The sequence below is a fragment of the Antiquaquibacter oligotrophicus genome (assembly GCF_020535405.1).
Classification (GTDB): domain Bacteria; phylum Actinomycetota; class Actinomycetes; order Actinomycetales; family Microbacteriaceae; genus Rhodoglobus; species Rhodoglobus oligotrophicus.
On record NZ_CP085036.1, the window covers coordinates 743,674 to 858,520 of the forward strand.

General features: G+C 66.4%; 107 protein-coding genes and 2 tRNA genes (2 of these 109 running past the window's edge). 40 read left to right on the plus strand and 69 right to left on the minus strand.

What is annotated here, in order from left to right; genetic code table 11:
• Positions 1–200: the 5' portion of a low temperature requirement protein A gene (locus tag LH407_RS03675; RefSeq protein WP_322132647.1), read on the minus strand. 1,045 nt of this gene lie to the left of the window's left edge; the window shows 200 of its 1,245 coding nt (coding positions 1–200); its start codon is at positions 198–200; the stop codon falls past the left edge of the window.
• Positions 201–256: 56 nt separating this feature from the next.
• Here LH407_RS03675 and LH407_RS03680 point away from each other — a divergent pair, with 56 nt between their 5' ends.
• Positions 257–631, plus strand: a complete 375-nt coding sequence (locus tag LH407_RS03680; protein ID WP_322132646.1) for a hypothetical protein — start codon at positions 257–259, stop codon at positions 629–631.
• 4 nt (positions 632–635) lie between these two features.
• Here the strand turns inward: LH407_RS03680 and LH407_RS03685 are convergent, their stop codons facing one another.
• From LH407_RS03685 to LH407_RS03715, 7 genes are all read right to left on the minus strand, one after another.
• Positions 636–2,339 (minus strand): long-chain-fatty-acid--CoA ligase, encoded by a 1,704-nt coding sequence (locus tag LH407_RS03685; protein ID WP_322132645.1) that lies wholly within the window; start codon positions 2,337–2,339, stop codon positions 636–638.
• Positions 2,336–3,313, minus strand: coding sequence for a ribose-phosphate diphosphokinase (locus LH407_RS03690; protein ID WP_322132644.1), 978 nt, complete (start codon positions 3,311–3,313; stop codon positions 2,336–2,338). Before LH407_RS03690 ends, LH407_RS03685 begins: the two co-directional genes overlap by 4 nt.
• Positions 3,314–3,370: 57 nt before the next feature.
• On the minus strand, positions 3,371–3,766 hold the full coding sequence (locus tag LH407_RS03695) for a PIN domain-containing protein (RefSeq protein WP_322132643.1): 396 nt from the start codon (positions 3,764–3,766) through the stop codon (positions 3,371–3,373).
• On the minus strand, positions 3,748–4,017 hold the full coding sequence (locus LH407_RS03700; RefSeq protein ID WP_322132642.1) for a type II toxin-antitoxin system Phd/YefM family antitoxin: 270 nt from the start codon (positions 4,015–4,017) through the stop codon (positions 3,748–3,750). Before LH407_RS03700 ends, LH407_RS03695 begins: the two co-directional genes overlap by 19 nt.
• A gap of 40 nt (positions 4,018–4,057) precedes the next feature.
• The gene (glmU, locus tag LH407_RS03705) at positions 4,058–5,491 is read right to left on the minus strand and encodes a bifunctional UDP-N-acetylglucosamine diphosphorylase/glucosamine-1-phosphate N-acetyltransferase GlmU (protein ID WP_322132641.1); all 1,434 of its coding nucleotides are present in this window, start codon (positions 5,489–5,491) and stop codon (positions 4,058–4,060) included.
• 4 nt (positions 5,492–5,495) lie between these two features.
• Positions 5,496–5,918, minus strand: a complete 423-nt coding sequence (locus LH407_RS03710; protein WP_322132640.1) for a DUF1622 domain-containing protein — start codon at positions 5,916–5,918, stop codon at positions 5,496–5,498.
• Positions 5,919–5,945: 27 nt separating this feature from the next.
• Positions 5,946–6,017: transfer RNA gene (locus tag LH407_RS03715), tRNA-Gln, on the minus strand.
• 185 nt (positions 6,018–6,202) lie between these two features.
• Between LH407_RS03715 and LH407_RS03720 the strand changes: the two genes are divergently transcribed.
• Positions 6,203–6,709 (plus strand): MarR family winged helix-turn-helix transcriptional regulator, encoded by a 507-nt coding sequence (locus LH407_RS03720; RefSeq protein ID WP_322132639.1) that lies wholly within the window; start codon positions 6,203–6,205, stop codon positions 6,707–6,709.
• Here LH407_RS03720 and LH407_RS03725 read toward each other — a convergent pair.
• On the minus strand, positions 6,703–7,332 hold the full coding sequence (locus LH407_RS03725; RefSeq protein ID WP_322132638.1) for a TMEM175 family protein: 630 nt from the start codon (positions 7,330–7,332) through the stop codon (positions 6,703–6,705). The genes LH407_RS03720 and LH407_RS03725 overlap by 7 nt on opposite strands.
• 17 nt (positions 7,333–7,349) lie before the next feature.
• Between LH407_RS03725 and LH407_RS03730 the strand changes: the two genes are divergently transcribed.
• Positions 7,350–8,591, plus strand: a complete 1,242-nt coding sequence (locus LH407_RS03730) for a cytochrome P450 (RefSeq protein ID WP_322132637.1) — start codon at positions 7,350–7,352, stop codon at positions 8,589–8,591.
• Positions 8,592–8,601: 10 nt separating this feature from the next.
• On the opposite strand, the gene LH407_RS03735 is transcribed toward LH407_RS03730, so the two are convergent.
• From LH407_RS03735 to LH407_RS03770, 8 genes are all read right to left on the minus strand, one after another.
• Positions 8,602–9,516, minus strand: a complete 915-nt coding sequence (locus tag LH407_RS03735) for a cation diffusion facilitator family transporter (protein WP_322132636.1) — start codon at positions 9,514–9,516, stop codon at positions 8,602–8,604.
• Positions 9,516–9,848 carry a Cd(II)/Pb(II)-sensing metalloregulatory transcriptional regulator CmtR gene (gene cmtR, locus LH407_RS03740; protein WP_322132635.1) on the minus strand — a complete coding sequence of 111 codons (333 nt, stop codon included), beginning with the start codon at positions 9,846–9,848 and terminating at the stop codon, positions 9,516–9,518. Before cmtR ends, LH407_RS03735 begins: the two co-directional genes overlap by 1 nt.
• A 29-nt stretch (positions 9,849–9,877) precedes the next feature.
• A complete protein-coding gene (locus LH407_RS03745) occupies positions 9,878–10,771 on the minus strand; it encodes an NAD-dependent epimerase/dehydratase family protein (protein WP_322132634.1) in 894 nt (297 codons plus the stop codon).
• Complete coding sequence (locus LH407_RS03750; protein WP_322132633.1) at positions 10,768–12,252, minus strand: class I adenylate-forming enzyme family protein; 1,485 nt, start codon at positions 12,250–12,252, stop codon at positions 10,768–10,770. The genes LH407_RS03745 and LH407_RS03750 overlap by 4 nt, the downstream gene beginning before the upstream one ends.
• The gene (locus LH407_RS03755; RefSeq protein WP_322132632.1) at positions 12,249–13,382 is read right to left on the minus strand and encodes a cytochrome P450; all 1,134 of its coding nucleotides are present in this window, start codon (positions 13,380–13,382) and stop codon (positions 12,249–12,251) included. The genes LH407_RS03750 and LH407_RS03755 overlap by 4 nt, the downstream gene beginning before the upstream one ends.
• On the minus strand, positions 13,379–14,140 hold the full coding sequence (locus LH407_RS03760; protein ID WP_322132631.1) for a glycosyltransferase family 2 protein: 762 nt from the start codon (positions 14,138–14,140) through the stop codon (positions 13,379–13,381). The genes LH407_RS03755 and LH407_RS03760 overlap by 4 nt, the downstream gene beginning before the upstream one ends.
• A 65-nt stretch (positions 14,141–14,205) precedes the next feature.
• Positions 14,206–15,180 carry a hypothetical protein gene (locus tag LH407_RS03765; protein ID WP_322132630.1) on the minus strand — a complete coding sequence of 325 codons (975 nt, stop codon included), beginning with the start codon at positions 15,178–15,180 and terminating at the stop codon, positions 14,206–14,208.
• Between the two features lie 70 nt (positions 15,181–15,250).
• Complete coding sequence (locus LH407_RS03770) at positions 15,251–16,258, minus strand: 3-oxoacyl-ACP synthase III family protein (protein WP_322132629.1); 1,008 nt, start codon at positions 16,256–16,258, stop codon at positions 15,251–15,253.
• Positions 16,259–16,347: 89 nt separating this feature from the next.
• Between LH407_RS03770 and LH407_RS03775 the strand changes: the two genes are divergently transcribed.
• Complete coding sequence (locus LH407_RS03775) at positions 16,348–16,674, plus strand: hypothetical protein (protein WP_322132628.1); 327 nt, start codon at positions 16,348–16,350, stop codon at positions 16,672–16,674.
• 1 nt (position 16,675) lies between these two features.
• On the opposite strand, the gene LH407_RS03780 is transcribed toward LH407_RS03775, so the two are convergent.
• The gene (locus tag LH407_RS03780; RefSeq protein ID WP_322132627.1) at positions 16,676–18,457 is read right to left on the minus strand and encodes an ABC-F family ATP-binding cassette domain-containing protein; all 1,782 of its coding nucleotides are present in this window, start codon (positions 18,455–18,457) and stop codon (positions 16,676–16,678) included.
• A 32-nt stretch (positions 18,458–18,489) separates the two neighbouring features.
• On the opposite strand from LH407_RS03780, the gene LH407_RS03785 reads away from it, so the two are divergent.
• Positions 18,490–19,035: an MOSC domain-containing protein gene (locus tag LH407_RS03785; protein WP_322132626.1), complete on the plus strand. Its 546-nt coding sequence runs from the start codon at positions 18,490–18,492 to the stop codon at positions 19,033–19,035.
• Positions 19,036–19,097: 62 nt separating this feature from the next.
• On the opposite strand, the gene LH407_RS03790 is transcribed toward LH407_RS03785, so the two are convergent.
• A complete protein-coding gene (locus tag LH407_RS03790) occupies positions 19,098–19,940 on the minus strand; it encodes an alpha/beta fold hydrolase (RefSeq protein ID WP_322134897.1) in 843 nt (280 codons plus the stop codon).
• Between the two features lie 104 nt (positions 19,941–20,044).
• On the opposite strand from LH407_RS03790, the gene LH407_RS03795 reads away from it, so the two are divergent.
• Positions 20,045–20,629, plus strand: coding sequence for a TetR/AcrR family transcriptional regulator (locus LH407_RS03795; protein ID WP_322132625.1), 585 nt, complete (start codon positions 20,045–20,047; stop codon positions 20,627–20,629).
• A gap of 15 nt (positions 20,630–20,644) precedes the next feature.
• Here the strand turns inward: LH407_RS03795 and LH407_RS03800 are convergent, their stop codons facing one another.
• The 9 genes from LH407_RS03800 to rsmI all read right to left on the minus strand — a co-directional run bounded on the left by LH407_RS03800 (position 20,645) and on the right by rsmI (position 30,821).
• Positions 20,645–22,195, minus strand: a complete 1,551-nt coding sequence (locus tag LH407_RS03800; protein ID WP_322132624.1) for a molybdopterin-dependent oxidoreductase — start codon at positions 22,193–22,195, stop codon at positions 20,645–20,647.
• Between the two features lie 112 nt (positions 22,196–22,307).
• Complete coding sequence (locus LH407_RS03805; RefSeq protein ID WP_322132623.1) at positions 22,308–22,979, minus strand: sugar transferase; 672 nt, start codon at positions 22,977–22,979, stop codon at positions 22,308–22,310.
• Positions 22,980–22,981: 2 nt separating this feature from the next.
• Positions 22,982–24,196 (minus strand): polysaccharide biosynthesis protein, encoded by a 1,215-nt coding sequence (locus LH407_RS03810; protein WP_322132622.1) that lies wholly within the window; start codon positions 24,194–24,196, stop codon positions 22,982–22,984.
• Entirely contained in the window at positions 24,193–25,431 is a 1,239-nt protein-coding gene (locus LH407_RS03815) for a DegT/DnrJ/EryC1/StrS family aminotransferase (RefSeq protein WP_322132621.1), read from the minus strand. Before LH407_RS03815 ends, LH407_RS03810 begins: the two co-directional genes overlap by 4 nt.
• A gap of 103 nt (positions 25,432–25,534) precedes the next feature.
• The gene (locus tag LH407_RS03820; RefSeq protein WP_322132620.1) at positions 25,535–26,470 is read right to left on the minus strand and encodes a 4-(cytidine 5'-diphospho)-2-C-methyl-D-erythritol kinase; all 936 of its coding nucleotides are present in this window, start codon (positions 26,468–26,470) and stop codon (positions 25,535–25,537) included.
• Positions 26,471–26,511: 41 nt separating this feature from the next.
• Positions 26,512–27,342, minus strand: a complete 831-nt coding sequence (gene rsmA, locus LH407_RS03825; protein WP_322132619.1) for a 16S rRNA (adenine(1518)-N(6)/adenine(1519)-N(6))-dimethyltransferase RsmA — start codon at positions 27,340–27,342, stop codon at positions 26,512–26,514.
• A complete protein-coding gene (locus tag LH407_RS03830; protein ID WP_322132618.1) occupies positions 27,339–28,331 on the minus strand; it encodes a TatD family hydrolase in 993 nt (330 codons plus the stop codon). The genes rsmA and LH407_RS03830 overlap by 4 nt, the downstream gene beginning before the upstream one ends.
• Positions 28,332–29,882: a methionine--tRNA ligase gene (metG, locus tag LH407_RS03835; RefSeq protein ID WP_322132617.1), complete on the minus strand. Its 1,551-nt coding sequence runs from the start codon at positions 29,880–29,882 to the stop codon at positions 28,332–28,334.
• A gap of 129 nt (positions 29,883–30,011) precedes the next feature.
• Complete coding sequence (rsmI, locus tag LH407_RS03840) at positions 30,012–30,821, minus strand: 16S rRNA (cytidine(1402)-2'-O)-methyltransferase (protein ID WP_322132616.1); 810 nt, start codon at positions 30,819–30,821, stop codon at positions 30,012–30,014.
• Positions 30,822–30,874: 53 nt separating this feature from the next.
• Between rsmI and LH407_RS03845 the strand changes: the two genes are divergently transcribed.
• The 7 genes from LH407_RS03845 to LH407_RS03875 all read left to right on the plus strand — a co-directional run bounded on the left by LH407_RS03845 (position 30,875) and on the right by LH407_RS03875 (position 43,473).
• Positions 30,875–32,497 carry a dolichyl-phosphate-mannose--protein mannosyltransferase gene (locus LH407_RS03845; RefSeq protein WP_322132615.1) on the plus strand — a complete coding sequence of 541 codons (1,623 nt, stop codon included), beginning with the start codon at positions 30,875–30,877 and terminating at the stop codon, positions 32,495–32,497.
• Between the two features lie 84 nt (positions 32,498–32,581).
• Positions 32,582–36,685 (plus strand): Ig-like domain-containing protein, encoded by a 4,104-nt coding sequence (locus tag LH407_RS03850; RefSeq protein WP_322132614.1) that lies wholly within the window; start codon positions 32,582–32,584, stop codon positions 36,683–36,685.
• A 76-nt stretch (positions 36,686–36,761) separates the two neighbouring features.
• Complete coding sequence (locus LH407_RS03855; RefSeq protein WP_322132613.1) at positions 36,762–38,051, plus strand: O-acetylhomoserine aminocarboxypropyltransferase/cysteine synthase family protein; 1,290 nt, start codon at positions 36,762–36,764, stop codon at positions 38,049–38,051.
• 2 nt (positions 38,052–38,053) lie between these two features.
• The gene (locus LH407_RS03860) at positions 38,054–38,641 is read left to right on the plus strand and encodes a CoA-binding protein (protein ID WP_322132612.1); all 588 of its coding nucleotides are present in this window, start codon (positions 38,054–38,056) and stop codon (positions 38,639–38,641) included.
• Positions 38,642–38,712: 71 nt separating this feature from the next.
• On the plus strand, positions 38,713–39,531 hold the full coding sequence (locus LH407_RS03865; protein ID WP_322132611.1) for a sulfurtransferase: 819 nt from the start codon (positions 38,713–38,715) through the stop codon (positions 39,529–39,531).
• 127 nt (positions 39,532–39,658) lie between these two features.
• Positions 39,659–41,926, plus strand: coding sequence for a glycosyltransferase family 2 protein (locus tag LH407_RS03870; protein ID WP_322132610.1), 2,268 nt, complete (start codon positions 39,659–39,661; stop codon positions 41,924–41,926).
• Complete coding sequence (locus LH407_RS03875; RefSeq protein WP_322132609.1) at positions 41,923–43,473, plus strand: carbohydrate-binding protein; 1,551 nt, start codon at positions 41,923–41,925, stop codon at positions 43,471–43,473. Before LH407_RS03870 ends, LH407_RS03875 begins: the two co-directional genes overlap by 4 nt.
• Here the strand turns inward: LH407_RS03875 and LH407_RS03880 are convergent.
• Positions 43,470–45,242 carry a thioredoxin domain-containing protein gene (locus tag LH407_RS03880; protein ID WP_322132608.1) on the minus strand — a complete coding sequence of 591 codons (1,773 nt, stop codon included), beginning with the start codon at positions 45,240–45,242 and terminating at the stop codon, positions 43,470–43,472. The two genes, LH407_RS03875 and LH407_RS03880, sit on opposite strands and share 4 nt — an antisense overlap.
• Positions 45,243–45,253: 11 nt before the next feature.
• On the opposite strand from LH407_RS03880, the gene LH407_RS03885 reads away from it, so the two are divergent.
• Positions 45,254–46,003, plus strand: a complete 750-nt coding sequence (locus LH407_RS03885) for an MBL fold metallo-hydrolase (protein WP_322132607.1) — start codon at positions 45,254–45,256, stop codon at positions 46,001–46,003.
• Between the two features lie 3 nt (positions 46,004–46,006).
• Here LH407_RS03885 and LH407_RS03890 read toward each other — a convergent pair whose 3' ends face one another.
• The 5 genes from LH407_RS03890 to LH407_RS03910 all read right to left on the minus strand — a co-directional run bounded on the left by LH407_RS03890 (position 46,007) and on the right by LH407_RS03910 (position 51,079).
• Positions 46,007–46,828 carry an aldo/keto reductase gene (locus tag LH407_RS03890; protein ID WP_322132606.1) on the minus strand — a complete coding sequence of 274 codons (822 nt, stop codon included), beginning with the start codon at positions 46,826–46,828 and terminating at the stop codon, positions 46,007–46,009.
• Between the two features lie 23 nt (positions 46,829–46,851).
• Positions 46,852–47,970, minus strand: a complete 1,119-nt coding sequence (locus tag LH407_RS03895) for a bifunctional 2-methylcitrate synthase/citrate synthase (RefSeq protein ID WP_407650635.1) — start codon at positions 47,968–47,970, stop codon at positions 46,852–46,854.
• 2 nt (positions 47,971–47,972) lie between these two features.
• Positions 47,973–48,866, minus strand: a complete 894-nt coding sequence (gene prpB, locus LH407_RS03900; RefSeq protein ID WP_322132604.1) for a methylisocitrate lyase — start codon at positions 48,864–48,866, stop codon at positions 47,973–47,975.
• The gene (locus LH407_RS03905) at positions 48,866–50,371 is read right to left on the minus strand and encodes an MmgE/PrpD family protein (RefSeq protein WP_322132603.1); all 1,506 of its coding nucleotides are present in this window, start codon (positions 50,369–50,371) and stop codon (positions 48,866–48,868) included. Before LH407_RS03905 ends, prpB begins: the two co-directional genes overlap by 1 nt.
• Before the next feature lie 225 nt (positions 50,372–50,596).
• Positions 50,597–51,079, minus strand: a complete 483-nt coding sequence (locus LH407_RS03910) for a MarR family winged helix-turn-helix transcriptional regulator (RefSeq protein WP_322132602.1) — start codon at positions 51,077–51,079, stop codon at positions 50,597–50,599.
• Positions 51,080–51,118: 39 nt separating this feature from the next.
• Here LH407_RS03910 and LH407_RS03915 point away from each other — a divergent pair, with 39 nt between their 5' ends.
• On the plus strand, positions 51,119–52,012 hold the full coding sequence (locus LH407_RS03915) for a DMT family transporter (protein WP_322132601.1): 894 nt from the start codon (positions 51,119–51,121) through the stop codon (positions 52,010–52,012).
• Here the strand turns inward: LH407_RS03915 and LH407_RS03920 are convergent.
• Positions 51,966–52,739 carry an alpha/beta fold hydrolase gene (locus LH407_RS03920; RefSeq protein ID WP_322132600.1) on the minus strand — a complete coding sequence of 258 codons (774 nt, stop codon included), beginning with the start codon at positions 52,737–52,739 and terminating at the stop codon, positions 51,966–51,968. The two genes, LH407_RS03915 and LH407_RS03920, sit on opposite strands and share 47 nt — an antisense overlap.
• 37 nt (positions 52,740–52,776) lie before the next feature.
• Between LH407_RS03920 and hrpA the strand changes: the two genes are divergently transcribed.
• From hrpA to LH407_RS03940, 4 genes are all read left to right on the plus strand, one after another.
• Positions 52,777–56,574, plus strand: coding sequence for an ATP-dependent RNA helicase HrpA (gene hrpA / locus LH407_RS03925; RefSeq protein WP_322132599.1), 3,798 nt, complete (start codon positions 52,777–52,779; stop codon positions 56,572–56,574).
• A 67-nt stretch (positions 56,575–56,641) separates the two neighbouring features.
• On the plus strand, positions 56,642–57,766 hold the full coding sequence (locus LH407_RS03930) for a TolB family protein (protein ID WP_322132598.1): 1,125 nt from the start codon (positions 56,642–56,644) through the stop codon (positions 57,764–57,766).
• Positions 57,767–57,791: 25 nt separating this feature from the next.
• Positions 57,792–58,625, plus strand: a complete 834-nt coding sequence (locus tag LH407_RS03935) for an HpcH/HpaI aldolase/citrate lyase family protein (RefSeq protein ID WP_322132597.1) — start codon at positions 57,792–57,794, stop codon at positions 58,623–58,625.
• Between the two features lie 92 nt (positions 58,626–58,717).
• Positions 58,718–59,941 carry a carboxypeptidase regulatory-like domain-containing protein gene (locus LH407_RS03940; RefSeq protein ID WP_322132596.1) on the plus strand — a complete coding sequence of 408 codons (1,224 nt, stop codon included), beginning with the start codon at positions 58,718–58,720 and terminating at the stop codon, positions 59,939–59,941.
• Between the two features lie 28 nt (positions 59,942–59,969).
• On the opposite strand, the gene LH407_RS03945 is transcribed toward LH407_RS03940, so the two are convergent.
• From LH407_RS03945 to LH407_RS03960, 4 genes are all read right to left on the minus strand, one after another.
• Positions 59,970–60,926: a quinone oxidoreductase family protein gene (locus tag LH407_RS03945; protein ID WP_322132595.1), complete on the minus strand. Its 957-nt coding sequence runs from the start codon at positions 60,924–60,926 to the stop codon at positions 59,970–59,972.
• A 9-nt stretch (positions 60,927–60,935) separates the two neighbouring features.
• Complete coding sequence (locus LH407_RS03950) at positions 60,936–61,355, minus strand: GNAT family N-acetyltransferase (protein ID WP_322132594.1); 420 nt, start codon at positions 61,353–61,355, stop codon at positions 60,936–60,938.
• Between the two features lie 62 nt (positions 61,356–61,417).
• Positions 61,418–62,413: a ribonucleotide-diphosphate reductase subunit beta gene (locus LH407_RS03955; RefSeq protein ID WP_322132593.1), complete on the minus strand. Its 996-nt coding sequence runs from the start codon at positions 62,411–62,413 to the stop codon at positions 61,418–61,420.
• An 84-nt stretch (positions 62,414–62,497) separates the two neighbouring features.
• Positions 62,498–64,957 (minus strand): ribonucleoside-diphosphate reductase subunit alpha, encoded by a 2,460-nt coding sequence (locus tag LH407_RS03960; protein WP_322132592.1) that lies wholly within the window; start codon positions 64,955–64,957, stop codon positions 62,498–62,500.
• A gap of 216 nt (positions 64,958–65,173) precedes the next feature.
• Between LH407_RS03960 and LH407_RS03965 the strand changes: the two genes are divergently transcribed.
• Positions 65,174–66,382, plus strand: a complete 1,209-nt coding sequence (locus LH407_RS03965; RefSeq protein ID WP_322132591.1) for an MFS transporter — start codon at positions 65,174–65,176, stop codon at positions 66,380–66,382.
• A 133-nt stretch (positions 66,383–66,515) separates the two neighbouring features.
• On the opposite strand, the gene LH407_RS03970 is transcribed toward LH407_RS03965, so the two are convergent.
• The 8 genes from LH407_RS03970 to LH407_RS04005 all read right to left on the minus strand — a co-directional run bounded on the left by LH407_RS03970 (position 66,516) and on the right by LH407_RS04005 (position 75,110).
• Entirely contained in the window at positions 66,516–67,070 is a 555-nt protein-coding gene (locus LH407_RS03970; protein ID WP_322132590.1) for an NADPH-dependent FMN reductase, read from the minus strand.
• Between the two features lie 29 nt (positions 67,071–67,099).
• Positions 67,100–68,404 carry an oligosaccharide flippase family protein gene (locus LH407_RS03975; RefSeq protein WP_322132589.1) on the minus strand — a complete coding sequence of 435 codons (1,305 nt, stop codon included), beginning with the start codon at positions 68,402–68,404 and terminating at the stop codon, positions 67,100–67,102.
• Complete coding sequence (locus LH407_RS03980; protein ID WP_322132588.1) at positions 68,397–69,380, minus strand: glycosyltransferase family 2 protein; 984 nt, start codon at positions 69,378–69,380, stop codon at positions 68,397–68,399. Before LH407_RS03980 ends, LH407_RS03975 begins: the two co-directional genes overlap by 8 nt.
• Before the next feature lie 4 nt (positions 69,381–69,384).
• Complete coding sequence (locus tag LH407_RS03985) at positions 69,385–70,725, minus strand: hypothetical protein (RefSeq protein ID WP_322132587.1); 1,341 nt, start codon at positions 70,723–70,725, stop codon at positions 69,385–69,387.
• Entirely contained in the window at positions 70,722–71,645 is a 924-nt protein-coding gene (locus tag LH407_RS03990) for a glycosyltransferase family 2 protein (protein WP_322132586.1), read from the minus strand. Before LH407_RS03990 ends, LH407_RS03985 begins: the two co-directional genes overlap by 4 nt.
• Positions 71,638–72,684: a glycosyltransferase family 4 protein gene (locus LH407_RS03995; protein WP_322132585.1), complete on the minus strand. Its 1,047-nt coding sequence runs from the start codon at positions 72,682–72,684 to the stop codon at positions 71,638–71,640. Before LH407_RS03995 ends, LH407_RS03990 begins: the two co-directional genes overlap by 8 nt.
• Positions 72,681–73,634 (minus strand): hypothetical protein, encoded by a 954-nt coding sequence (locus LH407_RS04000; protein ID WP_322132584.1) that lies wholly within the window; start codon positions 73,632–73,634, stop codon positions 72,681–72,683. The genes LH407_RS03995 and LH407_RS04000 overlap by 4 nt, the downstream gene beginning before the upstream one ends.
• 84 nt (positions 73,635–73,718) lie before the next feature.
• A complete protein-coding gene (locus LH407_RS04005) occupies positions 73,719–75,110 on the minus strand; it encodes a polysaccharide biosynthesis tyrosine autokinase (protein ID WP_322132583.1) in 1,392 nt (463 codons plus the stop codon).
• A gap of 101 nt (positions 75,111–75,211) precedes the next feature.
• Between LH407_RS04005 and LH407_RS04010 the strand changes: the two genes are divergently transcribed.
• Positions 75,212–75,925 (plus strand): alpha/beta fold hydrolase, encoded by a 714-nt coding sequence (locus LH407_RS04010; protein WP_322132582.1) that lies wholly within the window; start codon positions 75,212–75,214, stop codon positions 75,923–75,925.
• A gap of 3 nt (positions 75,926–75,928) precedes the next feature.
• Here the strand turns inward: LH407_RS04010 and LH407_RS04015 are convergent, their stop codons facing one another.
• The 3 genes from LH407_RS04015 to LH407_RS04025 are packed head-to-tail and all read right to left on the minus strand — an operon-like array spanning position 75,929 to position 77,993.
• On the minus strand, positions 75,929–76,915 hold the full coding sequence (locus LH407_RS04015) for an aldo/keto reductase (protein ID WP_322132581.1): 987 nt from the start codon (positions 76,913–76,915) through the stop codon (positions 75,929–75,931).
• A gap of 23 nt (positions 76,916–76,938) precedes the next feature.
• A complete protein-coding gene (locus tag LH407_RS04020; protein WP_322132580.1) occupies positions 76,939–77,736 on the minus strand; it encodes an alpha/beta fold hydrolase in 798 nt (265 codons plus the stop codon).
• A 41-nt stretch (positions 77,737–77,777) separates the two neighbouring features.
• Entirely contained in the window at positions 77,778–77,993 is a 216-nt protein-coding gene (locus LH407_RS04025; RefSeq protein ID WP_322132579.1) for a hypothetical protein, read from the minus strand.
• Between the two features lie 188 nt (positions 77,994–78,181).
• Here LH407_RS04025 and LH407_RS04030 point away from each other — a divergent pair, with 188 nt between their 5' ends.
• On the plus strand, positions 78,182–79,075 hold the full coding sequence (locus LH407_RS04030; protein ID WP_322132578.1) for a DUF4349 domain-containing protein: 894 nt from the start codon (positions 78,182–78,184) through the stop codon (positions 79,073–79,075).
• Between the two features lie 71 nt (positions 79,076–79,146).
• On the opposite strand, the gene LH407_RS04035 is transcribed toward LH407_RS04030, so the two are convergent.
• From LH407_RS04035 to LH407_RS04045, 3 genes are all read right to left on the minus strand, one after another.
• On the minus strand, positions 79,147–79,383 hold the full coding sequence (locus LH407_RS04035) for a hypothetical protein (RefSeq protein WP_322132577.1): 237 nt from the start codon (positions 79,381–79,383) through the stop codon (positions 79,147–79,149).
• A gap of 73 nt (positions 79,384–79,456) precedes the next feature.
• Entirely contained in the window at positions 79,457–80,494 is a 1,038-nt protein-coding gene (locus LH407_RS04040; RefSeq protein ID WP_322132576.1) for an LLM class flavin-dependent oxidoreductase, read from the minus strand.
• A gap of 65 nt (positions 80,495–80,559) precedes the next feature.
• Complete coding sequence (locus LH407_RS04045) at positions 80,560–81,924, minus strand: amidohydrolase family protein (protein WP_322132575.1); 1,365 nt, start codon at positions 81,922–81,924, stop codon at positions 80,560–80,562.
• Between the two features lie 62 nt (positions 81,925–81,986).
• Between LH407_RS04045 and LH407_RS04050 the strand changes: the two genes are divergently transcribed.
• Positions 81,987–82,622 (plus strand): YoaK family protein, encoded by a 636-nt coding sequence (locus LH407_RS04050; RefSeq protein WP_322132574.1) that lies wholly within the window; start codon positions 81,987–81,989, stop codon positions 82,620–82,622.
• Here the strand turns inward: LH407_RS04050 and LH407_RS04055 are convergent.
• Positions 82,619–83,509, minus strand: coding sequence for a LysR family transcriptional regulator (locus LH407_RS04055; protein ID WP_322132573.1), 891 nt, complete (start codon positions 83,507–83,509; stop codon positions 82,619–82,621). The genes LH407_RS04050 and LH407_RS04055 overlap by 4 nt on opposite strands.
• 85 nt (positions 83,510–83,594) lie before the next feature.
• Here LH407_RS04055 and LH407_RS04060 point away from each other — a divergent pair, with 85 nt between their 5' ends.
• Both LH407_RS04060 and LH407_RS04065 read left to right on the plus strand, forming a co-directional pair.
• Positions 83,595–84,899 carry an aspartate aminotransferase family protein gene (locus LH407_RS04060; protein WP_322132572.1) on the plus strand — a complete coding sequence of 435 codons (1,305 nt, stop codon included), beginning with the start codon at positions 83,595–83,597 and terminating at the stop codon, positions 84,897–84,899.
• A gap of 9 nt (positions 84,900–84,908) precedes the next feature.
• On the plus strand, positions 84,909–85,595 hold the full coding sequence (locus tag LH407_RS04065) for a hypothetical protein (RefSeq protein WP_322132571.1): 687 nt from the start codon (positions 84,909–84,911) through the stop codon (positions 85,593–85,595).
• On the opposite strand, the gene LH407_RS04070 is transcribed toward LH407_RS04065, so the two are convergent.
• Positions 85,514–86,833, minus strand: a complete 1,320-nt coding sequence (locus LH407_RS04070; RefSeq protein WP_322132570.1) for a nucleotide disphospho-sugar-binding domain-containing protein — start codon at positions 86,831–86,833, stop codon at positions 85,514–85,516. The two genes, LH407_RS04065 and LH407_RS04070, sit on opposite strands and share 82 nt — an antisense overlap.
• Positions 86,830–88,992, minus strand: a complete 2,163-nt coding sequence (locus LH407_RS04075; protein WP_322132569.1) for a glycosyltransferase — start codon at positions 88,990–88,992, stop codon at positions 86,830–86,832. The genes LH407_RS04070 and LH407_RS04075 overlap by 4 nt, the downstream gene beginning before the upstream one ends.
• Before the next feature lie 68 nt (positions 88,993–89,060).
• Between LH407_RS04075 and LH407_RS04080 the strand changes: the two genes are divergently transcribed.
• The 3 genes from LH407_RS04080 (at position 89,061) to LH407_RS04090 (ending at position 92,700) form a co-directional block, all read left to right on the plus strand.
• Entirely contained in the window at positions 89,061–90,236 is a 1,176-nt protein-coding gene (locus LH407_RS04080) for a polysaccharide pyruvyl transferase family protein (RefSeq protein WP_322132568.1), read from the plus strand.
• Positions 90,237–90,297: 61 nt separating this feature from the next.
• Positions 90,298–90,720: a polymer-forming cytoskeletal protein gene (locus LH407_RS04085; protein WP_322132567.1), complete on the plus strand. Its 423-nt coding sequence runs from the start codon at positions 90,298–90,300 to the stop codon at positions 90,718–90,720.
• A gap of 60 nt (positions 90,721–90,780) precedes the next feature.
• Entirely contained in the window at positions 90,781–92,700 is a 1,920-nt protein-coding gene (locus tag LH407_RS04090) for a bifunctional diguanylate cyclase/phosphodiesterase (protein ID WP_322132566.1), read from the plus strand.
• Positions 92,701–92,710: 10 nt separating this feature from the next.
• Here the strand turns inward: LH407_RS04090 and LH407_RS04095 are convergent, their stop codons facing one another.
• Positions 92,711–93,001 carry a DUF7882 family protein gene (locus tag LH407_RS04095; RefSeq protein WP_322132565.1) on the minus strand — a complete coding sequence of 97 codons (291 nt, stop codon included), beginning with the start codon at positions 92,999–93,001 and terminating at the stop codon, positions 92,711–92,713.
• A 79-nt stretch (positions 93,002–93,080) separates the two neighbouring features.
• Between LH407_RS04095 and LH407_RS04100 the strand changes: the two genes are divergently transcribed.
• Complete coding sequence (locus LH407_RS04100) at positions 93,081–93,329, plus strand: hypothetical protein (RefSeq protein ID WP_322134896.1); 249 nt, start codon at positions 93,081–93,083, stop codon at positions 93,327–93,329.
• A gap of 24 nt (positions 93,330–93,353) precedes the next feature.
• On the opposite strand, the gene LH407_RS04105 is transcribed toward LH407_RS04100, so the two are convergent.
• Positions 93,354–94,112 (minus strand): EAL domain-containing protein, encoded by a 759-nt coding sequence (locus LH407_RS04105; RefSeq protein ID WP_322132564.1) that lies wholly within the window; start codon positions 94,110–94,112, stop codon positions 93,354–93,356.
• Positions 94,113–94,207: 95 nt separating this feature from the next.
• On the opposite strand from LH407_RS04105, the gene LH407_RS04110 reads away from it, so the two are divergent.
• Positions 94,208–94,516 (plus strand): DUF7882 family protein, encoded by a 309-nt coding sequence (locus LH407_RS04110; protein WP_322132563.1) that lies wholly within the window; start codon positions 94,208–94,210, stop codon positions 94,514–94,516.
• A gap of 277 nt (positions 94,517–94,793) precedes the next feature.
• The gene (locus LH407_RS04115) at positions 94,794–95,054 is read left to right on the plus strand and encodes a hypothetical protein (protein WP_322132562.1); all 261 of its coding nucleotides are present in this window, start codon (positions 94,794–94,796) and stop codon (positions 95,052–95,054) included.
• Between the two features lie 450 nt (positions 95,055–95,504).
• Here the strand turns inward: LH407_RS04115 and LH407_RS04120 are convergent.
• The 4 genes from LH407_RS04120 to galU all read right to left on the minus strand — a co-directional run bounded on the left by LH407_RS04120 (position 95,505) and on the right by galU (position 98,055).
• Positions 95,505–95,577: transfer RNA gene (locus LH407_RS04120), tRNA-Ala, on the minus strand.
• 46 nt (positions 95,578–95,623) lie between these two features.
• The gene (locus LH407_RS04125; RefSeq protein ID WP_322132561.1) at positions 95,624–96,451 is read right to left on the minus strand and encodes a hypothetical protein; all 828 of its coding nucleotides are present in this window, start codon (positions 96,449–96,451) and stop codon (positions 95,624–95,626) included.
• Between the two features lie 68 nt (positions 96,452–96,519).
• A complete protein-coding gene (locus LH407_RS04130) occupies positions 96,520–97,161 on the minus strand; it encodes a GNAT family N-acetyltransferase (RefSeq protein ID WP_322132560.1) in 642 nt (213 codons plus the stop codon).
• 3 nt (positions 97,162–97,164) lie between these two features.
• A complete protein-coding gene (galU, locus tag LH407_RS04135) occupies positions 97,165–98,055 on the minus strand; it encodes a UTP--glucose-1-phosphate uridylyltransferase GalU (protein WP_322132559.1) in 891 nt (296 codons plus the stop codon).
• 27 nt (positions 98,056–98,082) lie between these two features.
• Between galU and LH407_RS04140 the strand changes: the two genes are divergently transcribed.
• The 3 genes from LH407_RS04140 to mscL are packed head-to-tail and all read left to right on the plus strand — an operon-like array spanning position 98,083 to position 99,412.
• Positions 98,083–98,661, plus strand: coding sequence for a 5-formyltetrahydrofolate cyclo-ligase (locus LH407_RS04140; RefSeq protein ID WP_322132558.1), 579 nt, complete (start codon positions 98,083–98,085; stop codon positions 98,659–98,661).
• Positions 98,662–98,675: 14 nt separating this feature from the next.
• A complete protein-coding gene (locus LH407_RS04145) occupies positions 98,676–98,945 on the plus strand; it encodes an FmdB family zinc ribbon protein (RefSeq protein ID WP_322132557.1) in 270 nt (89 codons plus the stop codon).
• Positions 98,946–98,947: 2 nt separating this feature from the next.
• Positions 98,948–99,412: a large conductance mechanosensitive channel protein MscL gene (gene mscL, locus LH407_RS04150; protein WP_322132556.1), complete on the plus strand. Its 465-nt coding sequence runs from the start codon at positions 98,948–98,950 to the stop codon at positions 99,410–99,412.
• Between the two features lie 177 nt (positions 99,413–99,589).
• On the opposite strand, the gene LH407_RS04155 is transcribed toward mscL, so the two are convergent.
• Positions 99,590–103,342 carry an AAA family ATPase gene (locus LH407_RS04155; RefSeq protein WP_407650636.1) on the minus strand — a complete coding sequence of 1,251 codons (3,753 nt, stop codon included), beginning with the start codon at positions 103,340–103,342 and terminating at the stop codon, positions 99,590–99,592.
• Between the two features lie 85 nt (positions 103,343–103,427).
• On the opposite strand from LH407_RS04155, the gene LH407_RS04160 reads away from it, so the two are divergent.
• A complete protein-coding gene (locus LH407_RS04160; RefSeq protein ID WP_322132555.1) occupies positions 103,428–104,675 on the plus strand; it encodes a coiled-coil domain-containing protein in 1,248 nt (415 codons plus the stop codon).
• 1 nt (position 104,676) lies between these two features.
• Positions 104,677–105,315, plus strand: a complete 639-nt coding sequence (gene pdxH, locus LH407_RS04165; RefSeq protein WP_322132554.1) for a pyridoxamine 5'-phosphate oxidase — start codon at positions 104,677–104,679, stop codon at positions 105,313–105,315.
• Positions 105,316–105,384: 69 nt separating this feature from the next.
• Here the strand turns inward: pdxH and LH407_RS04170 are convergent, their stop codons facing one another.
• Positions 105,385–106,722, minus strand: a complete 1,338-nt coding sequence (locus LH407_RS04170) for an LssY C-terminal domain-containing protein (RefSeq protein ID WP_322132553.1) — start codon at positions 106,720–106,722, stop codon at positions 105,385–105,387.
• Entirely contained in the window at positions 106,719–107,378 is a 660-nt protein-coding gene (locus LH407_RS04175; protein ID WP_322132552.1) for a potassium channel family protein, read from the minus strand. Before LH407_RS04175 ends, LH407_RS04170 begins: the two co-directional genes overlap by 4 nt.
• 73 nt (positions 107,379–107,451) lie before the next feature.
• On the opposite strand from LH407_RS04175, the gene LH407_RS04180 reads away from it, so the two are divergent.
• Positions 107,452–108,192, plus strand: a complete 741-nt coding sequence (locus LH407_RS04180; RefSeq protein ID WP_322132551.1) for an SGNH/GDSL hydrolase family protein — start codon at positions 107,452–107,454, stop codon at positions 108,190–108,192.
• 53 nt (positions 108,193–108,245) lie between these two features.
• Here the strand turns inward: LH407_RS04180 and LH407_RS04185 are convergent, their stop codons facing one another.
• On the minus strand, positions 108,246–110,369 hold the full coding sequence (locus LH407_RS04185; protein ID WP_322132550.1) for an amidase family protein: 2,124 nt from the start codon (positions 110,367–110,369) through the stop codon (positions 108,246–108,248).
• A gap of 181 nt (positions 110,370–110,550) precedes the next feature.
• Positions 110,551–111,102 (minus strand): Lrp/AsnC family transcriptional regulator, encoded by a 552-nt coding sequence (locus LH407_RS04190; protein WP_322132549.1) that lies wholly within the window; start codon positions 111,100–111,102, stop codon positions 110,551–110,553.
• A 55-nt stretch (positions 111,103–111,157) separates the two neighbouring features.
• On the opposite strand from LH407_RS04190, the gene LH407_RS04195 reads away from it, so the two are divergent.
• Together LH407_RS04195 and LH407_RS04200 are read left to right on the plus strand one after the other, a co-directional pair.
• Positions 111,158–112,273, plus strand: a complete 1,116-nt coding sequence (locus LH407_RS04195; protein WP_322132548.1) for a carboxylate-amine ligase — start codon at positions 111,158–111,160, stop codon at positions 112,271–112,273.
• Between the two features lie 25 nt (positions 112,274–112,298).
• On the plus strand, positions 112,299–112,649 hold the full coding sequence (locus LH407_RS04200) for a UBP-type zinc finger domain-containing protein (protein ID WP_322132547.1): 351 nt from the start codon (positions 112,299–112,301) through the stop codon (positions 112,647–112,649).
• Here LH407_RS04200 and LH407_RS04205 read toward each other — a convergent pair.
• Both LH407_RS04205 and LH407_RS04210 read right to left on the minus strand, forming a co-directional pair.
• Positions 112,639–113,493, minus strand: coding sequence for an amidohydrolase family protein (locus tag LH407_RS04205; protein WP_322132546.1), 855 nt, complete (start codon positions 113,491–113,493; stop codon positions 112,639–112,641). The genes LH407_RS04200 and LH407_RS04205 overlap by 11 nt on opposite strands.
• Positions 113,490–114,464: an aldo/keto reductase gene (locus tag LH407_RS04210; RefSeq protein WP_322135041.1), complete on the minus strand. Its 975-nt coding sequence runs from the start codon at positions 114,462–114,464 to the stop codon at positions 113,490–113,492. Before LH407_RS04210 ends, LH407_RS04205 begins: the two co-directional genes overlap by 4 nt.
• A 59-nt stretch (positions 114,465–114,523) precedes the next feature.
• Between LH407_RS04210 and LH407_RS04215 the strand changes: the two genes are divergently transcribed.
• Positions 114,524–114,847, plus strand: the 5' end (the start) of a protein-coding gene (locus tag LH407_RS04215; RefSeq protein WP_322132545.1) for a zinc-dependent alcohol dehydrogenase. Its footprint extends 699 nt past the window's final position; only the first 324 of its 1,023 coding nucleotides appear in the window; it begins with the start codon at positions 114,524–114,526; the stop codon falls past the right edge of the window.

Consider the following 114,847-nt stretch of genomic DNA (forward strand, 5'->3'; position numbering starts at 1 on the left):
GCGAACCCCGCAATACCCGTACCGACGTGATCGGCTGCGATCGCGTGCGCCAACTGGTCGCCCGCCTGACCGAAAGCCACAACAAAGGCAAGGTCGAAGAGCAGTTCGAGCGGCGTCGCCGCGCGGTGACGCTCCCCGGGGTCGCGGCCGGCCATACGGGCCAGTCGGTGACGCGTCGGCTTCGGCTCGCTCACGCTCATCGCATCATGATGCCACCGCTCGGGGTGTGCCGTGATGACGGTGCGAGAATGAGCGGATGGACGACCGCCGCGACGATGACGAACCGGAACTCGCGGGCTACGAGCCGCACGAACGCCCCCTCCGCGGCAATCGCCAACGGGCGATCCTGCGTGTTGTTGTGCTGGTGGGACTGGTCGCGCTCATCCTGCCCGGCATCATCGTGACACTCGGCACCGCATCGCGCACCGCGGCCTCGGCGTGCAACGTCTACACGGCGCTCTACGCTCCGAGCTCGGTATCGAACTCTGCACGGTTCGAATTCGCGAGTGCCGCGGGGATGGGTTGGAACTGCTACGTCACGGCGTTCGACGGCACCGAAACACTGCTGGCACCACTCGGCATCATTCCCGGCGGGGTTAGCTTTCCTTCGAGCCCAGTCGACAACACGTAACGCGCTAGTCGGCGAGGAGCGAGTCGCGCACCTTCTTGCGGAGCACCTTGCCGATGAGTGACTTCGGCAGTTCATCCACCACCACCACGCGGCGCGGCACCTTGTAGGGCGTCAGATTCTCGCGCGCGAGGGACCGGATGCCCTCCTCATCGAGTTCGGCGCCCGGCACGAGCACCACGGCCGCCACAACGTCCTCACCGGAATGCTCACTCGGCAGACCAACAACGGCGACATCCGCGACCGATCGATGCCGGCGCACGACCTCCTCGACTTCGCTCGGGGCGACGTTGAAACCGCCCGTGATGATGAGCTCCTTGATGCGGTCCACGATCGAGACAAACCCGTCGGCATCGATGGTGACGATGTCGCCCGTGCGGAACCAGGGCGCACCACCGGCAGGATCGTCGGCGAACACGGCAGCCGTCTCCTCCGGCTTCTTCCAGTACCCGCTGAAGACCTGCGGACCCCGGACGAGCAGCTCGCCCTCCTCCCCGGGAGCGCGATCGACGGCGGGGTTCTCGGGGTCAACGACTCGCAATTCGGTGTCTGGGAGGGGCAGTCCAACGGTGCCCGCCCGCCTCGTGGGCCCGACCGGGTTGGCCATCAGCACGGGGCTCGTCTCGGAGAGGCCGTAGCCCTCGACGAGGTAACCGCCCGTGCGCGCCTCCCACGGTTCCACAACCGCGGCAGAAAGCGGCATGGCTCCCGAGATGGCAATCTGGATTCCCTTCAGCGAGACGCCCTTGGCGTCGGCCGCCGCAGTAAGTCGCTCGTAGATGGGAGGCACCGCCGGAAGGAACGTCGGCGGATGCTTCTTGATGACAGGCAGCACGAGGTCCGGGTCGAATCGCGGGAACAGCACCAAACGCGAACCCATACTCATCGCGAAGGTGAGGCACAGCGTCAGCCCGTACGCGTGGAACATGGGCAGTACGGCGTAGACCACCGAGGTTCCGCGCGCGACCGTCGGCACCCAGGCTCGAGCTTGCGCGGCGTTCACGAGGAGATTCGCGTGCGTCAGGGTGGCACCCTTGGGGTGACCGGTTGTGCCCGAGGTGTACTGGATGAGCGCGACATCCGTCGACACGGGGCGGATGATGCGGCTCGCGATCGGGTCGGAGCGCAGCAGCTCCTCCCACGGGATCGTGCCGCTCACGGTGGTCGTGAGAGCCGCGCGGGACTCGCGGGCCTTCGCGATCGGCAGCCTCAGCAGTGCGCGAGTCCGCCACGGCATGGCACGTGTGAGGTCAACGGAGATGATGGTCTCGACCGAGACATCCGTCGGGAAGTCCTGGATGGTCGCGACCACCTTGTCCCACGCGATGACGACGCGCGCACCGTGATCTTCGAACTGGTGGCGGAGCTCACGCGGAGTGTAGAGCGGGTTGTGCTCGACAACGATCGCACCGAGACGCAGGATCGCGTAGAAGGCGACGATGTGCTGCGGGCAGTTGGGCAGCACGAGGCCGACGGGATCGCCCTTCTGCACCCCGAGCAGCCGAAGCCCCTCCGCGGCGCGATCAATCTGCTCCAGCAACTCCGCGTAGGTGGTGGTGCGACCGAAGAACTCGAGGGCGACGTTCGGTGCGAACTCGACGCCGGATGCCGCGACAAGGTCGTACAGCGACCCCTCGGGCACCTCGACCTCAGCGGGAACACCCTCCGCGTAGGAGGAGATCCACGGACGAGGCGGCGTGTACTGGCTCACGCAGCACCGTCGAACATCGACGTCACCGATCCATCGTCGAAGACCTCGTGGATAGCACGCGCGATGAGGGGCGCGATGGGCAGCACCTCGAGGCGATCCCAGCGCTTCTCCTCCGGGATCGGCAGCGTATCGGTGACCACAACAGAGTCGATGGCCTCGCTCTGCAGGAGGTCGACGGCCGGCGGCGAGAACACAGCGTGGGTTGCGGCCACAACAACGTTGGTCGCTCCGTTTGCCTTGAGAGCTTCGGCGGCCTTCACGATGGTACGGCCCGTGTCGATGAGGTCGTCGACGAGAAGGCACACACGCCCCTCAACCTCGCCGACGATCTCGTGAACTGTGACCTGGTTGGGAACGAGCGGATCGCGACGTTTGTGGATGATCGCGAGCGGCGCGCCCAACTTGTCGCTCCAGATGTCGGCGACACGCACCCGCCCCATGTCGGGGCTGACCACGGTGAGAGTGGCGGGGTCGAGCTTGCGCTGGAAGTGCTCGAGCAGCACGGGCATCGCGAACAGGTGGTCGACTGGACCGTCGAAGAACCCCTGAATCTGGGCGGCGTGCAGGTCGACGCTCATGATGCGGTCGGCGCCGGCAGCTTTGTAGAGGTCGGCGACAAGCCTCGCGCTGATCGGCTCACGCCCGCGACCCTTCTTGTCCTGACGCGCGTACGGGTAGAACGGGCTGACCACGGTGATGCGCTTCGCGGATGCGCGCTTGAGGGCATCAACCATGATGAGCTGCTCCATGAGCCACTCGTTGATGGGGCTCGTGTGCGACTGGATGACAAACGCGTCACAGCCGCGCACGCTCTCGTCGTAGCGAGCGTAGATCTCGCCGTTGGCGAAGGTACGGGCATCCGTGTGCACGAGGTCCGAGCCGAGTTCTGCGGCGATGTCCTTCGCCAACTGGGGGTGGGCTCGACCGGTGACGATCACCAGTCGCTTCTCACCGGAGATCTTGATCTCGGACACTATGCCTGCTTCCTGCCCACGACGGCGTCTACCGGGGGTAATTCTATGGTGCTGGCGCTAGACGTTCCCGTCGAGAATCTCGACGAGGTCCGCGACGAGGGCGAAGTCCTTCACGTTACGCGTGAGGAGTGGCACGCCGAGTGTGAGAGCCTGGGCGGCGAGCAGGATGTCCGTGCTCCTGGCGTGACCGGGTCGAGTGCGGGCCGCACGCTCGGCCACGATTCCGAAGCTCGCGGCATCCGAACGCTCGAAGGGAATCCATTCGAAGCGGTCCCGGTACACCGCCAGCCGCCGGACTCGTTGCGAACGTTCCGCGGCGGTACGCGCCATGTGGATGCCGAACTCGAGTTCTGCCAGACAGAGGGAGCTGGAACCGAGAACGGGTGCCGGCCAGCGGGTCGGGGGCTCGATGAGCACACTCGTGTCGAGAAGTATCACGAGGAGCGTTGCCACGGGTCAACGAGCGGGTCGCCATCGCGGATGGCATACGCTTCCTCGGCCCAGCCGGTTGCATCAGCGGGAACTTCGGCGAGTGCGGCTGCGAGTTCGTCCGCCGGGACCCAACGCCGCCGCGTTACCTCGATGGGCACGAGGCGCGCGGCGGGCCGACCCTGGACGGTAATGGTGATGGTCTCGCCGCGCTCGGCGCGCGCCACCACTGCGCTCGGATTCTGCTTGAGCTCACGAAGTCCGACGGTGTCCACACCCACAGCCTACGCGCGATGCAGCACATGTGCTACATCGTCACTCGCCCGCGCGCTCAGCCTCCTCAGCGGCCTTCGCGGCCGCCGTGCCTGGGCGGTTCGCCGCGACCCAGCCGGGCATGTTGCGCTGGGAGGCTGCCGTGATCGCCAGAGCGCCCGGCGGCACATCCTTGCGGACGACGGTGCCCGCTCCCGTATAGGCGCCGTCACCGATCGTCACGGGAGCGACAAAGACGTTGTGCGATCCGGTCCGCACGTGCGAGCCCACGGTGGTTGCCGATTTGTTGACGCCGTCGTAGTTCGCCGTGATCGTGCCGGCGCCGACGTTCGACTGCTCGCCGACGGTCGTGTCTCCGATATAGCTCAGGTGCGGCACCTTACTGCCCTCGCCGATCGTCGAATTCTTCGTCTCGACGAAGGTGCCGATCTTGCCGTCCGCGCCGAGATAGGTACCCGGGCGCAGGTAGGCGAAGGGGCCGACCGTTGCACGCGGCCCGATCACGGCGAGCGTCGCATCCGTGCGCCGCACGACCGCATCCTCGCCGACCTCCGTGTCGACGAGCGTCGTGTCGGGGCCGATGGTCGCACCAGCCTGCACGAGAGTCGCGCCCTTCAATTGGGTACCGGGTAGCAGTTCGACATCCGGAGCGAGGGTCACGTCGGCATCGATCCACGTGGTCGCCGGATCCTGCACTGTCACCCCGTCGCGCTGCCAGCGCTGCACGATGAGCTGATTCATGCGCCTGGCCGCCTCCGCGAGTTGCACGCGGTCGTTCACACCAGCGACCCGCCAACCCTCGTCAACGGGAACCGCAGACACGATGGCACCGGATGCCCGCAGCAACCCGACGACATCGGTGAGGTACTTCTCCCCCTGGGCGTTCGCCGACGTCACCGCGGCCAACTGCTCGCGCAAAGGGGCGACGCGGAACACGTAGGTACCGGAGTTCACCTCGCGGATCGCGAGTTCCTCGTCGGCGGCGTCGGCCTGCTCGACGATGCGGTCGACAGCCCCGTCGGCGGAGCGGACGAGACGTCCGTAGCCCGTGGCATCCTCCATCACGGCACTCAGAAGCGTGGCCGCGGCTGCGGCGGAGCGGTGCTCCCCGACGAGCCCGAGAAGGGTTGCCGAGTCCAACAGCGGGACGTCGCCGGAGACGACAACGACGTCACCATCGAAGTCCGACGGGAGTGCTCTCAATGCCACCTCTACCGCTCGACCGGTGCCCGGAACCTCGTCCTGGTCAACGATGATCGCAGCGGGCATGATGTCGGAGATCGTCGCCACCACTGAATCACGCTCGTGGCGGACGACCGCAACAACGTGACGGGGTGAGAGCTCGCCAGCCGTGGCAAGCACGTGACCGATGAGGCTGCGGCCGGCGAGGGAGTGCAACACCTTCGGTCGACGGGACTTCATGCGAGTGCCCTGCCCTGCGGCGAGCACAACGACGGCGAGATTGAGATCGGTCATGCGGCTATTCTTCCTTCTCGCGTTCGGCGTCGGCACGCTCGCGCGCCGATCGGGATGCCGCGCGCGCGACGATCTGCTGCGGGGCTGTCATGAGCGCGCGCTTCCACGGGGCAACACCCTCGATCTCCACCTGGAGCGAAAAACTCAGCACGGTGCGGATGAGCACGATGATCGCGAGGATGACGGCATCCGTGAGGCTCGGCGTCGATGTCACGGTGCGCACGAGGTCGGCGGCCACGAGGATCTCGAGACCGAGAAGTATCGAGAGGCCGATCGAATCTCGCAGAGTCGTGAAGGCACGATGTCCGTCGCGAGACCGACGCCAGGTGCGGATGCCGAGAACCACCGACACCACGAAGCCCACCACCATCGCCGCGACTCCCGCGACCTCGAACGATCGCGTCACCGTCTCGAAGAAGACCTCCATCGCGCTCCCCCGGTTGCTCCTGTGTTGCTCCGTCTCCAGGACTCGAACCTAGACCTAACAGCTCCAAAGGCTGTCGTGCTGCCATTACACCAAGACGGATTGCGCTCGCGGGCGCTCAACAAGTGTGCCAGACGCAGTGCGGAGGATGGCGCGCAGGCCCGGGCCCGCGGCCGCGTGCCGCGGCGGCGTGTCATCCTCCGCAACGTAAGTGGTGACTCGCCCGCACGTCAGAGTTTCACCACCTCCGGCTCCCGCGAATAGCTCGATGTCGAGATAATTGACCCATGACCAGCAATGACGAAGTGGATCGCATCGTCGACGCTTGGTCGCGCGAGCGCAGCGACCTCGACTTCTCGCCGCTCCAGGTACTCAGCCGCGTCGACCGGCTCGCGCGACACCTCGAGCGTGCCCGTCGGGCCTCATTCGCGGCGTCCGACCTGGAGCCGTGGGAGTTCGATGTGCTCTCGGCGCTGAGGCGAGCGGGAACCCCGTATCAGCTGAGCCCCAAGGCACTCCTGCAGCAGACGCTCGTGTCCAGCGGCACCATGACCAACCGCATAGATCGGCTCGTGGGGAGAGGCCTCGTCGAGCGGCGCACCGACCCCAACGACGGCCGCGGCATCCTCGTGCAGATGACCGACAGTGGGCGCACACGGGTGGATGCCGCGATCAGCACCCTTCTCGACGCGGAAGCCGAACTTCTCGTGCACGTGACCAGCGCGGAGCAGGAGCGGTTGAGTGGTCTCCTGCGAAAGCTGAGCCTCGACTTCGACGTCGCCGACGATCAGTAACGCCGCGACAAGCTGCCGACGATGATGTTGAGCGGGAACAGCGCGAACCACGACCACATCGCGATCCCGCCGTCCCAGAAGATCGCGATCGGGATCGACGTCCAGAACACGACCGGCACCACAAGCTGATTCAGGCGCACCCAGCGGAAGAGTCCGTCGTCCACGGAAGGGTCGACGAATCCCTTGCGGTACGAGTACTCCCACATCGCCCACTGGAGGGCACTCAGCAGCCCCACAACAAACGCGTACAGCACAACGGCGGGCGCCTCACCGCTGTACGAACTGAGCAAGCTCGTCGGGAAGGGCAGGAGCGCGACAAAAAACAAGAGCGTGAGATTGAGGAGCATGAGCCGGGAGTCGTGAGTCTTGATGACACGGAACCGTCGGTAGTGCCCGAGCCAGTTGATCGCGATGATCGTGAAGGAGAGCACATAGGCGAGGAAGTTCGGCCACAGGTTGAGCAGCACCTCCCCCGCGGTGCCGTGGCGATCCTCTGGGACCGCGAGATCGATCACGAGGAGGGTCATAGCGATGGCGAAGACGGCATCGCTGAAGAAGACCATGCGGTCGGTATCGCTGCCGTTGTCGAAGATGCGCTTATAGCGCGAGCGGACGTCCTCCATCCGGTTAGATTAGCGGGGTGCCCGTAGCCGAGGATCTTGTCGCACCGGAACGCGGCCGTGTGCTGAACCCCGTGCTCGATGGCTTCGGACGCAGCGCACGCGCTCACGAACATCGCCTCCTGAGCGCAGCACGCCCGGCACTGCCGTATCTGAACTGGCTCGGGATGCTCGCCCGTCCGCTCCTGAAGGTTCCGAGTCTCGGCTGGATCACCGCCGACCCGCTCACCGCGCGCGCGGTGCTCAATGACCCAGAACACTTCACTCTGCTCAGCGAGGGTGGTGTCGGCCACCTGTGGGCTCAGATCCTCGGCGATTGGGTCTACGACCTCTTCGACGGTCCAGGACACTACGATCTCCGCACGCGCAGTCGCGAACTCTTCACCGAGCGCACGAGCACCGACTTCGTGAGGCACGCCTGGGGCACGCGGCTCGACGAGGCCCGCGCGGCTTTCGAGTCCGGCGAAGAACTGGATCTCGCCGACCTCAGCCGTGTGCTCGTCGGCATGATGGTTGTCACCCTGCTCGGCCTCCCCGTTGATGCCAGTCGGGGGGATGCCGCGTACCGGGAGATCTTCGAGACCGGCGAGGAGCTCGCATCCATCGCGCTCGGCACCACCGCGGATACCGTGCTCCCGCCCGACAAGATCGCGACCGCGCGAACGATCGTGGAACGACTCACGGGACACATCGGTGATGCCTTCGCCACGGCATCCAGCGACACCATCATCGGTCGGTGTCGTGACATCGGATTGAGCCTTACGGAAACGAAGGGTCTCTCGACGCTGCTCATGGTCGCCGGCACCGAGACCGCCGCGTCGGCAATGGCGCGCACCGCCGCGCTGCTCTACGACACGGGTGAGCAGCACCGGCTCATCGAGAATCCCGCGTGGCGCGAGAACGCGGTGCGCGAGGCCCTGCGAGTGACGTCCCCCGCACCGCTCATCGGACGGTCGGTAATGGCCGACCTCGAACTCGGCGGGCGCACCCTCAAAGCCGGCGAGCGCATCATGGTGTTGACGTGGACCGCCAACAATCTCGCCGGTGACTATCGTGTCGACCGCCCCTACATTCCGCAGAATCGCCAGCTCTGGTTCGGGGCCGGCCGCCACCTCTGCCTCGGCGGACCGCTCGCGCGTGCCGAACTGAACGCGATCGTCGACCTGTTGGTGGGTGACGGCCGGCCGTTCAGGGTTGTCTCACGTCGCTACGGGCGCAAGGTTCTCATTCCCGCGTACGAGAGCCTCGTCATCGCGAAGTAGCGCCCCGGCCTCAATCGTGGGTCGGATGCTCGCGCTCACCGTGCGCGGCAAGCTCAAGCTGAAACGTCGAGTGCTCGATCTGCACGGGGAAGTGTTCGGCGACACAGCGTTGCAACTGGTCGAGCATGATCGGCGCGTGACCGTCGTGGAAGCACGAATCGTCGACCACGACGTGAGCGGTGAGCACGGGTAGCCCCGTCGCGATCTGGCTGACGTGGAGATCGTGAACGGAGATGACGTGGGGAACACCGAGGAGATGCTCCCGCACCGACTCCAGATCGAGTCCCTTCGGTGTCGTTTCGAGCAACACGTTGGTCGCGTCACGCAGAAGGATGATCGCTCGCGGCACGATGAGGGCCCCGATGAGGATCGCCGCGATCGCGTCCGCGAGCTGGAACCCCGTGACAAGGATGACAACGGCCGCCACGATCACGGCGACGGAGCCGAGCGCATCGTTCAACACCTCGAGGAACGCCGCGCGCATATTGAGGTTTTTGGTCCGACCCGACGCGAGCACAATGATCGCGGCGATGTTGCCGAGCAGACCGATCACACCGAACACCACCAACTCGCTGCCCACGATCTCGGGGGGTTCGAAGAAGCGGCGAACCGCCTCGATGACGACGAACACCCCTACGGCGAGCAGGAGCGCCGCCTGCGCGGTCGCACCGAGCACCTCGGCGCGGTCCCACCCCCACGTGCGGCGAGCGGTCGGCGGGCGGGAGGCGAGGGATGCTGCCACGAGCGCGATCGCGAGCCCCCCGGCATCCGTGAGCATGTGTGCCGCATCGACGAGAAGCGCGAGGCTGCCGGTGAGCGCGGCACCGATGAGCTCGGCGACGAGCACCGTCACGGTGATCGCGAGCGCGATCGCGAGGCGCCCGCGACCGGATGCCGCCGCCCCGTGATCGTGGTCGTGACTCATCAGCAACACTCCGCATTTGGCTCGTGCGATGGGGCGTTCTCGTCGACCTGCAGGATCACCTGGACGAGATCGCTGAGGGCGTGGGCAATGAGCGGATCCGAGATCTCGTAGCGCGACTGGCGACCCTCCGGTTCGACGACAACGATGCCGCAGTCCCGAAGGCACGCGAGGTGATTGGACACGTTCTGCCTCGTGAGTCCCAGTTCTTCGGCGAGCGCCGCGGGGTAGGCGGGGGCATCCAGCAGCCGGAGGAGAATCCGCGACCGCGTTGGATCGGCCATCGCTCGACCGAGCCGGTGCATGGCGTCCAGACGCGTCGCGACGGTGATCATGCTTTAACGGTACAGCCGCGACTGTACTATTACCAGTCCTCCGCTCCGGCAAGCGAGGTGGGGCCGGGGCGGTAGCCGAGCAGGTCACGGGCGCGACTCAGGTCGAAGGTGCGCTCGAGACCGACCTGGCTGATTGCGTAGCGGGTGATGGGCGGCCTCGTGCGCTTCAGACGCGCGGCTCGCTCCAGGGCTCCCGCCGCCGCGAAAGCAGCGCGGTACGGGACGCTCGTGATCGTGACATCCGGTCGTCCGCGTCGGGAGAGAAACTCGCCGAGCACCGCGGAGAGCAGTACCTCGGTGTCGTCGCCCACGTTGTAGACACCGGCGGGCCCGCGCAGAGCGAGCTCGACGGCGTGGATGAGGTTGTCGATGTGGGTGAGCGTGTGCCGCACCCGGGCGCCCTCCGGCAGGACCAGCCGACGACCGCGAATCCCCTCGAGGATGCGCGGGAGGAGGGTTGTGTCGCCAGGTCCGTACACGGCGTGAGGTCGGAGGATGACGGCATCGGTCGGCAACTCGCGCTCGGCAGCGACCTTCGACTCGGAGTATGAACTGAGGAAGCGTGTCGGAATCGGTTCATCCTCGGTTGATCGCACGTTCGGCCCGAAGGCGTCGTACACGCTCGATGTCGAGATATGCACGAGCCTGGCTCCGGGAAAACTTGTCACGACGTTGCGGGTGCCTAAGCGATTGGCGAGCATGGCATCGCCGAGGGGCGCCCAGTCGTCGGCGAGGGCAGCGCTGTGGACCACCGCGTCGAACGATCCGCGGTGCGGACCGTGCGCGAGATCCCACTGTTCGTAGGTGCCGCGCCAACCGTGAGGCCTCCGGCCGAAACCCGTGACGTCGTGTCCGCGTGCGACAAGGGCGGTCGCGACGGCACCGCCGACGAAGCCGCTCGCCCCCGTAACCGCGATCCTCATCGCAGCGCCTCTGCGAGCGCGTCGCGATCGAGCTTGGCGCTGCGCCCGGCCGTAGGCAGCTCATCGAGTTCGACGATCCGATCCGGAAGTACCGCGGCATCGATGAGCCCCGGCAGCGCGGTCCTCACCGCGTCGACCGTCGCGCCGTCGAGCACTACCGCCAACACAAGCTCGTCGTCGCCTATCTGGTTCGGGATGCCCACAAGGGCGGCAGCACGGACACCGGGGAGCCCCGCGATCACTGGCTCATACAGCCCCGGGTAGACGTTGGTCGTGCCGCGGATGAACATCTCCTTGCTCCGCCCGGCGAGCACAAGACGCTCTCCCTCGAGGCGAGCAAGGTCTCCCGTGGCGAGCTCGTCGAGAGGCTCATCGAGGTAGTCGGCGAGCCCAGGGCCGGAGACGACGAGTTCCCCGTCGCGGATGCTCGCGCTCACCGAGCTCGCGAGTGTTCCAACGAAGTCACCCGCCCCCGTGTACTCGAGCTTCTCGTCACCGTCGGCGATCGCGACGGGCAGGATCTCCGTCATGCCGTAAATACAGCGGATTGCCGTGCCAGGGAGCTGCTTTCGCCCGCGCTCCAGGAGAGGCCGGAGGACGGGCGCGCCGCCGATCACGAGGGCACGCAGGTGCGGCGTGAGCTCGGGCCGAGACTCGAGCAGATGAAGCAGCGCGTCGAGTGCCGCCGGCACGGCGAACAGAACGTCCGCGCGCGGGAGCAGCCCGAGGTAACGCTCGGGACGGGCTCCGGGATCCAGGCCCGGCGGAGGCAGTTCCCAGTGCGCGCCCGCGATGAGAGCGGGAATGCCCACCATGAGTTGGTCAGTGAGAACTCGCTCGCCAGCGACGAAGCCCACGGCCTGAGCGAAGTCGTCGAGGCCGGTGCCGAGTGACGTGCGCGAATGGACTACGGCCTTGGGGGCATCGGTCGTTCCCGACGTGAAGATCACCAACGCCTCGGCGTGGGGGTCGGCGACGACAACGCCGGGCGACCCGCGGAACAGCCGCCGCAGCGCCACCGCTGACTTCGGCACCCCGGGCAGCCACGGTCCGCTGTAGAGGTGCCGAGCATCCGGGACGATGGCCGCGTAGTCGGGCAGGTCGATGCCGCGACGCCGAGCGATCCCACGCAGCGGCCCCGACGATACGGCGTACAGGAGGGATTCCGCTGCGATCCATCGCGGGGCGGCGAGTTGCGCACGAGCACGGAACAGTGTGTCGCCCGCCCCGGGGTCGGCAAAAACGACGGTGCCGCCGGCGGCGATGATGCCGAGCGCGAGGACAATGCCATCGAGTCCCGGCCGCACGGAGAATAGGACCCGATCGCCCGGAACGAGCCCGCGCTCGCTGAGGGAGGATGCCACGCCGAGAACGCGGTCACGCAGGTCCGCGTAGCGGAGTGTCGTCCTCCGCAACGTCAGGGCGGGGGCCGTCGGGGTGCGCTCGCACGAGTCGAGGAGCGCGCGCAGGATGTCGGTCATGCCGCCGTCACCGAAAGGCTCGCGTACGACGGGATGAGCACACCACGGGCGGCACGCCGCTCCACGATTCGGACGGGTCCCGCATCGAGCAGGGCCCCCAGAGTCGCGCGCGTCTGAGCCATGGCGAGCGGCGCACCGAGGCAGAAGTGCGAACCGGCACCGAACCACAATTGTTTGAGACTCGCGGCCGGATTGCCGATCGGATCAAATGCGCCCGCCGCGGCGTTGGCGAGGAAGGTCGCGAGGATGACGCGGTCACCGACCCGGACGGAAACCCCCTCGATACTCGTCTCCGCGACAACACTCCGGAGCATCACGGGCGAGGGTGTCGTCACTCGCAGTCCCTCGGCGATGGCGGGTTCCACGAGCGCGGCGTCGTTCGCGAGCCGCGGCATCCATCCCGTGTCGACGAGCAACGCGATGAGGCGCGGGATGTACGACACGAGCGTCTCGGTACCGGTGAGCACAAACGCCCCGACGGCGCCCATCGCTTCCTCTTCGCCGAGGCCGAGACCTCGCATGCGCCCCGGAACGGTCGACTCGTCGCCTTCGCGCCACGCGGCACGCGCATGGGTCGTGAGGTCGGCGAGGATCTGTCGCGCGGCTGCCGCCTGAGTCTCGGTGAGGCGAGGGCGGGACAGTCTCACAAATCGTGTGATCGAGGACACACGCTCGAACAAGGCGTCATCGACCTCATCGACAGGCAACCCGACGAGCTGACTGATCATGATGCTCGCGTTGCGTTTCGCTTCGGCGACGAGGTCAACTGTCTCTCCGCGTCTGAGACGCTCGGTAAGAGCCGCGCTCGGCAGGGATCGAGCGACGAGCGGATCGACGTAGGAGGGGGAGAACAACGGCCCGAGCTTGCGGCGCAGGGCGAGGTGGTCTGCACCCTCCATGTTCAGGAGGACTGCCGGGCCAAGAACGGGTGTCCACAGATCGCTCGGTGCGCCAGGACCCGACTTGGAGAAGTGATCGGAGTCCATGAGCACCGAGCGCAACACCGCGGCATCGCGCACGAGCACTCCGAGCCTCGGGATGCGTTGCACCGGCCGACGAGAGGCTCGCAGGGCGGGAACGGCGACGGGATGCGCGGCGCGAAGCACACGCTCCTCCCACGTCGTGCTCACCGAATATCCACGACGTCGGGGCGGTACTGGTGGTCCTTGTACCAGAGCAGCGTGTTCTTGAGCCCCCAGGCCCGCACACGACGCGATGAGCCGTAGACGACGACATCCGATCGGCGAGCGTACTTCTTCGTGAGTCGGCGCACGGCGTTCACGAGCGCACGATCCTCGTGGAGATCCTCGATCGCCGTACGGGGGAAGCCGCCGGCGGCCACGTAGAGCTCGGCCCTGATGCCCACGTTGCACCCCGCAGCCATCATGTACGGACCAAGGTAGGCGGCGTCACGGTTTCCGGAGCGGATGCGCCCGAAGGCTTCGGCGAGATGGACCGCTCCCCGTAGCAGCACCCGAGTTGTCCAGGCGAGCCCCTCGTCGTGACGCGGAACGAGTTCTCCGCCGACGAGCTGGAGGCCGCCCGTCGTGAGGGATCTGCGTACAGCTGCCGTCCAGTCCTCCCGCGGCAGGCAGTCGGCGTCGGTGCGGGCGAGCATGGTTGCTCCGCGGGCGATCGCCTCGCGCATGCCGGTGTCGGCTGCGGCACCCGTACCCTTCTGCGACTCTTGTATGACGTGCCACGGGAGGTCGCGCTCACTCGCGAATCGCGCGATGATCTCGGCCGAATCATCCGTGGAACCGTTGTCGACGAAGACGACGAAGAAGTCCTGGTCCTTCTGGCTGGCGAGCGCCTCGAGTGTCGGTCGGATGCCCGTCGCCTCGTTGAACACGGGGACGACGACTGCGAGCTGCTCGGACCCGTTCATGACTCCCCGAAAATAGCAGAAGCGGCACCCGCCCCGAGAGGTGGGTGCCGCTTCGACTAAGCGTTTTAGACGGTGGCCCGTCGACGCAGAACGATCATTCCGAGTCCGGCGGCGAGGAGCACTGCGGCTCCGCCGACGACCGGGGCAACCGGGAAGCCGGTCGCGGCCAGCTGCGGCTCGGGCGCGGGGGCCGGAGCGACAACCGTCTGGCCGATCGTGATGGCTTTGCTGACGATGTCGGGGTCACCGAGCTCAACCGCGTCCACACCGACCTCGGCGGGGCCGTCGGTGCGCGCGACGCCCACGTCGCCACTGTAGGTGAACCAGAGCGTTCCGGTTGCGTCGAAGTCACCCTCCGAGAACCAGCCCGAACCCAGCGTCTCCGCGAACTGCGGGAAGAAGACCGACTCGCCGAAGCCGCCGGTCGCGATGTCGATCGAAGAGTAGGCGGGGATTCCATCGTCGTAGTCGGCGAGGAGGTAGGTCACACCCGTGACCGGGTTCGTCGCGATGCCCTCGAAGATGCGGCCGTCGGGCGCGGTGTCGAGGTCGACGAGCGGGGTGACAACGCCAGTGGCGGGGTCGATGGAGGCGAGCCACTCGATGTCACCGGACTGCAGGTAGGTCAGCAGCACACCGGCGTTGGTGGTGTCGAGCGCCTCCAGCGAGAATTCGCCGTCGATCGGCGCGGTGGCCACGACGGCCGTGAGAACCGCGCCGGACGTGATGTCCCACGTGAAGACCTGGAAGGGGGCATCCTCCGCGTCGGCTTCGTAGCCGATCGCGTAACCCAGACCGTTCACGACCTCGACGGAGAGGAAGAAGTAGGTGTCGCTGACGGGGCCGACGGGTGTGGCGGTCGCATCCGTCTTATCGAGCTGAACAAATCCGTTGGCCGCCCCTTCGCCGGGGGACGACGTGGAGTAGAGGCCATCGGGCTCACCGGCAGCGGAAGCGGACGCCGCGGCCCCGCCGACGGCGAAGGAGGCGACAAGTGCGAGAGCGAGAGAGAAACGTGCAGTGGTTCGGCGTGCGGACATCGCGTCGGACCCTTTCGGTACGTGAAATTCACATCAGGTGCGTGAGATTCACACCAAACTAGCAGGTGACCTATACGCGGACGAGCATGAGGCCGAGACTGATGCCGCCCGCAAGCCCTATGAGCAGGGCAAGACCCCCGTCGGGCAGAAGTCCGTCACGTCGTGCTCGTTGTACCTGGAGGGGCAACGTCACCGAAGCGAGATTGCCGTGATCGGCCACGGTCTCGACGATCTTGCTCGCCTCGACGCCCAGCCTGTCAAGGATCGGAGGGAGGTAGGGGGCGGCCACCTGGTGGATCGCGACGAGATCGATATCGTCCCAACCGAGGCCATTGCGTTCGAGTATTTCCAGAACGGGCTCGGGGCCGAGCTCGAGAAAAGCACGTTGGAGCCCCGCGCCGTCCATGTCGAAATATGACCCGTCGGGGTCGCGAGGGTTCATCGAACCGCCCGTTGGCAGAGTTCCGATATCCCAGTGACGCGAGACGGCATGGAAGCTCGAGTCGAGGATGCCCCGCCCCGGGTCATCCGTTTTCTCGATAATGACCGCCGCTCCCCCGTCGCTCATCGTGTAACCGGGGAACGAACGGATGAACTGCTCGTGGTCTCGCAGCTGCCACCGAACCGCGTGCGATGGCTGTTCGCCGCTCGCGATGAGGACCCGCCGGTACTGGCCGGTGGCGATGAGCGCTTCGGCGACCTGCATGGCGTTGATGACCGAATTGCACGCATTCTTGATGTCCATGACCGGGCACGTCAGCCCGAGCTTTGCGGCAACGATATGACTGGTGGCGGGCTCAATGAGATCTTGGCTGGCGCTCGCGAACAGGAGCAGATCGATCTCCCCGGGCGACTCCTCGAGGGCGACGGTGGATGCCGCGGCGGCGAGGTCCGAGGTCTGCCAGTCGTCAGGCCGCACGTGGACCGACGTCACACCCGTCATCCGGTCGATCAGCCCCGTCGCAAGCCGAAGTCGGGGGTTGGACTCTCGGAGTCGCGCTTCGGTCTCACGCGTAGGCCGCGTCTTCTCGGGCAGGTACACCCCGATCCCGGAGATTCGGGCAGACGCAGCACGCACGCAGTGAGCCTACGCGCTCACGTGGCAGGGTAGTGCCCTGGCACGCTTCGCCCGGAGACAAGGTGGCAGTGCGCCGCTACAACGGAATCATGACTGAAGATTCACGCACGCCGATTCGCGCCATCGGTGGCGCGCCCGGGGGCGCGGGAACCGCCGCTGGCTGGTTCGTTGTCGCCCAGTTCTCCGACGGGGTCCTGGACGTGTTCACACAATCCAGCAGCCACCGCTTCCACGCGGCGTTCATCTCGCGCGTGGAGGTGGCCGAGCACCCGAGCCCCTGCGGTCAGCAACTTCTCGTGCAGGCCGAAGCACAGGGATGCATGATCCCTACGCGCTTCAGCGAAGACCAGCGCGCCGAGGTCGATGCCATCGCCGACGCGGTCCGCCAGTATCGCGCGACCCTCGGGCTGAGTTAGCTCAGCCGAGCAGCTCCTCGAGCTCGAGCCACCGGGTCTCCGCAGCTTCGAGCTGCGCCTGGAGTGCGGACAGCTCTTCGGCGAGCGCGCCGACACCGACGTAGTCCGACTGATCGTGCGCGGCCATCCGCTCGTGCAGTTCGGCGATCTGCCCGTTGACCTTATCGATCTTGCGGGATGCCGCGGCCCGCTCTTTCTCGGCGGCGCGAAGTTCTGCTCCTGCGAGGCGTGTGGCCGCTGGCGGCGCGGTCGACGTCGCCTTCGCGGTTGGTGGTGCCGTGGCGGCTGCGCGTAGTTCGAGGTACTGGTCGACGCCCCGGGGTAGGTGTCGGAACGTACCATCCATCACCGCGTATTGCTGATCGGTGACGCGCTCGATGAGGTAGCGGTCGTGGCTGACGACGAGGAGAGTTCCGGGGAAGCTGTCGAGGAGGTCCTCGATGGCGGCGAGCATGTCGGTGTCGAGGTCGTTGGTCGGCTCGTCGAGGATGAGCACGTTGGGCTCCTCGAGGAGGATGAGGAGCAACTGCAGCCTGCGCTTCTGCCCACCGGAGAGGTCTTTGACGGGGGTGGCGAGCTGCGCACTCGAGAAACCGACACGTTCGAGCAGCTGCCCGGGGGTGAGCTCTTTGCCTCCCGCGATGTAGCTGCGCCGTTGGCGACCGATGACGTCGCTCACCCGGTCATCCCACACGTCCTTGAGCTCCGCGAGTTGCTGGGTGAGGACGGCGACTTTGATGGTTTTGCCGCGTTTGACGCGGCCCGAGGTCGGCTGGAGGGTACCCGCGACGAGGCTCAGGAGTGTGCTCTTGCCCGCTCCGTTCACCCCCAGGATGCCCGTGCGCTCGCCGGGCGCGATGCGCCAGGTCACGCCGTCGAGCACCGTGCGATCTCCGAAGGTGACGGTCACGTCTTCGAGATCGACGACGTCTTTTCCGAGACGCTGCATCGCCATGCTCGCGAGCGACACCGTGTCGCGCACGGGAGGCTCGTTCTCGATGAGCTCGTTGGCGGCGTCAATGCGGAACTTCGGTTTGCTGGTGCGCGCGGGCGCACCGCGGCGCAGCCAGGCGAGCTCCTTGCGCATGAGATTCTGGCGTTTGGCTTCGGATGCCGCGGCCATCCGGTCGCGCTCGACCCGCTGCAGGATGTACGCCGCGTACCCACCCTCGAAGGGTTCGACGATGCGGTCGTGCACCTCCCACGTGGCCGTGCACACCTCGTCGAGGAACCACCGGTCGTGCGTGACGACCACAAGCCCACCGGCGTTCGCGGGCCACCGGCGCTTGACGTGTTGGGCGAGCCACGCGATGCCCTCGACATCGAGGTGGTTGGTCGGCTCGTCGAGAAAAATGACGTCCCACTCACCAACGAGTACCGCGGCGAGCGCGACACGACGACGCTGTCCGCCGGACAGGTCGTCGACGATGGCGTCGAAGTCGAGGTCGCCGAGGAGCCCGGCGATGACGTCGCGGACCTTGGGGTCACCCGCCCACTCGTGCTCGGGGCGTTCTCCGACGACGGTCTCGCGGATTGTGAGCCCCGTGTCGAGTTCGTCGGCCTGGTCGAGCATGCCGACGCGGATTCCACCCCGGCGCGTGACGCGGCCAGCGTCCGGATCGAGTTTGCCGGCGAGCATCCTCAGCAGCGTGGTCTTGCCGTCACCGTTGCGGCCGACGATACCGACGCGGTCGCCCTCGTCGAGTCCGATGGTGACGCTGTCGAAAATGATGCGTGTCGGGTACTCGAGGTGTAGCGCCTCGGCGCCGAGCAGGTGTGCCATATGTCTTCGAGCTTACGGGTTACCGTTGGCGGGTGCCCGAGCTGCCTTACGCCATCGATGTGGTGATCGAGCTGCTGCTCGCTTCGCCCGTGCATCGATACGAGGGGCGCCCGGCTGACGGTCCGCGGGATGCGACGTCCCGCGAGGTCCACGATTCGATCCAGGTGCGCGCGGGGCTCGGCATCGTCGGCGACCGTTACTTCGGACATGCCGCACACCGAACCGCGTCGGTGACCCTCATCGCCGCAGAGTCCCTCGACCACGTGACGCACGTGTTGGGTGTGCCACCCGTGGACGCCGCTGCCGCGCGTCGCAACATCGTGCTGCGGGGTGCGCCCGTCGACGAGTTGCGCGGCGAGGTCTTCTCCCTCGACACGGGGTCGGGGCCCGTGCTGTTCCGCGCGCACCGTCCGGCGAACCCGTGCGCGTGGATGGATGTGGCGCTCGCCCCCGGCGCGCACAAGGCGCTACTGAAGCGCGGCGGCATCCGGTGCGAACCGCTCACGAGCGGCACGCTCTCAGTGGGACCCGCGGTGCTCCGGACCGAGCGGGTGCTCGCGCAACCGACTCTGCTCTAGGCCCGAGAACACGACGAAGGCCCCACTCGACGAGCAGGGCCTTCGTATCGGGTGCGTCGCGTCTACTTCGCGACGAAGGAGAGCAGTGCCGCGGTGACCTCAGCGTGGTGGGTCTCGAGGAGACCGTGGGGTGCACCGTCGATCTCGACGTACTCGGCGTCGGGCACGAGTGTCGAGAAGACGCGAGCGGTCGAATCGATCGGCAGGATTCGGTCGGCCGTTCCGTGCAGGATCAACGTCGGCAGGCCAGCCTCGCGAACCTTGTCGACGTCGGCGCGGAAGTCCTCGATCCACGTGGGTACGACAGCGTAGGCGGCGACCGGTGCGCTCGCCGCGGCCACGTTCCAGCTGTTGGTGACGGCCTCCTGGCTGATGCGCTTCCCGAGGTTCTCGTCGAGGTTGTAGAAGTTCTCGTAGAAGCTCGTGAACCACGCGTAGCGATCGGCACGTGCCGCCTGGTCGATCCCGTCGAAGACCTCCTTGTCGACACCGGTCGGGTTGTCGTCCGTCTTGACGAGGAACGGTTCGAGAGAGGCAAGGAACGCGAGCTTGGCCACACGCTCGGAGCCGTAGCGGGAGACATAACGCGCAAGCTCGCCCGTACCCATGGAGAATCCCACGAGGATGACATCGGTGAGGTCGAGGGTGGTGAGCACCGCATTGAGGTCAGCGGCGAAGGTGTCGTAGTCGTATCCCGTGGTGACCTTGCTCGAGCCGCCGAAACCACGACGGTCGTAGGTGATGACGCGGTATCCGGCGTCGAGAAGTGCGGCGGTCTGACGCTCCCAGGATGCCCCGCTCAGCGGGTAGCCATGAATGAGCACAACGGGCTGTCCCGTGCCGTGGTCCTCGTAGTACAGCTCGATATCGGTGGAGTTCTCCTGACCGGCGGTGATGAACGACATGATCTTCCTTTCGAAACCACGGCGGAGAACGGTCGTTCTCCGCGCCATGCGACTACACTAGAGAACGCGCGTTCTCAGCGCAAGTCCACGAAGGTGAAAAAGTCATGAACGACGAGCAGGCCCGAGCTCAGATACTCGACGTCGCGGACCGCCTCTACTACTCGCGGGGCATCCAGGCCGTCGGAATGGACGAGCTGCGCACGGGCGCAGGAGTCTCCCTCAAAAAGCTTTACCAACTGTTCCCGTCCAAGGCGGAGATCGTCGAAGAAGTATTGAGGCGGCGAAACCGGGAATGGAGCGCCGGAGTGCGCGCGGAGGCCGAGAAACACTCCACCCCGCGCGGCAAGCTGCTCGCTATCTACGACTTCCTCGCTGGCTGGTTCGTGCAGGACGACTTCCGCGGATGCGCGTTCATCAACTCGTTCGGAGAACTCGGTTCAACGGCACCAGGTGTCGCTGAAGCAGCACGCTCACACAAAGCGTCCTTCGAGTCCTACGTCGTCAGCCTCGCCGAAGAGGCGGGCGCTGGGCCAGATCTCGCACCGCAGCTCGTGCTGCTTGCCGAGGGCGCCCAGACCACGGCATCCATCCTCCGACGCCCCGACGTCGCCTCTCACGCGCGTGCCGCGGCCGAAGTGCTCATCGATGCGGCGCTCGCGACCCGAGCGACCGCCGCCGTCGCGGGCTGACAAAGCTCGGGTGGGTCAGGCGACACTCACACGAACCGTGTGCCAGCCCTCCGCCCCGTCGGGCACCGGCGCCACGCGCTCCGGAGACTGGGTGCCGCCGAACGCGTCCGTCGCTCGGACCTGCAGCTCGTGATCTCCGGGCTCGGCATCCCACTCCCACACCCACTGCACCCAGGTGTCGACGTTGATCTCCTCAGCCAGGCGAGCATCGTGCCACTCCCCGCGGTCAACGCTCACCTGCACTCCATGGATGCCCTTGTGCTGAGCCCACGCGACCCCGGCCACCACCACTCGACCGGCGTCGACGACGACTCCAGCACGCGGAACATCGATGCGTGACGACATCTTGATCGGCCCAAGCTCCGCCCAGCCGCGATCCGTCCAGTAGGCGGTCTCGCGGTCGAACCGCGTCACCGTCAACTCGGTGACCCACTTCGTCGCCGACACGTAGCCGTAAAGCCCCGCGACCACCATCCGCACGGGGAATCCGTGCTCGAGCGGGAGCGGCTCGCCATTCATCCCCACGGCGAGCATCGCGACCCGGGCATCATCGGTGAGCGACTCGAGCGGTGTACTCGCCGTCCAACCGTCGATGCTTCGCGACAGAACCATGTCGGCATCGACCGTCGGCCGTGCCCGCTCCAAGAGGTGGCGGATCGGATAACCGAGCCAGACAGCGTTACCGATGAGGTCTCCGCCCACCGGGTTCGAGACACACGTGAGCGTGACCGCAGCTTCTTCCAAGGGCAAGGCCAGCAGCTCATCCCACCCGATCTCGATCTCGTTCTCGACCATGCCGGTGATGCGCAACCGCCACTCCGACGGATCGATCTTCGGCACTCCGAGCGCGGTGTCGATGCGATAGAACGAGGCGTTGGGAGTCACCACGGTTGCGAGGCCTTCGATGTCCAACTCCGCTTCCGCGGGGATCGGAGGCGCAGCGACCGCGGGTTTCGGCAGCCTTATCGCTTCGCGCACGGTGTTCGCCGCCTCCGTCACGCGAGACATAACTCCGGATGCGACGCCGGCGAGCGCGGCGACACCCGCAGACACGGCGACCGCGGTGAGGAACCCGCGACGACTCACTCCCGCTGAGGAGAACTCGGCGGGAACTGACGTGGATGGTGCCCGCGACCACCGGCGGAGGCGGTCCGCGGTGATCCGCAGGACCCCCGCCCCGACGGCGACGCCGACCGCCGTGGGGATAGCCCAGTTGATGGTCGAACCGGCGCGCGACAGCGCCGCAGCCGTCGCGATGGCACCCACGATCACGAGGATGACGACACCCCACGGGGAGCGCCGAAGTTCCACGACACCCGCGAGCACCGCGAGAACGGCGACGAGGAGCCCCAACGACACGAGCAGCGCTACCTTGTCGCCCGTGCCGAACAGGGCGATCGCGGCATCCTTCACCCACGGAGGCACGATGTCGATGACCCACGCGCCCACCGCGAGCAGCGGGCTCGCCGCGGGCGCGACAAACAGCGCAACGAGATGACCCACGGACACGGATGCCGCGGCGGAGAGAACTCCGACCCCTGCGGCCCACCACGTCTCGCGCTTCACGGGGGAATGCTACCCCCGCCCCCTGCGCGCGTCCCCCTCCGTGAGGTGCCCAGTTCGGTGGGTGTGCGGTGCTTCAGACCCACCGAAGTGGGCACCTCAGGAGCAGATCGAGTTACTCGAGCCAGTCGGGACGGGGCGGGAGGTCCGGGAAGGCTCGGAAGATCGCGCCGGACTGTGGCGCCACAACGGCCCAAGCCGTGTGGAAGACGAGACGGATGTCCGTCACAAGCGATTTGCGTCGCAAGTACCACATCTCGAGCTCGCCCTTGTATGGCGCGATGTAGTCCGCGTAGAACGCACGCGGGTCGCGACCCGGAACGGAAAGCAAACGTTCCTCGTCCCGGAACACAATCGAGCCGATGCCCGTGATGCCCGGTCGAACACTGTAGATCGTCTCGCGGACGTGCTGCGGGTAGACGTCGAAGTCGATCTGCATTTGCGGTCGCGGGCCGACGAAGCTCATCTCCCCCGTCACCACGTTGAGGAGTTGTGGAAGCTCGTTGACCTTCGTGGCGCGCAAATACTTGCCGACCGGTGTCACCCGCGGGTCGCCACGCACCGTCAGCGAACCCGTGCCCATGTTGGGGCTGTTCTTGAGCATCGTCGCGAACTTCCAGATACCGAAGTCCTCGTTGCGGTAACCGACACGCTTCTGCTTGTAGAAGACCTCACCCTCACCCGTCAGCCGGAGCGCAAGCATGATCGGCAGCAGAATCGGCGTGAGCACCACGAGGATGAGCACGGAGGCGGCGAAGTCGAGGCCTCGCTTGACGGCGGAGTACACGGTCACATCTTCTGGTCGAGACCGGTCCCGGTCTCGACGTGCTGGAAGGTGGGAACGAGAGTCGTGAGCTCTTCGACGATCGCGTCCTTGGAGACATCCGTTCGAGCGAAGAGTGCGCGCAGGTTGTCCCGGACGGCGCGGATGCCCGCGACGTCGTAGCGCGGAACACCACGCACAACACCCAAGGCACCGAAGCGCTCGAGGTCCACGTCCTCATCGCTTGTGTAGAACTCCTCGAACGGCTTCTCGCCGGAGGTGTCGGAGGCGAAGTAGTACACGGGCCATTCCGTGTCACCGGGGGCGCGGGCGGCTGCGCGCTCGCGGGCCTCCTGCTCGGTGGAGCACCGCACGGGTGTGTATCCGAGTTCGGTGAGGAGGGCATCCGCGATCGTCGAAAAGGTGAGCATGGTCGGCGACTCGAGCTGCGGAAAGACGATGTCCCCCGACTCGCCCAGCACACACGCGATGAGGCACAGTTGCCCGGACTCGGCGGGCGAGACAAAGTAGCGCCGCACGTCGGACGGCGCCGAGAGCGGCTGCCCCTTGGCGATGCGCTCGAGGAACCCTGCGGGCAGGCTGCCGTTAGAGAAGGCGACATTCGCGAATCGCGCCGTCGTCGCGGGAAGCTCGGTGGAGTAGGCGAGAACCGCCTCCTCCATGAGCTTCTTCGAGGCGCCCATGACGTTGGCGGGGTTGGCCGCTTTGTCCGTCGAGACGCAGAAGAAGTGCTTCGGGGGATGGGGCAGCAGCAGGTCGAGCAGTCGCGCGGTGGAGAGCACGTTGTTCTCGACCATCGCCTCGATCGAGAAGCGGTCCTTTTCGCTGCGCACATGCTTGTGGGCGGCGAAGTGGGCGACGATGTCGAAGGGGCCGGATGCCTGCAGCATCCTCTCGAACACGGCGTCACCGAAGTCGATCGGGTAGGTGAGGTACTCGGCGGGCACGTACTGGCCGTCGGTCGAGCGCAGGTCTCGCGTCAGCTCGGTTAGGCCGTTTTCGCTCAGGTCAACGACCACAAGTTTCGCGGGCTCATACGGCAAGAGCGCGCGAATGAACGAGGAGCCGATGGTGCCAGCCCCACCGATGACGAGCACGGATGCCCCGGCCACTGCCGCGCGCAGCTCGGCGTCGTGGGCCGCGAGGTCGGAGGCAAACATGCTCTCCGTGCGCCCGGTGACGTGTTTCGCGATAAACGCGTCGAGGTCGAAGTCGATCATGCCGTCCCCGCCGCACCCTCTGTGCCGTCGCCCGCGGTCGCCGCCACGGCCGCGCGCACACCGGCGACAACCTCCGCGATCTGCTCCTCCGTGAGCGTGTTGTACAGCGGGAGCGTGATCTCGTTGGCGTAAAGCTCGTACGTCTTCGGGTAGTCGGCGATGTCGTAGCCGCGCTCCCGGAACAGGGTGAGCATCGCCATGGGGATGTAGTGCACGTTGACACCGATGCCCGCGGCCGACAGGTGCGCGATGATTCGGTCGCGGCGTTCCTCGTCGGCTCCCGCGATACGCAGAAGGTAGAGGTGACAGCTCGAGTTGTGGTTCTCGTCGCGCACGGGGGGCAAGATCGCCCAGTCATCCTGCGCGAAGGCTTGCTGATAGAGGTCGAATTTGGCCCGCCGATCGGGCAGCAGCTGACTCTCGTACTTGCGGATCTGGGCGAGACCGACAGCAGCGTTGAGGTCTGGCAGGTTCACCTTGAGGCCCTGGTCGACGATGTCGTATCGCCAGGCGCCCGTCTGGTTTTTCTCGAATGCCGACTTGTTCTGGCCGTTCAGGGAGAAGGCACGCAGGAAGCCGAGTTCCGACTCGTTGTCGAACGGCGCCGGGAGGTTCAGGGCGATGGCGCCACCCTCCCCCGTTGTGACGTTTTTGACCGAGTGCAGCGAGAAGACCGTGGCATCCGCCCACTGGCCGTTCGGGCGACCCTTGTAGGTCGCGCCGATCGAGTGGGCAGCGTCCGAGACGATGAGCGGGCGGGCGAGTTGCTCTTGGCGTGGCGTGGACGGCGTGAAGTCAGCCGCGGATGCCTCGACCATCGACCTGATCGTGTCGTAGTCGGCCGGCCACCCCCCGATGTCGACGGGGATGACGGCCTTCGTGCGCGGCGTGATCGCGGCGCGCAGCTTCTCGGGGTCCATCGTGAAGTCGTCCAGCACGTCGACCATGACCACGGTCGCGCCGATGTTCATGGCGCACAGGGCTGTCGCGCTGTAGGTGTACGCGGGGATGACGACCTCATCGCCAGGGCCGATTCCGAACCAGCGCAGCATGAGCATCGCGCCGGAAGTCCAGGAGTTGACACACAGCACGGGTGTGCCGGTGATGGCGCCGATCTCGGTTTCGAGCTGCCGCACCTTGGGGCCGGTGGTGAGCCAGCCGGTGTTGGTCAGCGCATCGTTGACCTCCGCGATGACGTCGTCATCGATGAGTGGGAGGGAGAACGGAATCGGCACGGGAGACCAATCTACCGCTACGACCCCAAGCCCTCCCCTCGCGAGGTGCCCGCTTCGGTGGGTGTTTCGCGGGCAAGACCCACCGAAGTGGGCACCTCACGAGTTACTCGGTGATGATGCGGGCGCCGTGGACGGGGCCTGTCGCGCGCACGACCGTCAGACGCGCGGCGCTCAGCGCCACCTGCAGCTCGAGCGCGGAGTCCGAATCCGCGGCGAGGAACGCGACCGTGGGGCCCGAGCCGGAGACAATACCCGCGAGCGCTCCGTTGCGCTCCCCGAGTTCGAGCACACCTGCGAGGGACTCCTCGAGGTGGATGGCTGGCGCCTGAAGATCGTTGTGCAGGCACTCGGCGAGCATGTGCGGGTCACCCGCACGAAGCGCTTGCAACACATTGGTGTCGACGGATGGCGCGATCTGGGCCGGGAAGATGTCCTGCGCGTGACGCTCCCGATGCAGGTCGAGCTCTCGATACACCGCCGGAGTGGACAACCCGAAGTCGGCGAGCGCGAGAACCCAGTGGAACTGGCCCTGAGCCAGCGCCGGGCTCAACTGATCGCCGCGGCCGGTGCCGATCGCCGTCCCGCCGGTGAAGGCGAAGGGAACGTCCGCTCCGAGCTCGGCAGCGAGCGTGAGCATCTCCTCGCGCGGCATAGCCGTGCCCCACAGGGCATCGCACGCGAGGAGGGTTGCGGCGGCATCCGCCGATCCCCCACCCATACCTCCCGTGACGGGAACGTGTTTGTCGATCTCGAGACGCACCCCGTCGCGGAAACCTGTGCGCGCCGCGAGAAGGCGTGCAGCCTTGATGGCAATGTTCGAGCCGTCGGTCGGTACCCGGGAGAGTTCGACACTCCCCGTCACGGTCACCGAAAAGTCCGTTGCGGGGTACGCTCGCACATCCTCGTAAAGCGACACGGCCTGGTAGGCGATGGCGACGTCGTGGTACCCGTCGTCGAGGAGAGCCCCGACCTTCAGAAACACGTTGATCTTGCCCGGCGCCCTGGTGTGGATCATCGGATGGGCGGCATGGCCGTTCATGAAACCCAACCTAGCCGAGTCGACGCCGCGCGCGCTGCGCGTCAGCTCCGCGCGATCGCGAGGAAGTCAGCGACCGTGAGTTCCTCACCGCGTGCGGTCGGCGCCAGGCCCGCCGCCTCGAGTCGCGCGGATGCCGCTGCCGAGTCGCCGAGCACGGGGGCCAGCGACTGGCGCAGCATCTTGCGGCGCTGCTGGAAGGCCGCATCGACGAGGGCGAAGGTCATCCGTCGCTCGTCCTCAGTGCCGGGCGGGTCGTGGCGATCGAAGCGCACGAGGATGGAATCGACATTGGGAACGGGCCAGAACACCTGCCGACTAACTTTTCCGGCCGTCGAGAAGTCGCCGTACCACGCGGCCTTGACCGACGGTGCGCCGTAGACCTTGCTTCCGGGACCCGCCGCCACCCGCTCGCCAACCTCCGCTTGCACCATCACGAGACCGCGATCGAGACCGGGGAAGTGCTCGAGGAAGTGCAGGAGAACGGGCACAGAGACGTTGTACGGGAGGTTTGCCACGAGCACGGCAGGGTCGCCGGGAAGCTCGGTGACGGTGAGGGCGTCCTGGCCGATGACGGTGAGTTCGACCTCTCCCAGCCGCTCACGCAACGTGACCGGGAGCTGCCGGGCGAGACGATCGTCGATCTCCACCGCGACGACGGATGCTCCGGCCTCCAGTAACGCGATGGTGAGCGACCCGAGTCCCGGACCGATCTCCACCACCGTCTCACCGGGGGCGACCCCGGCCGCGGTGACGATGCGCCGCACCGTGTTGGGGTCGATGACGAAGTTCTGCCCGAGCTTTTTTGTCGGCTGGAGGTCGAGTAGCCCAGCGAGGTCCCGAATCTCCGCGGGACCGAGCGCGCGGGAACTCACGGGCGGTCGTACGATTCCGGTCGACCGGGCAACTCGTGACGGTCCGTGTGTGTCGGGGGCTCGTAGACTTCCGGCCGGTCGTACGACTCGACGATGTCGGGCAGGTCCTCGTCCCACAGGCCGTAGACCTCTTCGGTGCTGGATGCGATCTGCGCGGCGAGCATGGGTACGTCCGTCTCGAGCACCGCGGCCATGGCGCGCAGCGTGAGCGGGAGCAGGTACGGCGAGTTCGGGCGTCCCCGGTACGGGTGCGGCGTGAGGAACGGCGCATCCGTCTCCACGAGGATGCGATCACGAGGGATCACCTCGAGCGCCTCGCGAAGGTTCGCCGCGTTCTTGAAGGTGACCGTTCCGGCGAACGACAGGTACCAGCCCTGGTCGGCGCACAGGCGCGCCATTTCGGCGTCACCGGAGAAACAGTGGAAGACGGTGCGCTCGGGTGCCCCCACACGAAGCAGAGTGTTGATGACCTCGGTGTGGGCATCCCGATCATGGATCTGCAGGGCGATGCCCTGGCGCTTGGCGATCTCGATGTGGGCTTCGAACGACGCGAGCTGGGCATCCCGCCCGTCCTCGCCGGTGCGGTAGAAGTCGAGCCCGGTTTCACCGATGGCGCGAACACGGGGTTGGGTGGCGAGCGACTCGATCTCTGCGAGGGCGTCGTCGAGGGTGCCGGATGCCGCGAACTCCGGCACCTCGTTCGGGTGCAGGGCCACGGCGGCGAGCACACGGGGCTCTCGTTCGGCGACCTCGGCGGACCACCTCGATGTCTCCAGGTCGCCACCGACCTGCACGACACCTTTGACGCCGACACTGGATGCCCTGTCGAGGTGCTCGCGGTAGTCGAGCTGATTGTCTGGCCCGCCGTCGGCGATCTCGAGGTGAGTGTGGTTGTCGTAGACACCCACGGTTAAGGCCTCGGGCAGCGGCGGGTACTCGAGCTCCTTACGTCCCTCGGTGTCTCGCTGCCGCACGAATGCCTCGACCACTCAGTCCTCCTCGATCCTCGGGAAGAGCGATGTCTCCAAGGGTGTCACGTGTGTACCGCCTGACCAATCGAACGCATGATCGATGGGGCGGGCATCCACGGGCCCTTCGCCGCCGATGGCGTGCCACAGCCGCTCGGACGCGCGCGGAAGGATGGGCGCGAGAAGGATGGCGAGTGTGCCGAGACCGTGCACGGCGGTCGCGAGCACCTGCTGGAGGCGTTCGCGCTGCGCGGGATCTTTGGCCAGAGCCCACGGCTCCTGCTCGGTGATGTAGAGGTTGAGGGCGTCGACGAGGGTCCATGTGTGCGCGATCGCCTCGTTAATGGCGAACGCGTCAATGGCGGCGTTCGCGGAGGCGGTCACCTCGCGTACGAGAACGGCGATGGCTTCGTCGACCGGCGCCTGCGGAATCTCGCCGTCGAAGTACTTCGTCACCATGGCGATGACGCGGGATGCGAGGTTTCCGAAACCGTTCGCGAGTTCCGCGTGGTAGCGCGCGCTCAGGTCTTCCCAGCTGAAGGAGCCGTCCTGACCGAAGGTGATCGCAGAGAGGAAGTAGAAGCGGAACGCGTCGGACCCGAAGGTGTCCGTGATCTGCGCCGGCGCGATACCTGTGAGCTTCGACTTGGACATCTTCTCGCCGCCGACGAGCAACCAGCCGTGCCCGAAGACGGCACGCGGCACCTCGAGGCCAGCAGCCATGAGCATGGCGGGCCAGATGACCGCGTGGAAGCGTGCGATGTCCTTGCCGACGAGGTGGACGGCCGGCCAGCGACGCTCGAGTTCCGCGTCGTCGACTCCGTACCCGATGGCGGAGATGTAGTTCAGGAGCGCGTCGAACCACACGTAGACAACGTGGGTGTCGTCCCAGGGCACCTTGACGCCCCAGTCGAAGCTCGAGCGGGAGATCGAGAGGTCGTCGAGTCCCTGCTTGACGAACTGCACGATCTCGTTGCGCACACTCGCCGGTTGCACGAACGACGGGTTCGACTCGTAGAGGTCGAGGAGTGGCTTCTCGAATGCGCTCATGCGGAAGAAGTAGTTCTTCTCCTTGAGGATCTCGACCGGTCGACCGTGAATCTTGCAGACCAGCTGACCGGCGTAGTCACCGTCGGGCGTCTCCATGAGGTCGTCGATCTGCTTGTACTCCTCGCAGCCGACGCAGTAGTAACCCTCGTACTCACCCGAGTAGATGTGACCGTCGTCGTAGAGCTTCTGCAGGAAGAGCGCGACGGCTTTCTCGTGCCGCTCCTCGGTGGTGCGGATGAAGTCGTCGTTGCGGATATCGATGGTCTCCAGCAGCGGCTTCCACGCCTTCTCGACCAGCGAGTCGGCCCACGCCTGCGGGGTCGTGTCGTTGGCGACTGCGGTGCGGAGGATCTTCTGACCGTGCTCGTCGGTGCCGGTGAGAAGCCAGGTGTCGTCGCCGCGCTGGCGGTGCCAGCGGGCGAGCACGTCCGCCGCCACCTCCGTGTAGGCATGGCCGATGTGAGGCACGTCGTTGACGTAGAAGATGGGCGTCGTGATGTAGAAGGACTCGCCGGAGGGCATGGAGTCCAGTCTACGGATGCCCGCGCCACTGTTACTTCGTGCGCACCTCGTTGACTAGACCTGTGTTGACTAGACCTGACGATCCGCGCCTATCCGACTACGACATCGCCGTCACGAACTGAGGGCGGGTCAGCGCTCCCGGAGCGCCGCCTCGTAGAGGTCGCGCCGCGGGATGCCCGTCGCCGCGGCGACCTCGGCCGTGGCATCCTTCAGGCGCATTCCCGACTCGACGAGAGAACGCACCTCGGCGAGCGCCGTCGGCAGGTCGGATGCCTGGGCAGCAGCGCCCTCGACCACGAGACAGATTTCACCGCGCGCACCTTCGGAGAATCGGTCGGCGAGCTCGGCCGCCGTGCCGCGCGCGACCTCTTCGTGCAACTTCGTGAGTTCACGACAGACGACGACACGGCGCTCCGGGCCGAACGCCTCGGCGATGTCGGCGAGGGCACCTCCGACCCGGTGCGGCGACTCGAAGAAGACGAGCGTGCGCGGCTCCCTCGCGAGCGCGGCGAGATGGGCGAGCCTGCCCTTGCGCGGAAGGAACCCCTCGAAGACAAAACGGTCGGTGGGCAGGCCACTCACAGCGAGCGCGGCGAGCACGGCACTCGGGCCGGGAAGTACGGTCACACGCACATCGGCGGCCGCGGCAGCGGCCACGAGCGGGAAGCCGGGGTCGCTGATGGCGGGCATCCCGGCGTCACTCAGAACGAGGACGTCCCGTTCACGGGCGAGTTCCACGATCTCGGCAGCCTTGTCCGTCTCGTTGTGCTCGTGAATGGCGATGAGGCGCGGCCTGTTCTCGACACCGAGGGCACTCAGCAGGTGGATGGTCGTGCGAGTGTCTTCACTCGCGATGATCTCCACCGTGGACAGCGCGTCGATGAGGCGTCGGGACGCATCGCCGAGATTGCCGATCGGGGTTGCGCCGAGGATGATCACGCCCCATTCTCTCCCGCACGCCGCGGGGTCCGCCGGAAAGTAGCATTGGGCGGGTGACCGAGCGTGCCGCCTTCGATGAGATCGTCGATGCTCCGCCACCGGCCGAAAGCCCACTGCGTCGCGTCGGCTCGCGACTGGACGATTGGTGGCTGCGCAGGTCTCCCGCGGCTCAGCGCGCGGTGCGGTGGGCCGCGCCCACGCTGGCTCTGCTCATCGCCGCGGTCGCGCGCCTGTGGAACCTCGGGCATCCGTCGGAGCTCGTCTTCGACGAGACCTTCTATGTGAAGGATGCCTGGACCCTCGCCAACCTCGGTTACGAAGCCCAGTGGCCGGCCGATGCCGACACCGCCTTCAACTCGGGAGACGCCGACGGGTTCCTTCGCGACCCGGCATTTATCGTGCATCCGCCGCTCGGCAAATGGATCATCAGCCTCGGGATGCTCGTGCTCGGGCCGGAGAACCCGATCGCGTGGCGGTTGTCGACCGCGCTCGTCGGGATAGCCGCCGTGGTGTTGCTCATGGTTGTGGCTCACGTGCTGTTCCGCTCGATTGCGCTCACGTCGATCGCGGGCTTCCTGATGGCCATCGAAGGCAATGCGATCGTGATGAGTCGCGTAGCACTGCTCGACAACTCGGTGATGTTTCTTGCCTTCCTGGGTGTGCTCTTCGTGCTACTCGATCGACGATGGAGTCGAGTCCGCCTGAGTGCGTGGATTGCCGCCAGGGAAAAGCGAGACAAGAGCACCGACTGGGGTCCGGCACTGTGGTGGCGCCCCTGGCTCATCGCCGCCGGTGCCGCGTTCGGCGCTGCGGCCGCTGTCAAGTGGAGTGGGCTCTACTTTTTGGCAGGCTTCGCCATCTACACACTCGTGGTCGATGCCATCGCGAGGCGCAACGCCGGCATCCAGTTGTGGGGTTCCGGAACCGCGTTCAAGCAGGCACCGGTCACGTTCGTGCTCATGGTCCCGATTGCAGTCGCGGTCTACCTCGCGAGCTGGATCGGATGGTTCACGAGCGACGGTGGTTACGACCGGCACTGGGCGGAGAGTGACGGCAACGCCTGGACGGGAGGCCTCTCGTGGGTTCCCCTGAGTCTGCAAAGTCTCTGGCACTTCGAGGTGTCGGTGTACAACTATCACGTCGGTGAGAACCGGGGGCACGGGTACGAGGCCAACCCGCTGACATGGTTACTCCTCATCCGACCGACGAGCATGTGGTACCAGGGTGCCAACGGCGGCGAACTCGGCTGCGACTACGACGTCTGCGGGGCATCCGTCACGGGTATAGCGAACCCCGTGATCTGGTGGGCGGCGACCGCCGCTGTGCTCTACCTCGCCTACCGTCTGGTGCGGTATCGCGAGTGGAAGGTCGGTTTCATCCTCATGGGGATGGCAGCCGGATACCTCCCGTGGTTGCTGTACCTCGGCCGCACGGTGTTCCAGTTCTACTCGATCGCCTTCGAGCCCTACATGCTGCTCGCCCTGACCTTTGTGATCGGGCTCATCCTGGGTTCCCCCGATGACGATCGAGACCGAAGAACGAGTGGGCTCGGTATCGTCGCCGTCTTCCTCGGAGTTGCGCTGCTCGTGAGTATCTTCTTCTGGCCGCTGTGGACGGGGATGCAGCTGAACTACGACTACCTCCGACTCCACTGGTGGCTTGTTACCTGGAGGTAACCCCGCGCCGGGCATCCGACGGTATATTGACCGGACCCGAACGTTTTTTACTCCTCAGCTCTACCTCGCCGCAACGGGGCACACATGGCTCGATCACGCATTGCCGCAGGCGCCACCGCGCTCGCGCTCATCGGCGCGTCCGTCTTCGGCGGAGCGATTGCCGCGTCGGCCTACACGCCGACCGCCCCGACGCTGTCGTGGCCCATCGTTGGGGATGGAACCCCGTCCGTTACGACCGTGAGTGACGGGCCCTCGTTCGATGGCGTGATGCAGCACGTCGACGGTGGCAGCGAAACCACGATCGTCTATCGCTCCGACAACGAGGGCATCAGCTGGTCGGAGTATTGCTACGCCTCGAAGGATTACATCGCGGAAGCCGACCCGGCCTCGCCATGGTCGTGCGCCGCCGAGACGATCCTCACCCCCGGCACGCACTACTTCAGGGCCGCCACCGTGGACAACAACACGGGTGATACGAGCGCGTTCAGTCCCACCGTGAGCTACACGATCGGCGGGACTCAGGCGGCGAGCATCCTGTCACCGGCGCCCGGCACCGTGACAACGGATGCCACGCCGATCTTCGAGGGATACGGCCCGCAACTCGGCACCGTGTCCGTCGTGCGAGACGGCACAGAGGTGCTGTGTTCGGCCGAGGCCACACTTCCCGACGGGTATTGGCAGTGCGAGTCGTCGGTTCCCCTTACCGGTTACTCCGAGGAGCCGCTTGCCTGGAGCATCAGCTACCCGATCACGGCGACAGCCACTGACATCGTCGGGGCGCCGGTCGCCAGCTCGCCGGAGCAGGCTCTCGAGGTCGCGATTCCGGATGCCCCGAGCCTCTACCAAGAGGCCAACCCCTGGTACACGACCACCGCGCTGCCGTCCATCACGGGCGAGATCCCGGCGAACACCACACGGTTCCTGGTCTGGATCTGGACGGAGACCGGGGGCGGTGGCGCCACCGCCGTGCCGCTCTGCGAAATGCCCGTGTCGCTCGACGGTGGCGTGTACACATGCGACCCGACAACAAACACCTCGTACGCATCGCTCGAACTCGGCGTGAATGAACTGCGCGGGTCGGTGCTCAATGAGGCCGGCGATTCGAGTCTGATCGGTGACCCGATCTACATCACCCTTGTGGCGCAGCCCGTCGTGACCTCCCCGGGGCCCGGCACGCTCGTCTACACAAGCGACAGCACCCCGACGTTCTCCGGAACGGCAGACCCCCTGGGTTCGACAGTCGCCATCGAGTCGCTCGAGGACAACCTCTGTGTGTCCGACGTGTCCGAGGGGACATGGGAATGCACTCCGGCAAGCGACCTGAGCGACGGCCCGTACCCTTACGTCGCGCGGCTCTCGCTGCCGGGCGAGGGCGGCGAGTCTGTGACATCCATCGAGCACACCGTGGTCGTCGACACCGAGGCCCTTCCGCCCGTCGTGACAACGAGCGGAACTCTCGAGGCTCCCTACCCGACGTTTACGGGCACGGGCGAGCCCGGTGCCGAAGTCACTCTCTACCTCGACGACGCACCCGTCACCTGTCAGGATCCCGCGATCGTCGGCGACGACACGGCGTGGTCGTGCACACCATCGACTCCAATTGCCCCCGGTGTCTACGACGTGACGACCACACAGCGTGACCGTGCCCTCAATGTCTCAACACTTCCGAGCTCGCCCCAGGCGACCGTGACAGTTGCCAACCCGCCCGGCCCATCGGCTCCTACGATCGTCTCGCCCTCGTCCGGGGTCGTGTACTGGAACCAGCTCGGCGTCTTCGGCGAGGTCGAGGCAAGCGGGGGCGGCGCCGTGCGAATCGACGTCACTGCAGTCGGAGCGTTGGGCAGCACAACGTGCTCTGAGGTCGTCGAACCCGCGAGTGAGGGTCCCACCAACTGGGGCTGCTACCTCGACCTCATTCCCGACACGTACTCGATCTCGGCGGTGGCCTCCCTCGAGGGTGTGCCCGGCACCGAGAGCTCCTCGAGCGCACCTGTCAGCGTCACCTACGTTGGGGAGCTGCCGAAGCCCTCGGTTACCTATACGCTCGGCCCGGCATCCGTCGCCTTCGATGCCGAGGGTGTTCCTACCGGCGACCTGCAGGTCGGCTGGTACGAGGTCACGCCAGGAGGGGGCGGCGAAGGTGAAGGCGAAGGCGGACCCGGGTTTGTTCTACTCGACGACTGCGGCACGGGTGGCGAAGGCGGCGGCGGCGAAGGCGAAGGCGCCCTCCTCGCGTCGGCCCCGGCGTTTGCCGCCGCTGAAGCACAGTGCGGACCGTACTCCGATCTGAAACCCGGCATCTACAACGCCTACGTCACCCAATACGCCGGCGGCGAGAGCTTCTCGTCGACTGACGATTACATCGCCATCCCACCGGCGCCAACTCTCGGGGCCAGTACGACCTCGGGAACAACTGCGACGTTCTCGGGAACGGGAGCTGTCGGCGGCTACACCGTTGCCGTACAGCGCGCCGACGGTGCTCCGATCTGCGTCGGTACCGTCACGGATGCGGGTGAATGGTCGTGCACCACGACCCTTCCCGCGGGGACCGCGACGTATCGCGCGGTTCAGCAAGCGACCGGATTCGAGTTCGAGTTCAGCGAATGGACTGTCGATGCATCGATCGCCGGATACTCCGCCTACAGCGAGTCCGTGACCGTGACGGCGGTGGTGCCGACCCCGCCCGTCGACCCCACTCCCGACCCTCCGGCTCCGCCCGTGCCAAGTCCTGTCCCGTCCTCAACACCAACACCAACACCGACCCCCACACCGACGCCGACCGTGACGACTCCGCCGCCCGCCGCGGCCTCGATGTTCAGCTTCACTCTCAGTTCGACTCGTTTCGCCCCGGGCGAGACGACGACCCTCACGGGTAATGGCGCTCCGCCCCTGGCGCAGATCGACGCGGAACTGCATTCGACCCCCGTCCACCTCGGTTCGACGACGGCGGCGGATGACGGGAGGTTCTCGCTCACGGTCACCGTTCCGCTGGACGTGGAGCCGGGCGAACACGAGATCGTGCTCATCGTGACTCCCGCCGGTGGTGAGCCGATGCAGCTCGCCAAGGGGGTCACGATTACCGACCCACCCCGAGCGCAGGGGCAGGTCGACCCGAACGCCCTCACGAGCGACACGGAATCGGATGCCGCCGCCGTCGCCGACCGCAACGACCCCGCGGCGCCTAGCGCTCTCACGGGCTCCCTCAAGACGGTCGCGACCGTGTTCGACAACCCGATCCTGCTCGGAGGTGCCGCGCTCGCCGGCCTTGCCCTGCTTCTGCTCGTGGCACTGCCAGCCGAACTGCTCAACAGCACCATCTCGGAGAACTACGGACGAATCACGCGCGGAATACCCACGCGGCGGGTGGCCTGGTGGGATCAGTTCCGCAACTGGCTGAAAGTGACACCCGTGCTCGGGGGCATCCTCATCACCTTCGTCACTGCCTTCATCTTTGGATTCGTCGATCCTCGTTTCGGGTTCGACCTCACCTCGCTGCGCACCGTGCTCGCTGTCGGTCTCGCCCTCCTCGTGGTGGGCTACATCGCGAGCGCCCTCAGCGGTGCAATCATTCGGCGCACTCTCGGCCTCGCCACGGCGGTGGAACTGAAGCCGCTGGGGATCGTCCTGGCCATCGTCGGTGTCGTGCTGTCGAGGCTTCTCGATTTCGCACCGGGCTTCCTCATCGGACTCGTTCTCGGCCTCTCGGTCATCGGTATGACCTCAGCCGCCCAGCGCGCGAAGGCCGCACTCATTCACGCAAGTGTGGTGTTCGGGCTCGCGGTGGTGGCGTGGATCGGATACAGCATCCTCACCGCCGGCGGCCCGCCCGACACCTTCGCGAGCGCGCTCACCGTCGATACCCTGGTCGCCGTCACCGCGGAGGGGCTCACGGCTCTCTTCGTCGGCATGCTGCCGTTCCGATTGCTCAACGGGTCGAACGTGTTCGAGTTCTCGAAGCCGCTGTGGCTGGTGAGCTACATCGTGGCTGCTGCCGCGTTCGTGCTCATCGTCATCCCGTCGTCGTGGGGTGAACTGAGCGGCCCCGTGACGAACTGGCTCATCGTTCTCGGCAGCTTCGCCGTTGTGGCTCTCGCCATCTACTTCTACTTCAGGCTCACCGACAAAGACGACGATGGTGACGATGCCTCCACGACGGAGCGAGCGGACGCCGAAGCGATCGAACTCTGACCGAGAGTCGCCACGAGTAACGCCGTGTTACGCCGGGCGACGCCGTGTGTACTGCTCCTCCCGGTAACCTGATCGGATGGCAGATCGCGAGTACGGATTCCGCACCAGAGCAATCCACGCAGGCAATATTCCGGATGACGTGACGGGCGCGCGAGCTCTCCCGATCTACCAGTCGAGCGCATTCGTCTTCGACGACACCGCGGATGCCGCGGCGCGCTTCGCACTGCAGAAGTACGGCAACATCTACTCGCGTGTGGCCAACCCCACGGTCGCGAGTTTCGAGGAGCGCGTCGCATCCCTCGAGGGCGGACTCGGCGCTGTCGCAACCGCGAGTGGACTGGGCGCTCAGTTCATCACCTTCGCCTCGCTCGCGGGGGCGGGTGATCACGTCGTCTCGTCCGCCAACCTCTACGGCGGCACGATCACGCAGCTCGACATCACCCTTCGCCGGTTCGGCGTCGAGACCACGTTCGTGCGCTCGGCCGACCCGGCGGACTACGCTGCGGCGATCACCGACAAAACGAAGTTCATCTTCGCGGAGACCATCGCGAACCCGTCCGGTGAGATCGCGGACATCGAGGGACTGGCCGAGGTGGCACATGCCCACGACCTGCCTCTCATCATTGACTCCACGGTGGCGACCCCCTACCTCAATCGGCCTATCGAGTGGGGCGCAGACGTCGTCGTGCACTCCGCCACCAAGTTCCTCGGCGGGGCGGGAACGACCCTCGGTGGTGTGGTCGTCGAGTCCGGCCGTTTCCACTGGGCAAATGAGCGCTTCCCGCTGTTTGACCAGCCGGTGCCGTCCTACGGTGGCCTCAACTGGCACGGCAATTTCGGCGAGTACGCGTTCCTCACGCGACTGCGCGCCGAGCAGCTGCGTGACATCGGCCCCGTGCTCGCCCCGCACTCCGCCTGGCTTCTCGCCCAGGGTGTGGAAACGCTGCCGTTCCGCATGCAGGCACACGTTGACAACGCCCGCATCGTCGCCGAGTGGCTGAAGGCCGACCCACGTGTCGACTTCGTCAACTGGGCGGGCCTCCCCGACCACCCCCACTTTGATCGCGCCGCGAAGTACCTGCCCAAGGGCCCGGGCTCGGTGTTCTCGTTCGGAGTCAAGGGCGGCCGTGCGGCCGGCCAGACGTTCATCGAGAACGTCAACCTCGCAAGCCACCTCGCCAACATCGGCGACGCGAAGACCCTCGTCATCCACCCCGCGTCTACGACGCACGCCCAGCTCACCGAGCAACAGCTGATCGACGCGGGAGTCCTGCCGGGTGTCGTGCGCATCAGCGTGGGAATAGAAGACCCCGAAGACATCGTTGATGACCTTGACCAGGCGCTGAGCGCTGCAACGAAGGGCTGATCATGACCATTGCGACGGATGCTGCGACCGAGACGGTCACGACGCAGCTGGCCAACGGGCTCACGTGTGACATCCCGGCGAGCTCGCCGTTGGCGAAGCTCCTGAAGTCTCAGCGAACGTGGGTTGGACCGACGGCCAAGGAGCGCCTCGGCATCCTTCGCGCCGCCAAGTCCATCGCGATCGTCGGTGCCTCACCCAACCCGGCGCGCTCGAGCTACTTCGTCGGCACCTACCTGCTGCAATCGAGCGACTACGACGTGTACTTCGTGAACCCCAACGCGGACGAGATCCTCGGCCACAAGGCCTATCCGGACCTCGCGTCGCTGCCCGTCGTACCCGACATCGTCGACGTGTTCCGCAAGGCGAGCGACATCCCCTCCGTCATGGACGACGCGCTCGCGATCGGCGCCAAAACCGTGTGGGTGCAGCTCGGAATTTGGAACCAAGAAGCGGCGGAGTACGGCGAGAGCAAGGGCCTCACCGTTGTCATGGACCGCTGCATCAAGGTCGAGCACGCCCGCTTCCACGGTGGCCTCCACCTCCTCGGGTTTGACACGGGTGTCATCACGGCGAGGAAGACCGTCCGCTAGTCGCGACTCCCGGTTACGTAGCGTGACGACGAGGGTCGAACGGATGCCCGCCTCCGCCTAGCGTGGGGTGCATGTCAGGTCCCCTCATCGAGTCGCCTCTCGTCTCGACCCAATGGCTTGCGGATCACCTCGGAGCCGACGACCTCGTTGTGCTCGACGCGAGTGTGGTCGGGTACACACAACCGAATGGCGCCGCTGGCTATTTGAGCGGTCATGAGAGTTACATCATGAACGGCCACGTGCCGGGCGCGCTGTTCGCCGACGTCATCGAGGAGCTTTCCGACCCGGAGGGCCCGTACCCGTTCACGCGGCCCGATCGCGAGCGCTTCGAGCGTGCGGTGGGTGCGCTCGGCATCAACAACGAGACATCCGTTGTTGTGTACGACTCCCTCGTCGGCCAGTGGGCCTCACGCGTGTGGTGGCTGTTCCGTGCATTCGGGTACGACCGGGTGGCGGTGCTCGACGGCGGGTTCACGCGCTGGACTGCACAGGGGCGGCCGACCGAGATCGGGCACGTGTCGGCCGAGGCGACCGAGTTTGTCGCGTCCGAGCGCCCCGAACTGTGGATCGACCGCGCGGGGGTGGAGGACATCGTCGCCGGTCGCGCCGAGGGAGCTCTCGTCTGCGGCACGCCCGCCAAGGAGTTCGCGGAGAATCACATCGAGGGCAGCGTGAGCGTGCCGGCGGGCCGCCTCGTTGATCGGTCGACGAATGAGCTCCTGGGCGACAGTGAGCTTCGTGGTCTCCTTGCGCCGGCACTGGCCGCCGGTCGGGTGGTCGTCTACTGCAAGGGCGGTATTGCGGCGACCGCGGACGCCCTCGCCCTCACCGTTGTGGGGCATAGGAACGTCGTTGTCTACGACGAATCGCTCAACGAGTGGGCCGCCTAGACAGATCGTTCTGTCCCCCCGCACTGGGGGAAGAGTGTTCCTGCGCCGATTCGTAGACTCGTAGCGCGATATATCCGATGGCGGCTACCCGAGCCTGCCAATATCGCGCTTACCCGAGGACCCGAAGATGCTCTCATCGCCGGGCGCGCCAGCGCGCCGTCGGCAGTGGGGCGCGGAGACCCGAACCCGCCCCCTGTCCACCGTTCACCCCACCCCGTCCACCCTCAAAGTCACGCTCGGCGGTGTTGCCATCGCGTTCACCGTCGTCGCGTGGATCGCCTACGTGCTGACAACCGTCGTCCGACAGTTCTTCGACGACGGACCCGTGAGCTTCCAGTTCACGATGGAGACCATCTCCTACCTAGTTGTCGTGAGCTTCCTGACGTTCTCGGCCTTGATGTATCTCATTGCTCGCCAGGGCGCGTTGCTGCGATTCGGCACACACTCCCGTGCGCCGCGCGCGCAACTGGACCGGCACTTCACCCACAACCAGCGCCCCATGACCGTGCTCGTGCCGTCGTACGCCGAAGAGCCCGACGTGGTGAGCAAAACGCTGTGGTCCGCGGCGCTGCAGGAGTACCCGGCCCTGCGCGTGGTGCTGCTCGTCGACGACCCCACGTACCCGACCGACCCGGCGATCGCTGCGCGACTGGAGCAGACTCGTGGCCTCGCGGCGGGCATCCAGGCCGAACTGGCCGTCCCTGCTGCACGCTTCAACGAGGCCCTCATCGACGCTGAGATCGAATCGCACCGCGATGAGCTGAGCCCTCGCGCCGTGCAGGAACTCGTCGAGCACTACTCGTGGGCGGCGCAGTGGCTCCGCGCGAAGGCAGCGAGCCACGAGGGCAACGACCACGTCGACGAGTTCTTCACGGCGCAGGTGCTCGGCGCTCTCGCCGAGGAGCTCGAGCTCACGGCATCCGCACTCGATGCCGCCGACCGGTCGGGCGAGCGCCTCCCCGACGTGCGACTGCTTGAGCTCTACCGTCGTCTCGCCTGGACGTTCTCTGCCGAACTCGACACGTTCGAACGCAAGCGCTACGCGTCGCTCAGCCACGAAGCGAACAAGGCGATGAACCTCAACTCCTACATCGGCCTCATGGGTGCCGACTACCGGGTCGAGGAGACACCGCTCGGCTCGATCCTCGTGCCGGACGAGACCGGCGATGTCCACATCCCGGATGCCGACTACCTCCTGACCCTCGACGCCGACTCGCTGCTCCTCCGCGACTACTGCCTGCGGCTCGTCTACTTGCTGGAGCAACCCGAGAACGCACGTGTCGCGGTGACGCAGACACCGTACTCGGCCTTCCGTGGGGCACCGACGCGTATCGAGCGACTGGCGGGCGCCACGACCGATCTGCAGCACATCCTCCACCAGGGGTTCACCTACTTCGGTGCAACCTTCTGGGTTGGTGCGAACGCGGTCATCCGCAAACGGGCGCTCGCCGACATCGTCGAGGTCGAGTACCACAACGGCTTCCCGGTTTCGCGCTTCGTCCAGGACCGCACGGTCATCGAGGACACCGAGTCGAGTGTCGATCTCGCGGCACACGGATGGACCCTCGTGAACTACCCGGAACGCCTCAGCTACAGCGCAACCCCACCCGACTTCGGCTCGCTCATCGTTCAGCGTCGTCGCTGGGCCAACGGCGGTCTGCTCATCCTCCCGAAGCTGTGGAGCTACGTGCGAGCTCAGCGCGCCCGCGGCGAGCGTGTGCGCGTCACCGAACTCGCTCTACGCACCAACTACATGGCATCGATTGCGTGGGCGAGCTTCGGCCTGCTCTTTTTGCTCGCGTACCCCTACGACAGCAGACTCCTGAGCCCGATCATCCTGCTCGCGGCGCTGCCGTACTTCCTCGCGATGGCCAGCGACCTTCGGTACACCGGCTACCGTGCCCGGGACATTTTCTGGATCTACGGCTTCAACCTGATCCTGCTCCCGGTCAACCTCGCGGGCGTGCTCAAGTCGATCCAACAGGCGATCACGAACCAGAAGATCCCCTTCGCACGCACCCCGAAGGTCAAGAACCGTACCGCGGCGCCGTTCCTCTACGTCATCGTGCCGCTGCTCATCGTGGCGTTCTCTGTGCTCACGTTCGTGCGCGACTACGCGGTCGGAAACTGGGGTAACGCAGCCTTCGCCGGCATCAACGCCGTGCTCGCCCTCGCTGCGATCGTCTCCTACATCGGCATCGGTCACTCGATCGTCGACCTCTGGTTCGGCGCGATCCGCATGCTCTATGTGCCCGATCGCCGAGCTGGCGCTGTCTCGACGGGCGACCTCGATTGGCGAGCCGTGCTGCACTATGGCGCTGACGGCGCGACGTCCTCGCCGATCGTGCCCGTGGACATCGCACCGACACGCGAGCCGCTCGGGGTGTCCCGATGAGTGCTCGCTACCCGGGCATGCGGCTCTCCCCCGCACGTGTCGTGATCGCAGCGGTCGCCGCGGTGGGGCTCGCGGCCGGAGGCGTTGTTGGCTACCAGGCATGGGCATCCGCGCAGGCCGACCCGAGCGGGGAACCCTGGTTTGCAGGGTACGTCGACGTCACGGCGACACCCCGCTTCGCGTTCGAGACACCGGCCTCGGAGGCTGCTCGCCACGCGGTCCTGTCGTTTATCGTCGCTGACCCGGATGACGCGTGTGAGCCGTCGTGGGGTGGCTACTACACCCTCGATTCCGCCGCCGCCGAACTCGACCTCGACCGCCGAATCGCGCTCCTCCGGGAACGCGGTGGCGACGTCGCCGTCTCCTTCGGCGGCCTTCTCGGCGACGAGCTGGGTTCTGCGTGCACCGATGAGAAGTCACTTGCGGACGCCTACACGGCGGTGATCGACAGATACTCCATCTCCACAATCGACCTGGATCTCGAAGGTGACGAGCTTGCCGACACCGCGGGCGCCGAACGACGCGCGTCGGTCATTGCGGAACTTCAGGCCGAACGCCCCGCCGACAAACCGCTCGCGGTCTGGGTGACACTTCCCGCATCGACCTCCGGCCTTACGCAGGAGGGAACCGATGCCGTAGCGACTCTGCTCGATCACGGAGTCGATCTCGCGGGCATCAACGCCATGACCATGAACTTCGGCGAGAGCCGGGACGACGATGTGTCGATGGGCGCGGCCCCAGTGAGTGCCCTAGAGGCAACACACCGCCAGGTCTCGACGCTCTACCAGCGCGCGGGCATCCCGCTCTCCGACGCCACCGTGTGGACCAAGGTGGGTGCGACACCCATGATCGGGCAGAACGATGTACGCGGCGAGATCTTCGACCTCGCGGATGCCGCCGAACTCAACGACTTCGCTCTCGAGAAGGGCCTCGGCCGGATGTCGATGTGGTCGCTCAACCGCGACCGCACGTGCGGCGTCAACTACGTGACCACGGGTGTCGCCTCGGATTCGTGCAGTGGCATCGACCAGGGTGAGGACTTCTTCGCGGATGCCCTCGCCACCGGTTTCGCGGGAACTCTCCTCGACTCGGCCTCCCAGACAACGAGCCCCGAGCCCGTCGACCCTGCAAGCCTCGTCGATGATCCCGCGACGAGCCCGTACCCGGTCTGGGACGAGGAGTCGGCCTACCTCCAGGGAAGCAAGGTCGTCTGGCACCGCAACGTGTACGAGGCGAAGTGGTGGACAAGCGGCGACCTCCCCGACAACCCCGTGCTCAACGAGTGGGAGACACCGTGGACCCTCCTCGGCCCGGTGCTCCCCGGCGAGAAGCCGATCGACACGACCGTCGACGGCGCGGGGATGTTCCCCGAGTGGATCGGCACGGAGCCGTACGAGAAGGGCGACGTCGTCACCTTCGACGGCGTGCCGTACCGGGCGAAGTGGTGGACGCAAGGCGACAGCCCAGAGGCGCTCTCCTCCGATCCGGACGGCAGCCCCTGGGTGGCGCTCACGCAGAAGCAGGTCGACGCACTCGCGGCGCCCTAAGCGACGTCTGGCGTGACCACCGGGAGCTGGCACACAAAATCCTCGCAGTCGTAGGTTGTCGTGGCGCCGGGTGTTGTTGTGCGGCCCGCGAAGAGCTCGAATCCCGCGCTCGTGAACTCCAGGGCCGCTGCGGCGCTGAGGGCGGACGTCGTGGCAGGGTCGCGGCGTGCGGCGGCCGCGGCATCCGCGCTGTCCGTCACGACGATCACGTGGTGCAGCGGTCGCGCGAGTCGGGCCATCACCGCGAGTGCGGCGCCCGCGGAGATGGGGCTCGAGGCCGCGATGGGCACTGCGGGTGTCACGGCCATCGCCGCGGCATCCCGGTAGACACGATCCCCCGTGAGCTCGTAGAGATCGAGGCACGCGGATGCCACGGCACTCGGCCCCGACGGAAGTGCACCGTCGCTCGGGTCCGGGGCGACAACTACACCCTGCGCCGCGAGCACGGGATCCCCTCCGCCCGGTACCTGGAGCGCTTCGCCGTCCGTGCGGAGGGCATCGATGAGGCTCCGCGCGGCGACCGCGTACCTCACCTCCCCCGTCGCGCGAGCAAGCTCGATGAGTCCGCTCGCGAGCAGCCCGTAGTCATCCAGCGTGGCGGGAGCACGAGCGATTGTGTTGTCGATGGACGAGTGGACGAGTTGATCGGCACGCACGTGGTGCTCGAGCAAAATTTCTGCGGCACGACGGGCGGAGTCCACCCACTCTGACCGGCCGACGAGGCTGCCCGCGAGTGAAAGGGCACCGATGGCGAGGCCGTTCCATCCCGTGAGGATCTTGCCGTCGAGGGGTGGGGCCTCCAGTCGCGACCGGCTCGCGGCATCCAGCGTGTAATAGAAACCTTCGACGCGGCGCCCGTCGACGACACTCTCGCTGTCCTGTGCACTCGCGAAGCCCCCGCTCGGCTGCTGCAACGTGCCGATGAGGAAGGACGCGATACCGTCCGCGATCTCGGTGCGGCCGAGGAGGGCATAGCAGGCGAGCAACTGCGCGTTGTCGTAGAGCATGCGCTCGTAGTGCGGCTCGCTCCAGTCGCGCTGGGTCGAGTAACGGAAGAATCCGCCATCGACGGGGTCGCGAAGGGCAGACGAAGCCATCGCATCGAGGGTGCGCTCGGCGAGAGCGTCCCCCTGATCGACCAGAAACCGCAGCACGGGAGCAACCGGGAACTTCGGCGCCGTACCGAAGCCGCCGAACTCGTGATCCTCGACCTGGGCGAGCTGCGATTGCACGGTCGCGAAGTCGGTCACGAGATCGGTGCTCGCCTCGCGTGGCTGGGAGAGCGCTTCGACGATCGCGCGGCCATTCCGTTCGACTTCCTCGCGGCGGTCCCGCCACGCCGCGAAGACCGCGTCGAGCACCTGCCGGAACGACGGATGGCCCTGCACCGGCTGCGGTGGAAAGTAGGTGCCCGCGAAAAACGCACGGCCCTGAGGCGTCACAAACACCGTGAGCGGCCAGCCGAGGTTGGGGGTGAAGGCGCCGGCCGCCGCAAGGTAGCTCGCATCCACCTCGACGTTCTCCTCGCGATCCACCTTGATGGATACCGCGTTCGTGTTGAGGTATTCGGCGATCTCGGGGTCACTGAAACTCTCGCGAGCCATGACGTGACACCAGTGACACGTCGAGTAGCCGATCGACACCATGACCGGCACATCACGCCGGGCCGCCTCCTCGAAAGGCTCCGGGCCCCACGGCCACCAGTCCACAGGATTGTCGGCGTGCGATCTCAGGTACGGACTCGCAGCTTCTCTGAGGCGATTCGGCATAGTCTCAGAGTATGTCGACGACGACTCTCACCTGGATCGGCGGGCCAACGGCCGTGCTCGAGTATGCCGGCCTGCGCATCGTGACCGACCCGACGTTCGACCCGCCCGGCAACTACGTCGAGTCCGGTGAGCCGCCGCTCGTCAAGACGGCAGGGCCGGGCATCCCGCGCTCCGACCTCGGTCCCGTCGACCTCGTGCTGCTGTCGCACCACGAGCACGAGGACAACCTCGACTACGAGGGACTTGAACTGCTCGCGACGGGTGTTCCAACACTCAGCACGATGAAAGCCGCTGGCGATCTCTTCGGTGGTGGAGTGATCGGCTTGGACAACTGGGAGACCCACGAGATCGGCGATGTCACCGTCACCGCCGTGCCCGCGCTGCACGGCCCGCCGGGGTCGGAGGCGCGGCTCGGCCCCGTGATCGGGTTTGTGCTCGAAGCGCCGGGTGAGCCGACCGTATACGTATCCGGGGACAACGCGTCGCTCCCCCTCGTCGAGCAAATCGCGGGTGCGTTCGACCGGATCGACATCGCTGTGCTCTTCGCCGGTGCCGCGCGGGTGCCGCAGATCGACGCCCAGCTCACACTGACGTCAGAGGATGCCGCAACCGCTGCCCGCACGCTGGGCGTCTCCCGCGTTGTCGGCCTCCACACGTCGGACTGGGAGCACTTCAGTGAGGGGCCGGAGCAACTGGCCGCGGCGTTTGAGGGTACGGGGCTGCTGGTGGATTGCCCCCGCGGGCAGCGCGTGGAGCTGTAGCTACTAGAAGGTCGCCGTCTCCGGGTTCGACCCGACGCGCAGACCCTGGTCGAGGCCGTCGATCGCCGCCATCTCCGCCGCGCTCAGCTCGAACCCGAACACGTCAAAGTTTTCCGCCATACGCTCTCGCGAGTTCGTCTTCGGGAAGACGATGATCTCGTGCTGCAGGTGCCAGCGGATCACGACCTGAGCAGGAGTGACACCGTGGGCAGCCGCGGCGTCGGCGACAGCGGGCATCCCGAACAGGTCGTACTTGCCCTGGCCGAGCGGTCCCCACGCCTCCGTGGCGATGCCCTTACCGCGCAGGTACTCGCGCAGCGGCGCCTGAGAGAACGCGGGGTGCAGCTCCACCTGGTCGACGGCAGGCACCACGGTGCTCGCCGCGATGAGGCGGTCCAGGTGCTGCTCGTGAAAGTTGGAGACACCGATCGAGGTGGCAAGTCCCTTCGACTGCAACTCCTCGAAGACGTGCCACGTCTCGATGTAGCGGTCGAGATCCGGGCGTGGCCAGTGGATGAGGTACAGGTCGACGTGGTCGAGCCCGAGCTTGGCGAGGCTCACATTCATGGCGTCGCGTACGGTCTGGGTGCCCTGCTCGCTGTTCCACAGTTTGGTGGTGATAAACAGCTCATCGCGGGGGATGCCCGATTTCGCGATCGCGCGGCCGACACCCTCCTCGTTGCCGTAGATGGCAGCGGTGTCGATGTGGCGATAGCCGACCTCGAGCGCGTCGGTGACAATCCGCTCCGCATGGTCGGGGTCGACCTGGAAGACGCCGAAGCCGAGCTGGGGGATGCTGTTTCCGTCGTTGAGCGTGATCTGCATGACCCCAGCCTAAGTCGGACTGGTCACGGCACTTCGCGCTGGTCGACTCCGGTGTACGCGCTCAGCGGGCGGATGAGCGCATTGGATGCCAGTTGCTCCATCACGTGTGCGGTCCAGCCGGTTACTCGCGCCGCGACAAAGAGCGGTGTGAAGATCGTCGTATCGAAGCCCATGAGGTTGTAGGCGGGTCCCGACGGGTAGTCGAGGTTCGGCTTGATGCCCTTCGCTTCCACCATCGCCGTCTCCAACGTGTCGTAGAGCTCGATGACGTCGGGTCGGTCGTACTCGGCGACGAGCAGTTCGAGGGACGCCTTCATCGTTGGCACACGCGAGTCGCCGTTTTTGTAGACACGGTGCCCGAAGCCCATGATCTTGCGTTTCGCGGCGAGGGCCTCGTCGAGCCATGCGGCAGCGGCATCCGCGGTTCCGATCTCTTGGAACGTGTGCATGACTGCCTCGTTTGCACCACCGTGGAGTGGCCCCTTGAGTGCGCCGATCGCGCCCGTCACCGAGGAGTAGACGTCACTGAGGGTGGACGCGATCACTCGCGCCGTGAAGGTGGACGCATTGAAGGAGTGCTCCGCGTACAGAATCATCGACACGTCGAAGGCCTTCACCACGGTCTCGCTCGGCACCTCGCCGAAAGTCATGTTGAGGAAGTTCGCGGAATACCCGAGGTCCTCCCGGGCATCGATCGGTTCCTTGCCCCACAGGCGCCGCTGCGTGTAGGCGACGATGGCGGGCAACTGGGAGAACAGCGCGATCGCCCGCTGCTGGGTGAGTTCCGCGTCGATCCAGGTGGGGTCGGCGCCGAGCGTCGAGTCGAGGGCGCCGAGCACACTCACCGCCGTACGCACGACATCCATCGGGTGGGCGGTGAGCGGAAGGTCGTCGATCGCGCGTCGCACCGACGGATGCAACGACCGCTGCGAACGCTCAAGGCGCTGGAACTCGGCGAGCTCCTCCTCCGTCGGCAGCTCGCCCTTCCACAGCAGCCACGCCACCTGCTCGAACGAGCACTTTGCCGCGAGCTCCTGCACGGGGTAGCCGCGATACAGCAGCGAGTTCGTCTCCGGGTTGACCTTCGAGATCGCGGTTGTGTCGGCAACAACGCCGACGAGCCCCTTGCGGATGTCGTTCATGTTCACACCTTGAAGTTGTAGATGGACGTGTCGAACGTGTTGTAGGCCTCGTAGTCGAGCAACTCGTACAGCCTCGCACGCGTTTGCATGTCGGGAACCGTCTGCTGGAGGGTGCCGTCCGAGAGGAGGGTGTCGAGTCCCCGCTCCGCGGCACCCATGGCGAGCCGGAGAAGGCTGACCGGGTAGATGACGATGCGGATGCCGACATCCTTCAGCTGCTGCGTGGTGAACAGCTCGCTCTTGCCGAACTCGGTCATGTTGGCCAGCACGGGAACGTCGAGGGCGTTTGTCATCGCCTCGAACTCGGAGAGGTCCTTCATGGCCTCAGGGAAGATCGCGTCGGCTCCGGCATCAACGAGAGCCTTCGCGCGGTCGATGGATGCCGGGAGCCCCTCGATCGCGCGGATGTCGGTGCGCGCCATGATCAGCAGGTTCGCGTCGCGGCGGGCATCGGCGGCGGCGCGAATGCGCTTGATGGCGGTGTCGTCGTCGACGACCGACTTACCGTCGAGGTGACCGCAGCGTTTCGGGTTGACCTGGTCCTCGATGTGGAGACCGGCGACCCCGGCATCCTCGAGGCTCTGCACCGTTCGCGCGACGTTCATGGGCTCACCGAAGCCCGTGTCGGCGTCGACGAGGGTGGGCAGGTCGGTCATGCGTGAGATTTGCGCGGCACGGCCAGCGACCTCGGTGAGCGTGGTGAGGCCGATGTCGGGCAAGCCGAGATCCGCCGCGATCACGGCGCCCGAGATGTAGACACCCTCGAAGTTCTTCTCCTGGATGAGCCTCGCGCTCAGCGGGTTGAATGCGCCAGGGAAACGCAGTAGTTCCCCCGTCGCAAGGGCCGACCGCAGGGCTGCACGCTTCTCGGCGGGGGTTTTCTGGGTGTACAGCATCAGAAGATTCCCTTCGCGGTGACGGCCGGGAAGTCGCCGTTGATGGTGAGGCCGCCGAGTTCGGCTGCCGAGAGCTCCGGGAGCCGCTGCGCGGTGTCGAGGAACCGCTCAATCTCGGCGGAGGCGAGCACCCCGTCAGCGAGTTCGCGGAACTTCTGCACGTACTGCGCGCGGGCGAACGGACGCGCTCCCAGCGGGTGGGCATCCGCCACGGCGATCTCCTCGACGACACGCGAGCCGTCGGTCAGCTCGATCTCGACGCGGCCGCCGAACGCCTTCTCGGTGATGTCGAGCGAGTGGTACCGACGAGTCCATTCCGCGTCCTCGACCGTGGTGACCTTGTTCCACAGTTCGACGGTGTCCGCGCGCCCTGCCCGCTCGGGGGCGTAGGAGCGCTCGTGGTGCCACTCGCCGTCTTGCAGGGCGACCGTGAAGATGTACGGGATGCTGTGATCGAGGGTCTCGCGGCTCGCGGTCGGGTCGTACTTCTGCGGGTCGTTGGCGCCCGACCCGATCACGTAGTGGGTGTGGTGACTGGTGTGCAGGACCGCACGCACGATGTTCGCGGGATCACGCAGCGCCGGATGCTCGTTGCCGAGTCTGCGCGCGAGGTCGATCCACGCCTGCGCCTGGTACTCCGCCGAGTGCTCTTTTGTGTACGTGTCGAGTATTGCCACTCGCGCCTCGCCGGCCTCCGGCAGGGGCACCTCGTAGCGGCCATCCGGTCCGTCGAGCAGCCACGCGATAACACCGTCCTCGCCCTCGTAGATGGGGGTCGGGCTCGTCTGGCCCCGCATGGCTCGGTCGACCGCCTCGACGGCCATCTTGCCGGCGAACGCGGGGGCGTGAGCCTTCCACGTGGAGATCTCGCCCTTGCGCGACTGGCGTGTGGCGGTGGTGGTGTGCAGCGCCTGGCCGATGGCGTGGAAGATGACCTCGGTCGGGAGGTTCAGGAGGGTTCCGATTCCGGCGGCGGCGCTCGGCCCGAGGTGGGCGACATGGTCGATCTTGTGCTTGTGGAGGCTGATCGCCTTGACGAGGTCGACCTGGATCTCGTATCCGGTGACGATGCCGCGCAACAGTTCGGCACCGCTGCGGCCGAGGTGTTGGGCGACGGCGGTGATGGCGGGGATGTTGTCGCCCGGGTGCGAGTAGTCGGCGGCGAGGAAGGTGTCGTGGAAGTCGAGTTCGCGCACCGCAACACCGTTGGCCCAGGCGGCCCACTCGGGACTCGTTGGCTCGGCGTTGCCAAAGACGGTGGAGCCTGACCCGTTGCGCGACACAGGGTGGGCGGCCGCCTGGGCTCGCGCGGACACAACGGGTGCACGCGTGAGGGATGCGGCGGCAACGGCCGCGTTGTCGATGATCCGGTTGATGACCATGTCGGTCACCTCGGTCGTGGGTTCGAGCTGTTCGCTGGCCACCGCGGCGATCTTCCAGGCCAGCTGGTCTTCGCGAGCGAGGTGCTCGTCACTGCGGTAGGTGCGTACGGGGTGAAGCTTCATGCGCGTGGTGTCCCTTCGGCCGAGCATCCGACTGCTCCGATTACCGGTTCGAGGCTACATCGGCTGCGCTTCGCGACCTCACCCACCCCCTCGTGTGATCATCCTCTTTTCCGGAGCTTTTGCCTCGCAGGGCCCCCAAAGCGGTAACCCCTGTGATGTATGCGCATAGCCTCCGGAAAAGTGCTCGACAGACTCGGGCAAGCGGCCAGGCGGGCTGGGCGGGCGTCAGGGCAGGTGCTCGGACCAGGTGCGGAGGATGCGCTCCAGTGCCTCGCGGTCGCTGGGATCGAGCATCCCGACGAGGCGCTGTTCGTTGGCGATGTGCGCCTCGAAGGCACGATCGATGACCGCGCGACCCTCGGCCGTGAGCGCAACAACGCGAGCTCGGCCATCCGTTGCCGACGGCCTGCGCGTGACGAGCCCTGCAGCCTCGAGTCTGTCGATGCGCTTGGACATCGCACCGGTCGTCACCATAGTGTGTTCGGCGAGGTCGCCCGGCGCCCGTTCGAACGGATGCCCGGCCCGCCGTAACGCGGCGAGCACATCGAATTCGCCTTCGCCCAGGCCGTGCTCCCGATACACGGAGACCAACTCGTCGGTGAGGGACCCCGCGAGCCGATGCAGGCGCCCGATGATCCCGATGGGTGAGACGTCGAGGTCGGGTCGTTCGCGCTGCCATTCCTCGAGGATGCGGTCGACGTGGTCCATGTGCAGATATTACCTTCCGCGGAAGTTATTATAACTTCCATGGAAGGTAAATTCCGGTGGATGGTCGTGACGGCCATCGCCCCCATTGCGTGGGGATCGACCTACGTCGTGACTCGTGAGCTACTGCCGGCCGAGCATCCGCTGTGGGGTGCCCTTCTGCGTGCCCTGCCCGCAGGTCTCATCCTGCTCGCTCTCGCGCGCCGACTCCCCCGCGGGAGCTGGTGGTGGAAATCGCTCGTCCTCGGCACACTCAACATCGGCGCCTTTTTTGTTCTCGTGTATCTCGCCGCCGTGCTGCTGCCGTCGAGCGTCGCCTCCACCGTCATGGCGACATCGGCGGGCGTCATCCTCGTGCTCGCGTGGCCGCTCCTCGCTCAGCGCCCGCGACTCGTCTCGGCGATCGGGGCCGCAATCGGGTTCGTTGGCGTGGCCGTCATGCTCGGGCCGGGTGGCGAACCGATCAACGGATGGGGTGTGCTGATCTCGCTCGTCGCCATGACGAGCTCGTCGGTGGGCTTCCTTCTCGCTCGGCGATGGGGTGGAGACGTGCCCCTGCTCGCGTCCACCGCGTGGCAGCTGATCGCGGGCTCCCTTCTGCTCGCGCCCGTGGCGATCATCGTCGAAGGGCCACCGCCAACCCTCGACGCCACCTCACTGTGGGGTTTCGCCTACATCACCATCATCGGAACGGCCGTCGCCTTCGTCGCGTGGTTCGCCGGGCTGCGCCACCTACCGGCGGGAGTGGTCGGCGTGATTGGACTCCTCAACCCCGTCACGGGAGTGCTGCTCGGCACGCTCCTCGTCGGCGAACTCCTCGGGCCCGCACAGATCGTGGGTATCGCCCTCGTTCTGACGGGAGTCCTCGTTGGTCAGTTCGCCGCGCGACCTAGCCGACGGCCTGCGCCACAACACGAGCCAGCCGCTTCCCGATGAGGTGGTCGCTCGCGGCGACCCGGTGAACCTCAACACCGCGCATCCGCGCGACGATACGCATCGAGCCCTCCGAGGCGAACTGGTCGAAGCTGCCGTACACAACCTCGACGGGCGCCTGCACAGCGGCAAGGTCGCTCACCGTCGTCTGGGACTCGATCGAGTTCTCGAGCGACTTCACAAACGGAGTCCACGTGCGCGCGTTGATGTCCATCGCTTTCGGGATGGCGAGGAACCTCTCGACGATGGCCGCGTTCTGGAGCGTGAAGTCCTTGTTCTCGCGGAAAAAGCGGTACGCCTTGAGGTAGAAGTCCATACGCCCGCGTTCGAGATCGTCGGAGAGCTCCCCCGGCGCCAGGTAGATGGGCGGGCTTACGAGCACGAGCTTGTTTACCGAACGCGGCCAGCGAGCGCCGTATCGGGCGGCGATGAGTGCACCCATCGAGTGACCCACGAGAGTGAACGGATGCCCCAGCCGAAGACTCCGGATGGTGCGTCTGATCGCGTTCGCGTGGTCGGCGAGGGTGTAGTCGCAATCCTCGGGCATGGGCGAGGTGCCGAAGCCGAGTAGGTCGATCGTGATGCAACGATGCGAGTCGCGCAGAAGCGGCAGAACGTTCTGGAACGTGACCGACGACGACGCGATGCCATGGATGAGCACCACCGTCGGGCCATCGCCGACGTCCTCCACAACATTGAGGAGGGGAGGTCTCCGCCACGGCCACTGCATGTTCGAGGGTATCGCGAGGCCTTAAGCTGGAGGGCTCATGTCTGAGACCGCACCCACGATCGTGTACCCGCCCGAGCTGCCCGTCAGCCAGCGGCGGGACGACATTATGCGCGCCATTCGCGACCACCAGGTCGTGATCGTTGCTGGTGCCACCGGTTCGGGCAAGACGACACAGCTGCCGAAGATGCTCCTCGAACTCGGTTACGAAACGATCGGGCACACCCAGCCGCGGCGCATCGCGGCACGAACCATCGCCGAACGTGTTGCCGAAGAACTCGGGCAGGAGGTGGGCGGACTCGTCGGCTACCAGGTGCGGTTCACCGACCGGGTTGGGCCGAACACACGCATCCGGCTCATGACCGACGGTGTGCTGCTTGCCCAGATCCACCGCGACCGCGACCTCACGAAGTACAACGCGATCATCATCGATGAGGCTCACGAGCGAAGCCTCACCATCGACTTCCTGCTCGGCTACCTGGCTCAGCTCCTTCCCCGCCGCCCCGACCTCAAGGTCATCATCACGAGCGCGACGATCGACCCCGAGAGTTTCGCCCGGCACTTCGCGGCGACGGATGGCACACCAGCACCCATCATCGAAGTCTCCGGTCGCACCTACCCCGTGGAGGTCCGCTACCGCCCCCTCGTCGCCGAGGTCAGCGAGGACGACGAAGGGGAACCGTCGGAGGATCGCAACTACCTCGACGGCATCACCGACGCGCTCGACGAACTCGAACGGGAGAGCGACGGCGACGTTCTTGTGTTCCTCTCCGGTGAAGCCGAGATCCGGGACGCGGAGGATGCCGTACGCGGGCATCTCGCACGGCGCGGGTCCACCGCCACCGAGGTGCTGCCCCTCTACGGCCGACTCAGTGCCGCGGACCAGCACAAGGTGTTCGATCGCCGCACCCCGGGCATCCGTCGGCGCATCGTGCTCGCGACGAACGTCGCCGAGACGAGCCTCACCGTGCCGGGCATCCGCTACGTCATCGACACGGGTACCGCGCGCATCAGCCGGTATAGCGCCCGGTCGAAAATTCAACGACTCCCCATCGAGGCGATCAGCCAGGCCAGCGCAAACCAGCGCTCCGGACGAAGCGGGCGTACGAGCGAGGGCATTGCCATCCGCTTGTACTCGCAGGAGGACTTCGAGCGACGGCCGGAGTTCACAGACCCGGAGATCCTCCGCACCAACCTGAGCGCCGTCATCCTGCAGATGGTCTCACTCGGTCTCGGGGCCATCGAGGATTTCCCGTTCATCCAGAAGCCCGATTCGCGTGGAGTCAAGGACGGGCTCGATCTCCTCCGCGAGCTACATGCTCTGGACGGCATACAGATCACCAAGGTCGGCCGCCAGCTCGCTCAGCTGCCCGTGGACCCGCGACTCGGACGCATGATCGTCGAATCCGGCCGCCACGGAGTCACGCGTGAGGTCATCGCTATCGTCGCGGCACTCACGATCCAGGACCCGCGCGAGCGACCCCTCGAGAAGCGCGCACAGGCGGACCAGCAGCACGCGCGCTTCGTCGACCCGACGAGCGACTTCGTCACCCTCCTGAACCTCTGGAACTATCTGGAGGACACGCAGCGCGAGATTAGCGGCAACCAGTTCCGGCGCCGGGTCCGCGCCGAATACCTCAACTACCTCCGCGTGCGGGAGTGGCAGGACCTCTACCGGCAACTCGCACGCTCCGCCAAGCAGCTGGGGCTGACCGTCGGCGACCGGTCGACGGATGCCGTGGGCATCCACCGCTCCCTCCTGGCAGGTCTGCTCAGCCATCTGGGTGTGCGCGATCTCGCGAAGAAGGACTACGCGGGCGCTCGCGGAACACGCTTCACGATCTTCCCCGGGTCGGCTCTCGCCAAAAAGCAACCGTCGTCGGTCATGAGCGCCGAACTCGTCGAAACGAGTCGTCTCTTCGCGCGCGTCAACGCCGCCATCGACCTCGCGTGGGCCGAGCCCATCGCGGGTGACCTCGCCAAGCGCACCTACTCGGAGCCGCACTGGGAGAAGAAGCAGGGTGCCGCGGTCGCCTACGAGCGAGTGACGCTCTACGGGGTACCGATCATCGTGAAGCGGCGTGTGCAGTTCGCTCGCATCGATCGGGCCTACGCGAGGGACCTGTTCATCCGGCATGCACTCGTTCAGAATGAGTGGGATATTCACCGTACGGATAAACGCATCACGGCGTTTCTCCGTACCAACAACGCACTCCGCGCGCGCCTCGCGGAACTCGAGGAGCGCACCCGCCGCCGCGACATCCTGCTGGACGACGAGGCTGTCGTCGCGTTCTACGATCGCCGCATCCCGCGCGAGGTCGCTACCCAGCGCGACTTCGAGAAGTGGTGGAAGTCTGCGCGCACCGAAGACCCCGAACTTCTCACCATGCGCGAGGAGGACCTGCTCGAGAAGACTTCCGATGACGATCTCGGCGAGGGTTTCCCGGCGGAGTGGAAGCAGGGCGACCAGACCCTCGCGGTGAGCTACCGGTTCTTGCCCGGCGCGGACGATGACGGTGTGACGATCGCCGTCCCGCTCCCGCTCCTTGCGGGCCTGCGTTCCGAGGGATTCGACTGGCAGGTGCCCGGCCTGCGGGAGGAACTGGTGACCGCTCTCATCAAGGCGCTCCCCAAACCGATCCGCAAAAACGTGGTGCCCGCCGGCGATTGGGCCCGCCGGCTGCTCGAGCCTCTCGCCGGTGAGACGCGCCCGGGGTCGATCACGGAATACCTCGCGTCGGAGATCACTGCGCAGACGTACGTACCGACGAGCCCCGCCGACTTCGACTGGTCGCGTGTGCCCGAGCACCTGATTCCGAGCTTCGCGGTGACGGATGACCGGGGCAAGGTCGTCGAGCGGGGCCGCTCGCTGTCCACCCTCCAGACCGCTCTTGCTCCCGCCGCGCGCGCCTCCGTCGCCAGGGTTGTGGACCGCGCGACCCCTGCACCCACGGCGGCGGCAACCCCTCCGCCTCCGCGCGTCGAGCGCGCCGGCATCACGACATGGGACCTCGGCGACCTCGACCGCATTCGCGACAGCGAGCACGGCGGCAACCGCATCCGCGCCTATCCGGCGCTCGTGGATGAGGGGTCGAGTGTAGCTGTCCGGCTCATGGCGACACCCGAAGACCAGACGCGAGAGCATCGCGCGGGGGTTGTGCGCCTCCTTCTCCTCGCCGTGCCGTCCCCCACGGCGTATGTGCAGGACCACCTGTCGACTCCCGAGAAGCTCATCCTCGCGACGTCGCCGTATCGCACCACCGCAGCTCTCTTCGACGATGCCCTCGTCGCGCTCATCGAGTCGCTCGTTGACCCTTCGGAGATCTACACTGAGCAGGCGTTTGTCGCCGCGAGGGACACCGTGTCCGCAGCAGTTGTCGATGGCCTGTTCGACGCGATTGCTCTCGTCGCCCGCATCCTGTCCGCGGCTCGCGATGCCGACAAGGCGATCCGGGATGCGACGAGCCTGGCCCTCATCGCGCCGCTCGGCGATGCGCGGTCCCAGCTCGATGCGCTCGTGCATCCCGACTTCATCTCGCGCGCCGGCCTGACGCGTCTGCGCCGCTACCCCGTGTATCTCGCGGGCATCGTGCACCGCATCTCAAAGCTCGCGGAGAACGTGGGCCGCGATCGCACGTGGATGCACGACGTGCAGCGGGCGACGGCCCTTTACGTCGAGGCGGGCGGGTCGCTGCCGCTTTCCGCCGATGCTCCCCCGCGCCTCGTCACGGTGCGATGGATGCTCGAGGAATTTCGTCTCAGTCTGTTCGCGCAGCACCTCGGCACCGACGGTCCGGTCAGCATCCAGCGGATAGCGAAGGCGTTAGCGGCGCAGTAGTTTGCGCGAGAGGGAGAGGGCGCACTAGCTTAACGATAATTGTTATCAATAAGCCTAGGAAGGCCCCATGGCCACCACCCGAATCCTCACCACCGCGATCGCGGCTGGCATGCTCCTGGCGGCCGCCGGCCTTCCCGCGCATGCCGCCGACGATACCGCGGCAGGTGGCACCATCGCCTTCGTCTCTGATCGGACGGGCAACGACGAGCTCTACATCATGAACTCCACGGGCACCGAGGTGCGGCAGCTCACCACAAGCCCGGGCTTCGACCGAGCACCCGGCTGGAGTCCGGATGGCGACAAACTCGTCTTCAACAGCCGTCGCGAGCCGCACGCCGACCGGCCCCAGATCTACACACTGGACGTGGCAACCGGGGAGCAAGTTCGAGTCACGGAGAGCCCGCTCGAGGAGCAGCGCGCCACCTGGTCCGGTGACGGGCGCAGCGTGTTCTTCCACCGCGGAGCATTCCTGTCGCAGCCCTACAACCTCATCGAACACAACCTCACCACCGGCGACGAAAGGCAGCTGACCGACTCGACGGATCCGGCGATCTGGAACGCGGCTCCCGCGCCCCACCCCGACGGCGGCGCGCTCCTCTTCCAGTCGAACCGGGATGCACCGGCCGCGATCTTCCCGCAGCGTCTGCAGCTCCTCGATCTCGACACGCTCTCGGTGACACCGATCGACCTCCCGAGTTCGCTCCCGGCCACCACGAGTGTCGACGGGCCACGATGGAACGCGGATGGCTCGGCCTTCACCTTCGCGGCCGATGGTCGGCTCTTCGTCGCCGACGCCAGCGGCGCTCTCCCGACCTGGACCGCCACGGCGGTGACGGATGGCTCGCGCGACGACAGCGCTCCAGCGTTCTCCCCCGACGGCACAAAACTGGTGTTCCAGACGTACATCGAGGGTGAGGATCCCGACGGCGAAGATGACCGAGTTGTCATCAGTACGATCGACCTCTCCAGCGGGGAGATCACCGAGATAGGCGAAGGCCGAACGCCGGTATGGACGGCGATCGAGTGGTTCCCGTCGGCTGAGCCCTCGTCTCCGCAGCCTCCCGCAGCACTCGCGGAGACGGGGTTCGACGTCCCGGGGCTGGCCGTTCCCCTTGGCCTGCTTCTGGTCGGCGGAATCGCGGTCGCCCTCTCCGCACTCGTCGGGCGTCGCCGTTCTCGTTCGCCCCGGTAGCGGTCGATCGGGGTAGCCTGAATCCGTGGCTACCTCACGCGATGTATCGGCGGAGATCGCACGATCGTGGTTGCTCGTCGCCGCGACGAAGCCGGAAGATTTTGATGCGGCCGAGGCCTCACGCGCCGACCAGGTCATCCTCGACGTCGAGGACGCGGTCGACCCGCGACGCAAGCCAGAGGCCCGCGCCGGGATCGTGGAATGGCTCTCGAACGGCGGTAGCGCGTGGGTTCGGATCAACGATCACGCGAGCGATTTCTGGTCGGACGACGTGGATGCCCTGGCCGGGCTTCCCGGGTTGCGCGGCGTGATGCTCGCCAAGACCGAGGCCGCCGAGCACGTCTCGGAGACCTTTGATCGACTTCGGGGCACCACCCCTGTCATCCCCCTCGTGGAATCGGCGCTCGGTATCGAGGAGGCCGCCAACATCGCCAAAGCCCGTGGCGCTTACCGTCTCGCCTTCGGCAGCGGCGACTACCGTCGCGACACCGGTACGAGCGCCGATGACCTCGCGATGGCCTACCCGCGGTCGCGGCTCGTAGTGGCCAGTCGCGTCGGCGGGCTACCGGGTCCCATTGACGGGCCGACGGTGGGCACCAATCATCCGGTGCTCAGGGAGCAGTCATCCGTCGCCGTCGCGCTCGGGATGACCGGCAAGCTCTGTCTCGATATCGACCAGTTGCCCATCATCAACGAAGTGATCAGCCCAACCCGCTCGGATGTCGCGTGGGCACGCGAGTTCTTGGCAGACTTCGAGGCCCGCGGGCGCGTCATTCGGGACGGCAGTGACCTGCCGCGCCTGGGTCGCGCCGAGAAGATCGAGCGCCTTGCGCGCGCCTTCGGCGTCGAACCCGCGTAACGGCGCGCGACGCGCCGCTCGCCACTGGCGAACGACATTCACTACAGTCCTCCTAGGCCGACGTTCGGTTCGGCCTAGGACTGGGGCCTGTCATGAACTCTGCCATTCGCCGATGGGGTGTGACCGCACTCGCGGTTGCCGCACTGACTCTCACCGCGGGAGTTGCTGTTCCTGCCGTTGCCGACGACGATCCGAGCGATGGCGACGTCACCTTCGAAGGACGCGTGACCTACCGGGTCGCCGCAGACGGCCCACCCAGCGACACCGGCATCCCCGGACTCGATGTCACCGTGTACGTGGACGACGGCACCGACCAGCGGCCGCTCGGCACACTCGAAACCGACGACAATGGGCGCTTCGAGCTCGATGTGCCGGTCGGGGACGGTGAGGAGTACGCGTTCAGCGTGTACTCCTCCGACGACGACTACTTCTGGTCGCTCGACCCCCTAGCCATCGTCACCGACCTCGACGACGCGGACTGGACGAGCCCACCCGACGACGCACCCTACGTTCTGGGCATCTGGACGGGATCAGGTCCAACTCCGACCCCCACGCCAACGCCAACGCCAAGCCCCACACCGACCCCGAAGCCGACGCCCAAACCGACGCCGACGAGTTCGCCGACCCCCGTGCAAACCGTGAGTGTCAGCGGCACCGTCCTCATCGCGGGGAGCAAGAAGCCCATCGCCGGCGCCACGGTCACGGTGTCCGTGAACGGCAAAGGCTACGGACCCGTCAACACCGATACGACCGGCAAGTACACCCTCCCGTCGGTGCCGGTGGGGAAGGCCGTCATTCAGGCGATCGCTCCCGGGTATTCGGTCGACCAACGACCGGCGCAGCTGACGGCCGGCACCAATCTCTCCGCGCAGGATCTGTTCCTCGTCGCGAAGAAACCCGCCACGTCGAGCAATTCGATTGCCGGCACGGTGGTGCTCACCGGTGACGGCACCGACGGTGATCTGTTCGGTGGAGAACTTCGGCTCGAGAAGGACGGCGAAACACTGCAGACGACGACGGCGAAGGACGGCGCATTCGTCTTCGAGAATGTGAAGGTCGACGGCGACCTGACAATCGTCGTGGCGGAGGTGCCGGAGGGTTACGAGCAGGATGCCGCGGACGGGTTCGTCCGCAACTACGCGGGCACGAGTGTCGACCACATCACGATCAGGCTCGTCTCGACGGCCGATCCTCAGCCTGCGGCCTCCGTCGCCGGCCCTGACTTGACGTGGCTTATCGTGACCCTGGTGGTCATCGTCGTGGCGATCGCGGCCGTCATCATCGTGCTGGTCATTCGTAGAAGGCGCGCCGCGTGAGCCACGACAAGGCTTGACCCACGAAAGGTCAGTGGTCGTTGGGGCGCAGGGCGACCTGGCCGCCGGGGTGACCCGAGCGAACGAGCTCGAGGGCTTCGGAGGCCGCCTCGAGCGGGAACGTGCGGGCGATCACGATGTCGATCTTGCCCTCATCGGCGAGCGCGATGAGCTCGGGGCGCGCGGCCGTGCGGATGTCGCGACCAGGGTCTGCACCGGGGCCACCCCCGAGCATCTTCACCCCGAGCTCCGCACCCCGCGCGAAGCCAGCAATGGTCGCGATGCGTGAACGGTCCGACACGAGGTCGACCGAGACATCCAGCGCCTCGTCGGTTCCGACCGTGTCCAGGGCGACATCCACGCCATCGGGCAACTCCGCCCGCACTCGGTCGGCGAGCCCGTCACCGTAGACGACGGCGCGGGCCCCGGCATCCGTCAGCAGCGTCTGGTTCGCGGCACTCGCCGTGCCGACAACCGTCGCCCCGCGGAGGAGAGCGAGCTGGGCAGCCGTGTACCCGACACCACCGGATGCACCGTGGATGAGCACCCGGTCACCCTCTCCCACCCCGGTCGCCTCGAGCAGGTGCCACGCGGTGACCCCGGTGGCCAGGAGATTCGCGGCTTCGGGCCATGACAGACCTTCGGGCATCGGCAGCACCGATGACGCCTTGACGGTGATCTCATCCGCGTAGCCGCCCGACACCGGGTAGGCGATCACGGAATGACCGACCTCGATGGGCCCCATGGGCCCGACCGCATCCGGTCCGACAGCCTGGACGACCCCGGCGACCTCACTGCCGAACCTCATCGGCAATGACGGCGAACCGAACTGCCCGGCGAGCTTCTTGATGTCCGCGGGGTTGACCCCCGCCGCGTGCACGAGGATCGTGACCTCACCTGGCCCCGGTTCGGGCACGTGCAGCTCGACGAGTTCGAGCACCTCCGGTGTGCCGAAGGAGTTCGCGATGATGGCCCGGCCGTTGGTCATGTCGTCCTCTCAGAGAAGCTGCTTGCGATAGCAGAGGGTGTCGTCGATCACACCGTACTTGCCGTACGGCTCGATGCGCACGTAGCCGAGACTCTCGTACAGGCGAATGGCAGGCACTTGCAGGGGCCCGGTCTGGAGTACGAGGGATGCAACATCCCGAACCCGCGCGATGCCCTCCAGCTCGAGCATGATCCGGCGCGACAAGCCCTGGCCCCGGAACGGAACCGCGACAAACACCTTCTTCACCTCGAGCTCATCGCCGAACGGACGCAGGGAGGCCGTGCCCGCCGCAACGCCGTCCTCGAGCGCGAGGAGTGTGTCGGTGATCTCGGCGGGATCCACGGAGAGCGCGTCGTCGATGGCAGCGCGCTGCTCCGGGGTCCGGCCGTTGGTGAACACCGCGTACATGGCGCCGGTCTCGGCATCCATCGCCTGACGGAGCGCGACGGCCCGCGGGTCGAACCAGTCGACCCGTTCGATCGCCTCCGTGGCTAGGCCTTCGAGCCAGTGGACGCCGAGGCGTTCGACTCGTACGACGTGTTCGTCGACTCGAAGAAGTTCACGAGCTGGAGGGTGTCGTTGGCTGCCGCCATCCACTTCGCCGGGTTGGTGACGTTGTAGTGCGCCTCGAACCCGAGCTCCTCGAGGCGACGATCGGCGAGGTACTTGACGTACTGGTTGATGTACGTCGCGTTGAGGCCGAGGATGCCGTTCGGGAGCAGGTCGTGGTTGTACGCCTCCTCCATTTCGACGGCATCGAGAATCATCTGCTTGATCTCGAGCGCGAACTCCTCGGTCTGAAGGTCGGGGTTCTCCTCGAGCACCGTGAGGATGAGGTTGATGCCGAACTTGAGGTGCAGACTCTCGTCGCGCACCACCCAGTCCATGAGCGAACCGAAGTTGCGCAGCAGGTTGCGCTGGCGGAAGCTCAGCGCGACCATGAAGCCCGAGTAGAACCAAACACCTTCGAGGATCACGTTGTAGGCGACGAGGTTGCGGATGAAGTCCTTTTTGCCCTCGGTCGTCGTGATGTCGAGCGTCTGCTCCGTCATACGACGGATGTACTTGACCTCAAACTCCTCCTTGCGCGCCATCGAGGGAATGTCGACGTGGGCGTTGTAGGCCTCGTCACGATCGATGGGGAAGGTCTCGAGCACGTACTCGAAGCTCATGCAGTGGTTGGCTTCCTCCCACATCTGCTTCGCGAGGTAGAGGGTCGCCTCCGCGGCGTTGACGTACGGGTAGACACCAAACGCGAGGGCCTTGTTGACGAGGAGCTCGTTCGGGTTGAAGTAGCTCATGAGGAAGGTCACCGCGTGGCGCTCCTCATCCGTCATCTTCTTGAAGTCCGCGATGTCCTCACCGAGTTGAATCTCGTTGGGGAACCACGTGTTCGCGACGGCCTGGTCGTACAGGTCCATTGCCCACTGGTAGCGGATCGGCTTGAGCAGAAGGCCTTCCTGGAGGCCCGTTCCTAGAATTCCCATGTCTTCTTCCCGCCTACTGGCAGCTGTCGCATTGAAGGTCGTCCATCGGATCGACCGGAACGTCGTATTCGGCTACCCGATCCATCACGCACCTGCCTTCGGGGCGAGTCCGCCGAAGCCGCGGCGCGCAGGCGCAGCGGGGGCGGCGGAACCGGCGGATGCCTCGGCCGGGGCCGACTTCGAGGCGACGAGCTCCTCGGTCTTGTTGACCTTGACCGTGGACTGCTCCGCCGTGTGGCGGGGCTTCATGTGCAGGTAGTACGTCGTCTTCACGCCGCGCTCCCAGGCACCGAAGTAGATGTCCATCATGTCGCCGAGGTCACGCGTCTCGAGGTACATGTTGCGGCTGATCGCCTGGTCGATCCACTTCTGGGCGCGAGCGGCCACCTCGAGGAATGCGTACGGCGAGAGCTGGAAGCTCGTCTTGTACACAGCCTTGAGGTCATCCGGGATTGCCGCGATGTTCTGGATGTCGCCCTGGCTGCGCAGGATCGCCTCGCGCGTCGACTCCCAGATGCCACGCTTCTGCAGGTCGGCAACGAGGTTGCGGTTCACCTCGAGGAACTTGCCGTTCGAGGTCGCGCGGCTGAAGATCTGCGAGAACTGCGGGTCGAGGCCGGGTGTGGTGCCAGCGACGAGGCCGATGGATGCCGTCGGTGCGATGGCCATGAGTGTGGCGTTGCGCATGCCACCCTTGACCTTCTCGCGCAGCGCATCCCAGTCGAGACGCGTTGTGCGGTTGACCTTGATCTGCATGCCGCGGTCCTGCTCTGTGAGCGCGATCGAGTCGATCGGCACAAGACCCTGCGACCAGCGGCTGCCCTCGAAGTTGTTGTAGGCGCCACGCTCCTTGGCGAGTTCGGTGGATGCGTCGATCGCGGCGTACGAGACGTGCTCCATGATCTCGTCGATGAGGTCGTACGCCTCTTCGCTCTCGTAGGAGTGGCCGAGCTTTTCGATGATGTCGGTGAAGCCCATGACACCGAGGCCCACGGCACGGTTCTCCTGGTTGGAGAAGTCCGCCTCCTTCACGCTCGAGCGGGTGATGTCGATGAGGTTGTCGAGCTGGCGCACCGCGAGGCGTGCCGACTCCTCGATCTTGCCGAAGTCCACCCGAACAGCGCCCGTTGCCGGGTCGGTGATGAGGTGCTGCGAGAGGTTGATCGATGCGAGGTTGCAGACGGAAACGTTGTCCTCGTCCTGCGGAAGCGTGATCTCGGTGCAGAGGTTCGAGAGGTGGATCGTTCCCGTGTTGTTGTTGAGGGCACGGTTGTTGATCGTGTCCTTCCAGGTGAGCCACGGGTGGCTCGTGGTCTGGAGGGAGATGAGGATCGACTTGAACTGCTCACGAGCGGAGATCTTCTTGAACATCCGCATCTCGCCGGCCTCGGCCTTGGCGACGTACTCGGTGTAGCGAGCCGAGAACTCCTTGCCGTAGAGCTCGTTGAGGTCGCTCACCTCGAGCGGGTCGAAGAGGTACCAGTCGTCGTCGTTCTGCACACGCTTCATGAACTCGTCGGAGATCCAGACGGCCGTGTTGGCCGTGCGGGTGCGACGGTAGGGGTCACCCGAGTTGTTGCGCAGCTCGAGGAACTCGGGGAAGTCGAGGTGCCAGTTCTCCATGTAGAAGCACAGGGCACCGAACTTCTTGCCACCGCGGCTGACGGCGCGCAGGATCGAGTCGATCGTGTGCATGAAGGGGATCGGACCGGTCGACGTGGTGTTGTTCGAGCGGATGGGCGAGCCCTGCGCACGAAGCTTGGTCACCGAGAGGCCGATGCCGCCGGTGCCCTTGGTGAGCCACATGACATCGCGTGTGGTCTTTGCGATGTGCTCCATGTCGTCCTGCATCTCCATGACGAAGCAGTTCGCGAGCTGCGGGTAGATGGTGCCGGCGTTGACGAGGGTAGAACCTGCGGCGAGGTACTCGAGGCTCGACATCTTCTCGTAGAACTTGAGGGCCGCCTCGGTGGGGTTGGCCTCGTTGAGCGAGAGGCCCATGGCGATACGCATCCAGAAGTACTGGGGAACTTCGAGCGCGTCGCCGTTGCGACCCTTGATGCCGTAACGGTTGTTGAGGGTGACAACACCGATGTACTTGAGGAGCTCGTCGTGGGCTGGCTCCAGCTTGCTGGCGAGGAAGTCGAGGTCGAACATCTCGACGAGGCGGGGGTCGAGGAGACCCTCTTCGACCCCGCGGGTCACGTTGGGCTTGAAGTGGGCCCGGTGCAGCTCCTTGAGCTCCTCCGAGGTCGCGTAGTCGCCGAGCACACGCTTGTAGATGGTCTTGAGGAGGAGACGTGCTGCAACGGTGTCGAAAGCGGGGTCGTCCTTGACGTTCTGCAGCGCGACCTGGATGACGGCCTCGTCAAGCTGCTGCGTCGTGATGCCATCGAAGAGGGTGAGCTCGAGCTCGGACGCGATCTGGGTGACCCAGGTGATGTTCTCGTCGAGTCCGACGGTCGCCGCCTCGATCGCGAGATTGATCTTGTTCGCGTCGTACGGCTCCCGCTCGCCACTGCGCTTGACGACTGTAATTCCCACGAAAATCTCTCCTCTTGGGTCGCCAAAAACGACCCGATCTCTTCCCCTGATGATGCCTCGCGACCCGTCCCCGGCTGCGCGGTGCAATCACTATATAGCGGGGTACCGACACTGCGGTAACCCTAGATGTAGTGGGCGTGTCATCCACAGATGTGGATAAGTTCGCCCGTGTTCTACACAATTCCACAGGCGCGGCCGGCGAACTAAGGTTGGTCTGTGAAGAGCTACCTGGATCTCCTGCGAACGCAGGGGGTCGCGCGCATCATCGCGGCTCAGCTCACCGCCCGATTCCCGAGCGGGATGCTCTCACTGGCCTATCTCCTGCACGTCGAGCGAGTTCACGACTCGTACGGTGCGGCGGGCCTCGTCCTCGCCGCGACGAGCATCGGCCAGGCCATCGCCGGACCACTCACGAGTCGGTGGATGGGTGTGTGGGGCATGCGTCGTGTGCTCATCCTCACCCTCGTGATCTGCACGGGGGCGATCCTGTCGATCGCCATCATCCCCATGAGCGTGCCGATGTACATGGTGGTGGGGTTCATCGGCGGCCTGAGCACCCCGCCCGTGCAGCCCGCCGTACGCACGATCTACCCGAAGATGGTGAACTCGCGCCAACTCACACCGCTCTTCTCCCTGGATGCTTCGGCTCAGGAGATCATTTGGGTGGCTGGCCCTGTCATCACGACCCTCGTCGCGACCCAGGTGTCGACACAATCGGCGATCTTCCTCGCCGCAGCGTTCCTCGTGGTCGGCGGAATCTGGTTCATCACGGCCCCGGATGTCGGCCGCGTTCGTATCCCGCGAAGCAAACGCTCCTTCGGCACCGTTCTCACGCGCCGACCGGTGCTGCTCGCGACCATCACGGGCTTCCTCCTCGTCGGCGCGTGCGCGGCGGTCGAAGCTGGAGTAGTCGCCGTGTTCGGCCACGGCGGGCCCGAGGCCGGCATCGTGCTCGGGATATGGGCTATCGGTTCCCTCGCGGGAGGCCTCTCGCTCGGGCACGTGCCGATCGGGCCGTGGGCGCTCGCGCGCCGCATGTTCATCGTTTTCGTCGGCATGGCGCTCGCATCGATCTGGCTCGATTTCTGGTGGCTCGCCTTCGCTCTGTTGATCGCCGGCATCGGCATCGCCCCCGCCCTCGCGGTCATCTTCGCGATCGTGTCGTCGAGCGTGAAGTTCAGTGACACCGCAGAGGCCTACGGGTGGGTTGGAACGGGACAACTCATTGGCGCCGCCCTCGGTTCTGCCGTGGCGGGCTTCCTGATCGACGCCAATGGTGCGATCGGCGCCTTCTGGGCGGCGATCGCTTTCGCGTTTGCTGGCGCTCTCGTGCCTACGCTGTTGCGCCGTTGGCACCCCGATCTGCGCGGGCGCGACGCGAGCCCCATCCCCGACACGGCCCCGGTGCCAACCCAACCGAGCTAGCGGGAGCTAGCGAGCTCCAGCACCCCGGGCATCCTCATCCCAAATGCAGGAGATTCGGCTGCTGCGCCGCACTCCACGCGGTTGAGGGGCCCGGATCACACGGATCTCCTGTATTTGGGATCGGGCGCTGCGCTCAGCGCAGCGGGCGCAGCGCCTCGGCGAGGTCGCGCAGCTGGTTGAGCGACGTGTGCAGGAGCGAATCGTGCTTCTCCTCCGGGTGGAAAACGCCGTCCGTGATGTGCTGTGCGATGAAGTTGATCTCGACGTTGGCGCCCGTCTTGACCAGGCCGATCGTCGTGAGCACGGGCTCGAGAGCTGCAGCTCCACGCGTCCCGGCCGAGACTCCGCCGTAGCTCACGATCGAGACGGGCTTGTGGTGCCATTCGCGCGACAGGTAGTCGAGTGCGTTCTTGAGCACCGGCGAGTAGGAGTGGTTGTACTCGGGGCTCACGAGGATGAAGGCGTCAGCGGCATCCACTCGCTCGCTCCACGCGATGGTGTGCGGCTTGGTGTACTCGTGTTTGGCCGGATGATTCGGCTCATCCATGAACGGCATTGCGAGTTCCTTGAGGTCGACGAAGTCGACGTCAATGCTCGGGTGTGAGGCGGCGCGCTGGTGGACCCACTGGGCGACCGGCAACCCTGCCCGGCCGGGGCGAATACTGCCGACGATGATCATGAGCTTCATGTGTCAAGTCAACCATTTACCGGCTGGCATCATGCCCGGCGACGGAAGCGCCCGGCGATGGATGCCACAGCCGCCACGATCGCCTGAATATCGCCGCGCCGCAGTCCGTAGAAGGCGCTCAACCGGAACCCGAAGAGTTTGCGGATCCACAGGATCGCGGTGAAGCCGGAGAGCATCGCACCGGCGCACGCTGCGATCGCGGCGCCGGTCGCGCCGAGTATCGGTGCGAGCACGATGATGAGCAAAAGATTGGCCGTGAATCCCACGGCGAGCGCGAAGGCCCGCAGCCCCGGGCGCCCGCGCGCGCTCAGGCCGATCGAGGCGATCGACCCCGGATTTCCGAGCACCACCCCCCCGAGGAGGATGAGTGTCGGCACGAGCGCATCGGCGAAGTCCGCGCCGAAGAGAAACGGAATGCCCGGGATGCTCACCAACGCGATTACGACCGCGATGGCGGCGGTCACGATGGTGGAGGTGCGCGACGCGAGAGCGAGACGTTCGTCTTGCTGGGATTCCGATTCGCTCGAGAACATGACATCACGCATGGCGCTGTTGAAGACGAGCGGCAACTCGCTGATGCTCACGGCCACGACATAGAGTCCGAGCGCCACCGCCGAGGACAGCGGCAGGAGGATCGCTTGGTCGAACCGAGCGAGGAGGATGCCGATGAAGGAGCCGACCCACACCCTGCTGCCAAACGACAGCAGCCCCGCGTGGGCGACGAGTTCACGGCCCCCGCGCCGACGCGAGACGTGCCTCGGCAGCACAACGTAGACGACGGCACCAACAAAAGACGTCCCCGCGATCACGATCGTGGCCGTGAGTTCGGTGAGGGTACCGGTCACGGCGAGCGCAACAATCCCCCCTAGCCGGAAAACGGAGGAGATGAGACGCTCCGCGGTCACGAGCCCCCACAGGTGAAGGCCCGCCGCGACGCCGCGGAGACCACTCAGAAGGAGGCTCGGAAGGAGTGCCACCGCCGCGATCGCGATGAGTCGCGCGATGGCGTCGGAACCCGCGGCGAGCGCCGGAGCGAGCAGGATGATGGCCGCCGTTCCGAGAGCACCGCCGAGGGTGAGCCAGGCGAGACCCCGTGTCACGACCGCGCGGAGGCTGCCCGTGCTGCGCCCGACGTAGTGGGTCATCGCTTCGGGCATCCCGAACGTGGCGATCCCGAGGGCGAGCAGGAGTGGCGCGGTCGCGGCTCCCAGCTCGCCGCGACCCTCGACCCCGAGCACCTGGGCGAGGATCGGCGCCGTGACGAAGGCACTCAACGGTGGGAACACGTTGCCGACGAGCGACACGAGAACCCGTTCACTCGTGCGGTCAGCCACGTCGTCTCCCCCGCGTGAGCGCTCGGTAGGTCGGCGGGAAAAGTGCGCCCGTCAGGGCGATCCACAGAGCTTTGACGGCCGTGCGGCGGTCGTGAGCGAGGATGCTCGGGATGTCGCGGACACGAACGCGCACCTCGAGCCCCGCAACCTCATCCCGCCGCGGCTCACGACGCCGCGCCCACTGCGTGTGGCAGGGAACCACCGCGAAGCGATACCGGAAGGCGGTCAGGAGCGCACTCGGGGCGTCTGCGAGTTGAGCGAGCACGTCGCTGGCCGCGAGCGCGAGATCGTCGAGGTCGACGGCGCGGCCCGTCGTGATGGATCCGCCTCGCTGCACGTAGCTGTAAAGGCGCTCGGGAGTGTGCACAACCGTGCTGCTTGCGGAGAGGGCACCCGCGATGAACGCCATATCGGAGAGCGAGCGCTGCAGCGGGAACTCGCTCGCAAGATCACGCCGCACCAGTTTGGTCCAGAGATACCCGGTGATGTGTCCGAGGAGAAACTCCCGCACCGCGGCCTCACGGTCGTGCACGACCCGAGAACCCACGGGGTCCACGGCCCCGGTGCTCACGCCGTCGGGGGTCACAATCGACGCGGAGCACACGGCGACGCCAGCATCGGGGCGCTCACCGAGGGCCGCGACGAGCGCTCGCAGGATGCTCGGGTCCCATCGGTCGTCGGAGTCCGCGAACCACACGAACTCGCCCGTCGCGTCGGCGAGCGCGCGATTTCTGCTCGCGGCCACTCCCCGATTGGTGTCGTTGCGCAGCAGGCGTGCCCCCGCAAGGTCGCGGGTCGCATCGTCGAGGAGGTCGGCCGTGCCATCCGTCGATCCGTCGTCCACGAGAACGATGTCGAGGCGCGGGTAGTCGAGGGCGCGCAGCGCGGCCACGGCGTGCGGCACGAACTCGGCATCGTTGTGGAACGCGACGATCACACTGATGGTCGGCAACCGGTCGGTGGACGGGATGCTCATGCCATCACTCGGGCAGCCTGCGGAGTATTCGTGTCTCCTGCGCGTGGGCCCGCGTCACGATGAAGTACGTCAGGGCGAGAGCGAGCAGGCAGATGACCACCGCGAGGTAGCGCGATGTTCCGTAGTAGAACAACCGCACGATCTCGAGCACCCCGATGCCCACCGTGCAGTACGCGAGGATCGCCAGCAGCTTGCCGCGCGAGGCGAGGATCGCGACGATCCCGATGACGGCTGCGGAGATCACCCAGAAGACGAGTCCGCCGAGCGAACCCAGCGCGTTGCCGGGCACGAGCAGCCCGGAGACGTTGCTGAACTCGGGGTTGGACAGCGTCTGGAGGCTCGTGGCGAAACGACTCGCGTCTTCCCCGGCCGGCCCGAGCAAGGTCGCGTAGAGATCACCCTGTAGCAGGAAGGCGAACGAGAAATCGGAGTCCGCGATCTGGCCTTGAAGAGCCGCGTTGTTGATGGCCGTCGCGTAGTAGCCGAGGAGACGTTGCCATGCGAAGTCGACGATGCCGCCGTCGAATCGGCCCGCGTAGTAGTGAAGCCACGATCGTGTGTATTCGAAGACGCCGAAGAAGACGATGAGGCCCACCCACAACGAGGCGTAACTCAGGAGCACGGCCGAGGTGGAACGGAAGAAGAAGGGTGGTTTGTCCCGGAACACGAGCCACGCGATCGCAACACTCACAAAAACCTCGAGCAGCGCGAGCCTCTCGCTGAACAGCAGTGCTCGAGCAGCGGCAACCACGAGCAGTGCCACCACGAGGGGCACAGGACTGCGGCCCGTGAGTTTGCCCCGGAGCACCGCGAGTGGACCGACAACGATGGCAAGCTGCGTCCACGTCGTCACGCCACTGACCGGGTCGAGGTAGAACTCTTTCAACCGATACGGCGCGGAGGCTTCGCCCTCGACGAGGTCGATGATGATTCCGAGGTCCATTCCTCGGGCGATGCCGATCACGAGCCATGCCGTGTACGAGGCGAATGTGATCCACGCGAGCACGGTCGTCGCCACGACAACCCACTGCACCTGCGCCGGTGAGAAGCTTAGCTGACCGGATCTGCGAATGAGTGGTTGGAGCGAGACAAACACCCCGAGGATCACGGCCGAGTACAGCAAGGCCTGGAGCTTGATGTCGGCGGTCACAAAGAGGGGCTGCCCCCAGAGGTTGACGTAGTAGTCGTCGGGCACGGTGAGAGCCGCGACGAGAGCCGGCAACGGGAGAAGGAGCATGAGTCCGACCGGCGACCACGCCCAGTGGAGAAGGATCGGAACGGTGGTCGTCGATGGCGTGTCGGCCAGCGCCGGGGCATCCGCGATCTCGGGTGCGGTCGTTGTCATCGATCCACCGCCGTCGTGCGGCGTGCATCTCCCAGGAGCCGATTCATGACTCCCTCCGCCCGACCCAATCCCACAACGAGGCCATCACCGACGCTGAACCGTCCGGGTTGCCGAACCCCGAGGGTCAGCCCACCCAGCACGGCCGCCCACGCTCGCCGTGCCCCGAAATCCCATTCCCTGAGGATATGGCCATAGCCGCGCCCGTAGGCGCGCAGCTTGCGACGGCGCGCTGCACCGTCGAGGCCGTCGGTCTCCCGCACACCCCGTACTTCCAAGTCGGGATCGAAGTGGACGCGAGCGCCGGATGCACTCATCCGAAGGAGAAGGTCGGTGCCTTCTCCGCTCTGCCACGGCGAGTCGGCTCCAGAACCGAGGTGCTCGTCGAAGCCGCCCGCCGCGAGAACCGCATCGACACGCACGAGCATGGCCGCTTCCATCACACGCCAGACGTTTCCCTTGCTCACGGGCACCGTTTCGGCGGGAAAGTCCCGCCGAACTCCCGCGTCGTCTCGATAGTGACCGGCGACGATCTGTGCGTTCTCATCCGGGGTGAATCTCGCGAAAAAATCGGATGCCACGCGGGAGGTGTCGTTGGGAAAAAACACGTAATCCGCTCGCCCCGCGAGCGCCGCTACACCTGCGTTCCTCCCGCGCGAGAGTCCGCGCTGCGACGTCACGCGCTCGAGAGGAAGCACGGCGGCGAAGCGCCCGCACACCGCCTCCACCGAGAGCTCACCAGCTGCCGAGCCATCGGCGAACGTCGACTGGTCGCACACGATGACGATGGCGGGCGGACGAGTCTGCGCCGCGAGATCCTCGAGCAAGTGCTGAAGCGATGCGGCGCGCCCGAGCGTGGAGATGACGACGCCGATGCGGGATGCTGGTGCAGATCCGGAGTCGCCTGTGAGCGAATCATCCAATCGGGCGCTCCGACCTCAGCGAACCGGTGATCGTCTCGAGAAGCCTGCCGGCCGAACGGTCCCACGAGAAACGCTGGGACACAACTCGCAGCCCTGCCTCGTTCTCGCGCGACCTGCCGCGCAACGACGAACGCAGAGCAGCCGCGACGCTCGCGGTGTCGTGTGGGTCGACGTAGGTCGCGGCCTCCCCGCACAGCCACCGGAAAACCGGGATGTCCGAGAGGATCAGGGGCGAGCCGCACGCGGCAGCTTCGACGACCGGCAGGCCGAATCCTTCGGCGAGGCTCGCGAACACGGTGGCTCGAGCGTTGCGGTAGAGGTCGACAAGCTCGTCATCGGTCACGTAGCCGATGTGGACTGTGCCGTCCGGCCAGGAGATGTTCTCCCGCTCGAAAATCGAACTCTCGGTGCCTGCCACGACGAGGGGCGTGCGAGCACGTTCCTCAGCTGACAGGGTGCCGTAGGCACTCACCACACGCGAAAGGTTCTTTCGCGGATCGCGACTACCCACAACAAGAAAATAGGAGCCCGACGTGAGGTCGAGGCGCTCGAGAACGCCCGACGTGTCCGGGCCGTCCGCGGTGAAAATCTCGCTGGGAGCGTTTGGGATGACGATGACCTCGGGCGCGCGCTTCGCGAGCGCCCGCACCTGCTCGGCGACGGGTTCGCTGACGGCAACGATGGTCTTCGCCGAGCGCAAATGCGCTTTCAGAACGAAAGCCTGAACGGACGCGAATCGTGCCGAGAACCACTCCGGGTTGGTGAGCGGAAATAGATCGTGGATGGCGACGATGTGCCGGGGATGCACGACGGGCGCGCGCGTGGTGAGGCTCACGAGGGTCCCGCGCCACGTTCGCACCGGCAGAATGAGCTGCACCCACAACCAGCGCAGCGGGCTCCACCGGACCCACGACGGCACGAAGACGGGAACGACGACGGATCGCCCGCCGAGGCGACGCGAGATCTCGGTCGCAAACCGCTGCTGGCCCGTAATGCGCTGCCCGACGAAGGACATATTGAGGTAAACGCGATCGCTCACCACGAGGCCCCACCGTCGGCGGAGGAGCGGAACTCACCGTCGATCCATGCCCACGTCGCGTTCCCCAGTCGGGCGAGTGCGATGTCAGCGGGGGGATCCTCGGCGGGAATACATCCGACACGCACCGGGAACTCGGATCCGAGTGGCGACGGAACCGCCTGTACGGAGATGCCGTCGCATCCTTCACCGCCCCACACGGCGAGCACGTGGCCGCCGGGTGCGGGCGACGCGGCGAGAATGCCGGGCACCTCGAGGCTTGCCCACGCCCCTCCCCCGATCGACTCGGCAACGAGGTCGTCGCACACCACGGTTGTTGTCGCGTCTCGAGCCTGTGCCTGTTGGGCGACCGGGCACGGGCCGGGAACGGATGCCCCCTGAAGATGGACCACATCGGGTGCATCCCGATCGACGTAACGCAGAAGGCTCACCGCTTCGGGCCTAGGCTCCCAGAACTCGCCAGCGGTGAAGGACGCAAAACCGGCGACATCACAGGAGTCGCCGGCGCGCGCGACAACCCAGATCGTGTCGGCATCGACGACCTCGAGGGCAAGCACCTGTCTCGCGCGCATCTCGGTTGTCGTCAGAACCGCCCAGGTGGCACCGCCATCGACGCTGTACTCGAGCTGCGCGTCGGGTCCGTCGCAGGAGCCGAGGGTGGAGCGCCAGATCGTCCTGCCGTCGACAGTAGAGAGGTAACGACCGGAGGATGCCTCGGCCACAGGCTCCTCGGTCGACTCTGGCGCAGGCGTTGTGCCGTCGTCGAAGGACGGGATCGGGCTGGCGGCCCCGGGCTGCACCTGATTCATCCGGATCACCGCCATCCCGATGAGGATGACATCGATGAGCAAGAACAGGACAACGAGGATCACACCGATGGCGCGCGCTGCGGAACTGCGAGGCGCCTTCGGACGGCGGTTTGCGGGGGCCGCCGACCTCGGATGCGAAACCACGTATCTCCCGTCGTTTGCCCCGGAGGGGTGCTCACGACGACGTCGTCGTACTCTCGCTTCCGGGGGTGAAGCGATCCGGCATGCTCAGGAGGCGGGTGTCTCCACTGCGGGCACTGCGCCGGAACCGTACCCATAGTAGCCATAGCGACCGTAGCCGTAGGCGTCCGGTCCCTTGGCCGGAAGCATCGTCAGAACGATGCCCGACGCGTCGGCTCCGGCGGTCCGCAGGGCGGTGAGAGCGCCCTTGACCTGGTTCTTTTGAGTACGCCCCGCGGCGGCCACGAGGATGACCCCACCGACCTTCTTCGCGAGGATCGCGGCATCCGTCACCGGCAGCAGCGGAGGTGCGTCGAAGATGACCGCGTCGTAGTACTCGAGCACGTGGTCGACGAGCTTCTGCATCGCCGCGGAGCTCAGCAGTTCGCTCGGGTTGGGCGGGAGTGTGCCGGCGGGGAGGACTGAGAGTGTTCCCGTTCCCCACGGCTGGACGACGTCGGACAGGACAACGCTGCCGATGAGCACGTCGGTGAGTCCGACCGCGCCCTCGAGACCCATGTACTCGGCCACCTTGGGGCGACGTAGATCGGCGTCGACGAGGAGCACACGCTTGCCGACATCCGCCAGGGAGATGGCGAGGTTGGCCGAGGTGGTGCTCTTGCCTTCCTGCTCGACGGCCGATGTGGTCACAAACGCCTGCGAACCCCGCTCGATATCGACGAACTGGAGGTTGGTGCGCAGTGTTCTAAACGACTCGGCACGCGGGCTGCGCGGGTCCTCGTGAACGATGAGCGGGCGATCGACCGCGCGCGGATCGAAGGCGATTCCCCCGATGATCGGGATGTCGGTGATCGACTCGATGTCACGCTCGTTGCGCACGCGGGTGTCGAGCACTTCACGGAGTACCGCGACGACCACACCCACCACGAGGCCGATGAAGAAACCGAGACCGAGATTGAGCGGAACGTTGGGGCTCACCGCGACAGTCGGCACGGTCGCGTCCTGAACCCGCGTGAGTTTCACCGGCGAACCGGTCTCCTCGGTGGATTCGATCTGACGGACAACAGCAGACAAGCTCTGGGATGCCGCGTTCGCGATGTCGGCGGCCTGTTTGGGGTCGGTGTCGGTCACCGAGATCGTGATGAGTGTTGTGTCGAGGGGTGAGGACGAGGAGACGGCGAGCGCGAGTTCTGCCGCCGTGACATCCAGCCGCAGTTTGTCGATGACGGGCTCGAGCACGATCGGCGTGGTCACGAGCGACGCGTAGGTCTTCACTCGGGCCTGGGTGAAGTTGTTGCCCTGAACGAGGTCCTGTGTTGTCTCGCCTGCCTGGGTCGAGACGAAGACCTTCGACGACGCCGTGTAACGGGGCGTCTGGACGAGCGACAGAGCTGCCGCGATGCCGACGGCGAGAAGCAGGGAAAGCGCGATGAGAATCCAACTACGGCGAAGAACGCGCACGTAATCGCGAAGTTCCACGTCGAAAACCTTTCCCCAACAGTCCTGATGACATGGTGTCACACATCGCGAGTGCGGCCCGCCACGTTGCGGCTCGCGGTACTCCTTCGTACCGTGTGGGGATGCTCGAACGCTACCAATCCGGATCCGCTGGGCCGCGCATCCTCCTCGTCCACGGCCTCAGCTCGTCGGCCGACTCGTGGTGGCGCGTCGTGGAGGCCCTCGCGCCGCACGCGCGTGTGACGACCATCGACCTCCGCGGCCACGGAGCGAGCGCACCCGCGGACTCGTATGCGCTGCGGGATTACGCGTCGGACCTTCCCCGTGAGAATTGGGATGCGGTGGTCGCTCACTCCCTCGGAGGTGCCGCCGCGGTCCTTGCTGCCTCCCAGCCGGGATTTGCACGATCCCTTGTCCTCCTCGACCCCGTGCTCGAGGTGCCGGAAGCCGACTTCGAGGCGGTCCTCGCGGACCAGGTGAGCGAGTTGCGTCTAGACGAGGCGTCCGTCGCCGCAGAAAAGCCGCACTGGGATGAACGGGATCGGGCAGCGAAGCTCGTCGGTGTGCGTTCCGTCGATCCGGCGGCCGTTGAGGGCAGCTTCCGCGACACCGGCCGGTGGGATGTCCGAGCCGAGGCCCGCGCGCTGCGCTCGCCCACACTTCTCATCGCGGGAGACCCCGCTATCTACACGATGCTGGACCCCGAACTCGGCCGAACGCTCGCCGCGGAGAACGAGTCCATCGACTACCGAGTGATCGCCGGCGCCGGGCACTCACCACATCGGGACAAGCCGGAGGAGACGCTCGCGGTTCTCACCGAGCGCCTCCTCGGCTGAGAGCTACCAGCGGTGGTGGATCGCCTCGCGGAACGACCTGTCGTAGAGGTCACGCACTTTCGCCGAGAAGTCGGAGGAAAGTCGGGGCACCGCACCTGCCGACGCGTTAGATCGAGCCTGGTCGACCGAACGCGCGCCGGGGATGACCGTCGTGACGCCCGGCAACTGGGCGAGCCACGCGAGGGCAGCGACAGGGGCGCTGAGCCCCTCTGCCTCGGCGAACGACGAGAACTCCTGTGCGGCAGCAACACCCGTCTCGAAGTCGACACCCGAGAACGTCTCGCCGACGTCGAACGCGTCGCCCTGACGGTTGAAGGTGCGGTGGTCGTTCGCGGCGAAGACCGTGTCCTTCGTGTACTTGCCACTCAGCAGGCCGGACGCGAGCGGGACTCGCGCGATGATGGCGACGCCGGCCTCAATCGCGGCGGGAAGGACGATGTCGAGGGGCTTGAGCCGGAAGGCATTGAGGATGATCTGAACGCTCGCGACATTCGGTCGCTCGATCGCGAGCAAAGCCTGCTCGACCGTCTCGACACTCACGCCGTACCGCGCGATAACTCCCTCGTCCACGAGGGTGTCGAGCGCATCGTAGGTGGCGTCCTCGACGTAGACCGGGGTCGGCGGGCAGTGCAACTGAACGAGGTCGAGAGTGTCCTGACGGAGGTTGCGGCGCGAACGATCCGTCCACTGCCGGAAGTTCGCGAGCGAGTAGTTCTCCGGCACCTGCGCCTCGCGACGACCCATCTTTGTGGCAACAAAGATGTTCAGGTCGGGGCGATCGGCGAGGAAGCCGCCGATGATCTCCTCGCTGCGGCCATCGCCGTACACGTCGGCGGTGTCGAAGATGGTGACCCCCGCCTCCGCGGAAGCGTCGAGGATGGCGCGGGCATCCGCCTCGCTCACATCCCCCCAATCCGCGCCGAGTTGCCACGTGCCCAAACCAATAGCGGAGACGTCGCGACCGAGGCGACGGGTACTACGAATGTCCATGGACGTACGGTAACAAATCTGGATCAACCGATGACCGACACGAGCTCCCTCGCGATCCTGGTGCGAACGAGGTGATCGCCGACATCGACGCGATGCATGGTCACGTGGCGCATGGTTCCGATGATGCGCAGGGTCGCGGGCGCGATGAACTGGTCGAGTCCGCCGTAGACAACGTCCACGGGCGCGGCGACACGGGAGATGTCGGAGACGGTGGTCTGCGACTCGATGCAGTTCTTCAGACTGAGGATGAAGGCATCCCAATTACGATCGTTGACCTCGAGCGCGGAGCCGAGGCGTAACAGCCGTGACAGGGCGGTCGCGCTGGCGATGGTGAGGTCCTTGTTGGCGCGGAGGAACTCGTAGAGCCGCAGATACAACTCGACCTGGCTCCGCGCGCGCGGGTCGCCCAGCTCGGTCGGCGAGAGATAGACGGGCGGGCTCACGAGCACGAGCCGTGAGACGCGAGCCGGGTTCTGCGCGGCGTAGCGGGCGGCGAGCAGACTGCCGAGCGAGTGCCCCACGAGGATGAACGGCTCACGCAATGAGAGCGAGCGAATGGTGGCGGCGATGGATGCCACGTGCTCCTCGATCGTGTACGTCGCCCCCGCCGGCGCTGGCGAGCCGCCGAACCCGAGCAACTCGAGGCTGATGCAGCGGTAGCGGCCTTCTAGCTGCGGGATCACACGACGGAAGGTTGACGCCGACGAGGCGATCCCGTGGAGCAGAACGACGACGGGCCCCTCGCCCACGTCGCTTGCGACGTGAAGGAGAGGGGCCCGGTGTCGATGGAGAGCCGACGCGATGCGCGCGAACCAGCTCATGGCTCGAGACTAGCGAGTGGCTCTTGGTGGCGCCTGAGTTATCAGTCGCGCAGTTTCTCCTTGTACTCGTTTTTCGCTTCCGTCGCGTCGCGGTCGGCCTCGGCCTTGCGCAGCTCCGCTTCCTTGCGCTTGACCTCGGCATCGGCCTGCAGTTCGTCGACCTTGTCTTCGACCCGCTCCTTGGTGTCGTCGACCCATTCGCCGATCTTTTTACCGGTTGCCTCAGCGGCGTCCTTGGCGTCATCCAGCAGACCCATGATGTCCTCCTCGCGGTCGGTACAGGGGGCGTAATCACCCTGTGGTGTGACAGTAGTACCGCGGTGCGACTCGTGGAGGGAATGCACACCAGGCTCCCAGACTCGGGACGACCCGCTCACGGCGATGACGCCCAAATCGTTGCAAACGTTGGGTAGCCATTGCACCGCCGAGAACTTAGCGTGATGCCATGAGGCGCATTCTTCTTATTCCCACAGCACTTGTTCTCGGCGCGATCGCACTCACCGGTTGCTCCGCCGGTGGCGCGGACTCCGCGTCCGCACCGGCTCCCGAGGTCGAATACCAGAGTTCAGAGGGCGGCAGCGTTGCCGTCGACGAAATGTCGACCGATCCCACGCAGTCGGAGCGGCAGGTCATCGTCACGGGATGGATGACGGTCACGGTCGAGCAACCGCTCGAGGCGGCATCCGAGGCCATCAGAATTGCCGAATCCGTCGGGGGGCGTGTGGACGGCAGAAACGAATACGCCCCGGCTGACGGCAACAGGGGCAGCGCGACGCTGACCCTGCGACTCCCCGCGGAGGGTCTCACCGAGACTCTGGATCGGTTCAAGGAGCTGGGTGAGGTGCAGGAAATCTCGCTGGACTCCTCCGACGTGACCATGGCCACGCAGGACCTGGATGCCCGAATCTCTGCGCTGAGCGCCTCCATCGAGCGTCTCGAAGCGCTACTGGCGACGGCGACGGACACGGAAAACCTCATCGCACTCGAGACCGCGATCTCCGATCGCCAGGCACAACTCGAGAGCATGCAGGCCGAGCGCCGGTACTACGCGGACCAGGTGGCCCTCTCAACGGTGACACTCAATCTCGTGTCGACCGAGGACGCTCCCGTCGAGAGACCCATCACCTTTATCGACGGGCTCGTCGCGGGATGGAACGCGTTCGTGGGCTTCTTCGCGGGACTCTTGGTGGTGCTCGGAGTGCTCCTACCCTGGATCATCCTCGCCGCCATCATCACGGCCGCGATCCTGTTCTTCCTGCGGTGGCGCCGCAGCCGCAGGGTCGCGCAGGCACCCGAGGAGCCCGCCGCGGCGTCGCTACCTCCCACCCACACTTCGTGAGGTGCCCACTTCGGTGGGTCTGATCCCAAAAACACCCACCGAAGTGGGCACCTCAGGGGCGGAGCGGAGAACTAGGGGGTTTCGCGGTCGTCGGCCATCGCGAGGTAGCCGCTCAGACGCGCGATGAAGTCGTCGTCGGGACGGTACGAGGGGTCGGCGACGGCCTTCTCGTAGTGTCCCTCCGCCTCCTGGATCGCGTCGTCGATCTCGAGCACCGCGAGAGCGTTGCGCTGCTCCGCGTCGAGGGCGACGAGAAACGCGATCGCGCGATCGATGTCAGCGGGGCCGGCGTAGATGTACTCAGACATGGTGTTCCTCTCAAGAACGGGCATCCCCCACATTAGGACAGCGGATGACGCGCGCCCCTCACCGGCGGGCATGTCAGCCCGCGAGCATGTCCTTGACCATCGGCACGACCTGGGTGCCGTATAGCTCGATCGAGCGCATCATGTGCTCGTGCGGAAGGGTACCCGCGGAGTACTTGAGGTCGAAGCGCTGCACGCCGAGTGCCTTCACCTTGGTCGCGAGCTTTCTGGCCACGGTCTCCGGCGAGCCAAGGTAGAGGGCACCGTGTTCGATCTCGCTGCGGAACTCGGCGACATCCATGGGAGGCCAGCCGCGCTCACGACCGATCCGGTCGCGCATGGCGCGGTAGTGCTGCCAGTACTGCTCGGCCGCCTCTTCGTCGGTGTCGGCGATGTGGCCCGGCGAGTGAACGGCGACGGGCAGGTCGGGCTTACCCATCTGGGCGAGCGCGCGGTGAAAAAGCTCGACGTAGGGCGCGAAACGCTCAGGGTCACCACCGATGATGGCGAGCACGAGCGGAAGTTCGTAGCGGGCCGCACGCACCACGGATTCGGGGCTGCCGCCGACGCCCACCCAGGTGCGAATGTGGCCGCCCTCGGTGCGCGGGTAGACGTTTTGCTCGCTGAGCGGGGCGCGCAGGCCGCCGCTCCAAGTGACCGGTTCCTCCTTGAGGAGTTCGGCAAAAAGGTCGAGCTTCTGCTCGAAGAGCTGTTCGTACTGCTGGAGGTCGTAGCCGAAGAGCGGGAAGGACTCGGTGAAGGAGCCGCGACCAAGGATGACCTCCGCGCGGCCGTTCGAGAGGGCATCCACCGTCGCGAACCGCTGGAACACACGCACCGGGTCGTCGGAGGAGAGCACCGTGACGGCAGATCCGAGGTGGATGTTTTTGGTCACTGTCGCGAGGCCAGCGAGCACGGTCTCCGGGGTGGAGACGGCGAAGTCGTCGCGATGGTGTTCTCCGACTCCGAAGAAGTCGAGCCCCACCTCGTCGGCGAGCACACCCTCGGCGACGACGTTGCGGATGACCTGGGCTTGAGTGATCGGCGAGCCGTCGGGTGCGACTGTCACGTCTCCGAAGGTGTCGAGTCCGAACTCCACCTGCTGCTCTGCCATTGCTGTTCCTTTACTCAGGTCGATGCGTATGCATCGTTCAACCGTGGTGCTGCCTCAGTATTCCCTTACGCCGGCCAGCCGTGCTGCGCCGCGACGATCGGCAGTTGCTCGTGGAGTTTTGCGCTGGATTCGACCGCGAGCGGGTTGGTGGAGACCCCGTCTCGTGCGACAAGCTTGCCGCCGACGTAGACCTCCTTCAGGTTGCGCAGCCCGCACGCGAGCACATAGTTGGCCACCGGATGCCACAGCGGTCCGATATCGGGGCGCCGCGGGTCGACCACCAGGAAGTCGCCGTACTTACCCACCTCGAGGGAGCCGACACGATCGTCGATCCCGAGGACTTGTGCCGACCCCAGCGTGTGCAGCCGAAGCATGAGCTCGGGGCTCATCGTGTTCGGGTCACCCGTGGCGGCTCGCTGCTGGAAGATGCCGATACGCATGTTGCCCCACGGGTCGGAGACGTCGGTGCAGGCCTGGTCGTCGAGGCCGACACCCACGGTCATCCCGGCGCGAAGAATGTGGGGCAGATCCGCGTTTCCGGAGGCGAGACGACCGTTCGACGCGGGTTGCCACGACATACCGGAGCCCGCTTCGGCCGCGCGGTCGATGATCTCGGGAGTCGTCTGGATGAAGTGACCGAACACGAGGTCGGGGCCGAGCGCCCCGGCATCCGCGTACCACTCGAACTTGCTGCGCTGCACGTCGACGGCCTCCCGCGTCTCCAGGAAGTGCGCCTGGTTGACGAGCCCGAAACGTCGCATCGCCTCGACCTCGAGCTCTGCGGCGTCGCGGCGCGGAGACCACTGCACGGCGCCGAACACCGCCGTCTTCAGGCGCAGGGACTGGTCGGCGGCGGCGTCGTGGTCGACGACGGCACCGAGCCGCTCGAAGATTTCGTCATCGGTGCCGACCGTGACATCCATGCCGACCGCGTTGATGTAACGGATGCCCGCATCAGCTTTCGCGTCGGCTTGCCGCAGCAGGTACTCGACGGGCCGCAGCTCTCCCCCACCGCTCCGCGCGCCTGCGATCATCGGCTCCCACGGCAGCCTCGGGTCGGTGAAATCGAACGCGGTTGTCACACCGTTGGCGAGGAAGTCGAGCGAACCGTGGAGGGTGTTCCAGTACATGAGGTCGGGGCTCACGTTCGCGAAGAACCCGAGCATGGAGTCGCACCAGCCGTAGAGCGTCTGGTCGACGCCAAGCCCCCGAGTGGCGCTCGTGAACAGGTGGCTGTGCGAGGAGACGAAGCCGGGGGCGACGAACTTGCCGTCGACGTCGAGCACCTCGGTACCGTCGGGCACTGCGGGCGCGGTGCCCGTGCCGCGGTCGGCGATACGTCCGTCGTCGCCGATGAGCAGCCAGGAGTCGGGAACGACATCGGGGCCGTCGTCGACGGGGACGAGGAGTGCGTTGATCACGAGCAACATGTGCCCATTGTGTCGCGGCCGTGTTGCGGCGACGTTGCGCACCGCTGTGCCACGCTCGACCCATGAAGACCCTCTCCCCCGCCCAATTCGTCGGCGCTGCCTCGCTTTCGGCGCTCGCGGGATTCGTGGATGCCATCGCCTTCATCTACCTCGGCGGCTTCTTCGTCTCGTTTATGAGCGGCAACACGACCGTCGGCAGCGTCGAGTTGGCGCAGGGTGGTGATTGGGCTCCGGCCTTCCTCATCGTTGCTGCGTTTGTCATCGGGGTCATCGCGGGCACCGTCATCACGCGCGTGGCCTCCCGACCTGCGCCCTGGGTGCTGGCGGCCGTGACGCTCCTACTCCTGGTCGGCACCCTCCTCACGGGTATGGGCCTGCCCACCGTCGTGCCGGCGGTGCTCATCGCAGCGGGGATGGGCGCTATCAACACCGTCTTCGCCCGGGACGGCGGCCCAGCCCTCGGGCTCACCTACATGACGGGAGCTCTCGTCAAGATGGCGCAAGAACTCGTCTCCGCGTTCACGGGCGGGAGCCGAACGGCGTGGCTTCGACAACTGGCTTTGTGGTCCGCCATCGCGATCGGAGCCATCGCTGGCGCGCTCGCGTACGGAGCGATTGGCATCACGGCGATGTGGAGTGCCGTTGTTGGCGCGGTCGCCGCGGTCGTCATCGCGGCCATCGCCGCGCGGCGGGCCTAGGAGCGAGCGACCAGCGCGAGTGCGTCCACGACGGCGCGCAGCGCCGGGCGCGCGGCAGCCCCGCGGCGGGAGGCCACCACGATGCGACGATCGGCCAGCGCCGTAACGGGGCGGGCGACCACGGGCATCCGGGGGTCCACGGCGAGTTCGGGCAGCACGGCAACGGAATCGGTCGCGGCGACGTGAGCGAGGAGCACTCCGTAACTCGAGAAGCGGCCGGCGACACGCGGCTCGAACCCTGCGCGCCGACACTCGCGCGGCACGAGATCGCCGAGGTAGGTGCCCTCGTGATCGAGCGCCCAGCGCTCGCCCGCGAGATCCGCGAGCACGATGCTCGAATGGCCGGCCAGCGGATGCCCGGCCGGAAGCACCGCCATGAGCGGGTCGCTCGACAGCGCCGTCACCGAGAGCGCTGGCGAGACGAGTGTTCCGTCGGCTTCGTCGACCGTGACGGCGAGGTCGAGCCGCCCCTGGTGGAGCGCCGCAACGGCTTCGCGTGGTTCGATCTCGAGGAGTTCCACCTCGAGTCGCGGGTGCTCCGACGCGAGCGCCCGCACCGCGGGGATGAGCAGCGGCGAGAGGGAACTCGCGAAGCCGCCGAGCCGCACCTTTCCGGTGGGCTCGGTGCGGGCATCCGATAGCTCAGCCTCGATCTCGTCGAGACTCTCGAGCACGTCGCGTGACCTCTCGGCGAGCGCGGCCCCCGCCGGAGTGAGAAGGAGGGCTCGGCCGCGACGCTCGAAGAGTGCGACGCCGGATTCCGCTTCGAGGGCGCTCAGCTGTTGCGACACGGCGGAGGGGCTGAGCGCGAGTTCGTCCGCGGTCGCGCGTACGGTGCCCGTCCGCTCGAAGACATCGAGAATCCGCAGGCGCCACACGTTGAGCATGCTTTACCACCGTTCAGATTTACTGCACAGGCTAACCGCAACTCCCTCATGGACGCGCACAGGTCGGCCTCGATACGGTCGAGCCATGACCGACACTTTCTGGCAGGACGTCGACCGCCACGTGCTGAGATACGGCGCTTCCTTTGTACCCGAGATCATCACGCGCGCAGAGGGCAGCTTCGTGTACACCGAGGGCGGACGCCGCATCCTCGACTTCACGTCGGGGCAAATGAGTTCCATCCTCGGTCACTCGCATCCCGACATCGTGGCGACGGTGCAGCGACAGGTCGCGAGCCTCGACCACCTGTACAGCGGGATGCTCTCGCGACCCGTTGTCGACCTTGCGCGCCGGCTCGCCGAGTCACTACCGGAGTCCCTCAGCAAGGTGATGCTGCTCACGACGGGCGCCGAAGCCAACGAGGCCGCCATTCGACTGGCCAAGCTCGTCACGGGCAAACACGAGATCGTGTCCTTCGCGCGATCCTGGCACGGGATGACTGCTGCCGCAGCGGCAGCGACCTACAGCGCGGGGCGCAAAGGCTACGGACCGACGGCGCCCGGCAACATCGCGATTCCCGTAGCCGATCGCTTCCGTCCGGACTTCGTCGACGCCGACGGTGAACTCGACTGGCGCACGCAACTCGACGTCGCCTTCGCCCTCGTCGACGCCCAGTCGACCGGGAGCCTCGCCGCGTGCATCGTCGAGCCCATCCTGTCGTCGGGCGGCATCATCGAGCTTCCTCTCGGCTACCTTGCTGCCCTCAAGGAGAAATGCGTGGAACGCGGGATGCTCCTCATCCTCGACGAGGCACAGACGGGCCTTGCGCGCACGGGAACGATGTACGCCTTCGAGCGCGACGGGGTCGCCCCGGACATCCTGACCCTGTCCAAGACGCTCGGCGCGGGCCTACCGCTAGCGGCGGTCATCACCTCCGAGGAGATCGAGCGCGAGGCGTACGAGCGCGGCTTCCTGTTCTTCACAACCCACGTCTCCGACCCGCTCGTCGCCGCGGTCGGAAACACCGTGCTCGATGTCATTGAGCGCGATGGGCTCGTCGACCGGGCCACGCAACTCGGCTCTCGACTCCGCGAGGGACTACTCGGCATCCAGTCACGGCACCCGGTGGTCGGAGACGTTCGCGGGCGCGGCCTGCTGCAGGGCATCGAACTTTTCGTCGACCGCGATGATCCCGCGAGCTCGGATGCCCTGGGCGTTGCCGTGACCCGCCGCTGCCTCGAACTCGGCCTCCACATGAACATCGTGCAACTGCCCGGCATCGGCGGCACGTTCCGCATCGCGCCACCCCTCACGAGCACGGATGGGGAACTCGACCTGGGTCTCGGCATCCTGGAACAGGCCATCGACGAGACAGTCTCCGCGCTCGCTTAGTCTGTAGCCATGCCCCTCACCGTTCTCATTCCGTGGCGCCCGAAGCCGTCACGTGTTGCCGCGTTCGACGCCGTCGTGGCCTGGTATCGGGAGAACCTGGGGGACGTCAACATTCGTGCGGTCGACACGGACGACGAGGTTTTCAACCTCGCCCGGTGCCGCAACGTTGGCGTCGCGAGCGTCGTCGACCCGGACTCGGTGGTGATCATCAACGACGCCGACACGATTCCCGAGAAGGATGCCCTCCTCGACGCGATCGCGCAGGCTGCGACGTCGGGGCGTGTTCACCTCCCCTACACGCAGTACCACTGGCTGGGGGCATCCGGTACCGCTCAACTGCTGGCTGGCACACCCGCCCAGCAGTGCGACCACGAGGTTGTGCTGGGCGCGTGCTCTGGCGTTTACGTGACGACTCCGACGACGTGGTGGAGCCACGGTGGGCAAGATGAGCGCTTCCGCGGGTGGGGCTTCGAGGATGCCGCGTGGAACCTCGCCCACGAAACGCTCCTCGGCGAGCTCCCGCGACGTCACTACGGTCACGTCTTCGCGCTGCACCATGTCGCGGAGTTGCGCGAGGGACCCAACTACGACGCGAACGCGGCGCTCATGGAGCTCTACCGCGAGGCAGCGTCGAGCCCGGAGTCGATGCTCCAGCTCGTGACGGCTTCGCGCGCGCGACTGGCTCCCGGCGCGTAGCGGAGCGACCGCGACAGCGCGTTGAGCGCGTCACGCGGCATCCCGAGCACGCGATCGAGGGCACCCGCGAGTTCTGCGACCGTGGCCGTGTTGGGCGCGAGTGCCACGCCGTACCCGTTCTGCTCGAGGGCAGCGGCCCCGGCGAACTGGTCGGTGGAGAACGGCAGAGCGACGAGCGGTACACCGAACGTCAGTGCCTCGGTGACGGAGTTGTTGCCGGCGTGCGTTACGGCGGCCGACGCCGATCGCAAGAGAGTGACCTGGGGCAGGAATCCCCGCACGAGCCAGTCGCCGGGCACCGCGCCGAGAACGTCGGGCGAGGACGATCCGGTCGCGATCGCCGCACGCAGCCCACGCTCGCGGAGGGCATCCGCCACACGCCCGAGAACATCGCCGCGCACGGATAGGAAACTGCCGAAGCTCACGTAGACGAAGGGCTCGCCGGATGCCCCGATCCACGCCGCCACCTCGTCGTCGGCGGGTTCCTCGCGCACGGCGGACCCGAGGAAGACGTGCGGCGGTAGCGGTCGCTCAGCGGGCGACAGCTCGCCGGGGTAGTTGTAGAGCACGAGGTCGCCGTGCTCCTCAAAGGCGCTCGGCGAAGCTGGCAGCTCGGGCGCGAGCACTGAGAGCGCGCCATTCCACTCCGCGGTGAAGTTCGCACTCACCTCGTCGCACAGCGCACGCAGCTCGGCGAGCTCACCTGCACTCGGGGTGAATGCCGCGGGCCACGCGGGCGGAAAACCGTACACCTCGTCGAGGGAGGGCAGTGCCGACGGATGCCCGAGCACAACATCCACGTGGGCGATACGCCCCGCAACCATGGCGAGGCGCGCGCTGAACGCGAGGTGATCCACGATGATCGCCGTCGGTCGCACCGCCTCGATCACGGCGAGGACGGCCCGCGCCGTCTCGACCGGTTGCCACATGAGGTCGGTGAGGCGTGCCCTGGCCTGAAACTCGAGGGTTTCGATCATCCCGAGCCTGGTGGCGTCGAAGAAACCACGAAGGGCATCGTCTTCCCCGGGTGGCTGGTCCTCCGGCTTGATCGTGCCGGGGTTGGATCCACGACCGAGCCGCAGGTCGATGCGCTCGTAGCCGAACGACTCCACGATCGCGGCCGTGGCCGGGCCCGTGGCCACGACAACTCGCTCCCCCGCGTCCCGCCACGACGTGGCGAGTGTCGCCAGCGGAAGGAGGTGCGAGGCGTAGTCGGGGCTGATGACGAGGAGCGTCACCGCACCGTCACCTCGAAGCCTTCGGACTCCCGTCGGTGATCACGCTCGGCGGCCGCAACGTGGTCGTACACATTCGAAAGCTCACGAGCCATCGCTTGGATCGTGAAGCTCTCCTCCACGACGGCACGCGAACGCTCCGCGCGGTCGCTCGTCTGCTCGGCGGCGGCGAGGTCGAGCGCGGTCACCATCGCCGCGCCGAGCTGTTCGGCGTCCCACGTCTGCGTGAGGATGCCCGTGACGTCACGCTCGACGTAGGTCGCCGGTCCACCGCCGTCGGGTGCGACCACGAGTAGCCCCGTGGCCATGGCCTCGAGTAGGGCGATTCCGAATTCTTCTTTGAGGCTCCCGCACACGTAGATGCCTCTCGGCGCTGCGTAACCCGGCAGGCCGAATCGTGCCGCGGCGACCCACCGCGCGACGGTGTCGTTGGGCTGATGACCCGGCAAGAGCAGTCCGTGCGTAGCCCGTTCGTCACGGGGAACGATCGCGTCGATGAGGTCGAGTTGTTCCTGCTCGTCCGGCGAGGGAGCCACGAGGTCCCCGCCGACAATGAGGAGGTTCGCGCGCTCGGCGAGACCACTCGCCTTCCACGATTCGACGATCGTCGCCATTCCCTTGACCCTGTGCAGGCGGCCGACACTCACGATGAGCGGCAGGTCGCGGCGTTCCGCGGGCAGGCCGTCGAGCAGCTCCGCGAGCGCCTGCAGCGGGGCTGTGGTGGCGCGGCCGCTCGCTGCGGTTGACGCCTCCTCGACCGCGGCATCCACCACTCCAAGGTCGATGCCTTCGGCCACGATGCTGTGGCGCTCCGGATGCTGCGTGATGTCGATGCCGACGAGTTCGAGCATGTCGCGCTGCAATTCCGGACGGGGGAAGAGCACCGTTTGCGATGCGTTCGCCGCGAGACGCTGCACGAGTCGCGAGCGGAACCAGAAATGCTCGTGCTCGTCGACGTCACCGAAGTTTTCGCGGGTGAGTCGACCCGCGACACCCAGCGAGTTGATGACCGCGTGAGGATCTGGCGCGACCGTGAAGACGACGGGGATACCGAGCTCGCGCGCCACATCGACCGCAGCGAGACTCCCGACATCGGCCATCCGCAGGTGAATGACGTCGACACTCCCCGCAGCTTTGAGCATGCGACGGATGCCGCGGCGAGCCGTGACCCGCAGCGGCCACGCCGCAGCTGCCGATACGGGCTCGCTGAACAACGGAATACGCCCGAAGCCGTGACCGTGTGTCAGGGACGGGAGTGCGGCCGCGCTCTGCAGCGCCTCGTCGACGCTCCCCCGGGAAAGGGTGACGACACGGTCGATGGAGCCTGGCCCGGCGAGGAGCGCGTCGCCGAGTCGCACGAGCAGGGTCGCGATGCCGCCGTTGTCACCCTTGCCCGCCTGGTCGAGGCCGGCGTCGATGTCGGCGTTCAGGAAGAGCTGCGCGACGGTGAGTCCCGCACGATCCGTGCTCGGATTCCACGTCGACGAGATGTCGAGGAGCGCGAGTTGGGCCACGTGCGCGAGGTGATCGTCGCCCTTGGCGAGCACGGCGAGCGCATCGCTCACGCCGGCATGGCCGGGCCGCTGACCCAGCGCCGAGATGGCCGCAACCCGCACGATTTCGTGCTCGCCTCGATCCAACGCCGTTCTGAGGAGCACCCGACGCGCCAGTCCGCGACGCACGAGGCTGATGGTCTCGATGAGCCTCGCCCGCGGCTCGGGCTCGTGCACTCCGAGAAGGGCTCCCTCGAGCCCGACACCGATGAGGTTGGATGCCGTTGCGCTCCACTGCTCGAGGGTGCGCTGGGCGAGCATCCCCGAGAATCCGCCATCGATGACCATGGCGATGAGGCGGCCGACCGCATCGAACTTCGGTAGGCGGAACCCAATGACCCACGCTGCGTGTTCGCGGATGAAGGCGCGTTCGCTCGAGAGGAGTGACCCCAAGAGGTTCACGGCTTCGTCGTCGAAGATCTGGCCGAGCGCGTGCACCGAGGCAATGGCGGCGAGCTGGTCGTCACCGTTGAGCGTCTGCGCGAGGACGCGCAGAGTGCGTACACCCCCGTTGCGGCTTGCTTCGAACGCGAGATCGTCCGAAAGACGCAGGGCGTCGATGAGTCGTTCTGAATCGCGGATCGAATCGAGCGCAGTCTGAATCCCCACGACGATCTCCTTAGTGCTGAGCCGCGCGTGGTGCGATGCGGCAAGGTCATTATGGTTCACTCGACTGCGTGAATACAGGCTCTGGACAGACGGTGGCCATCGGCGATATCGGGGTCGTCGACGGCATGATGCACATTGGGGACGAGGCCATGTTCGAGGAGTTCCTCGACCAGGCCCGCGCCCGAGGCGCCGGCGACGTCGTGGCGATCTCGGCGAATCCTTCAGAGACCGCCGAGCGCTACGGCATCCGCTCGGTCCCCCGCCTCGGATTGTCGGGGTCCCGTGACGAGATGCTCGCGCGTGCCCAGCGCATCCTGGGCGGTGACCTGGGCACGGATGACCCGGCGAGAGCTACGGTCGACGCGATCTCCACCGCGCGCCGCGTTGTCGTCACGGGCGCTGGCAACCTCGCCTCGACGTGGCCCGTGCACATCATCGAGCGCTGGGCGATCGCGATCCTCGCCGAGCGCGCCGGAGTACCGTTCATCGTCACGGGCCAGACCCTCGGGCCGGAGCTGACCGCCGCGGATGCCGCACTCCTGAGCGAACTGCTCGACACGGCGGCGCTCGTCGGCGTGCGGGAAGCGGCCTCGTTCCGACTGGCCGACACCCTCGGTGTGCCCGAGGAGCTTCTCGCCCACAATCCCGACGATGCGAGCTTTCTTGCTCTCGACAGACCGACCGCCGACACCGACGCTGCGCCCCACTGCCTCGTTTCACTGTCAACACACGTGGGGAGCGCGAGCCGCGCAGATGTTCAGTCGGCCGTTGCCGCCCTCCTCGATTCGATCGCCAATTCTGGGCTCGAAATCGTGTTCCTCGCCCATTTCGGGCCCATCGCCGGCGAGCAGCGCCGCGGTGACGTGGTCATGCACGACGCGGTGCGCGAGCGGATGACGGCGCCGTCCAGAGTCGAACCGACGGGCAGCTCTACCGAGGCCGCGTGGCTTGCCCGCCGCGCCGCGCTCGTCGTGAGCAGTCGCTACCACCCCGCTGTTTTTGCTGCCGCCAGCGGTGTGCCGACCGTCGGCATCCCGGTCGACGAGTACACCACCGTCAAGCTCACGGGGGCGCTCGGCACATTCGGTCAATCGAGCCTCCTTCCGGTCGACTCTCTCCTGGCGGGGACGGGCACGGCGGTAGTCGAAGCGGCTCGTCGCCATGAGCCTGATCGAGCCACCCTCACCACCGCGAGGGCCCAGGCCGAGCGCTGGTGGGATCGAGTTTTTGCGACGGGTGCTTAGCTGCTGGGTCACCCCAAGTCAAGGGGTGCCGGGGAGGAAGATCGCTTAATAGGCTGTCTTGATGCAGAACTCTGAACCTGAGATTGCGGCGGGTTCACCACCGCTCGTCGAGGAGATGCCGGGGGCGCTCGTCGTCGGTGAAGACGAGGTCTACTCGATCTCAGGCGAGCACTCCGGCCCCGTCGAGGCATACGGAACCCTCACTGTCGAGGGAACTCTACGCGGCGCGCTCACCATTGGCAGCCTCGCACGCGTGATGGTGTCCGGCGACATCGAGGGGCCGGTCGACATCAAGGTCGCCGGCACACTCATGGTTCTGCCTCGCGGACGTATTGCTGGCACGATTACCAATCACGGATCTTTCATCAACCAGGGGTGGCGCTCCGGCCGAGTCGACGGCCGTCTGCCCGACGACCAAGAAGGCTCATTCGTAGCGGAACCACTCCCCGGCATCGAGCGATTCCCCACCCTTCCCGTCCGCTGACCGCTCCGAATACCATGAATCCCCGCGCCATTTCCGTGCGGACCTGAACGAAAGGCCGCCGTGAGCGACCGCCTGAGAGCTGCCGACGAGCAGCTCCGCCTCGAGCAGTGCTCTCGAGAACCCATCCGCACTCCCGGACGCATCCAGTCCCACGGGATGCTCTTCGTGGTGGACAACTCCACCCACGAGATCGTCGTCGCGAGCGAAAACGCGCGACGCTATCTCGGCACGCGACTCGACCACCCCCAGATCGTCGAAGCTCTGGATGCCGGCACCGTCGTTGATCCCGTGCGCGTGACCTTCGACGACGAGCAGTTCGATGCGATCATCCACCCCGGCGATACGACCTCAATCGTTGAACTCGAGCAGACGATCGTCGGCGTCGAGTACGCACGCACCTCCGTCGTCAGCGCTATTCAGCGACTGGCGTTCATCAACGATCCCGAGGAGCTGCGGAACACGGCCGCGGAGCTGATCCGCTCCATCACGGGATTCGATCGTGTGATGGTTTACCACTTCCACGACGACGGGCATGGCGAAGTGGTCGCGGAGTCGCGCGCGGACGACATGGCTCCGTACCTCGGGCTGCACTTCCCGGCATCCGACATCCCGTCTCAAGCTCGCCACCTGTATACGACCAAGCTGTCCCGGGCGATCGTGAGCACCGAGGATCCCGGGCTCGACCTTCTCGCCGATTCGATAGAACCGATGTCGATCGATCTCGGCGCGACCGAACTACGGATGGTGTCGCCCTACCACCTCGCCTACATGCGCAATATGGGGCAGGCGTCCACGGTGTCGTTCTCCAAGGTGAAAGACGGCGTCCTCATCGGCATGATCACGTGCGCCCATCGCACCCCGCGTCGCCTGCCGATCCTGCTGCGCCGCGCGCTCGAGGTTCTGGCCACACAGCTCGCGTTCCAGCTGGACTCCATGGAAAAGATTCGTGTGCTGCGCCATGAGGTCGAGGTGCGTGAGCGTCGCGCCGCACTGCTGTCGCCGCTGTTTGCGTCCGACGATGTCATGAGCGCCCTGCTCCGGGGATCGGCGACCGTACTCGACCTCGTACCGGCCGATGGGGTGGCCGTGCGCCACGGCGACAAGACCTACACCCTCGGCACGGTGCCGCCGGCGACCGCCATTCGCGCGGTGATGGATGCCGTGGGCGACAACCACCTCGCCTCTCACGTGCTCGGCCGCGTGCGGCCGGACCTCGCGGAACTCATCCCCGACTACCCCGGACTCATCGTTGTGCCACTCGGGTCCGGTGACTGCATCACCTTCTTCCGGCGGGCCATCACCCACGTTGTCGATTGGCTCGGTGACCCCGGACCCCAGAACCGCGCTGACGCCCTCTCCCCGCGATTGTCGTTCGAGGCATGGCGCGAGAGTGTGGCCGACTCGGGCGACCCGTGGGGTTCCGCCGTGCAGGAGGCAATCGATCTCGGAGAGGCACTCAAGGGCGCCATGGCTCGTCGTGCCGAGGCGCGGCTCGCTGAGCTCGCACTCCACGACGCACTCACCGGACTTCGCAACCGCCGTTTCCTCGCCGAGAACCTCGAGCGTGCACTCGTCGAACGCCAACAGGCCGACAGTGTTTCGTTGCTCTTCCTCGACCTCGACGGCTTCAAGTCGGTCAACGACAGCTATGGCCATGACGCGGGTGACGCCGTCATCGTCGAAGTCGCCAGGCGAATCGTCGCGAACTCCCGAACGGCGGATGCAGTTGCACGGCTTGGCGGCGACGAGTTCGTGATCGTGTGCGAACACACGACCCCGCAGGAAGCTCACCTCATCGCCGAGCGCATTGTTCGTGCCGTCGGCAAGCCCATCGACGCGAAGGGTGTAACAGTGACGGTAACCGCCTCGTGTGGCATCGTCACCGCCGATGATGCGTCATCCGGCGCGCGACTGCTCGAAGCGGCAGACGCCGCGATGTACCGCGCCAAGGCAGAAGGTCGCAACCGCGTCGCGACCTGAGGCGCTGAGGCTACTTGGTGGGCTCGCTCACAATGCGCAGGCCCGCCGGCGCATTCGCCGTGTCCATGAGGGCATCCAGCCACTCACGATTGATCTCCTGTGCGGCCTTGTCGAACTCGAACTGGACCGTACTCGAAGGGTTGAGCCAGATCGCGGAACGACCACCGCCATCCCCGTCGACGGAGAAAGCGAAACTCTCGTTGCGGCGAAGCTTCGCCAGAACGACCACCTCGACGTGGGCGAGAGTGCGGTCATCCAGTTCAAATACCACAGGTGGTGACCCGTAGAGAAGCTTGCCCACGAACATCCCCTTCTTCGACTGTTCTATCGTACCGTTGATACTGCACCCGCCCCAGGATCGAGGAGTCATCGTGACGATCATGCACCGACTGTCTATCGACGGAAGGGATTACTTCCTTCCGGACCCCGTTGACGAGTTGCGCGGCAAGATCCTCGAAGCGATCAAGTCCGGCGGCGGCTACGTCAACATCCCGCCGCTGCGCGGTGGGCCCGGTATCGACATCCTCTTCTCGCCGGGTATGCCCGTCGTGTGGACCCAGATCGAGGTCGGCGAACCGGAGAACGAGGCCGAGACGACACACGACGCGTCCAGCCCGCTCGACATCTGACGCGCGAGACGCGCACTTCGGTGATCAGCTGAAGTGCGCGTTGAACTCGTCAGGGGTCATCGGAGCCCCGATGAGGTAGCCCTGAGCGCGCTGACAGCCGAGCTCGATCGCATGGTTCATCTGGTCGGCGGTCTCGACACCCTCCGCGACGATGCGGATGCCGAGATCTGAAGCCTCGGCGAGCACGGGAATGAGCGTGCGACGCGCAGCGGAGCGATTGCCGCGGATGAGCGACTGATCGACCTTCAGCTCGGTCGCCGGCAGGTTGCGCAGCTGGTTGATCGACGCGTACCCCGTGCCGAAGTCATCCACCGACACCCCGACACCCAGGGCACGCACCTCGTGGAGGCACCGCACCGCGCGGGGGAGATCGATGATCGGCTCTGTCTCCGTGATCTCCATCGTGAGCAACGTCGGGTCCATGCCGAACTCGTCCAGTGTCTCAACGAGTTCACCCGCGAGTTCGGGGCCAAGCTCCGTTGGAGAGATATTGACCGAGAGCTCGAGACGCTTGCCGGCGGCGCTCCACCGTGTGAGTTGCTGCGCGGCATCCGTCAGCACCGTCCGGCCGACACGGCGAATGCTCCCGATCGACTCGGCGATGGGAATGAACTCATCCGGCGGAATCACCCCGTAGGTCGGGTGAATCCAGCGCACGAGAGCCTCGACGGCGACGATGTCACCGGAGGAGAGATCGATCTGAGGCTGGTAGTAGGTCACCAATTGACGCTGGTCTACAGCCGCGTCGAGTTCGGCCGCGAGGGCCTGGGGTGACAGAAACACCCACTAATGATGTGTCACCAAAAAGACTTCGGCAAACAGTAGCGCGAGGAATCTTTGAGGAATATACTCCGCCGCCCTGCCGTAGGATTGAGGGCGTGGGACTGCTGAAATACGACAAAATCACGGCATCATTCGACGACCGTGTACTCGCTCATCTTCAACCCGTCGTGTGGGGCAAGCTGCGGCGCGGCGAATCCTTCTCCTTCACCTGGAACGACAGTCTCAACGAGGGCTCCGGCCGCAAGTCGATCTGGCTGACCCAGGGCGTGCCGATCGTTTTCGAGTACTTCGGCAGCCGTGCACCCGTGTTGAACCCGCACTGGATTCAGGCGCTCACCAAGAGCGCGAACTCCCCCGGCGGCCTTGTTGTGGTTCCAGAGCCGACCGCCCCTCCCCGCGACTAGCTCGAATAGCACACGAGCGTCATGAACTGCAACCCCCGGACGATGGGGTCTACCCCGGGATAGTTTTGCGGCATCACCTCCGGGAAGGACTAGAGATGCCGCCTACTCTCTCCACCCTCCGCATTGAAGATGCGGGGCAGACCGTGGGCTTTATCGAGCGTGCAGGCGACATCTACGTCGCACTCCGAGGCGCCCGGTATTCGCGGGCCGTTGAGGTGGCCCAGACCCGCAGCTTCGAGCAGGCCCGAGGAGCTCTGCTGGGATCGGCCCAAGCATCATGACACTCCTCCACCCTGCAGCTGTCGGCTCTCCGGTCAACGTCTGGTTCGTCGACGAGGTCCCCGACCGCATCGTTCACGGCTCCGAGCGTTACCGCGTTGTGAGCCCGGCAGTCGAATCGGACAAGGGATGGATGTTCCGCGCGGTCACCGCCGACCGCAAAATCGTCCTCCTCCAGATCGCCCGCGAAGGCGTCGACCATTGGACTTTAGAGCGCATCACGGACACGTCGTGGCCGGAGCAGCGCGCAACAGCGTGATTCCCCTTATCGAGTGAAGGAGGAAGAACCCCCGTTCGGGAGCGGGGGTTCTTCCATGTCCGCGGACATGCCCGCGGAGGCGGCGTCTCGAAACCTGCGATTCCCCATACCCAGCTGGTTGAGGAGCCGCCGAAGGCGGCGTCTCGAAACCTGCGACCCCCCGTAACCCGCAGCGGTGGCTTCGATAACGCCGGCTACGCGCGGCTACTCAACCACCAAGCAACCCATACCCCGCTGGTTGAGGAGCCGCCAAAGGCGCGTCTCGTGGACCCTAGGGGATTTGACTCCCCACCGGGCCGCCAGAAAACCGCGCGGAACGAGTGAGTGCAAGACACGTCGAAGCGCGCGGTTTTCTGGACTGCGCGGCGGGGCCCCGGGGGTTCGAAGTGTCGCGAGGGTGCCCAAAACGCGAGAAACCCCGTCCAGTCGGACGGGGTTTCTCGCGTTTTGTGGACCCTAGGGGATTTGAACCCCTGACCTCCTCGATGCGAACGAGGCGCGCTACCAACTGCGCCAAGGGCCCGTGATGCGTTAGCTAGGTTATCAGGTTCCGCAGAGGGCGTGACGCGCTAGCCAGCGGCGCGACGGCGGGCCAGCACGGCGTCGATGTCCGGGGTGGCCGTCGGTGCGGCATCCACGATTCCCATCGCCGCGAAGCCGGTCGCGGCGGGCCGCACGGGCTCCTCTGCTGCGGGACGGATGCTCGGCACCTGCTCCGCGGCGCGAATGCTCTCCGCTGCCTCCTCCGCGGCTCTGCGCAGCGACGCCGCGAGGTCGGCCGAGGATTCCGCGGGCGCTGGAGCCTCGGTGCGCGACAGGTACAACGGCTTGGGTACCGCGACGGGAGTCCACTCCGCCTGCACCGTTTCGCGCACCTCGGCAGCGACGTGGTGGTCGACGAAGGGCGAACCGCGTCGCGCCTGGGCCGGCGCCGAGCGGCGGGCGCGGGATACCTCCGCGAGACGGCCGAGGAGAGCAAGGGAGACCACAACGGCGAGGCCCGCTCCCCCGACAACCAACCACCCCGAGGCCGCAGCAGCGCCCGTCATGATAGCGACGAGCTGGGCTACGCCCACACCCGCCGAGGCGAGCAGCACGACGGCAGCGAGGGCACGCGTGCGACGGAGCCGCTTGGCGGCGAGCTCGTGGGGCGCGGTTTCCTGTCGCGGCGCGACGGGGCGTCCGACGGCGACAGGGCCACGCGGGGCGCGACGAAGGGCCTGGGTTGGTGCCTCGGTCGTCTCGGCGAGGACACGAATCGTCTGCTGCAGCCGAACGGCATTGCGCTCGGTCGCAAGGTATTCGCGGCGCTTCATCCAGGTGGGCACGAGATAGACCAGCCACAGGCCGGCGGCGATGGCGAGCATAACGCCGCCGCCGAGACCAGTGAGTTCCATACAGGTACGGTACGAGCAGGTCGGTTCAGCGTCGGGGTGGCGCGCCGAGCATCCGGAGCGTCGGGCGCTCAGAGGGGTCGCGATGCCTTCGCGCGGTCCTCCATGGGGATCGTCGCAGCCGTGGCCGGGGCACGCCCGGTCTGCCAGCGACGCAGCACACCGGCGGGCACCTCCTCGACGGTGAGACCGAAGCAGAAGTGATCGCGCCAGTCGCCGTCGATGTGGATGTACCGCCGTCGCAGCCCCTCGTACCGGAAGCCGAGCTTCTCCACCACCCGTAGGCTCGGCGCATTCTCGGGCCTGATGCAGATCTCCATCCGGTGCAGTCCCATACCGAAGAAGCAGTGGTCGGTGGCAAGCGCGACGGCCGTCGGCGTCACGCCCTTGCCGGCGAACCGCTCCGACACCCAGTAGCCGATGGTCGCCGACGAGAGCGATCCGTAGGTGACGGATGACACGTTCAGCTGCCCGGCGAGCTGCCCGTCGTACTCGATCACAAACGGCAGCCCGTCACCTGCCCGCGCGTGCTGCAGGAGGTTTCGGATGCTCGCCCGCACGTCGAAGGTCATCGCGCCGTGCGGGTTTGTCGCCTCCCACTTGCGCAGCCAGCTGCGATTGTCTGCGAGCTCCCGTTCGAGGGTGCGGGCATCCCGAACGCGGATCGGACGGATGCTCGTGCGCCCGTCACGCAGGGTCGGGATGATCGCCACGCGCTAGTCCAGGGTGCTGGCGAACGACTGCAGCCACGGCCGCAGTTCGGGGCCGAGGTCGTCACGCTCGACGGCCAACTGCACGATCGCCTTGATGTAGTCGACGCGGTCACCCGTGTCGTAGCGACGGCCGCGGAAGACCACACCGTACACACCACCGGCGATGTTGTTGTTGGCGAGCTTCAGGAGGGCGTCGGTGAGCTGGATCTCGTTGCCCTTGCCGGGGGGCGTGCGCTCGAGCACTTCGAAGATTTCGGGCTGGAGCACGTAGCGTCCGATGATCGCGAGGTTCGACTTCGCGGTGCCCTGAACCGGCTTCTCCTCGAGGCCCATGATGCGCACGACGTCGTCGTCCTCGGTGGGCTCGACCGTGGCGATGCCGTACATGTGGGAGGACGCCGGGTCCACCTCCATGAGGGCGATGACGGTCGCACCGCGCGAAGCCTGAACCTCGAGCATCCGGGAGAGCAGTACGTCCCGTGCGTCAATGAGGTCGTCACCGAGCAGCACGGCAAAGGGCTCGTTGCCCACGTGCATGCGGGCACGGAGCACGGCATGGCCGAGACCGCGCGGGTCGCCCTGCCGCACGTAGTGCATGTCAGCGAGGTGGTTGGAGTACTCGACCTTCTTGAGGCGCTGGAAGTCGCCCTTCTGCTCGAGGGTGGCCTCGAGCTCGGTCATGCGGTCGAAATGGTTCTCGAGTGCGTTCTTATTGCGCCCCGTGATCATGAGTACGTCGTTGAGACCGGCCGAGACGGCCTCCTCGACGACGTACTGGATCGCCGGCTTGTCGACCACCGGAAGCATTTCCTTCGGCATGGCCTTTGTGGCGGGCAGAAAGCGGGTCCCCAGACCTGCTGCCGGAATGACGGCCTTAGTAATGCGATTCCCCATGAGGACAGGCTATCTACAATGGAGGGCATGACGGACGCGCCTGAGTCCCAGAAGCGCGCCCTGCGCGCGGAACTGCGTGAGCGGCGACGCATCCGCACGGCTTCGGAGCGTGAGCGGGAGGGCACGGCCCTGACCCAGCACCTCATCGATCTCACGAGTGACCTCGGTGCTCGGTCCATTGCCGCCTACCTTTCGCTGCCGGAGGAGCCGGGCACCCGCGACTTCGTCGAGTGGGCGTGCGAGAACGGCATCCGTGTGCTCATCCCCGTGTCCCGTGCCGACGGGTTGCTCGATTGGGCACCGTACGACGGCAGCGATGAGGACGAGGACCTTCTGGGGATGCCCACCCCGACGTCTGAGCTGCTCGGGCCCATCGCGATCAACTCGGTCGACCTCATCGTTGTGCCCGCGGCATCCGTGGACCGCACCGGCATGCGCCTCGGCTGGGGTCGAGGCTATTTCGACAAAACCCTCGGTTCGATGGAGAACTGCCCGCCCGTTTATGCTGTCATCTTCGACGACGAGCTTGTCGACTCCGTGCCTTCCGAACGGCACGATCAGCGAGTCGACGGGGTCGTGACGCCCTCCGGCATCGTCGCCTTCTAACCTCCGGGAGAGCCATGCCCACGTATTCGTACCGCTGCACGGAGTGCGGCACCGCGTTCGACATCCAGCAGTCGTTCACGGATGATTCGCTCACCGAGTGCCCCACATGCCACGGCGTGCTCCGCAAGGTGTTCTCCCCCGTCGGCGTGACCTTCAGCGGGTCCGGCTTCTACCGCACCGATAGCCGCTCCAGCGGTTCGACGACAACCCCTGCCGCCTCGAGCGGTGCATCCTCCAGTCCCGCGCCCGCCGCAGCGCCTGCGGCATCCGGTTCGAAGGAGTAACCATGCTCAAGGGTTTCAAGGAGTTCATCCTCCGCGGTAACGTCATCGACCTCGCCGTCGCGGTGGTCATCGGCGCTGCGTTCACAGGCATCGTGAACGCGATCGTGAACAGCGTCTTCAACCCCGCGATCGGTGCGCTGTTCGACGCGGAAAGTCTCGCCACCGCGCTCCCCGTTGTGCTGCCCACAACCTCGGGCGGCGAGGCGGTGCTGTATTTCGGCGCGGTGATTGCGGCGATCATCCAGTTCCTGCTGGTGGCCGTGGTTGTCTACTTCGCGCTCATCGTGCCCATCAACTACATCAAGCGCCGCGCCTTCGCGAAGAAGGACGAGAAGCCGTCCGAGGACGCACCGCCGCCCACGGAGCTCGAACTCCTCGCGGAGATCCGGGATCTTCTCGCGGCGGACAAGGGCGCCAATGCCGACACGGTTGCGGCATCGGAGACGCACGGCAAACACGCGGAGTAGTCGCTAGCGTCGCATCACCAGTGCGGAGGAACGTCGCGCTTGAGCCGTTCGTCGTTCTCGGTGTTGCCGTGACGGGGTGGCTCGGGCGTGGGGGCGGGGTCGGAGCCAGGCGGCGGCTCGGTTGTCACTCTGCGCGAACGCCGCTGCCGCGGAGGGCGCTCTGGTGATTCCGGCTCGTCAGGCACCGGGCGTGACCGACACGGGAGCCGTGACGGGGGCGGCAGAACCGCCGAGCATCGTGACGATGCGCTCGGCAACGCCATCCGGGTCGCTGAAAAGCTCGAACGAATGAACACGCAGGTAGTGCCAACCGAGTCGACGCAGGATCTCCGGGCGGAGGCGAAGTGACTCGCGCAGGCTCGACGAGAGGAGCGCGTCATCCGTGTCGATCGCGAGGCACATGCCGCCGCGAGCGGCCACGAGTCCGAGCTTGCCGCGGTGACCGAGCGCCACCCGAAGGCCGTGGAGCTCGAGTCTGCGTGCGAGGTCGACGAGCATGGGGTTGCTGTCATCCGGGATCGGTTCCTGGATTTGCCGCGCCGTGACTTCGTTCAGGATCTCGGCGAGGGCGACCGCGCCGTGTTTCATGCGACCGTCGTCGAGATCGGCGGGCTGGAACGAACTCACGATGGCCATGGAGCGCCGCGCGCGGGTCATCGCGACCGCGAGGAGTCGTTCGCCGCCGGGGAGACCCAGCGCGCCGAAGTCGCTCAGAACGCGACCGTGCGGTGTGCGTCCGAAGCCGATCGAGAAGATCACGCGGTCGCGGCTCTGGGCGACGGCCTGATCGATCGTGTAGACCGCAAAGGGCTCCGAACGGTCGCCGGTGATGTACTCGATGAGTTCGGGCCTGGTCGGGAGCGCCGCGAGCACGGCCTGCATGACCGCAACGGAGTGCTTCTCGCTCGCCGTGATCACCATGAGCGACTCGTGCGGCTTGCGTGCCGCGTGATCGAGCACGAGACCCACAACACGATCGACTTCGGCCTGCGGGCTCTCAACCGCACCGGAATCCGGGTCGGGCATGCCCTGGCCGTCTTCGACGTAGTCGAGGGCAATGCTGCCGTGCCCGAGGAAACTTCCAGCCCACGGGAGCGACTGAATGCGTCCGCCGTAGAAGCGACGGTTGACGAGTTCGGCGAGATCTTCGCCACCCGGGCGGTAACTGCGGGTGAGCGTGAGAGTCGGCAGCAACTCGGCGAGGGCCGCGAGAACGGATGCCCCGTGCGCTTCGTCGATGTCGTGCTCCGGTAGCGCAGCGGTCTCGCCAACGGAGATCTCGAACGGCGCCGGGGTCTGCGTCACGGCGTCGCCGAGGGCGACAACCTGCTTGGCACGGCGGAGTGCACCCAGGCTTTCGGCGACCGTGAGAGCACCGGCATCCACGATGAACACGGTGTCGAACGGAATGGTGTCGATGATCGACGGCACCTCGTACGGGGAGGCGAGCCACACGGGCGCGATGGGTCGAGACAGGTGGGGCGCGGTCGTCTGCAGCTCAAGCGAGCTCACGTCGGCGCGATGGAGGAGCTTTTTGAGCGCCGTCGCCTCGTCCGGCCAGTCGACGATGCCGATGCGCCAGGTCTCAGCCAACTGCCACGCGAGCACGTGAGCACTGCCGGCGGCGTGCGCCTCGTCCACGAGACGGAAATCCGCCTCGAGACGGTCGAGCATCGAGGTGTCGGCACCGAGCAGAGCGCGCTGGGTCTCGAGCAGGCTCTGGAGTGCCGACTTCCACCAGGAGAGTTCGAGTTCCAGCGCGACACGGTCCTCGGGAACGTGGCGGCGGGCGAGATCCTCGATGAGCGGGTCGAGGTCGAGGTCCCGGAGCGCGGCCATGAGCGCCGTGCGCTCCTGCAGGTTGTGGAGCACGTCCGATTCGGCAGCGAGCCCGTCGACGGTGCTGAGGAGTTCGACGATGGGGGTTTCCGCGAGCGGGCTGATGAGCCCGAGCGGACCCTCGAGGGCCGAGAGGTCCTGCACGACCTGGCTGTAGGCGGCCTGCACTTCGCCAAGACCGACGGGAACCTCGGGGATCGCGCCGACGGCGACGTAACGGTGCCACAGCACCCGCTGCTGCTGGATGCGGATGAGCGCACTGTGCAGGTCGCCGACGCGCACGCCCGGCCGCACGTATTCGAGTGCGAGCTTGCGGAGACGTCGGCGGTTGCCTCCGCTCATCTCCGGGCTGTCCTTCCGCGGCGACGTCGCTGCGATCAGTTCGGTGAGCGGACGGTCGAAGACCATGGGCAGGAACTTGTCGAGCGTTTCGCGCAGATCGACGAGGAGGCGCAAGTAGATGCCGAGTTCGGCCACCGTCTCGTACGGGCGCAGGTGGGTGCTCGCCACGAGTCGGTTTCCGCCCTCGATGAGGCGCGGGAGACTTTCGGAGTGGAGGCGCTTGGCGGTCTCGTGCGAGCGCAGGGCCTCGTCACCGTCGGCGAACTGGGCGCCGTACCAGGGCGAATCGCCGGGACCGTAGCGGAACTCGCCCAGCTCGGCGGCGGTCACCATAATCTCCGCGGCACGTGACCGTGCCGTCGACAGACGCTGGACCGCCTTGCGCGACAACCGGGCCGTCGTTGTGGGCGGGCTCGGCAGGAGGGCGAGTCGGCTCAGCTCTGCCACACAGTCGAGCATGGAGACGCCGAGTTCCGGATCCTCGTGCGATAACGCCGAGCGGTAGTCCAGCAGCACCTTCCGCAGACGCGTGAGGGCGTCATCGATCTCGGCGACGGCAGGCTGAGCGGCCTTCTCGTTGCGGGCGATCGAACGGATGAGGTCGCGACGCAGGGTGCGCGGCGAGACGGCGAGACCGCCGAGTCCGACATCACCGAAACGCTGAGCAATCGCCTGAAGGGATGCCCGGCGGGGGCTCACAACGAGCACACGCTTGTTTTTCGAGACGAGGGACCCGATGGCGTTGACGATCGTTTGGGTACCGCCCGTTCCGGGGAGCGTCTTCACGACGAGCGAGTTGCCGGCACCGATCTGGGCGACCACGTTCTCCTGCTCGGCATCCGCGTCGAGGAGAAGGGCATCCGTCTCGGGGGCGCGGTCGTCGGCGGAAGGCGAATCGACAGGAGCGTAGGCCTCGGTGAGGGTTTTGGCCGCCGACTCGTTGCCGGCGAGCGCATCGATGACGGGGTGGGCGAGGTCGCCGGCATCCGTCACGAGGTCGTGGGCAACCTCCGCGAACGTGGAGACGACCAGTCGCGGGCTGACCTGGAATCCGTCGACGTGGGTCATGAGGCCGCGCAGGCGGTCGATGATCGCGTTGGGCTTGAACGAGCCGTCGTTGTCGGAGAGGGCAGCGAAGGCTTCGGGATCGAGCACAACCTGGAACTGCTCGGCGAGCGCGCGAGCGAGCGCCGGGTTGAGCACAGCGCTGCCACGGAGCTTGACCTCGAAGTCACTGCCGTGGCGCCGAATCGCGAGCGGACGCAACAGGATGGGCGCGCGATAGCTGCGACCGACCCAGGTCCATTCGGCGATGCCGATACCGAGGTGCACGGAGTCGATTCCGCGAGCGGTTGCAAGGTCGAGGCTGCGAGCGGCGACGGCTGCCGCCGCCTGTCGAGCACCGCGTAGTGCTATCTCGTCGCGGATGAGGTTGGACAGGAGCGTCGTCTTACCGGTGATGAACTGGGCAAGACCACCGGGGTGGGTCGCGGAGAGTTCGATCCGCGACCGCGGTGAGTCGTCGAAGTGGAGGAGCGGGTTACGTCCGCCCACCGCTGCGAGCTCGTCACGCCAGCGGATCCACGCCGGTTCGGCCACATTGCCAAGCGCCAGCCGCGGGTCCCCGAGGCTCACGGCGTGGGGCAGGGTCGCCTTCATCCGGGCACGAGCTGACCGGTCGGTCTCTTCAGGCTCGACGAGTTCCGGGTCGACCCGGTAGTTCTCGGGAGTTTTATCGGCACGCCACACACTGCCACTGTAGGAGCGCACCCTGGGATTTCTGGGCAGATACTCCCGAGTTTCGCGAAGCCGCCGAACCGTAGAATGGCCGATCATGGACCTGCTCGCGGGCGCCTCCCTCGCCGTCGGCACTCTCGTTGTGCTCGTTGTGGCGCTCGGCATCGTCGGGTTTGTTGTCCTGTTCCGCCGCCGCGGCGATCGATCGGTCACCGGCGGTGGGCTCGCCGAACTGAACCGCACCGCCGGAACTCTCCTGGTTCGGCTCGACGACGACGTGCGGGATGCGGAAGCCGAAGTCGGTTTCGCGCTCGCGCAATTCGGCACCGAAAGTGCCCAGCCTTTTGTCGCGGCGCTCAACCGAGCGAGAGCCGACCTCGCGGAAGCGTTCAGACTCCGACAGGCCCTCGACGACGCGATACCGGACACGCCTCGCGAGCAACGCGAATGGACACTCCAGATCATCGCCCTGTGCGAGAGAGCCGAGCGCGAACTCGGCGAACAGGAGCGCACCTTCCGCCGCCGCCGGTCGGAGGAGGGAAGCGCTGCCAGCACCCTCGAGGGGATCCGCCGGAGCATCCGGGAGCAGCAGTCCCGACTGGGTGGAGCCCACGCGCTCGCCGACGAGGTACACACCCGATACGCGACACGAGCGGCAGCGGGCATCCGGCAACTCGTGGACAGGGCCGATTCCCTGCTCCGCGACGCGGAACACACGACGGATGCCGCGGCCGCCACGATCTCGCAGTCACGCGTGACGGCGGTTGCCCCCGACCTCGCCGAGGCCGCGCGTCAGGTGCGCGACGCCGCGGAACGCCTCGACGCCGTGGAGCGGCGTGCCGCGGAACTGGCCGAGGCCAGGGCGGCACTCGAGGAACGCCGGGCATCCGCCGCGGCAGACGTGGACGAGGCTCGGGCCGAAGTCGATCGCGCCCCCGAACCCGAGTCGGCACGCGCCATCCTGGAGGCGATCGACGCCGTGCTCGCCGTCGCGCCCTCCGACCCGGCGGACCCGGTCGATGACCTGGAGCGTCTCGGCGACGCGCTCGCCCGCCTCGATCTCGCGCTCGCCGCCTCCCGGAACGAGGCCGATCGTCGGGCACACGCTAGGGCGGCGTACGAGGGAACGCTCGTCTCCGCCCGCAGCCAGATTTCCGTGGCGCGCGAACTCGTCGCGAACGGCAGGGTGGGAGTCGACGCCCGCACGCGGCTCGCCGAAGCCGAGCGCCAGTTGGTGATCGCCCAGGCCGAAACCGACCCCGTGGAGGCACTCGACGCGATCCGCCGAGCGGTCACCCACGCCCGAGATGCCGACGCGCTCGCGCGGTACAACACGATGGGATGACATGAGCGACGCCCTTGCACGCCACACCGACTACGGACAGACGCCCCTCGTCGAATCCGATGTCAACCCCGACCCGTTTGTGCAGCTCATGAGATGGCTGCAGGATGCCGAGAGGGCCGGTGTCTACGAACCGAATGCGATGGTGCTGTCCACGATCGACCCGGACGGAACCCCGAGCAGCAGAACGGTGCTCCTCCGCGACGTGAGCGACGGGCACCTCGAGTTCTTCAGCAACTATGAGTCGGCGAAGGGCCGAGCCCTCGCCGCGCACCCCGAGGTGTCGATCGTGTTCCCCTGGTACACGATTCATCGGCAGGTGATCGTGCGGGGCTCTACGCGGAGGGCGAGCGCCGAAGCATCCGACGCTTACTTCGCGAGCCGCCCGCGCGGGTCTCAGGTCGCCTCCGCGGCGAGCGATCAGTCGCGGCCGATCGCGGACCGCGCGGCCCTCGAGTCCCGTGTGGCCGAGTTCGAGGAGCGTTACGCCGACGGCCCCGTGCCGCGACCGGAGCACTGGGGTGGTTACCTCGTGAGCCCGGCATCCTTCGAGTTCTGGCAGGGCAGGAGTTCCCGGATGCACGACCGCCTGCTCTTCACACGAGAGAACGAGGCCTGGACTCTCCGCCGCCTCCAACCCTGAGGTGCCCAGTTCGGCGGGTATTTCCTGCTCGAAACCCACCGAAGTGGGCACCTCACGGGATGGTGCGGGTCAGTACGCCGCCACACCGCCGGGGCGGGATGAGTTGCGCTTGCGCGTTTTGCGCGAACTTCGCGCGTAGGTGGTCGCACGCTGACTCGACAGCGCCAGGAGCAGCAGGATGTCGACGGCGACGGGTATGAGGCTCGTGTCGAGTGTGATCGCCGGGCCACCCGTCGCGACACTCAGCACTTCGAGACCGAGGGCGATCGCGTTCGCGGTCAACGCGACAACCCGGGCCCAGTTGCTGCCGAGATACACGAGCCACGCGAGGAACAGTTCGGCGAGGGCGAGGATGGCGAGAAACCAGAGCACACCGGCGAGAAGCGCCCCGGAGTAGAGGCCACTGGGATCGTACGAGCCAATGATTTCTGGCCACGCCGCAGAAATGGCGACGGCCATGATCACGGTGGACGCAGCACCCAGCACCATCAGGAGGGCTCCGACAACAATGGGCGCCGGTCGCTTCTGGCGGCTGTCTGTCGGCTCCTCACCCAGCGCGCCGGGTTCGGTGGCGATGGCCCGCAGATCGAGTACGGGAAGATCGCCGTCGGTGACGATGGAGTCCCCTCCCCCGTTGCGCGAGTGATAGCCGGTGGAGAAGTCCTCGATGACCTTTGTCGTGACGACGGGGGTGGCATCCGTCACCGTCGCCACGATGTGATCTCGTTCGTCATCGGTGCGCTCATCGATCTTGTGGGTGATTTGCAGTGTGAAGAGCGAGAAGCCAACGCTCTTGTCGTAGGTTCCGGCGGCGAGCCAGTCCGCCGGCTGACCGCCCGGGAGCTTCCAGCCGGGTGGGCAGCGCCAGAATCTCACGTGATGGCGCTTGCCCGGGGTGCCGTCGACTTCCTGCTGGTACGCGAAGTCCTGTTTTCGTCCGAACAGCAGCAGCGGGCTCACGGGTGCTTCGTCATAGCTGCGCCTGAGCACGGTGGACTTGACGATCGTGAGCCCTGTGGCAAAGGACAGGTCGTCGGCGAGGGTCCACCCAGCTCGGATCATGGCCTCGTGCACCTGGGGTTCCGAGCCGAGGAGTGCGAGGTTGATGGGGTCGCCGAGGAGTCCGTCGCTCGTTCGGGCTCGGCCAATGAAGTAGTCGGGAACGTAGATGCGCGTGAGGATGCGGTGGAGCCGCGGTAGCACGAGGTAGGCGAGCAGCACCCAATAGACGACGAGGAAGGCAATCTGCCACCATCCCAGGTCGAAGCTCTGCCGCAGCAGGAGGTAGGCGAGCCACACGGCCGCAACTCCCCCGAGCAGGAAGAAGACCCAATCGAGTGCACGATCGACCTCCGGCTTCGGAGCGAACTCCGGCACGGGCACCGTGGGGATGGGGCGACGTTTCACGACGGCCGGTGCTTTCCGACGAGTTCGCCGACATAGGAGACAACAACGGCGGATGCCGTACCGATGATCGCGATTCCACCCGCCATGAGCACCACGGCCCAGGTGCGCCCGAGCAAGGTCACGGGGTACATGTCGCCGTACCCCACCGTCGCGACGGTGACACACGCCCACCAGATGGCATCTCCGAAGTCGTGGATGGTGGCCCCGTCGGCTCCTCGCTCGGCGAGCAGCACGGCGAGCGCGATGAAGTAGACGAAGAAAATCGCGTACGCACCGAGGTACACAACGATGCGCGTGCGCACCTGGGTGCCGCTGCGCCCGCTCAGGTAGGGCACCTTCGCGAGGAGGTTGATGACGCGGAAACCGCGGAAGAGGGGAAAGGCCACCGAGAGGAGATCAACGACGTTCGCGCGCACGAAAGCCCACCGGTGACCACGGGGCGTGACGAATAGACGCACGAGGTAGTCACCGAGGAAGACGATCCACACCACCACGAGTTCCAGGACAACGATCGCCAGGAGGAGAGGTGGGAGGTCGGCGATGATCGCGTACACCGAATAGGTGATCACGAAGAGCCCGCCGAGCACGATGAGCGGGATCGTCGTGGCAGCCTCCCAGCGTTGCCGGAACGCGATCCTCTGCTCCGCGCGGTCCATGGCCCACAGCTTAGGGTGAGCGCGCTCGGGGGTCACGGGCCGCATTCGGGGTGCGTTGTGGTGGAGTAGACCCATGCACTTCTCGCGCTACGTTGCGATCGGCGACAGCTTCACCGAGGGCATGGGCGACGACCTGCCCGACGGCTCGCCGCGAGGCTGGGCCGATCTCGTGGCCCTCGGCCTCGCTCTGTCATCGTCGGAGCCGGTCTCGTACGCCAACCTCGCTATCCGGGGCCGCCTCCTCGCTCCCATCGTGACGGGCCAGATGGACGCCGCGATCGCCCTCGGCCCCGACCTCGTGAGTATCAACGGCGGCGGCAACGACATCATGCGGCCCTCGGTGTCGATACCGGGGATCGCGTCGCACCTGATCGACGCCGTGGACCGGGCCGTGGCATCCGGTGCCCACGTTGTTCTCGCGAGCGGCGCCAACCCGACCGACCACATCCCGCTCGGCGCCCGGATCGGTGCCCGCGGCGATGCCCTCGCCGAAGCCGTACTCGCCCACCTGCCAAAACAGAACGTGACGTGGGTCGATAACTGGGGTGACACGGAGCTTCGTGCGCTGCGCTACTGGTCGACCGATCGTCTGCACTTGAACACACTCGGGCACCGCCGTGTCGCGGCCAGGGTGCTCGCGGCCCTTGAAGTACCGGTGCCGGATTTCGGGCCGGAGCCCGATGAGCCGCGGCGCCCGCGCACCGCCGAATACTGGCGCGACTACGTTCTGCCGTGGATTGGTCGCAGACTCACCGGCAAGTCCTCGGGCGACGCTCGCGAGCCGAAGCGCCCCGAACTGTTGCCGTTGCCATGAGGATGCCCCGCCCGGACGAGTCCGGACGGGGCATGCTTCGCCGCGATTACGCCTTAATCGTGCTGCCCGGCTTCCATGGCGGATGCCCGCGAGCGACGAACCGCGATGACTGTCGCAGCTCCCGCGAGGAGGAGGATCGAGGCACCGATCGGGACACCCCACTGAATGCCGCTACCGGTACTCGCGAGATCCGCGTCAGGCCGCGTAGGTGGCGTGACCGCTGCCACCGGCGGGACCGTGAACTCACCCCACCCGAGGAGCGCTCCGCTTTCGTCGAGCGCCACGAGCGAATGCGCGCCCTCGAGGCCCGAGGGCAGTGAGAGTGTCACCGCAAGGGAGGACGGCATCGCCTCGGTGCCGAGCAGCTGGGGCTCGGAGTAGACGTAGAACGTGACGTCGTCTCCCTCACCGGCGGTCGGAACCTTGGCCGTAAGCGAGGCGCGCGTGACATTTGAGATCTCGAGGTTTTTGGTCTCGGGCGTGAGGGCGCTCGGGTCGACCGGAGCCGGGGTCCCCGGCTCCTCCGTTCCGGGCTCCTCCGGCTCCTCCGGCTCTTCGGGCTCGGTGCCGGGGGCGGCGGGAATCGTGAGGCACGCGGCATCCTTCCACTCGTCGACCGCTGATGTCTCTGCGCAACGGAAGAGCGACGGGTTGGTCACCTCGGGGGACTGCCACATCATGGATGCCTGCTCGTAGTCGTAGGCGAGCGCGAGCAGAGTCTGCTCGCTCCACGCCGTGCCGAGGAAGGCGGTGCCACCGGGACGCAGGTTGCCCGGCGTGTATCCGTTGGGAACCACCACGGTCGGATAGCCAGCACGTGCTCCCGTGCCCGTCGTCGCCGTGTTGGAGACGATGGCGACGATGTCGTTCGCTTCGAGCACAGAGTCGATCGCCGCTCGGGTCTCGGTGATTCCCTGGTCGCGGTTGGCCTCGTACGTTGCGAGTTGGGCTGGATCGTCCAAATTCACGAGAATGCCCTCGTCGAAGTAACGCTGACCAAACTTGATCGCCTCGGGATGCGCGAGGTTGTACTCGCGGATCTCGTCGAACGACTGGATCGGCGCGTCCGCGGGTAGGCGATCGAGGTAGGCGTTCATGTCGCGCTTGAACTCGGCCGTCAGGATGCCTGGAGCGCTCGTGCCACCGACGGTGACGGGCACGAGGGTCGCGCCCTGCGCGGCGAGCACGTCGAGGGACGCCGTGTAGAGCGGGTCCGTGTTCGCGATGTAACCCAGGCGTACCCCCTGAAGCGCCGACGTTGACAGCCCTGCCGTGAAGTCGGTGTCGGCGAGCGGATTGGCTGCGGTAGCCGGGTCCTCCGGGTCGATGGCGCTCATGGCCGTCAAGAGGGCGGCCGCGTCGTAAACGGTCTTGACCATCGGGCCGGCCGTGTCCTGCGACGAGGAGATCGGGATGACGCCGGTCCGGCTCACGAGCCCGACGGTCGGCTTGACCGCCGCGAGGGAGTTCGCCTTCGCCGGGCTGAGGATCGAGCCGGAGGTCTCCGTGCCGACTGTGAGCGTCGCGAGGCCCGTGGCTCCCGCCGACCCGGAACCGGAGCTCGAACCGCTGGGCGTTTGGCTCGCGTCGTAGGGGTTGAGCACCTGTCCACCGAGGGAGCTGTAGCCGGAGGGCATGCCGGACGTCAGGTAGTTAGCGAACTCGGAGAGGTTCGTTTTGCCGAGGATGATCGCGCCAGCAGCACGAAGTTCGGTGACAAGCGGGGCATCCGACGCCGGGTACGAGTTCGCGAGGGAGAGCGCGCCGGCAGTGGTGGGCATCCCGGCGACATCGATGTTGTCTTTGACCAGGATGGGAACACCGTGCAGCGGGCCGCGGAGGTTTCCGGCAGCGAGTTCGGCGTCGAGCGCAGCGGCCTCTTCGTACACCCTCGGGTTGATCGACCGAACCGAGTTGAGTGCCGGACCACCGATGCTGAGCGCTTCAATGCGCTCGAGGTACCCGGTCACGAGTTGAACCGACGTGAATTGCTTGGCGTCGAGGCCCGCGCGCACCTCGGGGACACCCGCCGTGGCTAGGTCGATGGTGGAAAGTGCATCGGACGGTACGGCGGTGGCAAGCGTAGGCGCGACGATGAGGGCGCCTCCGATTGCTCCGGCCGTGATGATGGCGCCGATTCGTCGACGCCATGGCTTCGAGCGGGCGGGCTCGGACATGGTGTTACCCCTGTTCTCGATGGTGGCTGTGGGAATGATTCAGGAAAGGAATCGCTCTCAGTGCACCAGGGAGGCGTTTCGGGGTAGTTCCCGGAGTATTACCTTTGTATTAACGGCATGAAAGTAACATTACCTTTCGATTGAAAGGTAGAGCGGCGTTCTCGCCTTTCGAACCCAGGTGTCAGGGGGCCGAATCATCCGTGCCTTCGAGTCGTGTGCTGTCGCCGATGACGCGCGCCAGTTCGAGATTCGTCTCGACTCTCTGGATACCGGGGATCTGCCAGACCTTGGCCAGAACGAGCGTCTGCAACCCGCGGTGGTCGGCGACTCTGAACCGGACGAGCACGTCCCATTGGCCGGTCACGATGTGCGCCGCCTCCAGTTCGGGCAGCTCCGAAATGGCGTCCATGATCGCTGCCAGGTCCGCGCCCGCCGTAATCGAAATGGCGAGGTGCGCGACGATCGGGAACCCAACCTCCGGCCATCCGATTCGTACCGTGTACCCCTGGATGACGCCCAGGCGCTCGAGCCGCGCGATCCTCTCCCCGATGGCCGGTGGGGATAAGGGGATCTCCCGGGCAAGAGCCCGATGGGACTTGCGACCATCGTGGCTCAACGCGACCAAGAGTTGGCGATCGATGTCGTCCAGCGCAGCGGCCGCCTGCGGAGCAGTCGCGAACGCGGCGATGCGTGACATGGGGTTCGCCGCGTCCATGGCGGATTCGGCGTCCATTGTCAACCTTTCGCGTGGACTAGCTGCTGGGCCGTTTTGACCGCATCATGACTGTATGCGCTTCGCCGAGTCGCCGCGATCATCCGTCGGAATCGAGTGGGAGCTTTATTGCGCCGACCCGTCGACGGGACTGCCGGTCGGGTCGGGGCCAGCGCTACTCGAACGCGCCAGGCGTCCCGACCTTCCCGCGCGGGCACTCCAGCGGGAGTTCATGACGAACACGGTCGAGATCACGAGCGAGCCCCGGATGCTCGTTGCCGATGCGGTCGCCGATCTGCGGGAGCGCGCAGCTCTCCTCATCGGGGCTGCAGACGAATTCGGTGTGCAACTCGGCACGGCGGGCACCCACCCACTGGCCCTGTGGCACGAGCAGGTCATCGACGACTCGGTCACACACTACGTCGAACTGCTCGAGCGCACTGCGTACGTCGGCAAACAGATGCTCATCTGGGGTGTTCACGTTCACGTGGGAGTCGAGCACGGCGATAAAGCACTTCCCCTCATCTCGCGGCTTCAGCAGTACATCCCGCTCTTCATCGCACTGAGCGCTTCCAGCCCCTACTGGCACGGGGAGAATACGGGCTACGCCTCGTACCGCACACTCGTCTTCGAGCAGCTCCCGCAGGCCGGCCCGTCACCCCACCTGTCGGAGTGGCACGAGTTCGAGACGCTTGTCGCCGCCATGCGGCTCGCCGGTGTCATCACCGAACCGAACGACCTCAAGTGGGACATCCGCCCCGCTCATCGCTACGGCACGATCGAGATCCGCGTGTGCGATTCGTTGACGCGATTGGACGAGATCGCCGCGATTGTCGCGCTCATCCAGTGCACGACCGAGTACCTGTCGCGCCAGCTCGACGCCGGGGTCGATTACACACCGCCGCCGAGCTGGCTCATGCGCGAGAACCGGTGGAGTGCGTCGCGTTTCGGCCTGGGCGCGATCCTGCTCTCGCCGGACGGTTTGGAGCTGCGGGCACTCACCGCCGAGCTCGACGACCTTCTGGGTGTGCTGGCCCCGATCGCGGAGGAACTCGGATGCTCCGACGAGCTGGCGGGCGTGGCATCCATCGTCCGCGACGGACCCGGTTACGTGCGCCAGCTCGCGGCCGGCGACGCCCTCGCGGCCGCGCGCCTCACGCTCGACGAGTTCCGTGCGAGCATCGAGGGGTAACCCGACGAGCAGAGGAGAGCACCCCGTGAGCGAGTTCATCGACGTCACCGTTCCGCCGAGCGGGCACACGTGTGTGGAGTGCGATGACACCGGCAGTTGGTGGGTGCATCTGCGCCGCTGCGCAGAGTGCGGCCACGTGGGGTGCTGCGACGACTCGTTGAATAGGCACGCCACGGCACACTGGCGGGAGACCGGCCACCGCATCATTCAGAGTTTCGAGCCCGGCGAGGACTGGTTCTGGGATTACGAGACCGAGGACTACGCTGAGGGCCCCGTGTTGGCGCCGCCGCACAGCTACTCGCCACCACAGACCGCGCCGGGCCCGGCGAGCCGCCTCCCGATCGACTGGCAGCGCCAGCTCGCCGCTAGACGGTAGTCGCCAGCCGGTAGACGCGCTCAGCAGTCCCGTGCAGAATGGCGTCGCGTTCACGTGCGCTCAGCGGTGACAGCATCTCGGTGATCGCCGCCCACGTACGTTCATAGCCGCCGGCGAGCACCGCGATGGGCCAATCGCCGCCGTACAGGAGACGCTCGGCACCAAAGGCCTCGAGGGCGTCGTCGACAAAGGGGCGCACGAGGTCGGTCGTCCAGGAGTCGAGTGGTCCCGTCGCGGCGTAAAGCCCGGAGAGCTTGGCCACCGAGCGGGGGTTGCGCGCCACCTCGGCGATGAGCATCCGCCACTCGTCGCGCTCCTCGGGCGTTCCGCCGATCGGCGGCTTTCCGAGGTGGTCGAGCACGATCGTGAGGTCAGGATGCTCGGAGCCGATCGTCACAACGTCCGCGATCGCGTGGCGTGTCGAGGTCGGGAAGTCGAGGGGTAACCCGCTCGCCGCAAGCACCGAGAGCCCCTCGCGCACCTCGGGCCTGTCGAGCCACTCCCGGGGATGCTCGTGGACGAGGTTTCGGATCCCCACGACCCGTGACCCGTCGAAGCTCGCGAGATCGGCGGTCAGCTGTTTCGCGTCGTCGATCGGACTCCACGCAACAACCCCCAGGATCTCCGGATGCTCGGCTGCGGCGTCGAGCATGACCTGGGTGTCCGCCGCCTCGTCTGAGGCCTGCACCAGCACGGCGCCCCCGATGCCGCGGTCGGCGAGGGTCGGGGCGATGTCGTCGAATGCGTAGTTGCGGTAGAGCGCTCCTGCATCCGGTCCGAGCCAGGGGTAGCTGGCGCGTGTGAGGTCCCACACGTGGACGTGGGCGTCGATGGTGCCCGTCACGTCAGCGGCCTCACATAGCCGGCATCCTCGAGCTCCGCCCATAGGGCGCCTGGCACGGGTGCCGCGTACCGCTCGAGTCCGCCCTCGGCCTGGGCGGCGTTGCGCGCGCCGAGCACGGCGCTCACGACCGCGGGGTGTCGGAGGGCGAACTGCACGGCAACGTCGGGGAGGGTCACCCCGTGGCGGTCGCACATGGCGGCGATCGCTCTGGCGCGGTCGACGACCTCCCGCGGCGCAGCGCGGTAATCGAAATAGGCGTCATCGGCGACAACGGGTTTGCTGAGCAACCCGGAGTTGTACACGCCGGCGGCGACGATACCGACGCCGCGTTCGAGCGCGAGCGGGAGGAGGTCATCCTGCGCCGACTGATCGAGAAGTGTGTAGCGCCCCGCGAGCATCATGAGGTCGACGTCGCAGCGCTCGATGAAGGCGGCGAGCATCGCCGATTGGTTCATGCCGGCACCGATCGCACGCACGACTCCCTGATCGCGCAGCTCCACGAGAGTGTCCATACCGGTTGTCGACGCGGCTTCCCAGTGGTTGTCGGGGTCGTGCAGATAGAGCACATCGATGCGATCGAGCCCGAGTCGTTCGAGGCTCTGCTCGACGGAGCGCAGGATGCCGTCGCGCGAGAAGTCCCACTCGCGCCGGTGCGCGGCGGGCACAACGAAGCCGTCGTCATCGAGGTTGTGCGCGTTCTCGGGTGTCGGCACGAGGGCCCGACCGACCTTGGTCGAGAGTACGTACTCGTCGCGGGGCCGCGAGCGCAGCGCAGCGCCGAGCCGCTTTTCGGCGAGTCCGAGTCCGTAGTGCGGTGCGGTGTCGAAGTAGCGGATGCCGCCGACCCACGCCGCGTCGACCGCGGCGGCCGTGTCCTCATCGCTTGTCTCGCGGTAGAGATTGCCGAACGGGGAGGTTCCGATTCCGATCTCCGTGAGTGCGGGCGCTTCGCCCAGGGTTCGAGTACGGATGGCACAACCTCCTTGTCGGGACTACAATTCATCGTACATCACACGAATTACGGAGCGATATGCGTACAGCGGCGTACACCGGCAACCATGCCATCGAGATTTCCGAAACCGAAGCATCCGCACCCGGCCACGGCGAGGTGCAGATCGCCGTCGCCTACACAGGACTGTGCGGCACCGACCTCCACATCCTGCACGGCAACATGGATGCGCGTGTGACCACCCCGTTGACCTTCGGACACGAAATGAGCGGCACCATCAGTGCGGTCGGCGATGGAGTCACCGAGTGGAAAACCGGCGATCACGTCACCGTGATGCCGCTCGAGTGGGACGGCACGTGCCCGGCCTGCATCGCGGGCAGCAGCCACATCTGCCAGAACCTCGTG

What these genes read in the sequence shown, in the direction of transcription:
- LH407_RS03680 (WP_322132646.1), top strand. Translation starts at nt 257, where the DNA reads ATGGACGACCGCCGCGACGATGACGAACCGGAACTCGCGGGCTACGAG.
- glmU (WP_322132641.1), bottom strand. Translation starts at nt 5,491, where the DNA reads ATGACCGATCTCAATCTCGCCGTCGTTGTGCTCGCCGCAGGGCAGGGC.
- LH407_RS03710 (WP_322132640.1), bottom strand. Translation starts at nt 5,918, where the DNA reads ATGGAGGTCTTCTTCGAGACGGTGACGCGATCGTTCGAGGTCGCGGGA.
- LH407_RS03720 (WP_322132639.1), top strand. Translation starts at nt 6,203, where the DNA reads ATGACCAGCAATGACGAAGTGGATCGCATCGTCGACGCTTGGTCGCGC.
- LH407_RS03725 (WP_322132638.1), bottom strand. Translation starts at nt 7,332, where the DNA reads ATGGAGGACGTCCGCTCGCGCTATAAGCGCATCTTCGACAACGGCAGC.
- LH407_RS03735 (WP_322132636.1), bottom strand. Translation starts at nt 9,516, where the DNA reads ATGAGTCACGACCACGATCACGGGGCGGCGGCATCCGGTCGCGGGCGC.
- cmtR (WP_322132635.1), bottom strand. Translation starts at nt 9,848, where the DNA reads ATGATCACCGTCGCGACGCGTCTGGACGCCATGCACCGGCTCGGTCGA.
- LH407_RS03745 (WP_322132634.1), bottom strand. Translation starts at nt 10,771, where the DNA reads ATGAGGATCGCGGTTACGGGGGCGAGCGGCTTCGTCGGCGGTGCCGTC.
- LH407_RS03750 (WP_322132633.1), bottom strand. Translation starts at nt 12,252, where the DNA reads ATGACCGACATCCTGCGCGCGCTCCTCGACTCGTGCGAGCGCACCCCG.
- LH407_RS03760 (WP_322132631.1), bottom strand. Translation starts at nt 14,140, where the DNA reads ATGAACGGGTCCGAGCAGCTCGCAGTCGTCGTCCCCGTGTTCAACGAG.
- LH407_RS03765 (WP_322132630.1), bottom strand. Translation starts at nt 15,180, where the DNA reads ATGTCCGCACGCCGAACCACTGCACGTTTCTCTCTCGCTCTCGCACTT.
- LH407_RS03775 (WP_322132628.1), top strand. Translation starts at nt 16,348, where the DNA reads ATGACTGAAGATTCACGCACGCCGATTCGCGCCATCGGTGGCGCGCCC.
- LH407_RS03780 (WP_322132627.1), bottom strand. Translation starts at nt 18,457, where the DNA reads ATGGCACACCTGCTCGGCGCCGAGGCGCTACACCTCGAGTACCCGACA.
- LH407_RS03790 (WP_322134897.1), bottom strand. Translation starts at nt 19,940, where the DNA reads ATGTCGTTCATCACCGCCGGTCAGGAGAACTCCACCGATATCGAGCTG.
- LH407_RS03795 (WP_322132625.1), top strand. Translation starts at nt 20,045, where the DNA reads ATGAACGACGAGCAGGCCCGAGCTCAGATACTCGACGTCGCGGACCGC.
- LH407_RS03810 (WP_322132622.1), bottom strand. Translation starts at nt 24,196, where the DNA reads ATGATCGACTTCGACCTCGACGCGTTTATCGCGAAACACGTCACCGGG.
- LH407_RS03820 (WP_322132620.1), bottom strand. Translation starts at nt 26,470, where the DNA reads ATGAACGGCCATGCCGCCCATCCGATGATCCACACCAGGGCGCCGGGC.
- metG (WP_322132617.1), bottom strand. Translation starts at nt 29,882, where the DNA reads ATGCCCTCCGGCGAGTCCTTCTACATCACGACGCCCATCTTCTACGTC.
- LH407_RS03850 (WP_322132614.1), top strand. Translation starts at nt 32,582, where the DNA reads ATGGCTCGATCACGCATTGCCGCAGGCGCCACCGCGCTCGCGCTCATC.
- LH407_RS03855 (WP_322132613.1), top strand. Translation starts at nt 36,762, where the DNA reads ATGGCAGATCGCGAGTACGGATTCCGCACCAGAGCAATCCACGCAGGC.
- LH407_RS03860 (WP_322132612.1), top strand. Translation starts at nt 38,054, where the DNA reads ATGACCATTGCGACGGATGCTGCGACCGAGACGGTCACGACGCAGCTG.
- LH407_RS03865 (WP_322132611.1), top strand. Translation starts at nt 38,713, where the DNA reads ATGTCAGGTCCCCTCATCGAGTCGCCTCTCGTCTCGACCCAATGGCTT.
- LH407_RS03870 (WP_322132610.1), top strand. Translation starts at nt 39,659, where the DNA reads ATGCTCTCATCGCCGGGCGCGCCAGCGCGCCGTCGGCAGTGGGGCGCG.
- LH407_RS03875 (WP_322132609.1), top strand. Translation starts at nt 41,923, where the DNA reads ATGAGTGCTCGCTACCCGGGCATGCGGCTCTCCCCCGCACGTGTCGTG.
- LH407_RS03880 (WP_322132608.1), bottom strand. Translation starts at nt 45,242, where the DNA reads ATGCCGAATCGCCTCAGAGAAGCTGCGAGTCCGTACCTGAGATCGCAC.
- LH407_RS03885 (WP_322132607.1), top strand. Translation starts at nt 45,254, where the DNA reads ATGTCGACGACGACTCTCACCTGGATCGGCGGGCCAACGGCCGTGCTC.
- LH407_RS03890 (WP_322132606.1), bottom strand. Translation starts at nt 46,828, where the DNA reads ATGCAGATCACGCTCAACGACGGAAACAGCATCCCCCAGCTCGGCTTC.
- LH407_RS03895 (WP_407650635.1), bottom strand. Translation starts at nt 47,970, where the DNA reads ATGAACGACATCCGCAAGGGGCTCGTCGGCGTTGTTGCCGACACAACC.
- prpB (WP_322132604.1), bottom strand. Translation starts at nt 48,866, where the DNA reads ATGCTGTACACCCAGAAAACCCCCGCCGAGAAGCGTGCAGCCCTGCGG.
- LH407_RS03905 (WP_322132603.1), bottom strand. Translation starts at nt 50,371, where the DNA reads ATGAAGCTTCACCCCGTACGCACCTACCGCAGTGACGAGCACCTCGCT.
- LH407_RS03910 (WP_322132602.1), bottom strand. Translation starts at nt 51,079, where the DNA reads ATGGACCACGTCGACCGCATCCTCGAGGAATGGCAGCGCGAACGACCC.
- LH407_RS03915 (WP_322132601.1), top strand. Translation starts at nt 51,119, where the DNA reads ATGGAAGGTAAATTCCGGTGGATGGTCGTGACGGCCATCGCCCCCATT.
- LH407_RS03920 (WP_322132600.1), bottom strand. Translation starts at nt 52,739, where the DNA reads ATGCAGTGGCCGTGGCGGAGACCTCCCCTCCTCAATGTTGTGGAGGAC.
- hrpA (WP_322132599.1), top strand. Translation starts at nt 52,777, where the DNA reads ATGTCTGAGACCGCACCCACGATCGTGTACCCGCCCGAGCTGCCCGTC.
- LH407_RS03930 (WP_322132598.1), top strand. Translation starts at nt 56,642, where the DNA reads ATGGCCACCACCCGAATCCTCACCACCGCGATCGCGGCTGGCATGCTC.
- LH407_RS03940 (WP_322132596.1), top strand. Translation starts at nt 58,718, where the DNA reads ATGAACTCTGCCATTCGCCGATGGGGTGTGACCGCACTCGCGGTTGCC.
- LH407_RS03945 (WP_322132595.1), bottom strand. Translation starts at nt 60,926, where the DNA reads ATGACCAACGGCCGGGCCATCATCGCGAACTCCTTCGGCACACCGGAG.
- LH407_RS03950 (WP_322132594.1), bottom strand. Translation starts at nt 61,355, where the DNA reads ATGGATGCCGAGACCGGCGCCATGTACGCGGTGTTCACCAACGGCCGG.
- LH407_RS03955 (WP_322132593.1), bottom strand. Translation starts at nt 62,413, where the DNA reads ATGGGAATTCTAGGAACGGGCCTCCAGGAAGGCCTTCTGCTCAAGCCG.
- LH407_RS03970 (WP_322132590.1), bottom strand. Translation starts at nt 67,070, where the DNA reads ATGAAGCTCATGATCATCGTCGGCAGTATTCGCCCCGGCCGGGCAGGG.
- LH407_RS03980 (WP_322132588.1), bottom strand. Translation starts at nt 69,380, where the DNA reads ATGAGCATCCCGTCCACCGACCGGTTGCCGACCATCAGTGTGATCGTC.
- LH407_RS03985 (WP_322132587.1), bottom strand. Translation starts at nt 70,725, where the DNA reads ATGACAACGACCGCACCCGAGATCGCGGATGCCCCGGCGCTGGCCGAC.
- LH407_RS04010 (WP_322132582.1), top strand. Translation starts at nt 75,212, where the DNA reads ATGCTCGAACGCTACCAATCCGGATCCGCTGGGCCGCGCATCCTCCTC.
- LH407_RS04015 (WP_322132581.1), bottom strand. Translation starts at nt 76,915, where the DNA reads ATGGACATTCGTAGTACCCGTCGCCTCGGTCGCGACGTCTCCGCTATT.
- LH407_RS04020 (WP_322132580.1), bottom strand. Translation starts at nt 77,736, where the DNA reads ATGAGCTGGTTCGCGCGCATCGCGTCGGCTCTCCATCGACACCGGGCC.
- LH407_RS04025 (WP_322132579.1), bottom strand. Translation starts at nt 77,993, where the DNA reads ATGGGTCTGCTGGATGACGCCAAGGACGCCGCTGAGGCAACCGGTAAA.
- LH407_RS04030 (WP_322132578.1), top strand. Translation starts at nt 78,182, where the DNA reads ATGAGGCGCATTCTTCTTATTCCCACAGCACTTGTTCTCGGCGCGATC.
- LH407_RS04035 (WP_322132577.1), bottom strand. Translation starts at nt 79,383, where the DNA reads ATGTCTGAGTACATCTACGCCGGCCCCGCTGACATCGATCGCGCGATC.
- LH407_RS04040 (WP_322132576.1), bottom strand. Translation starts at nt 80,494, where the DNA reads ATGGCAGAGCAGCAGGTGGAGTTCGGACTCGACACCTTCGGAGACGTG.
- LH407_RS04045 (WP_322132575.1), bottom strand. Translation starts at nt 81,924, where the DNA reads ATGTTGCTCGTGATCAACGCACTCCTCGTCCCCGTCGACGACGGCCCC.
- LH407_RS04050 (WP_322132574.1), top strand. Translation starts at nt 81,987, where the DNA reads ATGAAGACCCTCTCCCCCGCCCAATTCGTCGGCGCTGCCTCGCTTTCG.
- LH407_RS04055 (WP_322132573.1), bottom strand. Translation starts at nt 83,509, where the DNA reads ATGCTCAACGTGTGGCGCCTGCGGATTCTCGATGTCTTCGAGCGGACG.
- LH407_RS04060 (WP_322132572.1), top strand. Translation starts at nt 83,595, where the DNA reads ATGACCGACACTTTCTGGCAGGACGTCGACCGCCACGTGCTGAGATAC.
- LH407_RS04065 (WP_322132571.1), top strand. Translation starts at nt 84,909, where the DNA reads ATGCCCCTCACCGTTCTCATTCCGTGGCGCCCGAAGCCGTCACGTGTT.
- LH407_RS04085 (WP_322132567.1), top strand. Translation starts at nt 90,298, where the DNA reads ATGCAGAACTCTGAACCTGAGATTGCGGCGGGTTCACCACCGCTCGTC.
- LH407_RS04100 (WP_322134896.1), top strand. Translation starts at nt 93,081, where the DNA reads ATGCACCGACTGTCTATCGACGGAAGGGATTACTTCCTTCCGGACCCC.
- LH407_RS04115 (WP_322132562.1), top strand. Translation starts at nt 94,794, where the DNA reads ATGACACTCCTCCACCCTGCAGCTGTCGGCTCTCCGGTCAACGTCTGG.
- LH407_RS04125 (WP_322132561.1), bottom strand. Translation starts at nt 96,451, where the DNA reads ATGGAACTCACTGGTCTCGGCGGCGGCGTTATGCTCGCCATCGCCGCC.
- galU (WP_322132559.1), bottom strand. Translation starts at nt 98,055, where the DNA reads ATGGGGAATCGCATTACTAAGGCCGTCATTCCGGCAGCAGGTCTGGGG.
- LH407_RS04140 (WP_322132558.1), top strand. Translation starts at nt 98,083, where the DNA reads ATGACGGACGCGCCTGAGTCCCAGAAGCGCGCCCTGCGCGCGGAACTG.
- LH407_RS04145 (WP_322132557.1), top strand. Translation starts at nt 98,676, where the DNA reads ATGCCCACGTATTCGTACCGCTGCACGGAGTGCGGCACCGCGTTCGAC.
- mscL (WP_322132556.1), top strand. Translation starts at nt 98,948, where the DNA reads ATGCTCAAGGGTTTCAAGGAGTTCATCCTCCGCGGTAACGTCATCGAC.
- LH407_RS04160 (WP_322132555.1), top strand. Translation starts at nt 103,428, where the DNA reads ATGGACCTGCTCGCGGGCGCCTCCCTCGCCGTCGGCACTCTCGTTGTG.
- pdxH (WP_322132554.1), top strand. Translation starts at nt 104,677, where the DNA reads ATGAGCGACGCCCTTGCACGCCACACCGACTACGGACAGACGCCCCTC.
- LH407_RS04175 (WP_322132552.1), bottom strand. Translation starts at nt 107,378, where the DNA reads ATGGACCGCGCGGAGCAGAGGATCGCGTTCCGGCAACGCTGGGAGGCT.
- LH407_RS04180 (WP_322132551.1), top strand. Translation starts at nt 107,452, where the DNA reads ATGCACTTCTCGCGCTACGTTGCGATCGGCGACAGCTTCACCGAGGGC.
- LH407_RS04185 (WP_322132550.1), bottom strand. Translation starts at nt 110,369, where the DNA reads ATGTCCGAGCCCGCCCGCTCGAAGCCATGGCGTCGACGAATCGGCGCC.
- LH407_RS04190 (WP_322132549.1), bottom strand. Translation starts at nt 111,102, where the DNA reads ATGGACGCCGAATCCGCCATGGACGCGGCGAACCCCATGTCACGCATC.
- LH407_RS04195 (WP_322132548.1), top strand. Translation starts at nt 111,158, where the DNA reads ATGCGCTTCGCCGAGTCGCCGCGATCATCCGTCGGAATCGAGTGGGAG.